The 115,343-nt window shown below is 53.2% G+C and carries 117 protein-coding genes, 1 tRNA gene, 1 pseudogene and 1 riboswitch (1 of these 120 running past the window's edge); of the genes and pseudogenes, 89 read left to right on the top strand and 30 right to left on the bottom strand.

Features of this window, described 5'->3' with window-relative positions:
- The 4 genes in view from M4I36_RS16135 to M4I36_RS16120 are tightly spaced (at most 49 nt apart) and all read left to right on the top strand, a layout consistent with a single transcriptional unit that may run on beyond the window.
- Positions 1 to 48, top strand: the 3' end of a protein-coding gene (locus M4I36_RS16135; RefSeq protein WP_258112784.1) for an acyl-CoA dehydrogenase family protein. The gene continues 1,122 nt to the left of window position 1, outside the view; 48 of the gene's 1,170 nt are visible here — the last part of the coding sequence; the start codon falls outside the window, past its left edge; it ends in the stop codon at positions 46 to 48.
- 49 nt (positions 49 to 97) lie between these two features.
- The gene (locus tag M4I36_RS16130) at positions 98 to 1,303 is read left to right on the top strand and encodes a thiolase family protein (RefSeq protein ID WP_258112783.1); all 1,206 of its coding nucleotides are present in this window, start codon (positions 98 to 100) and stop codon (positions 1,301 to 1,303) included.
- Positions 1,304 to 1,341: 38 nt separating this feature from the next.
- The gene (locus M4I36_RS16125) at positions 1,342 to 2,163 is read left to right on the top strand and encodes an IclR family transcriptional regulator (protein ID WP_258112782.1); all 822 of its coding nucleotides are present in this window, start codon (positions 1,342 to 1,344) and stop codon (positions 2,161 to 2,163) included.
- A gap of 14 nt (positions 2,164 to 2,177) precedes the next feature.
- Positions 2,178 to 2,999 (top strand): alpha/beta hydrolase, encoded by an 822-nt coding sequence (locus M4I36_RS16120; RefSeq protein WP_258112781.1) that lies wholly within the window; start codon positions 2,178 to 2,180, stop codon positions 2,997 to 2,999.
- Positions 3,000 to 3,068: 69 nt separating this feature from the next.
- Here the strand turns inward: M4I36_RS16120 and M4I36_RS16115 are convergent, their stop codons facing one another.
- Genes M4I36_RS16115 through M4I36_RS16105 form a run of 3 tightly spaced genes read right to left on the bottom strand, consistent with a single transcriptional unit; the run spans position 3,069 to position 6,187 of the window.
- Complete coding sequence (locus M4I36_RS16115) at positions 3,069 to 3,440, bottom strand: YunG family protein (protein ID WP_258112780.1); 372 nt, start codon at positions 3,438 to 3,440, stop codon at positions 3,069 to 3,071.
- Between the two features lie 8 nt (positions 3,441 to 3,448).
- Positions 3,449 to 5,020 (bottom strand): M20/M25/M40 family metallo-hydrolase, encoded by a 1,572-nt coding sequence (locus M4I36_RS16110; RefSeq protein WP_258112779.1) that lies wholly within the window; start codon positions 5,018 to 5,020, stop codon positions 3,449 to 3,451.
- Between the two features lie 27 nt (positions 5,021 to 5,047).
- Positions 5,048 to 6,187, bottom strand: a complete 1,140-nt coding sequence (locus tag M4I36_RS16105) for an iron-containing alcohol dehydrogenase (RefSeq protein WP_258112778.1) — start codon at positions 6,185 to 6,187, stop codon at positions 5,048 to 5,050.
- A 192-nt stretch (positions 6,188 to 6,379) separates the two neighbouring features.
- Here M4I36_RS16105 and M4I36_RS16100 point away from each other — a divergent pair, with 192 nt between their 5' ends.
- From M4I36_RS16100 to M4I36_RS16075, 6 genes are read left to right on the top strand one after another with little or no spacing between them, the layout of a single operon-like run.
- Positions 6,380 to 6,916: an RNA polymerase sigma factor gene (locus tag M4I36_RS16100; protein ID WP_258112777.1), complete on the top strand. Its 537-nt coding sequence runs from the start codon at positions 6,380 to 6,382 to the stop codon at positions 6,914 to 6,916.
- Positions 6,903 to 7,373, top strand: coding sequence for a hypothetical protein (locus M4I36_RS16095; RefSeq protein ID WP_258112776.1), 471 nt, complete (start codon positions 6,903 to 6,905; stop codon positions 7,371 to 7,373). The genes M4I36_RS16100 and M4I36_RS16095 overlap by 14 nt, the downstream gene beginning before the upstream one ends.
- The gene (locus M4I36_RS16090; protein WP_258112775.1) at positions 7,370 to 7,921 is read left to right on the top strand and encodes a hypothetical protein; all 552 of its coding nucleotides are present in this window, start codon (positions 7,370 to 7,372) and stop codon (positions 7,919 to 7,921) included. The genes M4I36_RS16095 and M4I36_RS16090 overlap by 4 nt, the downstream gene beginning before the upstream one ends.
- A 21-nt stretch (positions 7,922 to 7,942) precedes the next feature.
- Positions 7,943 to 9,079: a DUF4097 family beta strand repeat-containing protein gene (locus M4I36_RS16085; protein WP_258112774.1), complete on the top strand. Its 1,137-nt coding sequence runs from the start codon at positions 7,943 to 7,945 to the stop codon at positions 9,077 to 9,079.
- Between the two features lie 56 nt (positions 9,080 to 9,135).
- Positions 9,136 to 10,122 carry an aldo/keto reductase gene (locus M4I36_RS16080; protein ID WP_258112773.1) on the top strand — a complete coding sequence of 329 codons (987 nt, stop codon included), beginning with the start codon at positions 9,136 to 9,138 and terminating at the stop codon, positions 10,120 to 10,122.
- Positions 10,119 to 10,673 carry a cupin domain-containing protein gene (locus M4I36_RS16075; RefSeq protein WP_258112772.1) on the top strand — a complete coding sequence of 185 codons (555 nt, stop codon included), beginning with the start codon at positions 10,119 to 10,121 and terminating at the stop codon, positions 10,671 to 10,673. The genes M4I36_RS16080 and M4I36_RS16075 overlap by 4 nt, the downstream gene beginning before the upstream one ends.
- A gap of 19 nt (positions 10,674 to 10,692) precedes the next feature.
- On the opposite strand, the gene M4I36_RS16070 is transcribed toward M4I36_RS16075, so the two are convergent.
- Complete coding sequence (locus M4I36_RS16070) at positions 10,693 to 12,021, bottom strand: methyl-accepting chemotaxis protein (RefSeq protein ID WP_258112771.1); 1,329 nt, start codon at positions 12,019 to 12,021, stop codon at positions 10,693 to 10,695.
- Positions 12,022 to 12,322: 301 nt separating this feature from the next.
- Here M4I36_RS16070 and M4I36_RS16065 point away from each other — a divergent pair, with 301 nt between their 5' ends.
- The gene (locus tag M4I36_RS16065) at positions 12,323 to 12,514 is read left to right on the top strand and encodes a hypothetical protein (protein ID WP_258112770.1); all 192 of its coding nucleotides are present in this window, start codon (positions 12,323 to 12,325) and stop codon (positions 12,512 to 12,514) included.
- A gap of 87 nt (positions 12,515 to 12,601) precedes the next feature.
- Here M4I36_RS16065 and M4I36_RS16060 read toward each other — a convergent pair whose 3' ends face one another.
- The gene (locus M4I36_RS16060) at positions 12,602 to 13,819 is read right to left on the bottom strand and encodes a cytochrome P450 (protein ID WP_258112769.1); all 1,218 of its coding nucleotides are present in this window, start codon (positions 13,817 to 13,819) and stop codon (positions 12,602 to 12,604) included.
- 249 nt (positions 13,820 to 14,068) lie between these two features.
- Between M4I36_RS16060 and M4I36_RS16055 the strand changes: the two genes are divergently transcribed.
- Positions 14,069 to 14,785 (top strand): SDR family oxidoreductase, encoded by a 717-nt coding sequence (locus tag M4I36_RS16055; protein WP_258112768.1) that lies wholly within the window; start codon positions 14,069 to 14,071, stop codon positions 14,783 to 14,785.
- A gap of 178 nt (positions 14,786 to 14,963) precedes the next feature.
- On the opposite strand, the gene M4I36_RS16050 is transcribed toward M4I36_RS16055, so the two are convergent.
- From M4I36_RS16050 to M4I36_RS16040, 3 genes are all read right to left on the bottom strand, one after another.
- Entirely contained in the window at positions 14,964 to 15,857 is an 894-nt protein-coding gene (locus M4I36_RS16050; RefSeq protein ID WP_258112767.1) for an ROK family protein, read from the bottom strand.
- Between the two features lie 211 nt (positions 15,858 to 16,068).
- Complete coding sequence (locus M4I36_RS16045) at positions 16,069 to 17,400, bottom strand: D-arabinono-1,4-lactone oxidase (protein WP_258112766.1); 1,332 nt, start codon at positions 17,398 to 17,400, stop codon at positions 16,069 to 16,071.
- On the bottom strand, positions 17,388 to 18,671 hold the full coding sequence (locus M4I36_RS16040) for an amino acid deaminase/aldolase (RefSeq protein WP_483860620.1): 1,284 nt from the start codon (positions 18,669 to 18,671) through the stop codon (positions 17,388 to 17,390). The genes M4I36_RS16045 and M4I36_RS16040 overlap by 13 nt, the downstream gene beginning before the upstream one ends.
- Positions 18,672 to 18,771: 100 nt before the next feature.
- Here M4I36_RS16040 and M4I36_RS16035 point away from each other — a divergent pair, with 100 nt between their 5' ends.
- Positions 18,772 to 20,319, top strand: a complete 1,548-nt coding sequence (locus M4I36_RS16035; protein ID WP_258112765.1) for an aldehyde dehydrogenase family protein — start codon at positions 18,772 to 18,774, stop codon at positions 20,317 to 20,319.
- A gap of 313 nt (positions 20,320 to 20,632) precedes the next feature.
- Here the strand turns inward: M4I36_RS16035 and M4I36_RS16030 are convergent, their stop codons facing one another.
- A complete protein-coding gene (locus M4I36_RS16030; protein ID WP_258112764.1) occupies positions 20,633 to 21,451 on the bottom strand; it encodes a C40 family peptidase in 819 nt (272 codons plus the stop codon).
- Positions 21,452 to 21,453: 2 nt separating this feature from the next.
- Positions 21,454 to 21,644: riboswitch (cyclic di-AMP (ydaO/yuaA leader) on the bottom strand.
- Between the two features lie 166 nt (positions 21,645 to 21,810).
- Between M4I36_RS16030 and M4I36_RS16025 the strand changes: the two genes are divergently transcribed.
- Positions 21,811 to 23,082, top strand: a complete 1,272-nt coding sequence (locus tag M4I36_RS16025; protein ID WP_258112763.1) for a zinc ribbon domain-containing protein — start codon at positions 21,811 to 21,813, stop codon at positions 23,080 to 23,082.
- Positions 23,083 to 23,239: 157 nt separating this feature from the next.
- On the opposite strand, the gene M4I36_RS16020 is transcribed toward M4I36_RS16025, so the two are convergent.
- Complete coding sequence (locus M4I36_RS16020; protein ID WP_258112762.1) at positions 23,240 to 24,271, bottom strand: class I SAM-dependent methyltransferase; 1,032 nt, start codon at positions 24,269 to 24,271, stop codon at positions 23,240 to 23,242.
- 271 nt (positions 24,272 to 24,542) lie between these two features.
- Between M4I36_RS16020 and M4I36_RS16015 the strand changes: the two genes are divergently transcribed.
- On the top strand, positions 24,543 to 24,878 hold the full coding sequence (locus M4I36_RS16015) for an SCP2 sterol-binding domain-containing protein (protein ID WP_258112761.1): 336 nt from the start codon (positions 24,543 to 24,545) through the stop codon (positions 24,876 to 24,878).
- Positions 24,879 to 25,021: 143 nt separating this feature from the next.
- On the opposite strand, the gene M4I36_RS16010 is transcribed toward M4I36_RS16015, so the two are convergent.
- Complete coding sequence (locus M4I36_RS16010) at positions 25,022 to 26,365, bottom strand: MBL fold metallo-hydrolase (RefSeq protein WP_258112760.1); 1,344 nt, start codon at positions 26,363 to 26,365, stop codon at positions 25,022 to 25,024.
- Positions 26,366 to 26,749: 384 nt separating this feature from the next.
- Between M4I36_RS16010 and M4I36_RS16005 the strand changes: the two genes are divergently transcribed.
- From M4I36_RS16005 to M4I36_RS15995, 3 genes are all read left to right on the top strand, one after another.
- Positions 26,750 to 27,541: an HAD family hydrolase gene (locus tag M4I36_RS16005; RefSeq protein ID WP_258112759.1), complete on the top strand. Its 792-nt coding sequence runs from the start codon at positions 26,750 to 26,752 to the stop codon at positions 27,539 to 27,541.
- Positions 27,542 to 27,754: 213 nt separating this feature from the next.
- Complete coding sequence (locus M4I36_RS16000; RefSeq protein ID WP_258112758.1) at positions 27,755 to 29,038, top strand: glucose-6-phosphate isomerase; 1,284 nt, start codon at positions 27,755 to 27,757, stop codon at positions 29,036 to 29,038.
- Between the two features lie 177 nt (positions 29,039 to 29,215).
- Positions 29,216 to 30,166 carry an ROK family protein gene (locus M4I36_RS15995; protein WP_258112757.1) on the top strand — a complete coding sequence of 317 codons (951 nt, stop codon included), beginning with the start codon at positions 29,216 to 29,218 and terminating at the stop codon, positions 30,164 to 30,166.
- A 143-nt stretch (positions 30,167 to 30,309) separates the two neighbouring features.
- On the opposite strand, the gene M4I36_RS15990 is transcribed toward M4I36_RS15995, so the two are convergent.
- The gene (locus tag M4I36_RS15990; RefSeq protein WP_258112756.1) at positions 30,310 to 30,552 is read right to left on the bottom strand and encodes a YkuS family protein; all 243 of its coding nucleotides are present in this window, start codon (positions 30,550 to 30,552) and stop codon (positions 30,310 to 30,312) included.
- Positions 30,553 to 30,774: 222 nt separating this feature from the next.
- Between M4I36_RS15990 and M4I36_RS15985 the strand changes: the two genes are divergently transcribed.
- Entirely contained in the window at positions 30,775 to 30,954 is a 180-nt protein-coding gene (locus M4I36_RS15985; RefSeq protein WP_258112755.1) for a Com family DNA-binding transcriptional regulator, read from the top strand.
- Positions 30,955 to 31,030: 76 nt separating this feature from the next.
- Here M4I36_RS15985 and M4I36_RS15980 read toward each other — a convergent pair whose 3' ends face one another.
- On the bottom strand, positions 31,031 to 32,287 hold the full coding sequence (locus tag M4I36_RS15980) for a class I SAM-dependent rRNA methyltransferase (RefSeq protein WP_258112754.1): 1,257 nt from the start codon (positions 32,285 to 32,287) through the stop codon (positions 31,031 to 31,033).
- Positions 32,288 to 32,446: 159 nt separating this feature from the next.
- Between M4I36_RS15980 and M4I36_RS15975 the strand changes: the two genes are divergently transcribed.
- The 4 genes from M4I36_RS15975 to M4I36_RS15960 all read left to right on the top strand — a co-directional run bounded on the left by M4I36_RS15975 (position 32,447) and on the right by M4I36_RS15960 (position 34,070).
- Entirely contained in the window at positions 32,447 to 32,782 is a 336-nt protein-coding gene (locus tag M4I36_RS15975) for a hypothetical protein (protein ID WP_258112753.1), read from the top strand.
- Between the two features lie 187 nt (positions 32,783 to 32,969).
- A complete protein-coding gene (locus tag M4I36_RS15970) occupies positions 32,970 to 33,287 on the top strand; it encodes a hypothetical protein (RefSeq protein ID WP_258112752.1) in 318 nt (105 codons plus the stop codon).
- A gap of 63 nt (positions 33,288 to 33,350) precedes the next feature.
- Positions 33,351 to 33,599, top strand: coding sequence for a hypothetical protein (locus tag M4I36_RS15965; protein ID WP_258112751.1), 249 nt, complete (start codon positions 33,351 to 33,353; stop codon positions 33,597 to 33,599).
- 117 nt (positions 33,600 to 33,716) lie between these two features.
- Positions 33,717 to 34,070, top strand: a complete 354-nt coding sequence (locus tag M4I36_RS15960) for an ArsR/SmtB family transcription factor (protein WP_258112750.1) — start codon at positions 33,717 to 33,719, stop codon at positions 34,068 to 34,070.
- Positions 34,071 to 34,395: 325 nt separating this feature from the next.
- Here M4I36_RS15960 and M4I36_RS15955 read toward each other — a convergent pair whose 3' ends face one another.
- From M4I36_RS15955 to M4I36_RS15915, 9 genes are all read right to left on the bottom strand, one after another.
- Entirely contained in the window at positions 34,396 to 34,977 is a 582-nt protein-coding gene (locus M4I36_RS15955) for an HD domain-containing protein (RefSeq protein ID WP_258112749.1), read from the bottom strand.
- A 181-nt stretch (positions 34,978 to 35,158) separates the two neighbouring features.
- Positions 35,159 to 35,701, bottom strand: a complete 543-nt coding sequence (locus tag M4I36_RS15950; protein ID WP_258112748.1) for a cupin domain-containing protein — start codon at positions 35,699 to 35,701, stop codon at positions 35,159 to 35,161.
- A 34-nt stretch (positions 35,702 to 35,735) separates the two neighbouring features.
- Positions 35,736 to 37,553, bottom strand: a complete 1,818-nt coding sequence (gene cydC, locus M4I36_RS15945) for a thiol reductant ABC exporter subunit CydC (protein WP_258112747.1) — start codon at positions 37,551 to 37,553, stop codon at positions 35,736 to 35,738.
- On the bottom strand, positions 37,550 to 39,271 hold the full coding sequence (cydD, locus tag M4I36_RS15940; protein WP_258112746.1) for a thiol reductant ABC exporter subunit CydD: 1,722 nt from the start codon (positions 39,269 to 39,271) through the stop codon (positions 37,550 to 37,552). Before cydD ends, cydC begins: the two co-directional genes overlap by 4 nt.
- Before the next feature lie 8 nt (positions 39,272 to 39,279).
- A complete protein-coding gene (cydB, locus tag M4I36_RS15935; protein WP_258112745.1) occupies positions 39,280 to 40,290 on the bottom strand; it encodes a cytochrome d ubiquinol oxidase subunit II in 1,011 nt (336 codons plus the stop codon).
- A 29-nt stretch (positions 40,291 to 40,319) separates the two neighbouring features.
- Positions 40,320 to 41,696 (bottom strand): cytochrome ubiquinol oxidase subunit I, encoded by a 1,377-nt coding sequence (locus M4I36_RS15930; protein WP_258112744.1) that lies wholly within the window; start codon positions 41,694 to 41,696, stop codon positions 40,320 to 40,322.
- 336 nt (positions 41,697 to 42,032) lie between these two features.
- Entirely contained in the window at positions 42,033 to 43,472 is a 1,440-nt protein-coding gene (locus M4I36_RS15925) for an MBL fold metallo-hydrolase (protein WP_258112743.1), read from the bottom strand.
- Position 43,473: 1 nt separating this feature from the next.
- Positions 43,474 to 43,773 (bottom strand): rhodanese-like domain-containing protein, encoded by a 300-nt coding sequence (locus M4I36_RS15920; RefSeq protein WP_258112742.1) that lies wholly within the window; start codon positions 43,771 to 43,773, stop codon positions 43,474 to 43,476.
- Positions 43,774 to 44,036: 263 nt separating this feature from the next.
- Complete coding sequence (locus tag M4I36_RS15915) at positions 44,037 to 45,737, bottom strand: glycerol-3-phosphate dehydrogenase/oxidase (protein WP_258112793.1); 1,701 nt, start codon at positions 45,735 to 45,737, stop codon at positions 44,037 to 44,039.
- Between the two features lie 328 nt (positions 45,738 to 46,065).
- On the opposite strand from M4I36_RS15915, the gene M4I36_RS15910 reads away from it, so the two are divergent.
- The 5 genes from M4I36_RS15910 (at position 46,066) to mtnB (ending at position 50,928) form a co-directional block, all read left to right on the top strand.
- The gene (locus M4I36_RS15910; protein ID WP_258112741.1) at positions 46,066 to 47,001 is read left to right on the top strand and encodes an alpha/beta hydrolase; all 936 of its coding nucleotides are present in this window, start codon (positions 46,066 to 46,068) and stop codon (positions 46,999 to 47,001) included.
- Between the two features lie 162 nt (positions 47,002 to 47,163).
- Positions 47,164 to 48,264 (top strand): TDT family transporter, encoded by a 1,101-nt coding sequence (locus tag M4I36_RS15905; RefSeq protein ID WP_258112740.1) that lies wholly within the window; start codon positions 47,164 to 47,166, stop codon positions 48,262 to 48,264.
- 177 nt (positions 48,265 to 48,441) lie between these two features.
- Positions 48,442 to 49,653: a 2,3-diketo-5-methylthiopentyl-1-phosphate enolase gene (locus tag M4I36_RS15900; protein WP_258112739.1), complete on the top strand. Its 1,212-nt coding sequence runs from the start codon at positions 48,442 to 48,444 to the stop codon at positions 49,651 to 49,653.
- Positions 49,650 to 50,327 carry an MtnX-like HAD-IB family phosphatase gene (locus tag M4I36_RS15895; protein WP_258112738.1) on the top strand — a complete coding sequence of 226 codons (678 nt, stop codon included), beginning with the start codon at positions 49,650 to 49,652 and terminating at the stop codon, positions 50,325 to 50,327. Before M4I36_RS15900 ends, M4I36_RS15895 begins: the two co-directional genes overlap by 4 nt.
- Entirely contained in the window at positions 50,317 to 50,928 is a 612-nt protein-coding gene (gene mtnB, locus M4I36_RS15890) for a methylthioribulose 1-phosphate dehydratase (protein ID WP_258112737.1), read from the top strand. The genes M4I36_RS15895 and mtnB overlap by 11 nt, the downstream gene beginning before the upstream one ends.
- A 17-nt stretch (positions 50,929 to 50,945) precedes the next feature.
- Here the strand turns inward: mtnB and asnB are convergent, their stop codons facing one another.
- Complete coding sequence (asnB, locus tag M4I36_RS15885) at positions 50,946 to 52,793, bottom strand: asparagine synthase (glutamine-hydrolyzing) (protein WP_258112736.1); 1,848 nt, start codon at positions 52,791 to 52,793, stop codon at positions 50,946 to 50,948.
- Positions 52,794 to 52,909: 116 nt separating this feature from the next.
- Entirely contained in the window at positions 52,910 to 55,051 is a 2,142-nt protein-coding gene (locus tag M4I36_RS15880) for a WD40/YVTN/BNR-like repeat-containing protein (RefSeq protein WP_258112735.1), read from the bottom strand.
- Positions 55,052 to 55,319: 268 nt separating this feature from the next.
- Here M4I36_RS15880 and M4I36_RS15875 point away from each other — a divergent pair, with 268 nt between their 5' ends.
- Positions 55,320 to 55,853, top strand: a complete 534-nt coding sequence (locus M4I36_RS15875) for a PaaI family thioesterase (protein ID WP_258112734.1) — start codon at positions 55,320 to 55,322, stop codon at positions 55,851 to 55,853.
- On the opposite strand, the gene M4I36_RS15870 is transcribed toward M4I36_RS15875, so the two are convergent.
- On the bottom strand, positions 55,799 to 56,659 hold the full coding sequence (locus M4I36_RS15870) for a YheC/YheD family protein (RefSeq protein ID WP_258112733.1): 861 nt from the start codon (positions 56,657 to 56,659) through the stop codon (positions 55,799 to 55,801). The two genes, M4I36_RS15875 and M4I36_RS15870, sit on opposite strands and share 55 nt — an antisense overlap.
- 79 nt (positions 56,660 to 56,738) lie before the next feature.
- Here M4I36_RS15870 and M4I36_RS15865 point away from each other — a divergent pair, with 79 nt between their 5' ends.
- From M4I36_RS15865 to M4I36_RS15825, 9 genes are all read left to right on the top strand, one after another.
- Positions 56,739 to 57,014 (top strand): late competence development ComFB family protein, encoded by a 276-nt coding sequence (locus tag M4I36_RS15865; RefSeq protein ID WP_258112732.1) that lies wholly within the window; start codon positions 56,739 to 56,741, stop codon positions 57,012 to 57,014.
- Positions 57,011 to 57,526 carry a tRNA adenosine(34) deaminase TadA gene (gene tadA, locus M4I36_RS15860; protein WP_258112731.1) on the top strand — a complete coding sequence of 172 codons (516 nt, stop codon included), beginning with the start codon at positions 57,011 to 57,013 and terminating at the stop codon, positions 57,524 to 57,526. Before M4I36_RS15865 ends, tadA begins: the two co-directional genes overlap by 4 nt.
- A tRNA-Ser gene (locus M4I36_RS15855) sits at positions 57,513 to 57,602 on the top strand. Before tadA ends, M4I36_RS15855 begins: the two co-directional genes overlap by 14 nt.
- Before the next feature lie 376 nt (positions 57,603 to 57,978).
- A complete protein-coding gene (locus tag M4I36_RS15850) occupies positions 57,979 to 59,082 on the top strand; it encodes a two-component system sensor histidine kinase NtrB (RefSeq protein WP_258112730.1) in 1,104 nt (367 codons plus the stop codon).
- 54 nt (positions 59,083 to 59,136) lie between these two features.
- A complete protein-coding gene (dnaX, locus tag M4I36_RS15845) occupies positions 59,137 to 60,840 on the top strand; it encodes a DNA polymerase III subunit gamma/tau (RefSeq protein WP_258112729.1) in 1,704 nt (567 codons plus the stop codon).
- A gap of 6 nt (positions 60,841 to 60,846) precedes the next feature.
- Positions 60,847 to 61,158 carry a YbaB/EbfC family nucleoid-associated protein gene (locus tag M4I36_RS15840; RefSeq protein ID WP_258112728.1) on the top strand — a complete coding sequence of 104 codons (312 nt, stop codon included), beginning with the start codon at positions 60,847 to 60,849 and terminating at the stop codon, positions 61,156 to 61,158.
- Between the two features lie 3 nt (positions 61,159 to 61,161).
- A complete protein-coding gene (gene recR, locus M4I36_RS15835; protein WP_258112727.1) occupies positions 61,162 to 61,767 on the top strand; it encodes a recombination mediator RecR in 606 nt (201 codons plus the stop codon).
- A 215-nt stretch (positions 61,768 to 61,982) separates the two neighbouring features.
- Entirely contained in the window at positions 61,983 to 62,288 is a 306-nt protein-coding gene (locus tag M4I36_RS15830) for a DUF2508 family protein (protein ID WP_258112726.1), read from the top strand.
- Between the two features lie 51 nt (positions 62,289 to 62,339).
- Entirely contained in the window at positions 62,340 to 62,612 is a 273-nt protein-coding gene (locus M4I36_RS15825) for a pro-sigmaK processing inhibitor BofA family protein (protein ID WP_258112725.1), read from the top strand.
- 31 nt (positions 62,613 to 62,643) lie between these two features.
- Here the strand turns inward: M4I36_RS15825 and M4I36_RS15820 are convergent, their stop codons facing one another.
- Positions 62,644 to 64,299, bottom strand: a complete 1,656-nt coding sequence (locus tag M4I36_RS15820) for a putative polysaccharide biosynthesis protein (protein ID WP_258112724.1) — start codon at positions 64,297 to 64,299, stop codon at positions 62,644 to 62,646.
- A 265-nt stretch (positions 64,300 to 64,564) separates the two neighbouring features.
- On the opposite strand from M4I36_RS15820, the gene M4I36_RS15815 reads away from it, so the two are divergent.
- The 8 genes and pseudogenes from M4I36_RS15815 to rsmI all read left to right on the top strand — a co-directional run bounded on the left by M4I36_RS15815 (position 64,565) and on the right by rsmI (position 70,320).
- A complete protein-coding gene (locus M4I36_RS15815; protein WP_258112723.1) occupies positions 64,565 to 64,753 on the top strand; it encodes a sigma factor G inhibitor Gin in 189 nt (62 codons plus the stop codon).
- A gap of 70 nt (positions 64,754 to 64,823) precedes the next feature.
- On the top strand, positions 64,824 to 66,254 hold the full coding sequence (locus M4I36_RS15810) for an aminotransferase class I/II-fold pyridoxal phosphate-dependent enzyme (RefSeq protein ID WP_258112722.1): 1,431 nt from the start codon (positions 64,824 to 64,826) through the stop codon (positions 66,252 to 66,254).
- Positions 66,255 to 66,317: 63 nt separating this feature from the next.
- Positions 66,318 to 66,959 (top strand): dTMP kinase, encoded by a 642-nt coding sequence (gene tmk / locus M4I36_RS15805; protein ID WP_258112721.1) that lies wholly within the window; start codon positions 66,318 to 66,320, stop codon positions 66,957 to 66,959.
- On the top strand, positions 66,956 to 67,285 hold the full coding sequence (locus M4I36_RS15800) for a cyclic-di-AMP receptor (RefSeq protein ID WP_258112720.1): 330 nt from the start codon (positions 66,956 to 66,958) through the stop codon (positions 67,283 to 67,285). Before tmk ends, M4I36_RS15800 begins: the two co-directional genes overlap by 4 nt.
- A 53-nt stretch (positions 67,286 to 67,338) precedes the next feature.
- Complete coding sequence (locus M4I36_RS15795) at positions 67,339 to 68,340, top strand: hypothetical protein (RefSeq protein ID WP_258112719.1); 1,002 nt, start codon at positions 67,339 to 67,341, stop codon at positions 68,338 to 68,340.
- Positions 68,333 to 68,971: pseudogene (locus M4I36_RS15790) on the top strand (PSP1 domain-containing protein); the annotation flags it as partial. The gene M4I36_RS15795 and the pseudogene M4I36_RS15790, both read left to right, overlap by 8 nt.
- A 38-nt stretch (positions 68,972 to 69,009) precedes the next feature.
- On the top strand, positions 69,010 to 69,312 hold the full coding sequence (locus M4I36_RS15785) for an initiation-control protein YabA (RefSeq protein WP_258112718.1): 303 nt from the start codon (positions 69,010 to 69,012) through the stop codon (positions 69,310 to 69,312).
- Between the two features lie 48 nt (positions 69,313 to 69,360).
- Complete coding sequence (rsmI, locus tag M4I36_RS15780; RefSeq protein WP_258112717.1) at positions 69,361 to 70,320, top strand: 16S rRNA (cytidine(1402)-2'-O)-methyltransferase; 960 nt, start codon at positions 69,361 to 69,363, stop codon at positions 70,318 to 70,320.
- Positions 70,321 to 70,388: 68 nt separating this feature from the next.
- Here the strand turns inward: rsmI and M4I36_RS15775 are convergent, their stop codons facing one another.
- Both M4I36_RS15775 and M4I36_RS15770 read right to left on the bottom strand, forming a co-directional pair.
- Entirely contained in the window at positions 70,389 to 70,628 is a 240-nt protein-coding gene (locus M4I36_RS15775; protein ID WP_258112716.1) for an AbrB/MazE/SpoVT family DNA-binding domain-containing protein, read from the bottom strand.
- A 685-nt stretch (positions 70,629 to 71,313) separates the two neighbouring features.
- On the bottom strand, positions 71,314 to 71,532 hold the full coding sequence (locus M4I36_RS15770) for a hypothetical protein (protein ID WP_258112715.1): 219 nt from the start codon (positions 71,530 to 71,532) through the stop codon (positions 71,314 to 71,316).
- Positions 71,533 to 72,227: 695 nt separating this feature from the next.
- On the opposite strand from M4I36_RS15770, the gene metG reads away from it, so the two are divergent.
- The 31 genes from metG (at position 72,228) to M4I36_RS15615 (ending at position 100,738) form a co-directional block, all read left to right on the top strand.
- Positions 72,228 to 74,267 carry a methionine--tRNA ligase gene (metG, locus tag M4I36_RS15765; RefSeq protein WP_258112714.1) on the top strand — a complete coding sequence of 680 codons (2,040 nt, stop codon included), beginning with the start codon at positions 72,228 to 72,230 and terminating at the stop codon, positions 74,265 to 74,267.
- Positions 74,264 to 75,052, top strand: coding sequence for a TatD family hydrolase (locus M4I36_RS15760; RefSeq protein WP_258112713.1), 789 nt, complete (start codon positions 74,264 to 74,266; stop codon positions 75,050 to 75,052). Before metG ends, M4I36_RS15760 begins: the two co-directional genes overlap by 4 nt.
- A complete protein-coding gene (locus M4I36_RS15755) occupies positions 75,045 to 75,656 on the top strand; it encodes a ribonuclease M5 (protein WP_258112712.1) in 612 nt (203 codons plus the stop codon). Before M4I36_RS15760 ends, M4I36_RS15755 begins: the two co-directional genes overlap by 8 nt.
- A gap of 1 nt (position 75,657) precedes the next feature.
- A complete protein-coding gene (gene rsmA, locus M4I36_RS15750) occupies positions 75,658 to 76,515 on the top strand; it encodes a 16S rRNA (adenine(1518)-N(6)/adenine(1519)-N(6))-dimethyltransferase RsmA (RefSeq protein ID WP_258112711.1) in 858 nt (285 codons plus the stop codon).
- Between the two features lie 115 nt (positions 76,516 to 76,630).
- Positions 76,631 to 77,113, top strand: coding sequence for a ribonuclease H-like YkuK family protein (locus M4I36_RS15745; protein WP_258112710.1), 483 nt, complete (start codon positions 76,631 to 76,633; stop codon positions 77,111 to 77,113).
- 247 nt (positions 77,114 to 77,360) lie between these two features.
- Entirely contained in the window at positions 77,361 to 77,873 is a 513-nt protein-coding gene (locus tag M4I36_RS15740; protein ID WP_258112709.1) for a hypothetical protein, read from the top strand.
- A gap of 87 nt (positions 77,874 to 77,960) precedes the next feature.
- Positions 77,961 to 78,824: a sporulation peptidase YabG gene (yabG, locus tag M4I36_RS15735; RefSeq protein WP_258112708.1), complete on the top strand. Its 864-nt coding sequence runs from the start codon at positions 77,961 to 77,963 to the stop codon at positions 78,822 to 78,824.
- 124 nt (positions 78,825 to 78,948) lie between these two features.
- Positions 78,949 to 79,212, top strand: coding sequence for a biofilm formation stimulator Veg (gene veg, locus M4I36_RS15730; protein ID WP_258112707.1), 264 nt, complete (start codon positions 78,949 to 78,951; stop codon positions 79,210 to 79,212).
- A gap of 286 nt (positions 79,213 to 79,498) precedes the next feature.
- Complete coding sequence (locus M4I36_RS15725; protein WP_258112706.1) at positions 79,499 to 80,341, top strand: cyanophycinase; 843 nt, start codon at positions 79,499 to 79,501, stop codon at positions 80,339 to 80,341.
- Positions 80,338 to 82,983 carry a cyanophycin synthetase gene (gene cphA, locus M4I36_RS15720; protein WP_258112705.1) on the top strand — a complete coding sequence of 882 codons (2,646 nt, stop codon included), beginning with the start codon at positions 80,338 to 80,340 and terminating at the stop codon, positions 82,981 to 82,983. The genes M4I36_RS15725 and cphA overlap by 4 nt, the downstream gene beginning before the upstream one ends.
- Positions 82,984 to 83,080: 97 nt before the next feature.
- Entirely contained in the window at positions 83,081 to 83,953 is an 873-nt protein-coding gene (gene ispE, locus M4I36_RS15715; protein WP_308661341.1) for a 4-(cytidine 5'-diphospho)-2-C-methyl-D-erythritol kinase, read from the top strand.
- A 14-nt stretch (positions 83,954 to 83,967) separates the two neighbouring features.
- Positions 83,968 to 84,786 carry a pur operon repressor gene (gene purR, locus M4I36_RS15710; RefSeq protein WP_258112704.1) on the top strand — a complete coding sequence of 273 codons (819 nt, stop codon included), beginning with the start codon at positions 83,968 to 83,970 and terminating at the stop codon, positions 84,784 to 84,786.
- A 92-nt stretch (positions 84,787 to 84,878) separates the two neighbouring features.
- A complete protein-coding gene (locus M4I36_RS15705) occupies positions 84,879 to 85,265 on the top strand; it encodes a RidA family protein (protein WP_258112703.1) in 387 nt (128 codons plus the stop codon).
- 182 nt (positions 85,266 to 85,447) lie between these two features.
- Positions 85,448 to 85,726, top strand: a complete 279-nt coding sequence (gene spoVG / locus M4I36_RS15700; protein ID WP_258112702.1) for a septation regulator SpoVG — start codon at positions 85,448 to 85,450, stop codon at positions 85,724 to 85,726.
- A 154-nt stretch (positions 85,727 to 85,880) separates the two neighbouring features.
- Positions 85,881 to 87,293 (top strand): bifunctional UDP-N-acetylglucosamine diphosphorylase/glucosamine-1-phosphate N-acetyltransferase GlmU, encoded by a 1,413-nt coding sequence (gene glmU, locus M4I36_RS15695; protein WP_258112701.1) that lies wholly within the window; start codon positions 85,881 to 85,883, stop codon positions 87,291 to 87,293.
- On the top strand, positions 87,283 to 88,227 hold the full coding sequence (locus M4I36_RS15690; RefSeq protein WP_258112700.1) for a ribose-phosphate diphosphokinase: 945 nt from the start codon (positions 87,283 to 87,285) through the stop codon (positions 88,225 to 88,227). The genes glmU and M4I36_RS15690 overlap by 11 nt, the downstream gene beginning before the upstream one ends.
- Positions 88,228 to 88,237: 10 nt before the next feature.
- Positions 88,238 to 88,804 carry an aminoacyl-tRNA hydrolase gene (pth, locus tag M4I36_RS15685; protein ID WP_258112699.1) on the top strand — a complete coding sequence of 189 codons (567 nt, stop codon included), beginning with the start codon at positions 88,238 to 88,240 and terminating at the stop codon, positions 88,802 to 88,804.
- Between the two features lie 72 nt (positions 88,805 to 88,876).
- Positions 88,877 to 89,131 (top strand): anti-sigma-F factor Fin, encoded by a 255-nt coding sequence (locus tag M4I36_RS15680; protein WP_258112791.1) that lies wholly within the window; start codon positions 88,877 to 88,879, stop codon positions 89,129 to 89,131.
- Positions 89,132 to 89,260: 129 nt separating this feature from the next.
- Positions 89,261 to 92,806 carry a transcription-repair coupling factor gene (mfd, locus tag M4I36_RS15675; protein WP_258112698.1) on the top strand — a complete coding sequence of 1,182 codons (3,546 nt, stop codon included), beginning with the start codon at positions 89,261 to 89,263 and terminating at the stop codon, positions 92,804 to 92,806.
- Entirely contained in the window at positions 92,796 to 93,794 is a 999-nt protein-coding gene (locus tag M4I36_RS15670) for a peptidylprolyl isomerase (RefSeq protein WP_258112697.1), read from the top strand. The genes mfd and M4I36_RS15670 overlap by 11 nt, the downstream gene beginning before the upstream one ends.
- A 153-nt stretch (positions 93,795 to 93,947) precedes the next feature.
- A complete protein-coding gene (gene spoVT, locus M4I36_RS15665; RefSeq protein WP_308661337.1) occupies positions 93,948 to 94,490 on the top strand; it encodes a stage V sporulation protein T in 543 nt (180 codons plus the stop codon).
- 221 nt (positions 94,491 to 94,711) lie between these two features.
- Positions 94,712 to 96,313, top strand: coding sequence for a putative polysaccharide biosynthesis protein (locus M4I36_RS15660; RefSeq protein ID WP_258112696.1), 1,602 nt, complete (start codon positions 94,712 to 94,714; stop codon positions 96,311 to 96,313).
- Between the two features lie 19 nt (positions 96,314 to 96,332).
- Positions 96,333 to 97,784: a bifunctional methyltransferase/pyrophosphohydrolase YabN gene (yabN, locus tag M4I36_RS15655; RefSeq protein ID WP_258112695.1), complete on the top strand. Its 1,452-nt coding sequence runs from the start codon at positions 96,333 to 96,335 to the stop codon at positions 97,782 to 97,784.
- An 81-nt stretch (positions 97,785 to 97,865) separates the two neighbouring features.
- Complete coding sequence (locus M4I36_RS15650) at positions 97,866 to 98,138, top strand: HU family DNA-binding protein (RefSeq protein ID WP_258112694.1); 273 nt, start codon at positions 97,866 to 97,868, stop codon at positions 98,136 to 98,138.
- Complete coding sequence (locus M4I36_RS15645) at positions 98,139 to 98,450, top strand: RNA-binding S4 domain-containing protein (protein WP_258112693.1); 312 nt, start codon at positions 98,139 to 98,141, stop codon at positions 98,448 to 98,450.
- A gap of 8 nt (positions 98,451 to 98,458) precedes the next feature.
- A complete protein-coding gene (locus tag M4I36_RS15640; protein WP_258112692.1) occupies positions 98,459 to 98,617 on the top strand; it encodes a hypothetical protein in 159 nt (52 codons plus the stop codon).
- A gap of 56 nt (positions 98,618 to 98,673) precedes the next feature.
- Complete coding sequence (gene yabP, locus M4I36_RS15635; protein WP_258112691.1) at positions 98,674 to 98,940, top strand: sporulation protein YabP; 267 nt, start codon at positions 98,674 to 98,676, stop codon at positions 98,938 to 98,940.
- A 4-nt stretch (positions 98,941 to 98,944) separates the two neighbouring features.
- Positions 98,945 to 99,532 carry a spore cortex biosynthesis protein YabQ gene (gene yabQ / locus M4I36_RS15630; protein WP_258112690.1) on the top strand — a complete coding sequence of 196 codons (588 nt, stop codon included), beginning with the start codon at positions 98,945 to 98,947 and terminating at the stop codon, positions 99,530 to 99,532.
- Between the two features lie 38 nt (positions 99,533 to 99,570).
- The gene (locus M4I36_RS15625) at positions 99,571 to 99,918 is read left to right on the top strand and encodes an FtsB family cell division protein (protein ID WP_258112689.1); all 348 of its coding nucleotides are present in this window, start codon (positions 99,571 to 99,573) and stop codon (positions 99,916 to 99,918) included.
- Positions 99,919 to 100,026: 108 nt separating this feature from the next.
- The gene (locus M4I36_RS15620; protein ID WP_258112688.1) at positions 100,027 to 100,440 is read left to right on the top strand and encodes a S1 domain-containing RNA-binding protein; all 414 of its coding nucleotides are present in this window, start codon (positions 100,027 to 100,029) and stop codon (positions 100,438 to 100,440) included.
- 94 nt (positions 100,441 to 100,534) lie between these two features.
- The gene (locus M4I36_RS15615; RefSeq protein ID WP_258112687.1) at positions 100,535 to 100,738 is read left to right on the top strand and encodes a hypothetical protein; all 204 of its coding nucleotides are present in this window, start codon (positions 100,535 to 100,537) and stop codon (positions 100,736 to 100,738) included.
- Between the two features lie 92 nt (positions 100,739 to 100,830).
- Here the strand turns inward: M4I36_RS15615 and cmpA are convergent, their stop codons facing one another.
- Together cmpA and M4I36_RS15605 are read right to left on the bottom strand one after the other, a co-directional pair.
- Entirely contained in the window at positions 100,831 to 100,953 is a 123-nt protein-coding gene (cmpA, locus tag M4I36_RS15610; protein ID WP_258112686.1) for a cortex morphogenetic protein CmpA, read from the bottom strand.
- Between the two features lie 99 nt (positions 100,954 to 101,052).
- Entirely contained in the window at positions 101,053 to 101,532 is a 480-nt protein-coding gene (locus M4I36_RS15605) for a deaminase (RefSeq protein ID WP_258112789.1), read from the bottom strand.
- Between the two features lie 266 nt (positions 101,533 to 101,798).
- Here M4I36_RS15605 and spoIIE point away from each other — a divergent pair, with 266 nt between their 5' ends.
- The 12 genes from spoIIE (at position 101,799) to lysS (ending at position 115,181) form a co-directional block, all read left to right on the top strand.
- Entirely contained in the window at positions 101,799 to 104,252 is a 2,454-nt protein-coding gene (gene spoIIE / locus M4I36_RS15600) for a stage II sporulation protein E (protein WP_258112685.1), read from the top strand.
- Positions 104,253 to 104,387: 135 nt separating this feature from the next.
- Positions 104,388 to 105,104 (top strand): vWA domain-containing protein, encoded by a 717-nt coding sequence (locus tag M4I36_RS15595; RefSeq protein ID WP_258112684.1) that lies wholly within the window; start codon positions 104,388 to 104,390, stop codon positions 105,102 to 105,104.
- Between the two features lie 3 nt (positions 105,105 to 105,107).
- A complete protein-coding gene (locus M4I36_RS15590; RefSeq protein ID WP_258112683.1) occupies positions 105,108 to 106,028 on the top strand; it encodes a protein kinase domain-containing protein in 921 nt (306 codons plus the stop codon).
- A 70-nt stretch (positions 106,029 to 106,098) separates the two neighbouring features.
- Entirely contained in the window at positions 106,099 to 107,586 is a 1,488-nt protein-coding gene (tilS, locus tag M4I36_RS15585) for a tRNA lysidine(34) synthetase TilS (RefSeq protein WP_258112682.1), read from the top strand.
- A gap of 56 nt (positions 107,587 to 107,642) precedes the next feature.
- Positions 107,643 to 108,182 carry a hypoxanthine phosphoribosyltransferase gene (gene hpt, locus M4I36_RS15580; protein ID WP_258112681.1) on the top strand — a complete coding sequence of 180 codons (540 nt, stop codon included), beginning with the start codon at positions 107,643 to 107,645 and terminating at the stop codon, positions 108,180 to 108,182.
- Between the two features lie 110 nt (positions 108,183 to 108,292).
- A complete protein-coding gene (gene ftsH / locus M4I36_RS15575; RefSeq protein ID WP_258112680.1) occupies positions 108,293 to 110,392 on the top strand; it encodes an ATP-dependent zinc metalloprotease FtsH in 2,100 nt (699 codons plus the stop codon).
- Positions 110,393 to 110,497: 105 nt separating this feature from the next.
- Complete coding sequence (hslO, locus tag M4I36_RS15570; RefSeq protein ID WP_258112679.1) at positions 110,498 to 111,394, top strand: Hsp33 family molecular chaperone HslO; 897 nt, start codon at positions 110,498 to 110,500, stop codon at positions 111,392 to 111,394.
- Positions 111,395 to 111,440: 46 nt separating this feature from the next.
- Positions 111,441 to 112,235: a dihydropteroate synthase gene (gene folP / locus M4I36_RS15565; protein WP_258112678.1), complete on the top strand. Its 795-nt coding sequence runs from the start codon at positions 111,441 to 111,443 to the stop codon at positions 112,233 to 112,235.
- Positions 112,219 to 112,719 (top strand): 2-amino-4-hydroxy-6-hydroxymethyldihydropteridine diphosphokinase, encoded by a 501-nt coding sequence (gene folK, locus M4I36_RS15560; RefSeq protein ID WP_258112677.1) that lies wholly within the window; start codon positions 112,219 to 112,221, stop codon positions 112,717 to 112,719. Before folP ends, folK begins: the two co-directional genes overlap by 17 nt.
- On the top strand, positions 112,700 to 112,930 hold the full coding sequence (locus M4I36_RS15555; protein WP_258112676.1) for a helix-turn-helix domain-containing protein: 231 nt from the start codon (positions 112,700 to 112,702) through the stop codon (positions 112,928 to 112,930). The genes folK and M4I36_RS15555 overlap by 20 nt, the downstream gene beginning before the upstream one ends.
- 196 nt (positions 112,931 to 113,126) lie before the next feature.
- Positions 113,127 to 113,603 (top strand): transcription elongation factor GreA, encoded by a 477-nt coding sequence (gene greA / locus M4I36_RS15550; protein ID WP_258112675.1) that lies wholly within the window; start codon positions 113,127 to 113,129, stop codon positions 113,601 to 113,603.
- Between the two features lie 93 nt (positions 113,604 to 113,696).
- The gene (gene lysS, locus M4I36_RS15545; RefSeq protein ID WP_258112674.1) at positions 113,697 to 115,181 is read left to right on the top strand and encodes a lysine--tRNA ligase; all 1,485 of its coding nucleotides are present in this window, start codon (positions 113,697 to 113,699) and stop codon (positions 115,179 to 115,181) included.
- The last annotated feature ends 162 nt before the right edge of the window (positions 115,182 to 115,343 follow it).

The following is a 115,343-nucleotide window of genomic DNA, read 5'->3' as shown; positions in this document are numbered from 1 at the left end:
GCGCAACTTCGCAAGGAAGCAGAACGGTGCAATTCTGGCGCTCGGTGACATGGCAGCCCGGCCATCGGTTGGCACGGGTTAGAGGAGAGTGAATGAGATGGAAAAAGTGTGGCTTGTGGAGTATGTACGAACACCGATTGGCCGTCAAGGCGGGGTGCTGAAGCAGGTTCGCCCGGATGATATGGCGGCGCTTGTCATTCGCACCGTCATTGAACGAGCGGGTGTAGCCGCATCGATGGTGGAAGAGGTGTTCTTTGGCTGCGCCAATCAAGCTGGTGAGGACAACCGGAATGTGGCGCGGATGGCTCTGTTGTTGGCGGGGCTTCCGGAGAGCGTGCCAGGAGTCACAGTCAATCGACTCTGCGCGTCCGGTTTGGAGGCCTTCAATCAGGCGGCCCGCGCCATCATGGTCGGCGAAATGGATATGGCCATTGCAGGCGGTGTGGAGAGCATGACGCGTGCTCCGCTCGTGTTGCAAAAGCCTGAGATGGAATATGTGCGTGGCAATCAGACGATGTGGGATACGACGCTGGGGTGGCGGATGGCCAATCCCAATTTCCCTTATCCGACGGAGAGTATGGGTGAGACCGCAGAAAACGTGGCGGAGCAGTTTGGCATTTCTCGGGCTGACCAAGACGCATTTGCTCTCTCGAGCCAGAAAAAGACAGCTGCCGCTACGGCTTCTGGAATTTTTGCGGAAGAAATTGTCCCCGTTCTCGTCCGCCAGAAGAAATCGGAGGTGATGGTGACAGAGGATGAGCATCCCCGCCCAGAAACGACCGTGGATTCACTCTCCAAGCTGCGTCCCGCGTTTCGTGAGGGGGGCAGTGTGACGGCTGGCAATTCCTCTGGCATCAACGATGGGGCGGCTGCACTGTTGCTGGTCTCCGAAAGTGTCGGGCGGCGTCTGGGACTGCGTCCGCTAGCTCGTTACGTGGCTTCTGCGTCGGCTGGCGTCAATCCGCGAACAATGGGGATTGGTCCAGTACCTGCCACAAGAAAAGCATTGGCCAAGGCTAACATGGATGTTTCTGACTTAGATGTGATTGAACTGAATGAGGCGTTTGCGGCTCAGTCTCTGGCGTGCATTCGCGAATTGAGTCTTCCGCCCGAGAAGGTCAACGTCAACGGTGGAGCCATAGCTCTCGGTCATCCGCTCGGCTGTTCCGGGGCGCGCCTAGTTGGCACATTGGCACGGCAATTGGGTCGATCCGGTGGACGTTACGGCCTAGCTACTCTCTGCGTGGGGGTAGGCCAGGGGGTGGCAACCATACTCGAACGCGTAGATCCTCTGACCGACTGAGCGTCTGACGAACGTGACAGAGGGGAGCGTGTGGTGGAATGAGCTACCATGTGCCATCGGTTGCGGCTGCGGCTAAAGTGCTCAAGTTGTTGAGCCGATATCGGCACTCTAACAGTTCTTTGACGGAGATTGCGGAAGCTCTTCAACTTAATAAAACGACTTGTTTGCGTGTGTTGCGCACGCTCGAGCAGGAGGATTTTCTATGCTATGACCCGGACACGCGCAAATACCGTTTAGGCCCATACCTCATTGCGCTCGGCAATCGCGCGGCGGAGATGGGGGACGTGGTGTCCGCGGCGATTGCGGAATTGCCGCGCGTTGCTGAGGATGTTGGACTGACGGTGGTGCTCGTTCAGCGGCTTCAAAATCAGCGTCTCATTTATATTGCTTCAGCGGCGCCAAATAATGAGGAGGTACGGATTGAGGTCTCGGTGGGACAACAGTTTCCGGAGTCTAGGGGCGCTTTCGGGCAATGTTTTGCGGCATTCGAGACCGAACTAGAGTCGGCGCGGCGGACGGAGGAAAGACCGGATCGACCAGACCCACCGCACAGCCAGCGCTCTTCTCGTTCGTCCGAGAGTCACCTGCGGCATATCCGAGAAATTGGCTATGCTGTCTCGCACGGCGAACTAATGCCGGGTTTTTCTTCCATTGCGGTCCCCATTTTTAATCGCCGCCGGCAGGTGGAGTTGGTAGTTGCATGTTTGGCCGTCTCGTCTCAGCTCTCGCCAGAAGTTGTGACTAAGACGGCTAACATCCTATTGGATGCGTCCGGTCGGCTTTCGCGATGGTATGGCTGTGACCGTTCCGACAGAACTGTAGAGGGCCACTCTGCACGAGTCGTCGAAGGTACCTTGTAGAGGGGGGAGTGACGATGTCAAGTAGCGTTTTTCGTGATTGGCTCTGTGAACGCCCGCAGGCTGTGCTCATTCTCATGCATGGCCTCGGCGAATACAGTGAGCGCTATGATTGGGCGGCCGAGGAGTTTCGCCGCTCGGGCTATGCCGTGTTCTCCGGCGATTTGCCGGGACATGGCGAGTCCACAGGGCGGCGTGGGCATATTCAGCGGTTTGATGATTTTCTCGATGTTGTCGACGAACAGTGTCAGCGAGCTGAGCAGAAGTATCCTGGCGTTCCGATTGTTTTGTTTGGTCACAGCATGGGTGGGCTGATAGTCATCCGGTATTTGCAGACGCGCTATCGACCCGGCTCTGTGCCCAAATTACACGCTGTTTTGCTCAGTTCACCGAGTCTTCAGACGACCGTGCAAGTCTCGCCAGCGCTGATGAGGGTCGTGCGTACCATGAGTCGAGTGTCGCCAACGTTGTTGCAATCTACGCGCATTCAACCGGAAGATGTCTGTCGGAGTGCCGAAATTCGCGAAGTTTACGCGCGGGACCAACGGATTTTACACAAGGTCACGGTGCGATTTCTCGATGAATTTTTTCGCGCGATGGATGCAGCCGTCGCGGCACCTGTCAGTGTCGAAGTGCCGGTCTTGTTGTGCCAGGCCGGGTCGGACAGATTGGTTTCCGCCGAGGTTAACAAGCGCTTCATGGAGCGCTTAAATGCTCCGCAGAAGCGCTATAAGGTCTACCCGACATGCTATCACGAACTGTTGAATGAGCCGGAGCGGGAGACCGTCCTCACAGACATGATGGACTGGTTGCGCAAGGTGGATATTCCATCGTTATAGGCTAGAGCTAGAGGTGTGGTGGCAACTCCTTGGGGCCGCTCCAATGCGTGCGTATGGCCCCGCCGCGACTTACGAAGATACACCATTGGAGTTCGTCTCCAACCAACGATGAAAAAACTCGCGGCGCAGGGCCATGGACTCTTCAGGTTTGACCAGCGCCTCTAGTTCGGTTCGCGGGCAACGTTCGTCCGCGTAGACAACGCGCTCCGTATACTGGGTGGCTGTGCAGTCGACCCGGTCTCCATCAATTCGATTGTAATAGTGCCACTCTTGGTCGACTCGGGTACGCAACAATTCGCCGCCGAGCAAGTCTTGAAGAAAGAGAGCGGTGACCGCCCCCTGGCCTCGCGAAGGCAGGTCAGGCGTATAATTAGAACTCGTTTCTTTCGACCAACATGCCTCTAAAACGCGCAAAATGCTTTCCAACTGGTTGTGTAGCACGGGTCACTTCATCCCCTTTCCAAACAGGTCGCAAGCAGACAGAGCAAATGTGGCAGTTTGTTGAAAGTGTACGGCGTATGCACGGACTCATCTGGCTGGTGAGCGCCAATACCGGTGGAACCGACCATCAGAGTAGGCAACGTTCGTTTGGGGCCCGCAGTCGCGAATGCGTCGGTCGGAAAATTGGCCGAGAAGGTAGGGTCGTCCCAGTCCGGAGAAGACGTCAAAAAACTGAGATCCGATATGTACGGGAAATAGCGGCGAACCTCAAATTGCAAGTCGGCTTCCCTGCCAAAGCGCATCAGGCCATGAACGAGGCTGGTTTCTACAAGTTTGCCCGCATCCACTCGAGGAATGAGTCCGTTGGCGAAGTAGACCACGACTACCGGGCCTGTCTCTTGCCGCTGATGTTGAACTTGTTCTACCAAGTATTCTACCAACAGACGGCAGCGCTCCCGCAGATCTACCCCAAATGTGAGCGACGAAGCATAGTGCTGTGCGCCTTGGCGAACCTCCTCGTTTGCCATCTCCCACAGTGTTGCGTAGGTGTAAACGGGCACCTGATGAGTGGTATGGCTCCCACTTCGGCGCGTGGCATGTTTCATGGCCGTCTGAACCGCACTCTCCACCTCACTTCGAAACCGAGCTAATTGTTCCGTCGGGGTACGATGCATATGAAATAGATTGTAATACCCCGTGGCAGAAACCGCAGTTTGCACATCGTAGTATGGTTTGCCGTCTTTTTGACTGAGCGATACAGGCAGTGGCGAGCGTTCATCTCCCTCTGCATCACACAGATCCTCGTTGTAAACAATGCGCGCCGTGACGTGGGCGAGCACAAAATTCGGGTCTAGGCCTGCTTCTGGTTCTGCTGCGTGGCTGGGCACGCCGCGAACGTATACGGCTGGCAACAATTTGCCAATGCTGCCAAGATAGACCGGATGCGGAGCGGAGGATGGTGGGTCTTTGACATAGTCCGTGTTGATGGCGGCAGTCAAGACGATGCCGTGCGTTTCGAGATAGTGGTCTAGCCATGCGGAAAGCGTCTTGACGCCGAGGGAACTGACCTCTTCGTCGGGCGTAGCCGCAAAAAACAAGTGGTCTTCGACATCTGCGTCGAGCAGGTGCTCAAAGGCAGTCAGTGCAGCAGCCACCCCCGATTTCATATCCAGAATTCCTCGACCAAACAGATATTCCCCACTTTTCGCGCGCGCCGCTGCGGCTGCTCCGAAAACTCCATCTTTGACCAACTCTGTGAGTTCCATCGGTCGATACGCCAGCGATTCCAGCGCTCCGTAGTCGGAAGTGCCAACCGTGTCGGTGTGTCCGAACAGCAAAATTCCGCGTTGTGACCGCCCTTTGCGGTGCGCGATGAGGGTTGGACGAAAGAGCGGATCGTCCGTCGAAGGAACCAGAAACAACTGAAAATCGCCGCGTCCGTAGCGCGGATGGCGCGAGAGGCGATGGTGCAAAAACTCGACGATGGTCGATTCCCCGGCACTGCCGTTGACGGACGGTATGGCAACCAGGTCGAGCGTCAAGTTACGGGTGGCCAAGCTGAGAGATGTGGATGATGTCACGCGGCTCTGCTCCTGTTCGTCTGCCTGTCAGTAGGCGTATGTTGCATCAAGAATCTTTCGGTAGTCCTCTTCGCGAATGTCTCGTACGTTGCTCGGCGTGGAGTTGTTCTCCATTGCCAACTTCGCCAGTTGGTCAAAGTCGTCGACTTGGACATAACCTAGGTCGCACAGGCGTGGAATGGCGAGTTCTGCCGTCCACTTTGGAAGTGCTGAAATCATCGCTTCGACGGCTTCTTCGGTCGCAGATGAATCGCTCGCAAAGCCCATCAGTCGGCTCACTTCAGCATGCAACTCGGGTGCTGCTGGGGCGTTAAAAGCCAGCACATGAGGAAGAAAGATGCTGTTTGCCACGCCATGCGGCGTATCGTAGACGCTACCAAGCGCCTCGGCTAGGCAGTGGACTGCGGCAACGTCTGCGGAACCGAAGCAGAGGCCGGCAAGCAGGCTGGCTTCAAGCATGTGTGTGCGAGCTTCCATGTTTTGTGGATCCGCCATGACTCGCGGCAACCAGGGGACAATCAGGCGCATCGCAGCTGCGCCAAACGCCCGGACGATGGGGGACGCTTGTTTACAGGTGTAGCCCTCGATGGCGTGGACCAGGGCGTCTACGCCGGTAGCGGCGGATACGCCAGCGGGGGCGGTCACGGTCAAAAGCGGATCGAGCACAGCCAATACGGGCCGCAACCGGGCGTCTTTCAGCGTGTATTTGCGGTGACTGCGGTCGTCGGTGATGACGGCGGAGCGAGTCACTTCGGAGCCAGTGCCGGCGGTGGTTGGCACACAGACGACGGGTAGCACGTCCTCATAGGGCAGGTGCCCGCCCGCAAATGCCTCGATGGAGCCCGGTGTGCGGCTCAGGAGGGCAATCGCCTTGGCGGTATCCATCGTGCTGCCACCACCGATGGCGACGACGGCTTCCGCGCCAAATTTAGCGCAGGCTTCGGCGCCCAATTGGCAGTCGCTCTCGCGCGGATTTTCGGCGATGGTTGTAAACCGCTCAATTTGATATCCATCGTCCTGTAGGGCTCGCTCAATAGAGTCGACGAGACCGGCGCGGACGACGCCTGGGTCTGCGACCAAAAACAGGCTGGGGCCGAGGCCCTCGGCAGCAAGGTGGGCAGACAGGTCACGCGCTTGACCGACACCAAAGTGAATTTTCGTAGGCATACAGTAGCTGAACAGGAGCCTCTCCCCCAAGGTCGCTCGCGAGCGCAATGATGTTGGCGAATGCCAAACGGTTCTTAGCCTATTTTATCAACTCATGCAAATGGCACAATGAATTTCTGCAGGGATGTCGAAGTTTCCATCGTCAAACAGAGAGAATGCGGCGAGGGGGGAGAGGGTCTGGAGGAACGTGAGTTGATTGAAGGTGCAAAAAGTGGCAATGCAGAGTGCTGGACAGAACTCATTCGCCGCTATGAGCGGTTGGTCCACTCCGTCTGCGCGCGTGCTGCGGGAAGTGGCGACGTAACGGACGACTTGGCGCAGGACACGTTCCTTCGGGCGATTCGAGCGTTGCCGGAATTTCACGGGCAGTCCTCCTTCTCTACGTGGCTCTACCAAATCGCCATGCGCCGCTGTTTGGACCATCGGCGCTGGCTGGCTCGCCACGGCAATACGGTCGACGTAGAGAGTTTGCCTCTGTGCGGAGCGGAGGATAGTCCGCTACAGCCAGGTGTGGAACTGATGGGACGTGAGCAGGACAGTAGCGTGCGGCGCTGGGTAGAGGCCCTGCAGCATCCATACCGTCGGGTCGTTCAGATGTACTATTTCGAACGGTGCACGTATCAGCAGATTGCCGAGCGGACGGGCGTCACGGAAAAGACCGTAGAATCGCAATTGTACCGGGCACGGAAGTTACTGAGGGAGGAGGCGATGCGAGATGAATTGCGCTGAAGTGGAAGAGTGGCTTCTGGAGCATGTGACGGAGGACTGGGAAGAAACGTCTGGTCTCGAAAACCGCAGCGAGTCTTCAACGGCAGACGATTCATCGCTGGCGTATGACAGGTTGGCCGAATCGGTGTGCGAGCATTTAGAGAGTTGTGCGCACTGCCGAGAATGGAAAGAGATTCTCGACGACAGTTGGCAGATGTGGAGTCAGTCCTTGCCGCTTTCTGACCGTGCGGTGCCTGAGCAGCTTACGCCACAACGCCCGCGTCCCTCTCGACGGCGCATTCCGGGAACACTGTATCACTACAGTTTGGCGGCGTCTCTGACGGCAGCATTGTTCTATTTCGGAGTTTTTCAGCACATATTGCCAAATGTTTTGCGCGTTAGTTACACGCTGAGCAATCATGTCGCAGGTGCCGTGGTCATAGCGAGCCACTTCCTGCAGAAGGGGAATCTGAGATGACGCCAAAGAGTAAGTTTGTCACCTTTCTGTTGTCGGTCTTCGTCCCCGGATTGGGCCATCTCTATCTGGGGCTACAGCGTCGCGGACTTTCCTTTATGATTTCTTTCTTCGCATGCATCGCATTTTCGTGGCTGTTGACGTTCATCTTCCCGTTTCTTCTCGCCGTCATCTGGTTCTATGCACTGTTTGATGCGCTTCAGCAGGCGACCATCATTAATCTAAAGTTGGCGGGTCAGATGCCTAGGCCATTTCCTGATGTTCATTCGAACACTTTCGACACTCCGCCGAAATCAGGAATAGAAAAGCCCTCTTTGAACGATCTCGATGCCTTACCTGACCCAATTCAACGTGTGTTGCGAGCGAGACCTTCGTCGTATGTATGGCTTGGTGTGGCACTCGTGGTCATCGGCGTGCTTGCCCTGTTGCGGCTGCTTCTGCCTCAGTTGTGGCAATGGTTTGAAATGGTTCATATGGATGGGGTCGTACTGGCACTGTTGTTAGTTGGCTTTGGCATATGGCTGATTCGGACCAATTGGAAGCGCCGATGATGAACACAGGAGGGAACGGAGATGGCTGTTCGCAAGGTGGGATTGTGGACCGCTTCCATCGAACTGATTGTCGTTGGAGTGGTCGTATTGTTGCAAGTGTTTCACGTGGTCTCTTGGAGCGTATGGGAGTATCTATGGCCAATTTTTATCATTTTCTTCGGCGTAGAACTGCTGTGGACCCACTATCGTTATCGAGATGCGCGCATTCGACTGTCTGGGTGGGGAGTCACCTTCGTCATATTGCTGATTCTTCTCACCGTCTCCATTGAAGGAGCACATCGTGCGGACGCTTTTGTCCGTCGTTATGTTGGAAATCCAGGGGTGTTTGTGCATAGTGGCATGTTCGGCAACGGTGGGAACTCGTCTGGGCCTGCGGTATCTACCAACATTCAGGGTAGTCAATTCGTTTCGAGTGGCATCTCCACTATTGAAGTCAAACTTCCGTATGGACATGTGAATGTCCAAGGATCGGCCACTAGCCAGCTTTCCTATCACGCTCAACTGACAGCTCTTGCATCGGATGTTCCATCGTCAAGTGCACTGCATCGTGAGTGGACAGTCACTCGTGTGGGAAACGTCCTGAAACTGGTTTGGAATGCCCCGTATTCAATGACCATCCCTTATCAAGACGATACTTATATCGACGTGACGGCACCAAAGAGACTCGTCGGGGATGTCAAGGTGCTTGATGGCGGACAGATGGACATCCGTGGTCTGGCGGGGGTGAATCTTCATGTGACGAACGGGACGGTGGCGATTGCGGACATCCGAGGAAATGTCGATGCACAAACGACCAACGGAACCCTCAAAATCTCTCAGGTCAGTGGAAAAGTGAAGGCGAATACCATCAACGGCATCATGTCCTTACGGTCCATCGATGGAAGCATCCACTCATCTTCCGTGAATGGCGTGATTCGCGTGCAGTCCGAAGTGGAAGGAGCTTGGGATATACGCACGGGGAATGGACAAATTGATTTGTCTGTGCCGAGGTCGACCAATGCGACCATCACAGCTACTACAGGGCTCGGCGCCGTGAGCGGAGACATTCCATGGAGTCAAAAAAGCCACAAATATGGGTCGGCCACGCTCGGTAACGGATCGAACCAAATTCAATTGAATGCCACTCTTGGGAGTATTAACGTGTACTACGGTTCGTAGTCACTTCGTGAATTTGGTACACTGAGGTCGAATTTGTGAAGAGGGAGGACGTCTGGATGGAAAAGCGCAAGCTGGGGACCCAGGGGCTCGAGGTATCTGCTTTGGGTCTTGGTTGTATGGGGATGTCTGAATTCTACGCTGGCCGGGATGACGCGGAGTCCATCCATACCCTGGAAATGGCTCTTGACCTCGGCATCACCTTCTGGGATACAGCAGACATGTACGGAGTGGGACGAAACGAGGAATTGGTTGGGAAGGTCCTTCAGAACCATAGGCAGCAAGTCATTCTTGCGACCAAATTTGGAAATGTGCGTTCTGCTGATGGTCAATACCTGGGCATCAATGGACGCAAGGAGTACGTTCGGGAAGCGTGCGATGCCAGTTTGAGACGACTCGGGATAGATCATATTGATTTGTACTATCAGCATCGGGTCGATCCGTCCACACCGATTGAAGAGACGGTTGGAGCCATGGCGGATTTGGTAAGAGAGGGGAAAATTCGCTATCTGGGCCTCTCTGAAGCATCCGCGGAAACGCTCCGGCGAGCGCAGGCCGTCCACCCGATTACGGCGCTCCAGACCGAGTATTCGCTGTGGAGCCGCGATGTGGAGGAGGAGATTCTACCGACCTGCCGTGAACTGGGTATTGGGTTTGTTGCATACAGTCCCCTCGGACGCGGATTTTTAACGGGCCAGTTTCGAACTTTCGAAGATCTTCCTGAAGACGATTATCGTCGACATTCGCCACGGTTTCAGGCTGAAAACTTCGCGAAAAATCTTCAATTGGTAGATAAAATTGAAGAGATTGCAGCCCAAAAAGGTTGCTCTGCAGCGCAGTTGGCGCTCGCGTGGTTACTCGCTCGCGGCGCTGACATCGTGCCAATCCCAGGGACCAAAAAGACTACCTATTTGCGTGAAAATGTGGCTGCCACCGAGATCATGCTTACTTCCGAAGAACTTGCTAGTATCGAGAAAATTGCCCCCAAAGGAGTTGCGGTTGGCGAGCGCTATCCAGCAGCAACGATGGCGAGGTTGACTCAATGAGTTCGAACGGAGTTCATCGACGCCCGCTTTCCGCAGAAGCAGAGCGCTTTGTGTCCGAGCTGTCCATGGAGCCCCATCCCGAAGGCGGATATTACGCGGAGTTTTATCAGTCTCGTGAGTGGGTGACCTCTGTTCAGCGAGAAGATGCACAACAAGTAAGGGACTTAGCAGCCCCGAGACGGCTTGCCACGAGTATCTATTTTCTCCTCACGGCATCGGATGTATCTCGTTTGCACCGTTTGACATCCGATGAACTGTGGTATTTTCATGCGGGGGAGAGTTTGATCGTGGTGATGTTGTCGCCAGACGGCCAGCTTACGGAGGTACCGCTCGGGCTGGCGGTCTCACGCGGACAAAGGCCGCAGATTGTGGTTCCGCGAGGTACTATTTTCGGAGCCTACCTCGAAAAACCGTCTTCTCCGGATGCTTTCAGCCTAGTTGGGTGCATGGTCAATCCAGGGTTCTCCTTCGATGACTTTGAGTTGTTCGACCGAGATACCCTGTTGTCCGCGTATCCACAGCACCGAGATACGATTCTCCGCATGACGTAACGTTCGGTCCAAGGGGGAGCTACATGACCTGGATGGCGGAGGTACGCTCCAGCTCCTCCTCTTGGCTCATACTTGGTTGGTCTTCTTCCGATTCCCATTCCAAGAGTTGGTGCAGATGGTTTGCATGCTCCTTCATGACGAGTGCGGTACCGTGCACGTGACGAGCATGTTCCACCTGTTCTGTGGATGCTTCCAGTAATGCCGTCATATGGCCCGAGGTCCTTTGGAGCTGACTGGACAAGGTGTCCATCCATTCATCCAAATGGGTCGTCGTTGCCGCCGTTTCTCGAAGTGTCGCTTGAATGTTTTGGCGGCTTTGCTCCATCCGGTGGAGTCGCTCGGTGACTTCTGCGGTAGCGCGCACCACTTCCATCATCCAGCGATGACTGTTCTCCACTTGCTCTGCAGTTTGAACGAGCGACTGTGTCACGGCGCTGGTCACTTCGGCCATGACGCTCGTGACGCTTTGTATGTTCCGCGAAGCTTCTGCCGAACTGAGGGCCAATTTGCGAACTTCGCTGGCCACCACGGTGAATCCCCGCCCTGCGTCGCCGGCCCGTGCGGCCTCAATGGACGCGTTAAGCGCAAGCAAATTTGTCTGTGCTGCAAATTGTTGAATTTGTTGAACGGCCTTTTGAATGCGATTCGATGAGGCAGACAACTCACCCATATGGGATGTAGATGACCGCATCCATTCGTTGGTATCTGTGATTTGTTGAGATACATTCTCCAGCAGGTTACTGGATTGAAGCAAACTGGCACACAATTGGTCAAAATCTTGCGACTCTGTGGCCGATGTGCCGAGAACGCCGTCTACCTGTTGTCGCCATCCGCGTACGTTGTCTTGGGCCTTTTCTAGTTGCAGTAGGGTCTCCCGTGTTTCGTGATGAAGAGCGGTCGCATCAGAGGCGGTCTGTCGGGTCGTCGCGGTAAACTCTTCGGCTAGGGTTGTCAGCAACTCATTTTGCTGGTCTAACTGGTGAGAGAGTGTGAACGCTTCCTCTAATAAAGCACGTTGCTTTGACATCAACCGTGTGAGCGACACGCCGATGGAGCGGAGGTGGCCTGTTTGCTCAAGGGACAATTCTGCCTCTAAATTTCCGCTTTCCAACTCGTGGATGTACACAACAATGGAGTGGATTGGTTTGACGAATCGACGATAGTTGAGCCCAGCAATGACTGCCCCGATGACGATACCGCCCCCCATCGCGATGACGAGGTTCCAGACAATTTCTTCGCTTCGTGAGTGATTGACGAGAGAAACGAGAATACCGAGAATGCTCGCGGATGGAGCAGCGGTGAGGATGGTTCGCAGGAGATAAGCTCGAAGAGAAACGGTGGGCGTCATGCTTTAGTCACCTTTCGAGTAGTATAAATTCGGAAGAATCAAGACTTTCTTCGAAAGACGATTTCTCTCGGCGCTTATAAAATCCTGCTTGGCCCGAAAAATGTTTTGTCCCCACTTCTGACAAAAAGTCTACACGTCAAAACACAATTTGTTAGATTATATAACAAATCTTCTTGATTTGAAGGGTTGTCAATCATTATAGTGAGTATACATAACAACGGCGCTTTGGATGCTTTCTACTTTCGTAGCGAAATAGACTGTGGTTTCTGCTGAGTACGATGGTAGAGGAGGGATGGCTGGAATGAACCGAGTCTGGTTTGAAACGTTGACGTTTTCGCGTGCCGATAGTGCCCAAAATCAGATATTGCTGAAAGAACTTCAAGAGCGGGTCGCCCGCTCCGAAATTCGCATCGTGGATGTGCGAAGGCATCAGGATGTTTTGGTTATTACTTTTCGGACCTTGCAAAGAGACGGTCCGCAACCAACCCATTGAGAATTTGGAATCAGCTCGGTCTGGTTGCGGTTCCATACATCCACGGGGGGCAGGCGCGTGTGAATCCACGCAACCACTACATCCTCGTCATGACTCACGCGGGATGAACTGAATGGAGAGTTCACTGACTCCGTACACGAAGGAACTGAGAATGGGTTTGAGTCCGTGCCCCGCTATCATCCGCATTTCCTCAGTAGAACGAAGTAGTGCTGGAAGAGCAATTTCCGCCTCCAGTCGAGCCAAAGGAGCACCTAGACAAAAATGAATTCCGTGACCAAATGCTAAGTGGCGATTGGGTTGTCGGTCTGGAACAAAGTCCTCCGCTTTGTCAAAAACAGAGTCGTCGCGATTGGCAGACCCAATCCAGGCCACAAGTTGTTCGCCGGCCGAGATTTTTTGCTCCCCGAGTAAAACGTCTTCGCGTGCATATCGATTCGTCGCCTGAATCGGAGAGTAATAACGAAGAACCTCCTCTGTACTGCTTTGAATTAAATTGGGATTGTGGCGGAGTTGGTCTTGAAGTCCGTAATCTTCCACATATCGTCGCACGGCGTTGGTCAGTAGGTTGGTGGTGGTCTCGTTGCCAGCAGCCAAGAGCAGGATGCAGAACTCCAATACTTCTTCTTCAGAGAGTCTCTCGCCGTCGACTTCGGCCTGAACCAATCGCGATATAAGGTCGTCCTGCGGACGGTTTTGTCGATCTCGCAATAAAACTCGAAAGTAATCGTCCAGTTCTGTCTTGGCTCGCTCCTTGTCATGAAGCAACATTTCGGCCGCTGCTTGCGTGTTATCGGCTGCACCTTTTGCAATCACGTCCGACCAGCGTTTGAACAGAGCGTGATCTGACGAGGGGACACCAAGCAGCTCCGCGATGACGATGATAGGCAGTGGAACGGCAAAGTCGTGCACGAATTCCATCTGACCCTTGAACAGATTGTGTTTCAAAAGTGAGTCGACGATGGATTCGATGCGGGGGGCCAAGCCTTTAACCATCTTCGGTGTGAACGCACTACTGACAATGGTGCGCAGCTTGGTATGCCGTGGAGGATTGCTGCCGATGATGCTACCGAGCAAGACAGGTCCAGTTTTTGGGCGTTCTGATGAGAATAACTGGTGATGGGTGAGTACGTGATGCACGTCATGGTAAGCAAAAACGTCCCACGTCTTTCGTGTTTCGTCATACCGGACGGGAGTGAGAATGCGCATGCGGGAGTAAAAGGAGAAAGGATTGAGCCGTGCCTCAGGCGAGGCCAATCCATCAACTGGCACCATCACGGCCGGTAAACCGATGCTTTCTGTGGTCATTCCCATCCGTCCTCTCTATGGATGTTACTCTGCGCTACCGCACTGGCAATTGTGCCAAGTGATGATAGTGTGGTGCAAAGCGCGCGATACTATGTCTGTAGAGAGAACAAGATGCACATGCGGCTTCTGCCAGTGGTCGCATCTGGTACAATAATGACAGAAATTTAGAGCGTAGAGGCGGAGCTTCATGTGCCGTTTTGCATCAGGGAAAGGCAGATAAGGCGTTGTGTGAGCGAAGGAGTGGAACGAATGAGCGAGCGTGGGACTAAAGTAGTGGTTGTTGGCGGAACGTCGGGCATTGGTCTTGCCGTAGCAGAGAAGGCGGTCGCAGCAGGGCTACAGGTTGTGGTTGCGAGCCGCACCGAACAGCGCGTAAAGCGTGCTTTAAATACGCTTGGGGCAGGCACCGAAGGATATACGGTCGATGTGATGAAAGAAGAGTCTATTCGCGACTTTTTCGCACAGGTAGGCAAGTTCCATCACTTGGTAGTGACGGCTGGAGAAACGCCGATGGGAGGTTTTGTAACGACGTCGGTGGAGGCAGCGAAAGCAGTCTTTGACAGCAAGTTTTGGGGTCAGTATATGTCCGCCAAAATCGCTGCGCCGTCCATCGCGGAGGGAGGCAGCATCACGTTTTTCTCAGGCTCCTTCTCTCGTCGTCCTGCGTCGGGAGCAGCGGCGTTAGCTGCCACTAATGCGGCGGTGGAGGGTCTGACCAGGGCGTTGGCGGTCGAGTTAAGCCCGCTGCGAGTCAACTGCATCGCTCCGGGGCTTGTGGTCACTCCGATGTATGACGGTATGGACAAAACCAGTCGCGATGAGATGTTTGCTCAAGTGGGGGCAAGTTTGCCAGCGAAGCGCGTTGGGCAGCCGGAAGACATTGCAGAGACAGCGTTGTATCTCATGAAAAGTCGGTTTACGACTGGCACTGTGGTCCAAATTGACGGCGGCGCGCTCCTTGCCTAAGCAGACGAAAATAGGCACTCGGCATGGGCCGAGCGCCTGGTTTTTGGTGCAAGAATGTCAACAAAGTCGACCTGCATTTTCTTCTAAACTGCGGCCTTAAAGGTCATGAATGATTTTATAACCGCGGGTCACACAGAATGACGCACTAGGGCCTTTGTGACCTGGGCGTTGCCTCGCGTTATTGCGAAGCCGGACTATGTGAGCGGGACCCCCGAACGACCAAGGCGAGACAGCCTTTGAGACCAGCCATCTGGCCTAAACCGGGATCGACAATATACTGGTCTATGGTTTGACCGAGCTCCCTTTTCTCGACGTATCCAGCAAGGAATGTCTGTACCTCCCGTCGAATGAGGGGAAGCAACTGTGCCTGCTGCATGACGCCACCACCGAGAATGATTTTTTCTGGAGATACGGTGAGAATTAGATTCGTCAGTGCCTGTCCTAAATAGTAAGCCTCCAACATCCAGACCGCGTCATTGTTGGCGAGAAGAGAGGCTTCCTCACCCCAACGTGCTTGAATCGCCGGACCTGACGCAAGCCCCTCCAAACAGTCTTGATGGTACGGGCAACACCCGGAGAATGTGTCTCCTGCGCGACGGCGGACCAGCATGTGACCGACCTCTGGATGTAGCAATCCATGCACCAAGTTACCCTCCACAAGCAACCCAGCGCCAATCCCGGTACCGACGGTGATGTATATGCAATTTTGATGCCCCGCTGCTGCTCCCCAAGAAGCTTCGCCGAGGGCGGCCGCGTTTACGTCGGTGTCCAGGTATATATCACATGAAAACTCGTCCTTCAGTGCTCCTAGCAGGTTAAAGTGCTGCCAGTGTCGCTTGGGGGTCGTGGTGATGTGACCATAGAGAGGCGATTGTCTATCCAATTCCAGCGGGCCAAATGCACCCACACCCAGTCCGTCGATGTGTTCGCTCTGGAAGAAGGCGTGCACGTGTGACAAAGTTTCTTCGGGCGTGGTGGTCTGGAATGTGATGGATTTTGCTACCTGCCCATGTTCATCGCCAATGCCGCAGACGAATTTTGTACCACCCGCTTCGATGGCGCCGATTTTCACAAAAAATGTCCCCCTTTTGTATGAAACGTGTCGAGGCGGGCATACTACGGTTCGTAAGGGAAGGTGATGTGTGATGAACAAGCTCACCGAAAACGCGAATACTTCGAGTTGAGGGTGTGGTTGCCATGAAAACATTCACTGCAGACCTTACATGGTATTAGCGGAAAGGGAGCGGGAAACCGCTCTCTTTCCGTTTTTAAAGACGACTTGGTCAGGGTGTAGGATGAAACAGGGCATTCAAGTAATCGTTCAGAAACATTCCAGAAGGGTCCACTATAGCACGAATCCGCTGAAAATCGTTCCAGCGTGGATAGAGTCCGGCCAAAGTCTCTGCGCGTTGAGTATGCAATTTTCCCCAATGAGGTCTGCCGTTTTTCGTGCGAAAAATGCGTTCCATCGCGGTAAAGTAGGGTTCATATTCCATACCCTTGTACATATGCACAGCGATGTACGCAGAGTCTCGTTGATAGGCGGGACTCAACCAAATGTCGTCGCCGCGGACAAAACGGCACTCAACGGGGAAGTGCACGGCAAATTTGGCGCGTCTTACTTCCTCCTCCATCTCCAGCACCGTTTCTCGCATGGCCGCACTCGGCAGATTGTACTCCATTTCATTAAACCGAACGAGTCGCTGTGTGGCAAATAAACGATGGCTGTAGTCAACCGTTCTGCTCACCGGAACATTGTTGGCAGAAAGGCGGCTGACCGTTTTGCACAATGTGGGCATGGTTCGGCACAATTCTGACAACGCGCCGTAGACTCGATTTTCCATCACGACGTCTTGAAAATATTTTTTCATCGAGCGCACTTGGACAGCGTCTGCCGTCTCGTCCATCCATTTGACTTGCGCCATGTCCGTGTGTGGAAACCAGTAAAATTCAAAGTGCCGATGATCCGCTTTTAACTCATCCAATTGGTTCAAGCACTCCAAGAGCGGCATGCGACGGCTTTCATAGACCATTCGGAAGGATGGAACTAGGCGTAATTTGACTTTGACGAGCACTCCGAGTGCACCGAGTGAAACGCGCAAGGCGTAGAATAACTCTGGATGACTCGTTTCTGAGCAATCGACGACTTCGCCGGAGGCCAATACCACCGTCAAACCAATGACCTGGGTGGCGATGGTGCCGAAGTTGCCGCCCGTTCCGTGTGTTCCAGTAGAGATGGCGCCAGCAATCGATTGAACGTCTATATCGCCCAGGTTTTCTTGGGCCAATCCGTGATGGTGAAGTAATTCACCGAGTGTTTTGAGTCTTGTGCCCGCCCAGACGGTGGCTGTTCTTTCTTCCACTTGCACGTCGACTAATCCGGAGAGACGGTCTAGTGACATGAGTACGTCATGGGTGGCGGCGAGTGGAGTAAATGAGTGTCCAGCTCCGACTACGCGCAGATTTTGACCGCGAACAGCACAGCTTTGAACCACTGACACGACCTCTTCGACTGTAGAGGGATAGACAATCGTTTGTGGAGATGTAACACAGACGCCGGACCAGTTACTCCAGCGGTATCTCGATTTGTGGACGACATCCTCTACAGAAAGCATTGGCCATCCCCCCGATAGGTTGTTACTTTGTCGACTACTTGTCCTCCTGAGACGAGATATAGGTGCGTAAATCGCTCGCACAACTCACCTGCTTTGCTGTGGCGAAAGAATACAGGATAGCCCAAATTTAATTCGCTGCCCGCATAGCGCAGAGGTGTCTGAACTTCTCCAGCACCTTCTAATGGGAGCAGTTGCAGACCTTCCGGCAAAAAGGGTAAAGGTAATTTTTCCACTCCAACGGCTCCCGAGGCGATATACCCGCCGCCCGCGCAGGTGTACAGATTTGGCCCGGGTCGACGTACGATTTCAACGGCGAATCCAGCAGCTGGCTGAAAGCGAAATTGACGGTAGTGATCAAACAAACCGGGGCTGTAAAATCCAGAACCGACCGTCACCTCAGTGACACATGATTCTGAGCATGTGGAGACCATGCTGCCGGTTCCGCCTCCGTTGACAACGCGCAAGTTTACTCCGAGGGCTTCAATCTCAGCGACGACTTTGGCGCGCCGCTCCGCAATGCGCGGGATAGACTGCCTCTTAAGCGCACGAATAATGGCATTCTTGGGTGCTTGCCCAGGGAAGTTGTCAATGACGCCAGCAATTTGGGCTTCGTAGCCCATGATGGCATCGAGAATTAACCACGGTGAGGCAAGAATTTCTTTAGCAACCGTGAGCGCACTTTCTGGCGCCCGGACAGGCGACCGCCTCACTCCAAAGTGAAATCCCACGTGTTCCGTGGACATGTCGATGTCGATGCAGACCGGAATGCGTACCCCGACCTGTTCTGCGATGTTGGCGATGTGACGAACGTGATCGACCGAGTCTAACATCAGAGTAATTCTCCGACCGTCTCCGATGGCTCTCGCCACGGATTGAATGGCGTCTGGATGCCATATGGGATAGCCGAGGAGAAGTTCGTCAAACCCTTGCTCTGCTAGATACAAGGCTTCCTGAGCAGTGAAACACATCCAACCGGAGAGCGGCAGGGAACTAGCTTTAAGATGTCGAAGCATGGCAACGCTGCGCACCGACTTCGTGGCGACGCGAATTTGCTTGTCAGCAGCACGTGCGGCAACTTCTTCCACGTTCTGTTGAAACAAATCGAGATTGACAAAAGCAAAGGGCATCGGCATTTTACCGAACAGTTCTCGGTACTCTGTGTAGGTTGGCATCATCGGCAGATGCCGAGACGGCAGAAATGCAATTTGGATATCATTGAGAACATTCCTCCCGGTATGCGCGTGACAAGACCACTGTGTCTCGCGATTCATTTCACCAATGGTTAGTATGATTCTGAATAGAACATGTATTGAATATTACCCCAGACATGGTATGTTGAGAAGACCAAACGACTGGTTGGAGGGAAAAATTGTGACCGCTCGCATGTCCGCCACAAATCCGGCTACGCTTGAACGTTTGCAAGAGGTGGAAGAGACCCCTGTTGCGGCAGTGGCCGACCTGTATCGAACCGCCCGAACGGAGTTTGCTCAGTGGTCGAAGACAAGCGTGGAAGAGCGCCTCATCAGGTTCAAGAAGTTGCGCCTTCACCTGGTGCAAAATTTAGACGCAGTATCCCAGCAAATTTCCGATAGCACGGGCAAACCGCAAGTCGAGGCGCTGACGACTGAAGTGTTGCCTGTCTTGGAGGCCATATCTCACGTCGAGAAATCTCTTGCGGATTCTTTGCGGCCACAGAAGGTTCGCACGCCGCTGTTGTTGAAAGGCAAGGCATCTTTCGTGGAATATCATCCGCGCGGCGTAGTGCTCATCATCGCTCCTTGGAACTTTCCGTTCCAACTGACAGTGATTCCAGTTTTGAACGCGTTGGCCGCGGGCAACACGGTCATTCTCAAACCCTCGGAGATAACGCCGCTCATCGGCACAGTCATCGAAAGTGTGTTTGCAGCGGCAGAATTTCCTCAGCACGTTTTGCAAGTGGCTCACGGTGGGCGAGAGTTGGGCTCGAGCTTGGTAGAAGGTCATCCGGATTATATTTTTTTCACGGGGTCTGTCCAAACGGGTCAATCGATTGCGGCTGTTGCGGCGCGCGAACTCATTCCTACCACCCTGGAGCTCGGCGGTAAAGACCCGATGATCGTTTTTGCAGACGCGCCGTTGGAGCGAGCTGTGGAGGCCGCATTGTGGGGAGGATTCATGAATTCTGGTCAGGTCTGTATGTCGGTCGAGCGGATTTATGTAGAGCGTGCCGCATACGAACGGTTCGTAGAAACACTCAGCGCCAGAACGCAGCAATTGGTTCAAGGAAGGGGGCCCGATGCCGACATCGGATCGATGACATCCCGGAGCCAAGTGGAAGTGGTTTCCCGACATGTGCGCGATGCGTTGGAGCACCATGCACAACTTGAGACGGGCCAGAGTCCAGATGCCTGGAACTTAGAGAACGGCTATTTTATACCGCCGATGGTTGTCACTGGCGCACGTGCAGACGGACCACTTTTGCAGGATGAGACGTTCGGTCCAGTCTTGCCAATTCTCCCGTTTGACACGGAAGAGGAAGCCATTTGCCTCGCCAATGACTGTCTTTACGGCTTGAGTGCCAGCGTCTGGAGCAAAAATCTCGGCAAAGCTCGACGCGTCGCATCCCAATTGGTCACAGGCAATGTGTTGATCAATGATGTAGTCATCACCATTGTCAACCAGCATCTCCCGTTTGGGGGAGAAAAGTCGAGTGGACTAGGCCGTTCGCATGGCGCCGATGGAATTCGCATGTTCTGTCGACAAACCGCGGTGATGGTGGACAGGGGTGTGAATTTGCGGGAACCCACTTGGTTCCCGTATCAGGGGAAATACGTACTCTTTCGCCAATTGATTCGGAGTTATTATGGCGAACGGCGCAACTGGTTTGCCTTTCTTCAAGCGTATCGCCAATTGACCAAACGGAGTCGCGATGAGGCTTGAGGCACGGTCGAAGAGTAGATTCGACCATGAGACGAGAGACGAAACTGGTTTTTGTGTACCTTTTCGCACAGTGCCTGAGGTCTTAAAAGCAACTCTCGTAACGCCTTTGAAAAGCATTTTGGGGAGCTTCTATACGCAAGAAGCATAGTAGTATGCAAGTTCAAATGAGCGGTCCATCTGGCCTCGTCTGTGATGTTTACGGACAAACGAGCAGATGGACTCGCTGCAATGTGTCTTAAATGTTCCCTATGGATTCCTTGAACAGCGAAATCGTTTACTAGCCCACATCCGAACCTAAGAGAGGATGCAGTCTTCAGACGATTCGACTGGCACCGACATAGTGATTGGACCAGTACGAGTTGTCGAGGGATGCAATTTGCACGCCACTCTGCGGTGTCTGCGCACTGATGAAACTCCCATTGCCGAGATAGATGCCAACGTGGGAAGCGCCGCCACCGTCCGTATCAAAAAACACTAAGTCCCCCGGTTGTAAATCCGACTCGGCTACGTGCGTACCTTCGTTAAACTGAGTGTAACTCGACTCTCCCAAATTCATGCCAAAATGGAGATAGACAAAGTAGACAAGACCCGAGCAATCAAATCCACTAGGGCTGGTCCCTGCCCACACATACGGATAACCTTCGAATTGTTTGGAGAATTCTGCAATTCGTTCCCCGAGAACGGCATTTGTAAGTTGAGCGCTGGCCGGGCTGTCTCCGCGAGCACTGAGCACCATCGAGCCGCTCGTGCCGTAAAGGCGAAGCTTTTGCCCTGTATGTAGGATACTGTCGTTGTTCAATCCATTCCAGCGCTCTAATTCCGCCATTGTCACTCCATGTGCCTGGCTGATGGACCAAATGCTGTCCCCAGGTTCTACCGTGACCGTGCTTCCTTGTGACGACTGGGTGTTCGTGTCTGCATGTACAACCAACTCTTGACCAACGTCAATTAAGTTGCTGTCGAGGTGGTTCCACGTCTTCAAGTTGACGACGGAGGTGTGATATTCTTCTGCAATCTGATAAAGAGAGTTTCCGGACTCGACACGATAGTGCAGGGTGTCCGCCAACGCTACAGAAGTGTTCAACCCGGCGAACAAAGCGACCGACATGGCGAATGAGACAGACTTCTTCACTGATGAGCTCCTTGTTCGCCTACGAGGTTAGTTGACGGGCTCGGGCAAGCAGCTGGTGAGTTCCCTACTTAATCTTGTGCCGCTCGCGTCTTGCGCGTTTCGCGCAAAACCGCTAAACTGCCAAGAATAGGATTCGCCCCAAAATGAATATCCCCCATCCCCGGACGCCAGCGGGGTTCGGCGTTTTTTGACAGCGTCTGGCGAAAGTATACTGGACTTTGGCGAATGAGGTCAACTATTTTTCTTGAATAGCAAAACTATTTTTGTTTGGATGAGCATTTTCTTTTTGAAATGATGTCAATTAGCATGGCAACTTATGCTAATCTTAGAGGCGAGAAGACGTATGCGAGGAGTTGCCTGTGCCAACCATTATTAAGTCGATGAAGTACGAAATCATTCGCCCCGTCTCCTGTGAATGGCCTATATTTCAGTACATTTTGAAGACCCTTCAACAGGAGTCGTTTCGACTCAAAAATCGAGTCGTTCAATACTGCTACCAGCAGGAGTTCTTGCCTGTGGCACCCACGGATAAGCCGTTTCGCACGTGGCTCTATCAGGTTATCTCCGACGAATTTGGGATTGTCCATGCGAAGAACTTGACATCGACTGTGACTCAGGCTGAGCGTGTCTGGCATCAGTCGCGCCAGGCTGTCTTGGCGGGACGCCAGTCTTTCCCGAGTTTTCGCAACACGAATCCTATTCTGCTGCACAAAGCGAGCATTCGTCACGGTGCTTTTGTCGACCATGGCCGGCATGTGGAGTTGGAGCTAAGTCTTCTCAGCCGAGTCGGTCAGCAGTGGGTGCGCTCTTTGCCACATTGGACCGAGGAGCAGCGCGCTGCGATGGGTACGACCTATACCGTAAGAATTCATGCGGGTCGAAATTTAGCTCGACACATTCTCGAACAGTGGATCAATGGGGAGACACCCATTCGGGAAAGTTCCATCGTTTATCAGGAGACGAAACACAAATGGTTTTTGAACTTGACCTACGCGGTCGAATCGAGCCAGTTGCCTCACGATTCTCGCGTCCTTGGAGTGCGTATGGCGGACCCGAATCGAGCGGTCATGGTGGTCAGTGACCGACCGGACTGGAGTTGTGTCATCGAGGGTTCGGCCGTCAAGCAGCATCACCTGGCTATGGAGTCTAAACGCCGTCGGCTGCAGCGGCAAATTCGCGTTTGTGGGTCCGGACGAACGGGGCATGGGCGCAAAAAGCGTCTTGAGCCATTAACTGAGCTGGAAGACAAAGTGAGCCGCTTTCGAGCCACAGTCAATCACACCTATGCAAGGAGAATTGTCGATACGGCAGTTCGCTTAGGATGCTCCTCAATTCGCATGGATGACTTGTCGTTGCGGTCGAGCGGTTCGGCATTTTTAGGCGCCTGGACCTACTTTGACTTACAGATGCAGGTACTGCGCAAAGCTGCGGATAAAGGGATTGACGTCGTCAAGATGGACCCCCGCATTTTGGAACGACAGTGCTCACAGTGTGGAGCGGGATCGAAATCGTCTGGTCCGAACTACCACTGTGAACACTGCGACTATCAGTCCACCACGGAAGAGAATGCATTGCGAAATCTGATTCGGCTTCCGATGGAACGCCTGCCGAGAGGCGAAGAGACGAGATAGCCAGCGGCTTGTGTCCGCGGGCTCTCGTCAAGGTAGTGCTGCGTTAGCAGCCTGAAACTTCGCGCACAAAGTCCGCGCGAAACCCGTGAAGGTTCGGAGGTATACTGTCGACAGACGAAGAGTGGCGCGGTGGCGACACAGGTGACGGTCGGGTTGCTCAGCGGATGCGGGCGACAATGCCGTTGTGCGCTTTGATGGTGCCGTGACGAAGAATTTCAAATCCACTTTCGTACAGATAGAGGCCCATCTGTTGGACCGTCATCAGTTCGCGATACGTGTAGTTCATCCATTCTGCTAAGACATGATAGAAGAGGCGCGATTTCCACTGCAGCCTGGGTGTGGTCAGAATGGCATAACCATCCGGCTTGAGAAAGCGGCGGTGAAAGTCGATGGCCTCCGCTTTGTGCTCATCCGGAAAGTGCTCAATCAATCCGACACTGACCACGATGTCAAATTCTCGACCAAACGGGAGATTGCGGATGTCGTCGGTGATGAATGAGATGTTCATTTGGTCTTTGTACCAGACTTTATGGGAGCCGGTATTCGGGTCTACTCCCAAGAATGGATATTGCTCCGGGAATTTCCCAAATCGGTCCGTTCTGCAAAAATCATCATAGTCCACCAATACGACTTCGCCGCCGGGATACATCGCGTAAAGCTGCATGGCCTCATAACCGTCTGCTGCGCCAAGAAACAGGACGCGCGGCTTGTCAATATCGAGTCCCTGAAAGAGTGCGCGCTTGCCCCTGGGATCCCAAATTGCATCTTGAATGCGGTGCGCCGTATTCCAGAGAGTCAACTCTTCCAACTCGCCGAGCACCCGCGCCGCCCGCTTCCAATGCAACTGAGAGACATTTTTGAGAAGGGCCGTCATCACCCGTTTGCGCTCGGTTGGAACGTCTTTCATGAATAACGTGTGAAAGGACTGATTGAACAGTTCCCAAGATTTTTGCACTGGCAACGTGTCTCCGTTTTTCTCCTCCCACCGTCGTTTCCCCTCCGCATAATTGACCACTCGGAAAGGCTTTCCAACTTGTTTCCAGGTAAGAGACGACCAGTCCTTTACAATGTTGTCCTGGATAAACGCGTTTAGTTCTGTGGGATGCGGGGAACGTAAATCGGCACGGTATTGCGGAAAGAGCGCGGTCTGACCGATGTCGCTTTCGTCATAAGGCCAATTCCGTTCCACAGTTTCTCCTCTGGTTTCAGTCAAGGGGAGACTCACTCGGGTCACCTCCAGGTGGTCGTTTGTGCCACGATATCTTCGCTGTTCGAGAAAAGGTTGAGCGAAAACGACATCGTGACACTTCGTCTATACCTCATACTATACGCGCAATTCGCGCGATTTGGAGGAAGTCGCGAAAAATTAACGGATGAACGGATGATGCGATGTCATTTTCCTGGTATAGTGAATGGTGGAGTGAGTTTCGTGCACTGAATCTCATCAAGGAGGCGAGGAAATGGCTACTGCTCACGAAATTTATGTTGCGGTTCAGTCTGGACTTGCAAAAAAGGGAGTTCCATCCGGTCAAAAAGACGCCGTTTATCAGTTGAACTTGTCGGGGGATGACGGAGGACATTTCTATATTCGAATTCGCGAGGAAAAAGCAGAGGTCGCGGAAGGAAATGCTGAAGATGCGGACTGCACGCTCAACATCTCTGCCTCGGATTTTTCCAAAATGATGGACGGCTCCCTGAATGGAACCACGGCATTCATGATGGGCAAATTGAAAATCGAGGGTAATTTGGGACTTGCGATGAAATTGGAGAGTTTGTTGAAGTCGCTCCAAGCATAGTGCAGAAGGCAGAGTGGCGAAACGAGCAGGATGGACGGGCTGATAGACCGTGTTTATCCTGCTCGTTATTTTTCTTCGGAGGACCGTTCTCTGCCCTTTAGTTATGTCACACGCGAGTAAGACGGTCCGTTGCTATCGAGGCGTCAGTCTGCATTGGCTGCGTCCAACTCCGCCTGTGTCGGACAACCGGCTGTTTGCAGGTCACTTTGCGTGTACGCCTTTCCTAAAACGGGAAGAATTCTTGCAATGTGGCTCACGCCGATACGCTGTGGCTGGAGTGAGTGAATGGGCATGACCACGCGCGGATCGATCTGTAAAATCAGTTGATGGATGTCGCTGCGCGACCCGTGTCCGGTCGATCCGGTATAGACGAAGTCCACTCCGAAATACTGAAGCCATCGATGTAAATTGTCCCAGGCCAGTTCATGGGGGCCAAGCGGGTTGCCGTTCATGTGAAAAAATTTGGAGCCCTGAGCGGGCTTGATATCAATCAGAGAGCCAAGGAGCGGATAGGGCAATTGTACAAAAAATTCGCGGTCGCGGCCGTGCAATTCCCGGCTGGAAATGGTCTTCCACCCTCGTTCCTTGACACGCTGTGCCAGTGCAGGTGACCAAGTCTGTTCATCGTCAGACAGAAGGAGAAACGTGTCGCTCGCAGTGGGGCCTTCAAATTCGTCAAATAAGTACGCGCTCTCGGCGGTCAATACCAGTGTTCGAGATGTCGCCTTGACTGCGTTCAAGAAGCTGTGAACGCGCTCTGGATGACGTGGATAGAAAGTGAAATAAGCGCCAGTGGCCGTGTGCAGTCCTTCGACCAGAGCAGGCTCTATGTCTCGCTCTTTGAGGATATTGTCATTGTTGACTGCGGGCGATCTCGTTCCTTCAATCCAGAGTACATCTGGTTTGAAGGCAGAGGCCATTGCGGCAAAGTCTTCGGTCCAGTTTGGATGGAGCCCGTGCAGCCGCAGGTCGCCGGAATAGACCATGCGCATGTCGGGGGTCTCAATAAGCATGGCTGATGCGCCTGGCGTATCGTGATCGACCGGGGTCAAGAGAATTCGAAAGGGACCAAACTCCCGCACTTGTCCGAAAGGGATTTCTTCGTAGTTTAATGGTTTCCGAAATCCGTCGGACACTAAGTCTAGTGCGGTCATCATGTGATGGGTGTCTGGTGACACCAAAATGGGTATCTGTGGCTGAACGTACGGTAACAAGCCTGTATGGTCAAGATGATTGTGCGAAAGCGCTAAGAGCGTCTTTCCATCCCACTCTTCGTCGCCTTGAAATACTCCGTGAAGTTGCGGTGCGTTTCCGCTGTGCTGCAAATCGCGGATGCTCCTCGGCAAAAGAACGGCGTCGAATGCAGGGAGTTTGGCATGATGGACTCGGCCCATATCAAAAATCAAGCGATGCCCTTCGCACATCACGGCGATAATCGTACCGCCAATGGTGTCAATCCCACCGTGCAATGTGAATTGTGTGGACAACTAGAGTCACCCTCCTCGAACAGCTGAATGGAAATTTTCCACCCACGCGCGTTGCGCAGAGTCCAGAATAGCACAAGCATTCTGCGGAAATGGTGCATGGCATGTAACGATTTTGTAAAGAGGCTTTACAAAATCTTAACTTGTCCGAGAGAAATGGACTGACCTAGGATGGTAATATGGCGTATGGAGCCGCAGACGATTCATGTCACGTCGCTGGACTGACAGTGCGTGAACACAGTGCGTGAATAAGACAAGCGGATTTTTCTGGAAGCGTCTGAACGAATTTGGTGACTCGGTTCCGTGGTGCGGTCGCAAATGCGTATTTTGGCACAATGTGACGAGATGAAAGTGGTACACAGAGACAACCTTCAGGGGGATGACGTGGTGCAGGAAGCGGTCAGGCAGCGGTTGAGAGATTGTCGATTATATGTATTTGATTTGGACGGCACTGTCTACGAGGAGACAAATCACTTTCACGTCTATGGCGAAGAACTGGCGAATCGACTGCCAGGCGAGCGGCAGCAGCGTTTTCGGGCGACGGCTGGTGCAGCCTTGAGGCAGGAAGGGGAATTGGCGTTTGGGGGTAGCTTTGATGCGGGAAACGGTCGCTACTTTGCACAGGGGATGGACCTTCCGGAAGGCGTGGATGCGGGCAGACTCATTCATGTTGACGACCCATGGGGTGTCTATGCGGCACTCGCACTGTATCACGGGATTACTCCGGAAGGACTAGCAGAAGCATTTCTGACGACACGAGAGCACATGGCCTCGGACCAGTTCTCCATGAAGCCGATGAAGGGGTTGAGAGAAGCCCTCCTTCGAATGAAGTCACTTTCCGTGCATTTGGTATTGGCTACGAATAGTCCCGAGCCGGACAGTCGGGCTCTACTCCGAAAACTTCAATTGGACGACCTCTTTGAAGACCACTCGTTTCTGTCGCAAAAACCTCATCGTATTCGCGAACTTTTTCGCGGTTGGAGTAAATCCTTTGATGTACCTTTGAATTTAATGGCTAGTGTAGGGGACCATTATCGAAATGAAATGTCTCCCGCGACAGAATTGGGCATAGCCACCATTTATATTGATCGATACATCCGGAAACCTCATCCAGAGTTGACGTTACAACTGACGCACCCAGGACAACTAGCGAGCACTCTTTTAGAGGTTTTTGGATAAAGCACTGTGTTTCGAACCGAGCGTTCAGAATGTCACATGTGTCTGCTGCGACTGGCAGACAAGCCTCGGTATGGGTCTCGAACGGTGAGAACGGCGGACCGTGAGAATCGACGAGAGCTCCTCGGACGTGCGCTGAGGAGCTTTATCTCTTTTCTGGATCATTGTCCTGAAGGAGCCGTTACGCTACACTAAAAAATATGTTTGCCAAAGGGGATGTTTATTGTGTTACAGCTTCAATTGGCCCCAGTTGATCATTGGTTCCAAGAGACCCATATGCAAAATATGATCGGACAATTAGAATTGGCGCATCGACTGTTGTGGGACATGAATGTACATAAAGGCAATAAAGGATGGTTGCATTGGCCCGCAGAAGACCACAAGCGCCTTTTGGAACAAGTTTTCACCATTGCGAATCAATTTCGCCAAATGTCAGATGTTACCGTCGTTGTGGGAATTGGCGGGAGTTACTTGGGAGCGAGAGCAGCACTGTCGATGATGGGGTCAAGTTTCCCCTATCCTGAAGACGTGGACCGAATTTTGTTTGCGGGAAATCAGTTGAGTTCGCAGTATATGACAGACTTGTTGCGTTATTTGGATGACCACGAGGTCACGCTGGTCGTAATATCGAAATCGGGCGGAACTTTGGAACCGCAAGTGGCGTTTCACGTTCTGAGAGATTATTTGGAAGAGCGGTATGGCGAGAATTCCAAAGAGAGAATTTGTGCCATTACGGATGAATCCAAGGGAGCCCTGAATGCCTTTGCGCGTCTCAAAGGATATTCTGTGTTACCCATTCCGCGCGACATTGGAGGGCGATACTCGGTTCTCACAGCCGTTGGACTGTTGCCGATGGCCATTGCCGGGTTGGATGTGGATGAAGTGATGGCCAGTGCCGCTGACGCGTATAACGCGATGAGAAGCACGCCGATTATGACTAATCCGGCGTTCATGTATGCGGCGCTTCGCCACTTCTTGTACATGCGGGGTTTTACGACAGAAGTGATGGTGACCTACGAACCTCAAGTTGCACACTTTGCTGCATGGTGGCAACAATTGTTTGGTGAGAGCCAAGGTAAAGATGGCACTGGCCTTTTTCCAACTACGTTACAGTACACGACAGACCTTCATTCCATGGGGCAGTACGTTCAAGATTCCCGCAAATTTCTTATGGAGACGGTGCTGGATGTCCACTTTGCGGACGAAATCAATACGGTTGTACTGCCAGAGGATTTGGATGAACAAAGTCAGTATCTCGCTGGTAAGACGTTCGAAGAACTTCAAGACGTTGCGGTGGAATCTGTGGTAGCCGCTCACGTCAACGCGGGTGTGCCGAATGTCGTCGTTCGGATGTCGGGACCCAAGGAGCAGGTGTTTGGAGAGCTGGTGTACTTTTTTGAATTTGCTTGCGCGATAGGTGGGTATTTGGCGGGAGTCAATCCGTTCGACCAGCCTGGAGTGGAAGCTTATAAACAAGAGATGCAATCGCGTCTTCGCTAGTCTGGCTCGCTCTGGGGACTTGGTCCAGATGCATTTGGCTCCGCCCACGTCCGTATGCTGTCTTTGTGCGCGGTAAAATGTCATTGGACAAAGATGCTGGTCCGGGTTCAAATGAAGAAGGTGCAAAATAGTTATTTGTAATGCATCCACTTTGTATTGAGAAAATGAGGGGAATTCATGAGTCGTGCAATCGTACTTGGAGTGGACGTGGGCGGAACGAACGTAAAGGCGGCTCTTGTTGCAAAAGATGGTCGGGTGGTTGCTTCGGTCTCTTATTCGACCGAGGCGGAGGCGGGACCGGAGGCTTTTGCAAAGACGCTCCACCATCGTTTGGAAAATTTATTAAAAGAAGCTGGGCTTCATAAGGCAGATGTGGCGTCTGTTGGGATTGGACTTCCAGCCTTCTTGGACGTTCCTAAAGGAATCATCGAACAGGCAGTTAATTTACATTGGACGGACGTACCGATTGTCGATCTCGTTACAGCAGAGCTGGACTTACCTGTGATGATCGACAACGATGCAAACTTGGCTGCCCTTGGAGAGGTATGGAAGGGTGCCGGTAAAAATGCAAAAAGTGCGCTCTGTGTCACTCTTGGCACGGGGGTTGGCGGCGGAATTGTCCTAGATGGTCGGGTGTATCGCGGGGTGACCACGATGGCTGGTGAAATTGGCCATATCTCGATTAAACCGGATGGCGAATTGTGTAACTGCGGACACTACGGGTGTTTGGAGACTTTGGCTTCCGCAACAGCACTCGTCCGAGACGGGGTGAGGGCTGGACTCCAGTCTCCGCGGGGCCATGATGAACCCCTCAGCGCAGAAGATGTCTTTCAATTGGCGGAGAGTGGGGACCAAGCGGCACAGACGGTCCTGTCCACCATGATTCACTGGCTTGCCGTAGGCCTCAGCACGGTGGCAAACACACTCAATCCAGACACCATCGTTGTGTCTGGTGGTTTAGTCAATGCTGGTGATGCGTTGCTCGGCCCGCTCCGAGTAGAATTTTCGCGGGCGGCCCTTCATCGTGTGGCCAATGGGTGTAGAATCGTTGCGGCTGAACTCGGGTCGAGCGCTGGAATGCTCGGTGCAGCTCGCCTCGCTTGGCAGTTTGCAGATTCGGAAGCATGAGAAATCGCGTTACCTCATCTTGATGCTGTCAAAGAAAAAGTCCCTCTCCAGAGCAATCTCTGGGAAGGGACTTGTGTCTACAAACGGAATTTCTATTGTCTTTCTGGAAGTCTTTCAAGCATGATGAATATTGCTGCACGAGACTACACGTAGCTTTGGACGCGTTGGTATACTTCTTCGGGAGACAGGCCATCGGCAGAGATGATGGGGATGTTTTGTGTTACGCTTTGCATTCCCATTAAATTTTTGTCTGATCCAGTCACAACCATGACGGATGCCCCTTGTGACAAAGAATTGTCGTTTTGGACATCCACCACCTCGCACCCTTGGGAGCATAGATACTGTTTGACAGGAGACAATCCTTGTTCCACCGCTATGGTTTTCATCTGCACCCTCCTCCAATCCGCATCCAAATTGCCGCATGATGAATTTGTGTAATCCGGCATGGATAGTGTGTGTCATTTGGACGATGTTATGCGTCCGGCAGTTCTCATCCGAGTTTGGACAGCATATCCACAATACAAAGGAAATGGAGGTCCTCATTTCCTCTCGTTTATTGGTTGGATTTGTTGTAGAATGGGTAAGGGAAATGAATGGGGGGAACGCCGATGACTCTTCACCAACATTGGGAATTTGACTCGGAATGTCCGCGTTGCGGGAAATTGAATCACGTGAAGGCGCCGGTAGGCGAACAGGTGGTTCGTGTTCACTGTGAACATTGTACCCACGGGTATGAATATACGCACATTGTGCAAGAGCACAAATTAGTCGAAGACCGACAGGCGTAAAAGTTTATAGGGCTTTACGGTTTTGCAAGGCCCTCGCGGGCCGCGGACTGATGGGGATGGATGACGGCTTATGCCGTCACCGTCCCCGTCCCTTTTTAGGACCTCGTGACCGGACTTCATACACTGCAAATTTGAGGTAATTATTCTCCGGAGCAGCGGCCAACTCTGGATGGTCCGGACCAGCCCCGCGAAATTCTATAAGGCGCACCAATCGATGCGCATCGACAGCTGCGTCCAGCACTGTGTCTTGAAACATCTCTGCCGTCACATGTGATGAACAACTCGCCGTGATGAGAAAACCTCCTTCATGAAGTAACCTCAGCGCTCTTAAGTTGATGTCCTTGTATCCACGTAAAGCACCCTCAACTGCGTTTTTTGACTTTGCGAAAGCAGGTGGGTCAAGCAGAATGACATCATATCTCTCTCCATCAGATTCTAACTCTCGTAAATAGTCAAACGCATTGGCACAGATAAACGTGGCCCGGTCCTCGAGGCCATTCAACTCGAGATTACGGTGTGCCGCGTCTAACGCCGTCTGTGAAATGTCGACCGCAGTCACATGGTTTGCTCCATAAGCAAGCGCATGAGCGGTGAAAGCTCCAGTATGGCAAAAACATTCCAACATTTTAGCTCCGCGTCCGCTGTGCGTAGGTGCGACGAAAGGACGAATGAGTCGGCGATTGTCGCGTTGGTCAAAGAAATGACCGGTTTTTTGCCCGCTGTATACGTCAATGTCAAACTTTAGTCCGTTTTCAACGATGAGTATTGGCTTGGGCACCGTTCCATACGCGACCTCTGTATAGAGCGAAAGTCCTTCCAATTTTCGAACCGAGACATCATTTCGCCAATAAACCCCGGTTGGCCGACACTCTTCAACGAGTGCTTCGAGAATCCACTCTTTGAATCGTTCCATGCCTGCAGTCAAAATCTGTGCCACTAGAATATCTTTGTATCGGTCAACAACCAATCCCGGCAAAAAATCTGCTTCACCGTAGATAAGGCGGTAGCCTTCTGCCGACCCCAGCAATCGCTCGCGTAGAGCTTTCGCCTGCCGTACGCGCGTTTTGAAAAATTCCAGGTCTATGTCATCGAACTCGTTGTAGCTGAGGATTCGGCAGACAATTTGCGAAGATGGATTGGCATAAGCAGTAGCCATGTAGAGGTTTTGATGATTGAGGATGTGGACTAACTGTCCTGATTCGAAGGGTCCCTGGATTTCATCAATTTCGGACGAAAATATCCAAGGATGTCCAGCCTCCAATCGTCGCTTTCGATTGCGCTTCAGCACCACCGAAGTCCACTGGGTGGTCGGAGCTGTTGAGTGTGGTGTCATTATCTATCCCCCATCTTTTCACTTGCGAGTTCCATGCTCTCATGTTTTGGTCAAGATTTCAATGTCGAATCGCCGCTCAACGGGGACGATTTCTGCATGATGTTCCTACGGACGGATCATACTGCCCCTAGATAGGAACTTAGAACTGGAGATGATGAGTTGAGTACAGAAGAACATCATACGACACTGTCTGAATTGGGTTTTCACTTCCGAGACGAGGATTTGCCGATTATCAACGCATATGTGGGAGAATGGAGTGTCACCAATCCAGAGCATCCTGCGAATAATTACTGGGTGGTGGACACGGATGGCAAGGGACATCCCGTGTCCGGGCACGGTAGTCCAGCACAAGTTTTGGATGAAGGCCAAAGGCGAGGCTGGCAAGTTGCTTATGTGGCTCCCTACGGACATTATGTCGAGGGGAAAGAAGACGCGGTTCCCTTGCATCAGTGGATTTTAGAAGGGCGGCGAAAGAACAAGAAAGGCATGCACTAGAAATTCCGGAATATGCGAAGAAACCTCGTGATGGCCAGGGCTTCATGACAAATTCCACATTCAAGAATTGTACACATCATTCACTAGCACTCCTCGGGCGCATTCCATTGTACAATGAAATGTAGAGCCTGCGACGAGTGGGGGAGACGGATGTCTTTCCCACTTCGTTGCAAGAGGGAGTTCAACCATGATTCAAACGATTCACCTGCAATTGACAGACCCGGGCAATGCGTGGACAGACCGGGAACGCCATTTGTTGCAAATGTTAGTTTTGCATATCTGTGCCCATACCAACTATCGTATTTTGGGAAAGCCGATGCGTGTGCGGCCAATGGTCGTTAGTTCCATCCATCTCTTATTGAATCATCAGTTGCAGTTTGAGGATCCGGTTTCTGAGGCGGAGGTAAAGCCTTTCCTCGAAAGCCTTCAAGTGGAGTTGGAACGTACCTTGTCTCTGTGCCATTTACAGAAGGCTGACATTTTATTGCTCACTGAATCTGATTAGAATCTTGCCGCAAGCGCACTGGAGGGGTACCATCATATTAAGATTAAAGGAGGCCAAGACGCTTTGAAGCTACACATTTCGATTTTTCAAATGCCCGATGGAATGCATGTTGCCACTTGTGCGGAAATTCCCATGTGCCAAGTGTTGCGCCATAACAAAGGCCACGCCATGACAGACTGTAAGCGGATGGCCGCGCGGTTCCTGGCAGAACGCGAACGAGAAGGTAGGCCCTTTGTGCCACAAATTGCCGAGGTAGACATCACCGCAGAGATGGCGAACGAGGACGTTGGACCCCACCAGGGACCTGCGTAATAGACAATGGATTAAAAGCATGATTTCGGCCTAAACAAAACGGCCGATGGTGTGTGCGACTATCGACGACTTTCGAAATCTGTACTCGATTCGCCGTGTTGGGAAGGAGGGGGAAGGATGTCGAAGAGCACATTAGTGACGCCAAAAGACGAAGCAACCAATCAGATTGAAATATACTCCAAGTTTTTTCACGGATTGTCGAATCCTACGCGCCTGCGTATCGTCGAGTTGCTTTTGGATGGAGAGAAGAGTGTCACACAATTAGTGGAGTTGCTCGGAGCCACTCAGAGTCAGGTCTCGAATCAACTCGCTTGTTTGAAGTGGTGTGGCTACGTGAACTCGCGTCAAGACGGAAAATATGTGTTGTATCGAATTTCAGACGTTCGCGTGCGGCAGATTGTGCAGCTCGCGAAAGAAATTGTCGCGGATAACGCAGAGCATATCCGCTCGTGTACGCGTATGGACGGATGAGAGGAAACAGGACAGTTGGGCTGAAGACGAGCCGCTTTTTTGGATGGGCTTATCTCTCCGGGCATTCGCCCCATCCCTTGGGGAACAATTCGGCATACATTACATCATCCCACGAAAAAGGAGATGTTGTTCCATGTATGGCGTATTTGGCGGGTATACCCGGTGGGCAGTTGTGTTCCTAATTATCTTTGTGTTGTTCTTCCTGTTTGTTCCTGCCGCTGCGAACGGCGCTGCTTATTAATCCATGAACCGCAACAGAGGCCAGCATTCTTCCAAAATGCTGGCCTCTGTTGCAGTTGTAGCGTCAGTATGATATTTGGCTCAACTATTCCGCTGCGCTCCCATCAAGTCCCAGTTCCTTGGCAATTGGGCGAAGCGCTTCAATGACAAAATCGATGTGTTGTTCAAGGGGGATGTTCAATTCCGCGGCGCCTTGATACACATCTTCGCGATGAACTCCGCGTGCAAATGCCTTGTCCTTAAGTTTCTTCAGAACGCTTTTCGTTTCGAGTTCCGCGAGGTTTCTCGTTGGTCGAACCATGGTGACAGCCATCACAAATCCAGACACTTCATCGGCAGCAAAGAGAACTTTGGCGAGCAGTGTGTTGCGTTCCAAGTGATTATAGTCTGCGTGCGCGCGAATCGCATAAATGACTTCCGGTGGGTATCCATGTTCCTCCAAAATGCGGGCGCCGACGACCGTATGCTCCTCTGGCGTTGGATATCGTTCATAGTCGAAGTCGTGCAGCAGTCCGGCCAGCCCGTACCACTCTTCGGACTCCCCAAACTGTCTTGCATAGGCGCGACAAACTGCCTCAACGGCATACGCATGCCGGAGCAGTGATTCGGACTGTGTGTATTCATGCAGCAACGACAATGCTTCTTGGCGCGTTTTTTGCTCGGTCATGCGACGAGTTACTCCCTTCCTCGTTCAGAGCGGCAGAACGAATGACGCGCACCAAGGGAAGAAGTCTGCGTCCCTATGGACAAGGACTATGAGGTCTTCCGTTGGTGGCGCATCGGGTTCAAGTCCGGAGGGTTCCAAGTTTTCTCAGTCTGTCCGTATCGACAACAGGTTCATGTGGGCGTCAACTACCCGGGGAAAAAGTGCTCTCTTCGTAAGGGGTCGATACCCAGCCGGATGGTTCAATGAAGAGACGCACAGCGACAACTTGCCTCTCTTCAGTCAAGGTGAAGTAATGAGGATTGCCTTCCGGCACCGAGATAACATCTCCTGGAGACAGACGCACATCGAAATATGCACCGTCCCGCCCCTTGATGATAAACGTGCCGCTGCCTGATACAATCGCCCGCACTTCATCCTCCGCATGAGTATGCACTTGCTCAAACTTGGCTAGTAAGGCGGGCAGGTCTGGGGTGGCTTCGGACAGCGCAATGACGTCCCACCACTTGTAACCGCGCTCTTGTGCCAGCGCCTGAATGTCCTCCTCGAACGAGGACAGTACCTTCTGTTTGTCTTCGTCGGTCAGTTGAAATTGTCCGCAAAGGTCATCAGGCAACTTGGTCACATTCCAATGGTGGTAGTAAACTCCATTACTTTCCAGAAACGAGAGAACGTCTGCCTCTTCTTGAAGGTTAAGTCCAGTCTTCTGCACGCGGATCGTCGCCAACGTCCACACCTCCTTCTCTTTGCATTACGTGAGTTTATGATAAGCGCCGCATCGGCGATTGTCCATAAAGCCTCGCGAAGTAACCGTTCGACTTGGTCAGTTCTGTGTACGTTCCGCGCTCTACGATGGAACCATTGTCCATCACGAGGATTTCGTCCATATCTCTCAGTCCCTGTTCTCGATGGGTCACGAGGAGTATCGACCGGCCCGCACTAGCCACCTTCAGCGTGGCATAGAATGCTCGTTCAGTTTGGTCGTCCAGATGTGCAGTCGGCTCATCGAAAATCAAAATGGGTGCTTTCGTCAGAAGGGCGCGAGCGAGCGCCATTCGTTGCCGCTCCCCGCCCGAAAAATCCAGTCCACCTTCGGTCAACACCGTGTCGTATCCGTCCGGCAGGCTCTCAATGGCGTCGTCAATGTGGGCCATTCGGGCCGCATTGCGAACTTCTTGCAAACTTGCGTCAGGCCGTCCGAGTCTAATGTTGTCGGCAATGGACAGGCGAAACAGTCGATCCGCTTCCGTTACCACACCAAACGTCTCTCGCAACGTCTCAGTTGGGACCTCCTCTAACAGGTGTCCATTTCTGGTAACCTGTCCAGATGTGGCAGGCCAAAGTCCGAGAATGACTTTCAGTAAAGTCGATTTTCCACAGCCGCTCGCGCCGACAATCGCCACCTTTTTACCAGCAGGGATATGGAGGTCAATGTGCTGTAATTGATTTACGCGCGATTTTGGGTAGCGAAAACAAACGTCGGTCAGGGAGAGGTCCACGGGGTGTGGCTTCTTGTCTTCGGTTGGTTGAGCGAGATCGGACACAGTTCCTGCTTTGAACGAAGCATCTGTCGCGGGGTTCGGTACCGTCGTCCGAGCCGGGATGTCGCCGAGTTGATGCACCCGATGTAATGCTGCGAGGGTCTGGCCGGCTTGTTCAAAAGCGCTGAAGAGAGGGCTGACTGATTCGAAAGCAGCCATCGTGAACAGGACGACCATTGCCAAATCGACCGCAGGATAGTGTTGGTCGAGGACGGCTCGCACACCCATGATGCCAACGGTAAAAACGGTCACTCCTTGACCCGCCGAAAATGCAGCGCGGGCTATTGCCTCTATGGTACCGAGGCGCATGTCGCAGACTGCAATGTCCTCACTGAGTGCCTGCAAGCGGGACTGGAACCATTCTTCGCGGCCAAAATTCTGGATGTCGCGGAGTCCGTGTGCCGCGTCCGTCAAAAGTGCGGACAATTGCGCGCGCTTCTGGCGGGATGTTCGTCCAAGGCGCCGACGATAGATAAATAACATGAGGGGTAGACCAAAGCCAGCTATGGAGAGGCCTGCGGCAACGGTCCAACCAGCGCCAGGAAGGAGAAATCCGAGGGTCAGGCTGGCGAGGACGATGCCCGCCAAGGCTGCCATACCTGGGGCCACAGTGCGGATGTAGAAAAATTGCAACGTGTCGATGTCATCGACAGCAGCGGCCAATACATCGCCGCCTTGATGGGTTTGATGGAGCAGCGGCACGCGGACCGAGAGGGTGCGGTAGAGCCAGTCGCGAATGTCTACGAGTACGCGAAAGGCGAAGTCGTGCTCCACGTAGCGTTCGGCGTAACGAAATGCCGCCCGAGCCAAGCCAAAGAAGCGGACGGCCACCAGTGGGACAAAGAGTAGCAGAATGTTGGCCGGGTGGAGCGCCGCTTTACTGATGAGGAGTCCGCTGACTCCGAGCAGTCCAAAATTCGAAGCAAACGTCAACAAGGCCAAAAAGGCTGCGAAGATGGCGCGCCATGTGTACGGACGAAGCCATTTCCAAAGCAGAAGGGTGGCTGGTCTCTGGGATGCAACGCTCGGGGAGCTCACGACAACAGTCTCCTCTCCGTGGTACCACCAATGTCTTGGCTGAGTTGCCCATTCTCTAGGGTATAAACGGCATCAAGTGTCATGGTTTCCTCTTGGTTATGGGTCACCCACACGACCGTCCGCCGATGGAAAGTGTTCAAAAGCAACTGTCGAATCTGCTGTGCTGTAATCGGATCCAAATGTGCCGTCGGTTCGTCCAGTAGCCAGATGGGGGTGTTGCAAAGCAATGCTCTGGCGATGGCGATGCGCTGCGCCTCCCCCGCGCTCGTTGGCCACCCACCATCGCCAATCGGCGTTTGCAAGCCGTCTGGAAGGCGCTTCAACCAATCGGTCAGACCGACAGCCTGGCATGCGCGTTCAAGGTCTGCGTCGCTTGCCTCCATCGCGGCGATGCGTAGATTGTTCGCGATGGTATCGGCAAAGAGATACGGGTGTTGGTGCAGCAAGGTCACTTGGCTTCGCCACTCTGCACGAGTCAGCGAGTCTACCACCTCTCGACCAACCTGGATATCTCCGGAGACTGGCTGAAGTTCACCAGCCAGGACTGAGAGGAGGGTGGATTTGCCACTGCCACTAGGGCCGACAATGGCCGTTTTCGAACCGGCTGGGAGCGAGATGGAAACGCCGTCGAGAATGTCTCGGGACTTCTCCACCAAGTCGCTGTTCGCGGGTCTGCGCAGTGGATAGCGAAAATGAACGTCGTGCAACTCGACATCGGTCGTGGCGTCCAATCGACCTTTTACGGGAGCGCTGGCCTGCGCGGGGGAGCTTTCGTCCAATGTGGCAAACAGTTGCTCTGCCGCCGACAGACCGTCAAGTGCTGCGTGAAACTCGCTACCGAGTGCACGGATTGGTGTAAAAAATTCTGGAGTTAGCAACAAGACTGCAAATGCCGTCGGGAAAATCATGGCCCCCGATGTCAAGCGAAGCCCTAAGGCGAGTGCCACTCCTGCTGTTCCTAGAGTTGCGAACAACTCCAAAACAAACGACGAGAGAAAGGCAATGCGCAGCGTTTGCATGGTTGCGCGCCGGTGCTGTTCGCCTAAGCGACGCAACCCGTGCGCCGCGTCCGCTTCACGATGAAACAAAACCAAAATTTGCAGGCCCTCAATTCTCTCTAAGAGGCGAGCCGACAACTGTCCAAGAATCGACCATTGCTTCTCTGCAGCCGCGTTGGCACCCTTCCCGACGAGAATCAGGAAAAAGACGAGCAGTGGTGCTGCAATGGCGAGCAACAGCGCGGAAATCCAGTCCAAGCGAACGATGAATAACCAGAGAACAGCCGGAATGACAGCAGCCGACGCCGCTTGAGGCAAGTATCTGGAGAGGTAGGTCTCCAGTCGGTCTACGCCGATGACGGCTGCAGTCACCATGTCGCCTGTTGCATCGTCGCTCGTCCGAGCTTTGCGACGATAGAGCGTTTGTCGCATCCATGCCGAGCGCAGTGCGGCTTTTGCCTTGGCAGCTTGTCGACTGGCGAATATGCCGGACAGTGCAATCAACGCGGAGCGCACGCCGAGTGCGACGAGAAATGACTCCGCGTGATGCCACTCCTCTGGAAGAGAAGAGTGGCCGAGAAATACTCCAGCAATCAACTGAGTCAGTGCTTCCGCTTGCCAGATGAGCGTAAGGCCGCTGCAGAGGCCCAACACCGTGGCCACGACCGTAATGGATTTCGCAGCAGGAACTTCGCGCATTAAACGGGATTGGATGCTCATGGCACACCTCAGTAGTCGAGTTCGTCATGGATAGACAGGCGCTTGCGGAAAATCCAAAAAGTCCATGCTTGATATGCGAGCACGAAGGGCAACAGCGTCAGAGCACAAATGGTCATGACTTTGAGTGAGTACGAATTGGCCGCCGCATTGTAGATGGTTAGACTCCAAGCCGGATTGAGCGAGGAGACCATGACGCGCGGAAACAAGTCGAGAAACACCGTCGCGCTGGATAAAATGACCGTGAACGTGCTCATTAGAAAGGCCCAACCATCCTTCTCGTAGCGAATCAAAAAGGGTAGGGACACAAGAGTAAAGCCTGCCAGCACCGGGGTCGGTCCTGGGACAATGCCCTCCTTAGTGAACATGTTGGTGTAGAAGTAACTCAGGATGATGAACACAAACATCATGATGGTCGTCCAAACTCCTACTTTTCGAGCGATGCTTCGGGCTCGCACGCGGATGTCATCGTGCGTGCGGAGGGTTAGGAAGATGGCACCGTGTAACATGAAGAGAAGCGTCATCGCCAATCCGCCGGCAATGCTGTACGGGCTGAGCAGTTGCCAAAAAGTGCCCACGTCTTGCATTTGTGCGTTGATGGGAATACCTTTCATCATGTTTGCGAGCGCCACACCCCAGAGCATGGGAGGGAAGACACTTCCAGAGAAAATAGCCCAATCCCAGAAAGTCCGCCATTTGGCGTGCGCTACTTTGCTGCGAAATTCAAATCCTACTCCGCGTAAGATAAGGGCTAACACGAGTAGGAAGAGTGCGATGTAAAAACCGCTAAAGAGCGTGGCGTACCAATTTGGAAATGCCGCGAACATCGCGCCACCGGCCGCCACAAACCAGACCTCGTTGCCGTCCCAAAACGGGCCGATGGTGTTGATGAGCAGTCTTCGCTCGGTATCGGTTTTACCAAGGAACGGTGCGAGAATGCCAACACCAAAATCAAATCCTTCCAGTACGAAGAAACCTGTGAATAAAACTGCAATCATCACAAACCAGACCGTGTTTAGCATGCGTCTATCGCCTCCTGGAGATATGGCATTTACAATCCGAGAGATATGTCACTCGTCATCGATACTTCTTCGTGAGGTTCTACGCCTTGACGAATGGTGCGCAGGGCCAAGAAGATGGCCACTACCGCCATGGCCACGTAAACGATGGCGAAACCAATCAGCGTAAAGAGAATCATCCCGCTGCTGACGTTCGGAGAGTTCGCCACATCGGTCTTTAATAACCCATACACGACCCACGGCTGCCGACCCACTTCGGTCATAATCCAGCCAAAGGTATTGCCCAGGTAAGGAAGAATCATCGCGAAGGGAAGAATGCGCAAAAACCAGCGGCGCTCCACTTCCCGATTGCGGAGAATGAACCACATGCCAAGCAATGATAGAAAAATCATCAACATGCCTGCGCCGACCATAATGCGGAAACTCCAAAAGGTCAGATCGACCGGGGGAATGTAGTTTCCCGGACCGTATTTCTGAACAAATTGATGCTGCAATTCATCCATTCCCGTCACTCTACCACTCAGGCGGTTGTACGAAAGAATGCTCAGCAGATACGGTATTTTGATGGCAAAGGTGTTAGAGTGTGTGGCTCTGTCAATGCCCGCAACCAGCTTCCACGGCGCATGCAAGGGACTGGTGTGCCAGAGAGCTTCGGCAGCGGCCATTTTCATGGGCTGCGCTTTGACTAAGTGCTTCGCCATCTTGTCGCCTACGAATGCGACCAAGGTACTGGAGACTAGGCCAAATGTCATTCCCAGTCGCAACGTCAGTTGAAACAGTTCTGTGTGGTAACGCCGATAGACGTACCACGCGCTGATGCCAGCCATGAAAAACGACCCGGTAGCGATGGCAGCAAGCCACGTGTGTGGGAATTCATCCCATAACTGAGGGTTTGTCAAGAGTGCCCCGAACGAACTCATTTCCGCATGACCGTTGCGAATGGTGTACCCGACCGGTTCCTGCATAAAAGCATTGGCGGACAAAATCCAAAATGCAGACAGTGTGGTGCCGAGTGCGACCATCCAGATGGAAATCGCGTGCAGTCCACGTGGAATGCGCTCCCAGCCAAACAGCCAAATCCCAAGAAAAGTTGATTCAAGGAAAAATGCCGCAAGTGCTTCAATAGCAAGTGGTGCACCGAAGACGTCTCCAACAAAACGAGAGTAAGAGGACCAATTCATCCCAAATTGAAACTCCTGGAAAATCCCTGTAACCACGCCGACGGAAAAGTTAATGAGTAACAATTTTGCCCAAAATTTAGCCAACTGTTTGTAACGGTCATCTTTTTGAAAATAGTACATTGTCTCTAAGATTGCGATGAGGAATACCAAACCGATGGTCAGTGGGACGAACAAAAAGTGATAAATGGTTGTCACAGCGAATTGCCAGCGCGCTAGTAGCACCGTCACGGTGCACCGCCTCCTTCAGAGTTCAGCATAGAATCAAAGAACTTTTTGTGAATCGATTCACAAAGTGCTGTGTATAATTTGTGAACAAATTCACAAGGCTCCCAACGACAAGCATTTGGTTCTGCTCCAACGGTGGATGTACGTTGTGCACCGGTAGTTCCGGATGAGATAACAGTAGCACCATTAGCAGTTCTGTAACAGGTACAAAAAGCGACACTTTATGTCAGAATGACGAACATGGGGACGGGCACCAGGTAGTGGAGATGGAGAAGAGCGCCAGCGCCGACGAATGGCTTGCTGGCGCTCTTTGCGCAAAGTGTCATGGACAGACTGTGATTATGAAACGGAGGAGGCCATAGCGGCTTTTTGCTCCGACATGCGCCAAGCTTCATAGCCACCTGCCAAGTTCTCCACGTCAGAAAAACCGTGGGCGGTCAGTAGACTCGACGCGATGGCGGATCGACCGCCAGTTTGGCACTGCAGTAAAATGGGCTTGTTGCGCGGCAGTTCTCCCACATGTGCGAGTAGTTCGCCGAGCATATGATGATGTGCCGTGGCTACATGACCTGCCTGCCATTCCGACAAATTGCGCACGTCCACAAGGTGTACCGCACCAGACGCAATGCGGTCCCGGGCTTCCTCCACAGACACGTTCTGATAACTGCTGATGTTGTCCGAATCGGGGGGCGCAGCATCAACAACAGAACTGTCCATAATTCCGGCCACATTGTCCAGCCCGATAGAGGACAGGTCGTGGAGGATGGCTTCTACCGTCGATTCCTCTGCGAGCAAGTAAATGGGTTGGTCGTACGGCAACAACCATCCGGCCCAGGTGACGAATGACTTGTTGGCCGGAATGTTGATGCTGCCTCGTATATGCGCCGAGGCAAAGTCGACTGCTTTGCGAACATCAAGCAGGGTCCCTTCGGATGCCCAATGTACGGCCGTCTTCCAGTCTACTGAAGAGCGGTCCGGTACGCCGACGGAAGACAACAGAGTTGGCCCCATCCGGTTAATTTCCTTCATCTTGGCAAAATACCGCGGTGGCTCGGGTTGACCAGCCAGAAGGTTGGTCACGAAGGTCGCTTCGTCCTCTGTCTGCAGTGCCCAATTCGTCATCTTCTCGTAGCCGACGGTGCTCGACGGAATGGCGCCGAGTGCTTTTCCGCAGGCGCTGCCTGCGCCGTGACCAGGCCACAGTTGTAGGAAGTCAGGTAGCATTTTGAACCGCTGAAGCGATTCAAACATCTTTTTTGCCAGCATGTTGGTCGATCCGCTGACACCCGCAGCCTTCTCCAGCAAGTCCGGGCGCCCGACGTCGCCGACAAAGACGAAGTCCCCAGAAAAGATGCCGAGCGGCTGTTGCGATGTTTGTGCGTTTCCACCATCGGTCACCACAAACGAAATGTGTTCTGGCGTGTGACCTGGAGTGTGGAGAACTTCAAATCTAATGTTGCCAATTGTAAAGACGCTGCCGTCCTTGAGGGGCACATGGTGGTACTGTGTAGCGTATTCATAGTGCCAACCTTCTCCACCTTCGTCGGACAAATAGAGCGTTGCTCCCTGCTCTGCTAACTCGCGCGCACCCGAGACGAAATCGGCATGGATGTGCGTCTCCGCTGCTCCGACAATGCGCAGACCTTCCGCCTTGGCAGTGGCGAGGTAAGGGGTGATGTCGCGAGCGGGATCGACCACGATAGCCTCACCGGTTTTTTGACAACCGACCAAATAGGAAGCCTGCGCCAGTTTTGTATCGTAGAAATACTTTAGCAGCATATCATTCGACGCTCCCGTCCCATCTAGACATCCCACCCAGTAAATTGTAAATCTTGTGGTACTTTTTTGATTCCAGCCATTCACAAGCGCGACTACTTCTACCACCACTCAGGCACACCATCACGGCTGGCTTGTCTGGATTGATTTCACGGTGCCGCTCCTGCAGTTGCCCGAGCGGAATGTTCTTGGCACCAGGAATATGTCCACTGGCAAATTCTCCAGGCTCGCGCACATCGATAATTTGGAGCGACTTGTCCTTAGCCATGTGTTCTTTCAAATCAACGGGCATCCATTGCAACATCAGAAAATCCATCCTTTCCACACGGGAATATATTTTGCGCATCCTTTGCGTGAGGATAACGTCGTCAGCGATGCGACTAACGCCATTATATACCCATAGGGGTATATGTCAAGAAGGAGAGATTGCAAGAGTTATCCACAGTTATCGGTGAATAACTCCTGTTCACATGTGGATAACTCTGTTGGCAAGTGCCAGTTTTCTTCGGATTGTAAGGATGGTCCGGCTGTGGATGCTGTGGATAGTATGTGCTAAATCGATTGGCATTACCCGAGGGGAACGGGTTCCTTTGCTTCGTTCCGTGTTGATGGAGCGTGCTCTGCAGAGACGGGAACGGTCGCCTCCTCAAGATGTACTTGTAAGTCTTTCTCCATGCAATCCCGCTCCGCGTCAGTCCATCCCAGTCGCTGTGCCATATACGCCGCGACCGGTGTCATCCACTCGCGTACAAAGGCAATATTAAAATAAAGGCTGGCTGTCCGCCGAACGAAGTAGTCGGAAGGCGTGCAAACCATCTCGTGGTCCATCCCGTATTGGAGCGTTGCATAGACCTCTTGAGATAAGTCCCGAGCTACTTCAGGTCGGTCGTGTTCAAGGTAAGAGAACACATCCGTTATGTTCGATCCGTAACGGCGTACTAACTTTTCTGCAGTTTCGGCGGACAAGCCCAAAGCTACACCTCTTTCGGTTTGTTCGCGGATGAACGATGCAAACAGCGCAGAAGATGAAAAGTGACCTCCCGACAGTCGCAGATGCTCTGTCTGACAAGGGGGATATGACTTTTGGTGGACGGCGCTCAGTCGCTTTGTGACTAAGTCCACCACTTTTTCTGCCATCTTGCGATACCCGGTGAGCTTGCCACCCGCTATGGTAATAAGGCCGCTTTGAGACTCGAAGACTTCATCTTTGCGCGAGATTTCTGATGGATTTTTACCCGCTTCATGAATCAATGGGCGCACTCCCGCCCAACTAGACTCAACGTCATTTTGACTTAAAACAACGCTGGGAAACATAAACTGTACAGCGTCGAGTAAATAATCTCTGTCCGTGACAGTCATTCGTGGATGCAATAGGTCTGCATGAAAGTCTGTGTCCGTCGTGCCAATATAAGTTTTGCCGTCCCGGGGGATGGCAAAGATCATGCGCCCATCGGGCACGTCAAAATAGACAGGATGGGATAGCGGGAACTTGGAAGCATCCACCACGAGATGCACGCCCTTTGTCCAATGGAGCGTCTTTCCTTGTTTCGAACCGTCCATTTCACGCAACACGTCTACCCATGGTCCGGTCGCGTTAATGATTCGAGTCGCCAGAAGAGTGGTCATCGTCTCCCTGTGTAAGGTGCTTTGCGCCTCAACTCCAATCACGCGCCCGTCCTCTTTCTGTAAACGCGTCGCTTTGGTGTAGTTGAGTGCAGTGCCGCCACGGGCGACCGCCTCTTTGATGATTTCCAAGGTTAATCGAGCATCATCCGTGCGGTATTCCACATAGGTTCCGGCCCCTTTGAGACCTTCTGTGCGAAGTAGCGGCTCGCGATGCAGGGTCTGTTCTCGGCTTAACATTTGGCGTCGCTCACTTCGCTTTACGCCTGCCAAGTAATCATACAGGCGGATGCCAAAAGAGGCGGCTAGGACTCCGTACGAACCGCCTTCAAGCAAAGGTAACAGCATCCACTCTGGCGTGGTGACATGAGGCGCATTCTCATAGACAATCCTTCGTTCTTTCCCCACCTCTGCTACCAAACCTATCTCGAACTGCTTCAGGTAGCGCAGACCGCCGTGCACTAGTTTGGTGGAGCGGCTGGACGTACCTTCAGCAAAGTCCTGCATTTCAATCAGGATGGCCTTCAGTCCGCGCTGCACTGCGTCGAGTAAGATGCCTGCGCCCGTGATGCCTCCGCCGATAATCAGGACATCCCATGGGTTTTTAGACGCAGCATCGTCTAGGGTCGATCCGGTTCTATGCAACGAGTCTTGTTCACTCACAGTGTTGCAACCTCCTCGAAAAATCTTTTCAAAAAAACGCCACAAACTCTATGCCAAAGCATAAAGAATGTGGCGTATCTCCTGGACTCCATCCACGCTATTAACTTGTCTTTGTCACGCGCGTCTATTCCTTATGAAAAACGTTTTCCATCCATCTTTTCACGTAAATTATACGGTCTTTCGGCTGAGAAGTCACGTCATTACGTGACCCCATGAATCGCTAAGATGTCTGTAGAAACTTGATTTTGATCACTTTTTGGAGAAAAATGGTCATTGGAAACAAAATAGCGTATCGAAAGGGTGGAGAACAGTGCCGCTACATCCAGAGGTAGAAGCCATGTTGCGACAAATTCAACAGCAACATTTGCCGCCGATGTCTTCCCTGACACCAGAGCAGGTCCGGCAAGGTCAAGCAGCCGCCTACGAGATGATGCGTGTACCCGGGCTCCCGGTGGCACGTGTAGAAGACCAAGTATGGTCGGTCTATGCTAAGCGACAAACGCCAATACGCATCTATTATCCAAAGGGGGAAGGCCCATTCCCCTGCCTCATATTCTTCCACGGCGGGGGATGGGTATTCGGAGATCTCGAGCAATATGACAACTTATGCCGTGGTTTTACTCACCATGCAGGGTGCGTGACCATCTCTGTCGACTATGGATTGGCACCCGAGTATCCTTTTCCTGACCCGGTTGAGGAAAGCTATGCCGTAACACAATGGGTCATGGAGCACGCGAATCGTCTTGATGTGGACGCCTCGCGGGCGGCGGTTGGCGGAGACAGTGCAGGTGGCAATCTGTCTGCGGTTGTCTGCCAACTGTCGAGGGACAGAGGTGGTCATCTTCCAGTGTTTCAACTTCTTCTATACCCGTCGGTCGATTTAGTTGGGCAGTCTGCTTCTAAACGAGAGAACGCGAATGGGTATTTTCTCGACGCCGATACAATGATATGGTTTCGAAATCACTACTTGCCAAACCTTGAAGACGCAAAAAATTCGATGGCATCGCCCTTGTTGGCGAAAGACTTCTCGCATTTGCCGCCCGCCTACGTTGTGACGGCAGAGTACGACCCGCTTCGGGATGAGGGAGAGGCATATGCTGAGAAGTTGCAGAGCGCAGGCGTCGTCGCAGAAGTTCGGAGATTTCCGGGGATGATCCATGGATTTCTCTCCATGGACTCTGTTTTATCGCCTGCAAAGGAGGCACTGGTCGAGATTGCCCACGTACTAAAACGACATCTCGGTTAAGATGCAGAGGATGATTTGAACAGAGAGGGAGAAACATTCTCCCTCTGCGGCTCAATCATAATTATTTATTATACAACTTATCAATAATCAATATTTTACTTATCTAAGACCGCGGCGCATGATAGAGGCAGTTCAGGACCAACTCTTCGCGAGGTGATATCGTTGAAAATTGCCCGTCAATTTGGAGTCAACTGGTTTACTACGGTCATGGGTGTGGGCATCGTTTCTGCATTGACGTATGCATCGCCAGTGCACTTTCCTTTCCAGCACGGCTTGGGGGAAATTCTCTTTGTTCTCGTCAATCTCATCTTTGTGGTCGCACTGTCTTTGTGGGCTGCCCGTTGGATCCTGCATACGGACGAAGCTCTCGCTGACTTCTCACATCCGACGAGAGCGCTCTTTTACGGAGCTCTAGCGATGGGTATCAATGTGGTCGGAAACGCCTATTTTATTATCGGATCCCGCTTTCTTCCGTCGTCTCTCGCTTTCGACATCAGCAAAGGCTTGTGGGTAGCAGGTGTGACTGTCTCCATTTTTACTGTGATTGTCGTTCCTTACCTGCTGTTTACCAAACATGAAGTGTCTCCTCAGGATGCGCTTGCAAGTTGGCTGATTCCAGTAGTACCGCCGATCGTCGCAGCAGCGACCGGAACCAATCTCATTCCGCTGTGGGGTGGTCCGTCTCTGCAGGCGGCTGTGTTGTTCGTCATCATTGCGATGTTCGGCATGACCTTCTTCCTTTTCTTGATGGTCAGTGCATTGGTCTATTCTCGACTCGTATTTCATCGCCGTTTGAGCGGAGATGTCGTTCCGAGTCTGTGGGTGGAAATTGGGCCCATTGGGATGTCTATGGCTATCTTTAGCACGCTACCCTTTAAAATGCCTGCTCTTCTTGCGCCCTATGCAGCGGGGTTGCATATTGTGGGCCTGCTCTTTGCCATCAGCATGTGGGGAGTGGGAGTATGGTGGATTGTCATATCGTCCATGCACACTCTGATGCATTTGGGCAAACATGGTGAAGGAATTCCGTTCAATCTCGGCTGGTGGAGCTATGTGTTCCCCATTGGTAGCTTCACCACTGGCACGTATGCCATTGCCCACCTCACGCATGCGGTGTTCTTTCAGGTGGCTGGCGTTTTGCAACTTGGAATTCTGTGGTTCTGCTTTGCCATTGTGTTCTATCGGACATTGCGCGGGGTGATAGACGGGTCTTTAATTACTTGGCGCAAGCCTAGATTGTCTGCGCATCGGCGCGTGGCGTAAATAGAGTCAACCTCGATTCGTTTCGGGAGCGGATGGATAAGTCGCTATGGCGACCTATCCATCCGCTTTGTACTTTCTTCGCCCAGATTGTGAAAATTGGCAGAAATTTAGAGGGAACTCCGTTATAATGCGAAGGAGGGGTCTATGCGCGTACAGGGCAACGGGAGGTATACAAAGTTGGAGTACGTTGTTGCGGTTTATAGGGTTGAGGCTCAGGAGGCCAAGCTCACTTCTTTGGCGGAAGGTATCGCTGTTGGGCTCACGGTAGGCAGTTGGACAGACCTTCCCGAACTGCGTCGGACACAAGTGATGGAACATGCAGGACGAGTGGAACACATCTCCGTCTTGCGTCGATTGGGAGACGGACTGGCTATCGCCGAAATCTCCATTGGGTATCCTGTTGTCAACTTTACCCCTGTTGTAGCATCCATCCTCACTACAGTTTTTGGGAAACTCTCGATGGATGGTCGCATTCGCCTCGTTGAGTTAAGCATTCCTGAGCAGTTGCAGCGTCAGTTCCGAGGCCCGTCCTTTGGGTCTCTCGGCCTTCGAGAACAGGTGGGTATTACCTCTCGACCTTTGGTGATGAGTATTTTTAAATCGTGCATCGGTCAATCTCTTGCGGATTTGACGGAGAACTTTAGAGCACAAGCGCTTGGTAAAGTAGATTTTGTAAAGGACGACGAGATTTTTTTTGATGAATCTAATGCGACTCCAGAGCAGCGGGTACAAGCATTCCGGCGCGCGGCCATGGAAGTCTTTGAAGATACGGGTGTTCGCACGCACTACGCAGTCCATCTCTCGGGCCCTGTCTCGGGTTTGCTCGCTCGTGCCAGACGGCTCGTCAATTTGGGAGCGGACGCCCTCTTGTTTAATGGATTTGCTTACGGGTTAGACGTGCTTCGGGAAATTGCTGAAGACCGTTATGTATGCGTCCCTATTTTTGCACATCCTGCGGTTTCGGGCGCCATGTATGCTTCCGTTGATACAGGCATTTCTGCTCATATCCTGCTCGGTTCCCTGCTGCGAATGGCGGGTGCCGACGTTGTGTTATATCCGTCGAGCTACGGTAGCGTGACGCTCGCCGAAGACGAATGTGCGAGGATTGTTGAGGCTCTTCGGCGTCCGGCGGTGCATCGTGCGGTGATGCCAGCGCCGTCTGCAGGATTGCACCCAGGGATGTTGCCGAACCTTTATCGTGATTTGGGAAGCGATTTTTTGTTGGCAGCAGGCGGGGGGATTCATGGACATCCCGACGGAATAACTGCGGGAGGATTGGCATTTCGAGCGGCCATAGACGCGCTCGAAAACGGTCAATCGCTATCCGACGCGGCTCTGCAGTCCGAGCCCCTGCACAGGGCCATTGCGAAATGGGGTATGGTAGGATGAACGCGCCTGTATCCATCTTGTGTGATTTTGACGGCACCATATCGATTCGCGATATGGTGGCAGCTGTATCCTTGGAGTTTGCTCCACAAGGAAGTCGTGCTTTGATTGAGTCCATCCAACGCCAAGACATGACGGTGCGGGACGGAGTGACGCAGATGTTTCGCCTGATACCTGCCGACAAATACCCGGATATGGTGCGCTATGCGCGCGAGAGAACGGTTTTGAGGCCGGGTGTTTTTGCTCTTATTGACTACGCTATGAAAAATTCGTGGAAATTTTCTGTAGTTAGTGGCGGATTTGACTTTTTTGTTCGTCCGGCCCTCATGCCAGTAGCTTCTTTTATCGACATATACTGCAATCGCGTGCGTGCCCGCGACGGATTTTTGGATGTGGTTTGGCCCTATGGGTGCGATGACGAATGTAACGGCGGGTGTGGCCTTTGTAAGCCCGCGATTCTTCGCAAGAACCGAGCTGCCGGATATAAGGTGGTGGTCATCGGCGATGGTATTACCGACCTCAAGTCTGCTCGATTGGCTGATTACGTCTTTGCTCGGGGGATTTTAGCGGATCGACTCAAGGACGAAGGCATTTCGCACACCACCTTTGAAACGTTCCACGACATCATTCGCGAATGGAGTTCTTCGGAAGCGGAGGTTCATCAATATGTCGGATAGGGTGCGCGCGAAACAGCAAGTTTTGGAATTGGCCGAATTCTGCTCGAGAAAGGGCTGGCTACCAGCCACCAGCGGCAACTTGTCCGTACGCCTCACCAACCGTCCTTCGCTCTTCTTCGCGGTGACACGAAGCGGCGTGGATAAGACGGCTTTGAAGGAAGCCGATGTGATTGTGGTGGACGAGCACATGAGCGTTGAGTCCCCCGATGAAGGAGTACCATCTGCAGAGACGGAGGTTCACTTGAAGCTCTATGAAAGGTTGGACTGCGGGTCTGTGATTCACGTGCATACCCTGTTCAACAATCTGATGTCGAATTTGTGCGAGTCCGAAGGATATGTGGAGTTTCGACAGCACGAGCTGTTGAAAGCGCTCGGCCACTGGCAGGAAGACGCAGTGCTTCGCGTCCCAATTGTGCCGAATCACGCAGACTTGCATCAACTGGCACAAGCGGTCCATGCGGCTGCATCTGCAGATTGCCCGGGGGTATTGGTGGTGCGCCACGGTATTTACGCGTTCGGAGAGACGCCGGGCGCAGCGCGGCGTCATCTCGAAGCGATGGAGTTTCTATTCGAATATTTGTGGCGCTCTCGTTACCGATAGAGCGGTGCTAAGTGTGGTCAAACGAGTTCCACGCGATACGTGCGAAGCCAGTCATCCACTTCCATAAGATAGTGAAACATCTGTGGAATGGCCATAATTTGACCAAACCATGGTCGATGCTCTGACTTTTGATAGCTTGCTTGCACCCAGTCGGAGATGGCTTCCATATTCAAGAGCGGGCGCAACGGCGAGTCAGGCTGCGACATGCGGTCTTGAAATGAGGTCCTCACTAAGTCCACGTAGTCGGGATGTGGAGTCGAAGGGTACGGGCTCTTTTTGCGCTCCAGTGCGTCGTCCGGCAGATAACCTTTCATAGCTTTGCGAAGAATGCCTTTCACTTGATTCCCTGCCGTCTTTTGATGCCAAGGTATGTTGAACACGTATTCGACCAAACGGTGGTCGCAAAATGGTACGCGCACCTCCAACCCTGTGCCCATACTCATCCGGTCTTTTCGGTCCAACAGAGTAGGTAAAAAGCGGGTGATGGAGAGATAGGAGATTTCTCGAATGCGCGCTTCTTCGGCAGATTCTCCCGGCAATCGGGGCACTTCGGCGAGCGCATCGGCATATCGGCTCTGTACGTATTCGTAAGGTCGGGTTTTGGCGATTGTGTCTGGATGAAGAATGCTCATTCTATCTGCCGTCCGAAGCGCCCAGGGGAAAGTTTTGGCCTGTAGTGACTCCGGGCGATGAAACCATGGATACCCTCCGAATACTTCATCTGCAGATTCACCAGACAGGGCGACCGTAAACTTTTGTTTGATCCGCTCGCAGAACAAAAAGAGCGAAGTGTCGATGTCTGCCATACCAGGCAAGTCGCGTGCGGGCAACGTGAGAAGAAGGTACTTAGCAAGGTCTGGCGTATCGAAGATCTCGGAGTGATGCACCGTGGACAGAAAATCTGCTACCTTGCGGGCCCAGGGGCCGTCCAAACTTTTCTGGAATTCATTGGCCTGAAAAAACTGGTCCATATTTGCGAATTCAATCGAAAAGGTGTGCAGAGGCGACTTTCCTTCCCGCTGAAAATACCGAGCGGCAATGGCAGAGACCACTGATGAGTCAAGACCGCCAGAAAGAAAAGTGGCCACTGGTACGTCGGAGACGAGTTGCCGCTCGACCGTGTCGACCATTAGGTCGTGAACCGTGCGTGCGGTCGTCTCTTCGTCCTCCGTGTGCTCGTAACTTGTGAGCTTCCAGTAGGGATGGAGGGCACAACCTGACTTCGAAATCCTCGCCGTGTGACCTGCCCGAAGCTCATGAATGTGGCGAAAAATGCCGTGTCCGGGTGTCCGCGCCGGACCCACGGCGAGGATTTCGGCGAGGCCTTCCGCATCGACTTGGTGGGAGGCTTGCGGATGGGCCAAAATGGCTTTTATTTCGGAACCAAACAACCAGCCGCCATCGACAGGACTGTAGAAGAGCGGCTTCACGCCAAGCCGGTCCCGGGCCAGAAAGAGTGTTTGCTCCTGCTGGTCCCAGATGGCGAAAGCGAAAATGCCGTTGAAACGTTCTACGGCGGCTGGTCCGTAAGCCGCGTAGGCGACGAGGACCACCTCCGTGTCGGAGTAAGAATGAAACGCGTATCCACGCTCTATCAAATCACGCCGCAGACTGTCTGTATTGTAGAGTTCCCCGTTGTAGACGAGGCAGAAGGTGCGGTCGCCGAAGCGGCGAGTCATAGGTTGTGCGCCACCGACCGGATCGACCACGATGAGTCGACGATGTGCAAACGCACAGTGCTCACTGAGCCAGACGCCTGCGGCATCGGGGCCGCGCGCGGCGAGCGATTCTCCCATCGGGCGCACGGTAGTTTCCTCGTGCGATAAGTCGCGCGACCAGTTCACCCAACCTGCAATTCCACACACGTGTGAATTCCCCCCATCGTTCTGAGACGCCGAACGGACTGGCTGTGCATTGGCCCATGGGCCCTTCGACACACTATGCAGTTGGACAGAAGGGCGTGCGCGGAGGGTCCTTAACCTTATGCACCGCCTAGAAAAGTCCAATGAATACCGCCATCTGTCGTTCGCCAAATACCGTCGCTGGTTAAAATCCAGCCGTCCATTTGATTGATAAACTGGAGCTCCGGATGATTTCGATTTGCAATGGGAGGGAATGTCACAGTCGGCGGGAACGTTTCCACTGACCACGTGCGCCCGCCGTCTGTCGTGCGTTCCAAGAGAAAGAGCGGGTGCTCGGAGAAGGGGTGTTTGGCGAGCAAAGCATATCCGATTTGTGGCTGAGGGAAAGACAGTCCTTCTCCAGCAACATCGTTTTTCCAACGATATAGCCGAGTAGCAGTCATTTTGGGCCGAATTTGATACAGCTGAGCCCGCGGCAGGTTGTCCCGGTTGGTCGTAGTGAGCAGGTAGCCGTTTTCTGGCTGCGGAAACGAGACACTCGCCCAACTGGCTGGAGCTTTGCGGCCAGTGAAGAAGGCATGTGTCGTTTTCCCGCCGTTGTCGCTGAAGCGAAATTCATACGTCGGAAATCCGCCAATCTGAAGGAGTAGCCGATTTTTAGAGAAAACTTCGAGTGCATTGTGAAGAAATAACAGGTTACCCGATTGCGCTTCTTGTTGCATGGCATGAGGGAGTATTTGCATCGATATGGGCTGCCACGACACGCCTCCGGTGTGTGTCATCCAGAGGGAGACGCTGGGCGTTCTGTTGGACTCTGTCCATGTGTCTACTTCCATCCAACCGATTTGGCGGGATAGGAAGCGGACGGTGTCGATCTTATGAAACGGTTGACGAGCATATGGACCGCTTGAAGTGGTCACGACGGACCACGTCTGACCACCGTTGGCGGTCGACAAAAGTGCATTCGGGTCCATGGCGTTACCGAGCCCAAAACCCACATTTGCGGAGATAAAGTCGATTTGTCGAGTTGGAGTCATGGCCGGGGAAAGCTGTTGCCAAGGGCCAGTGGCATGGGTCGCGTGAAGGATGAGAGACTCACCTAGCAAGGTGTTTCCGGTAGCCATCCAGTCGTGCACTCCAACCCTGTCAATATCCGTCATCTCCCAGCCGGAACGCCATCCGTCGGAAGACAGCACTTGCTTTCCGCCTTGGCTGAGGACGGCAATTCCTCCAGCCGACTGTGCCGACGCAGTCGTGATATAGAGACGTCCATGGGCTCCTGCTACGGCCGACGTGACGTCCACGGTCGAGGGTATGACATGGTGAATAGCACCGACGGATGGTGCTTTTTGTAGAGAAAAATCGATGCCTCCGTCGGATGAGTGCGCTATCCATAGAGACATCGAGTAGAGACTTTGGAAGAGTACCCAAACTTGACCGTTGGGGGTGCCGCAAAGAAAGACGTTGTCCAGCGTGTGTGCTGAGCGTCCAAACGCGCGCATGTATGTCCAGTCATGTCCACCATCGGTTGTTCGATAGAGGCTGACTTTCCTGAGAGGCTGGTTCTTTTGCAGTCGCGGGGTGGCGAGAATGACGCCTTGACGGTCATTGAAAAAATAAGATGACAAAACGGCCCAATGGTGTGGAATGGCAATGGAGTGCCAGTGACTCTTGACGGGATGGCCCGTCAAGAGTTCGCCGGCGAAAGTTGCAAAACCACGGTCAGACGAAACGATTTGAAGGGTAGGTTGAACTTGAAAAGCGGTGGGACTGGCCTTTTCCTTGACGCTGGCGAGCGTCGTCCAATGGACGCCGCTATCCTCGCTGTATAAGAGCTTTTGTGCGACGGAGGGGCTGCTTTGTTCGTCTGCAGTGGATGCCACGGCAAAGAGTGTTTTGGAGCCGACTGCCGACAGAGATTGCAATGGCAGACCGGGCATCTTGTTTTGCAAGCGAAAGTGCCGCCCGCCGTCCACAGATTCCTCTAATCCCCCTCTGTCGTTGATGGCAAAGCCGACGGCGCGAGTGACAAAGTCCAACTGAGTTACGGCGGGAGATGGATGCATCGGTAAACCTTCGATGGTTGCTGTCTTATGCAGAGGCTGCAGTAATGATGAATGGAAGTGCAACGGCTGATTCTGGACAGGCGATGCATTTTCTAAGGTATTGACGTGTTCTGAGTATTGTGGGGCAGTGGCACAAGCGCTGACGAGGAGGCTCATCGCCATAATTGGACATGCCCAACGGAGAAATCGTTTCATGTGCCCGCTCCCTCCTCTTTTCTCAGCCAAATGAAGTCTCGTGTAAAATCAGACGGAGTGAGCGGTTGGAATGTGACAAACTGTTCGCTTTGCCATAGCGGTTCGATGTGAGAATGTGCTCTGACGAACCCTAAAGACATTGCGGTAGAATGGGGGAGTAGAGTGCGGCAGTCTGCTGATTTCTCATGTCCGAAATGACGGCAAAGAAGAAGTGTGTCGCACGGATAGACGAGTGGCTGGCCTGCGCCGATGCGAGAGGAGAACGCTTGTGAATTCGAACATCATGTCCCAACTGTTGTCGGAACTAGAACATCTGCCCGAAGACGAGCTTCATCATGTGCTTGGTCTGGTGCGAGCAAAAAAAGCAACCTATCATAAACCGCTGGCATTTATTCAGGCCATTATGAAATTCCGTTCTCTTGGTAAGTTGGAAGATGGACAATATGAATTTGAGATGACCGTCGCGGATGAGCTGCTCAATCGCTATGGCATTTTACACGGGGGACTGATGACCGCTTTTTTGGACACGGCGATGGCGGAGACGGCATTCCTGATTGACACGACAGTCGAACGTGCGTTCACGCTTAATATTCACGTCGATTTCATCAAACCTGGACTGCCTGGACAAATCCGAGCGGCCGTAGAAGTCGTACAAAACAGTAAGACGATCATCGTCTTCCATACGACTGCCTACAACGAGGATGGCGAGGTGGTGGCGATGGCGATGGCTCACTTTTATAAACAGCGTCACAAGTCACCCAAAGAAGACGCATCGGAAGTGTTGTCCGCTTCGGCCGAATGAAACAGGTCTTTCCACAGTTCTCGAGCGACATTCATTTGTCGACTCCGCCAGCGTGCTTCGATTTCGTCATAGAGGCGCCTGTCCTGCAACTGTGCGAACAGTTCGTGACTTGGTCCACCGAGCGCATCGTTGGTATTGACCTCAAAGAGCCAGAGGTCGCCGTGCCTGCCGACGCCATAGTCGATACCGACTTCCTCAAAAAAGTGGATTTCGTCCAATTTGGAGCAGAGAGCATATGAGATAGTTTGAATTTTTTCGACGACTTGCGGATAGAGAGCGCGACTTTTAAGAATGTGTGGTAATATTTGATTGGGCGGTTGAACATTCCCAAAACTTACTTGAACGTTCGAGACAACACTGTTTTCACCGCCGATTCGTACCAACATACCACTCCAAATCCATCGGTCGGACTCGTCTCGCTGGAGCAGTGCGCGGATGTCGAGCGGTCGACCCATCCAGGAAGCGACCGGTGCACACTGCTGTATAATGGTCTTGGTTTGATAGCGTGGATTCAACACATTCCAAATTTCTTCAACTGAAGACAAGAGGATGGGTTCATCAGAGGGCGATTTTACAATCCAATGCCCTTGCACCTGTTGGATGCGCGCGATGGCCTGGCCGCCCCACGTGTCTGTCGGCTTAATGTATAGACAACGATAGTGTTCACAGAAGGAGTGCAATGCCTCTTTGCTCCAAAGTGCAGTGTATGGCAGGTGAAGGTCGGGTACTGTGTGCCGAGAAAGTAGAATATGCATCTGCCATTTGTCTATAAATTTTCGCTGTTCGTCAAGATGACCGTTTTCCATCGGTACTCCTCCTTCAACAAGACTCTTCGCATCTTATGCATGGGACGACGGATATTGGCGCGGCTGGGGGGGCTTGGTTATGTTGGTTAATGTGACAGAATTGTTGGTTCGTCATACGCTGGAGGAACATGAGTGGGAGTCGAGAATGCCGTGCGCGTGTGAGCAGTGTCGCGATGACATTATGGCCATCGCACTCAATCAGCTGCCTTCTCGGTACGTTTCGACCGACCGAGGACAAGCTTATGTCAAAGCACAGTACATGAATTCCCAATTGCAAATGGACATTGTCCGAGAGCTCGCGGTGGCCCTGACCAAAGTTCAGCAGAATCCACGCCATCAGGGTACATCGAAGTGACCGTATGGACTGACTTGGAATCCGACCGAGAGGCCGAGTGGTCTCCCGAATTTGGGATGCGCCTTGCGCTTGAGGAGGCCATGCGCGGCGCCAGACTCGGCGAGGTGCCCATTGGAGCAGTGGTCATGCAGGGCGATGAAGTGCTCAGTCGTGCACATAACTTTCGAGAGACGTGGCGAGACCCCACTGCGCACGCAGAACTCATTGCATTGCGGCAGGCGGCTCTGCGAAGAGGTGGGTGGCGCCTGTTTGATTGTCAGATGTACGTCACGCTCGAGCCTTGCGCAATGTGCGCTGGGGCGATTTTGCAGGCGCGGATTGACCATTTGTACTATGGTGCGGTCGATACCAAGGGTGGTGCCATCGTCTCACAAGTTCAGCTCTATCAATCGCCCGGGTGGAACCATCATCCAGCTGTCACTGGTGGCATTTTGGCGGAGGAGTGTGGTATAGTACTGAAGAACTTCTTTCAGGAAGTTCGTCAAACGATGCGACCGCGGAGAGATGTCTGAGTGGTCGAAAGAGCTCGCCTCGAAAGCGAGTAGGCCTGTAAGGGTCTCGTGGGTTCGAATCCCACTCTCTCCGCCATCACGGACGGGCGAAGTTTGCCCGTCTTGTCCCTGCTTCTTTTTTACGAAAAGCATGAGTGTCTAAGCCGCATTTTTTCACCAAAGGCTGAGCCGGGTCCTACGCGACGGAAACTCACGAACCGTGTCAGATCCTGACGGAAGCAGCACTAAGGGAGACCTTCTGGGTGATGTAGGGGTACCTGGTTCGGCTTTTGGTGAAAGCATGTGGCTCTTTTTTTGCGCAGACATTCGTCGCTTATGAACGAGTCCGATGTGCGAACAGGTGTCACACAGTGTCGAAATCCTTGTCTTTTTGTCTGGTGGAAGGAATGTCTCATGGTCGTGGTTAATAGTCCATTCAGAGAAGGACTTTCACTTTGGATGGAGGCTATTTCATGACCTATTTGGCCGCCTCAAAACAACCGTTTTCAGATGTTCCTCCGCCTTCCTTACATCTTCTCAACGCGGCGGTCCTGTTCATCTCGCTGCGCGAAGAGTTGGTTTTCTATAACGTTGCGGCATGTCGTTTGTTCGACCATGCAGAGATACTCGCTCCGCCCGTTGCACTTAGCCGCTGTCTGCACTCGGACTCGGAAGAATACCACCTACTCGCGGAAATGATTCGTGAGCGCCGTGCCTATCGGGATGTCATTGTTACCTGGGAGCAGCATGGGGAGCTTTTGCACTTGTTGGTGGACTCGTTTCCGGAACACGATGCATCCGGCAAGTTCCTCGGCATTTACGTCACAATGAAAGACTTGGGGAACTTTGGGGTTCTCGACCAGAAGATGCAGAGAGATGAAAAGCTTGCGGTCATTGGGAAGGTTGCGGCGGGCATTGCACATGAAGTGCGCAACCCACTTACTACCATTAAAGGTTTTTTGCAAGTGATGGAGCGGAGGTCGGCTCGTGCTGGAGATACTGATGACAAGAGCGTCGCTCGGATGATGCTGATGGAAGTCGAGAGAGTGGACGAGTTGGTGGAAGAACTGCTCCTTCTCGCGCGTCCGCGCAAAGTCGTCGCAGAGACGTGCACTGCTCTTGATTTGATTCAAGCGTTGCAGTCCGCGATTGAACTGGAGGCGGAAATTCGCGGAATTGACTGTCGTTGGAATGTCGATTACCATGCGCGGTTGTTTGTGGATGTGCGAATGATTCGTCGTGTCATCCAACATCTGGCCGAAAATGCGATGGAAGCGATGGACGCTGGAGGCCAGTTGACCATCTCTTTGCGCCGTACAGACTCTTACTGCGAGATTTTGGTGGCCGATACGGGTCCGGGCATTCCGTATTATCAAATGGATAAGATTTTTGATGCGTTTTATACCACCAAAGAGAAGGGTACTGGGCTGGGGCTGCCTATCTGCCAGAGAATTGTGGCGGACCATGGCGGAGACATCCGCGTATCATCGAAAGGCTTTGGCTGTACCTTCTCTGTTCGCCTGCCCGTCTCCGATGGTGTGCCTCGAATCCCGCAACGACCGTCTGGACTTTGCTGATTGTCCTTGACTCTTCCCTGTGATACCTTAGTCACGAGGAGGGGGCAGTTAGGCATGGGCTATCAGGCGCTCTATCGGACAAGAAGGCCGCAACGCTTCGAGGATATCGTCGGACAGGCGCATGTTCGCACCACACTTCAGAATGCGCTGCAATCGGGTCACGTTGCCCATGCGTACCTGTTCACGGGACCGCGCGGAACAGGCAAGACTAGTGCAGCGAAAGTATTGTCTAAGGCCGTCAACTGCCTCTCGCCAGACGGTGTGGAGCCGTGCAATCAGTGCCAAGCGTGTCGGACGATTATGGACGGATCGAACGTAGATGTCGAAGAAATTGACGCAGCGTCTAATCGCGGCGTGGATGAAATTCGGACATTGCGGGAAAAAGTGAACTACGCCCCCACAAGTCTACAACGGAAAGTTTACATTATTGATGAAGTTCACATGTTGACCTCAGAGGCTTTCAATGCGCTTCTCAAGACGTTGGAAGAGCCCCCACAGCATGCCTTGTTTGTGTTGGCAACCACCGAACCGCACAAAATACCTGGAACCATTGCGTCACGTTGCCAACGATTTGACTTTCGTCGCATCGAACCGAGTGCAATGGTCGAGCGCATGCACTCAATTGCTTCTGAGGAAGGCTGGGAAGTCTCAGAAGAGGCTTTGTGGCAGTTGGCAGATATTGCTGACGGAGGTCTTCGGGATGCGCTGTCACTTTTGGAACAGTGCGTTGCGTACGGGCAAGCTCATGTGGATGCGAATGTTGTGGCCATGGTCGTGGGAGGCATACAGCCTGCCAAAAAAATGTCGTTGCTAAAGTGTCTGCACGAAGGACAACTTTTGGAAGTCATGGACACGCTCGGAGAATTTTATGAAGCGGGGAAAGATGCAGCGCGTATCGTTGCAGACATTCTCAAAGCGCTTCGCGATGTCCTCATCGCCAAATTGACCGTGGAGCAGGGACAGCAATTACCGCCAACATTTCTGCCGTATGAACCGTTGGCGGCCGCCGTTCGCACGGAGTGGGTGCTGAACGCTCTGTCCAAGCTCAACGATGCATATACGGGACTGCGTTTCGCAGAACAGCCTCGCTTGTTGTTGGAAACGGCTTTTTTGGATATTGCCCGGGAGCAACTCATGCCTAAAGTTTCAGTGGCGCCGGTCAAGACGATGGATGCTGTCAAGAAGACGAATGAAGCGGCCATCCAAGCGCGCGCGAGTTCGGTTGGAGCTGCGGGAGCGGGATCGGCCGAACGGAAGGTCTCGACATCCGCTCCATCAGACGTGCCTGCGCACCGCTCCGCGCGCGCTCCAATGGGAACGAAGAATCGAAAGCAGGAAGTTCTCGACCAATTGCACCAGGCCGCAGATCTTGGTACCTTGCAGCGGATTCAGGCACAGTGGGAAAGTCTCTTGACAGAAGTGCGGCAGCGGCGCATCCAGACGCATGCATGGCTGATGTATGGACAGCCTGTTCTGGCGACCACTACGCAGGTGGTATTCGTGTTTGCCAGTAAGATTCACCGAGATGCAGTCATGAAACCAGACGAGCGAAGTACGATTGAGGCGGCGCTGGAAGAAGTTTTGGGGCAGCCCATGAGCATTTTGGCGCTGTTGCAAGTAGACTGGGATGACTGGTCGACATCCTCCGCTTCGGCCACCTCGACGAGCTTGGAGGATCGGCATGGGGGAGAAGAGTGGATTCATGCGGTTGAGACGCTGTTTGGAAAAGACTTGGTGGAGTATTCGTCAGAGGAGTGACGTGAGTTGAAGAACATGAACCAGTTGATGAAGCAAGCGAAGAAAATGCAGGAAGACTTACTTAAAGCACAGGAAGCCCTAGGCGCCCGCACGGTGACGGGGACATCCGGTGGCGGGGCTGTGACAGTGGTTATGAATGGGCACAAGAAGGTAGAGTCTGTTACCATATTGCCGGACGTTGTCAATCCTGAAGAGATTGAAATGCTCCAAGATTTGGTCATGGTGGCGATTCAAGATGCATTTCAAAAAGCAGAAGAAATGTCGGAAGCAGAGATGGGAAAATACACGCGCGGCATGAACATGCCAGGATTATTTTAAAGCATGTGGGGATATCCAGAGCCAATCAACCGATTGATGGAAGAATTCATGAAACTGCCCGGAATTGGACCGAAAACGGCGGCCCGTTTGGCGTTTCACTGCATGACTATGTCGAGCGAGAGCGTCCAATCGTTTGCTACAGCGTTGAATGATGTCAAGACCAAACTGACAGAATGCACAACGTGCTGCAACATCACTGAGAGGTCGCCTTGCTCCATCTGCTCGGATGCTCGGCGTGATGCACGTTTACTGTGCGTGGTCCAAGATGCGAAAGACGTCATGGCCATGGAGCGCACTCACGAATACCATGGCCACTATCACGTCTTGCACGGGGCGATTTCCCCGATGGAGGGAATTGGCCCGAATGATTTGAGAATTCGCCCGTTGCTCGAGCGAATTGCGGAAAATGACTGTGCCGTTGAGGAAATTATTCTCGCTACCAATCCGACCGTCGAAGGTGAAGCAACGGCGATGTACTTGTCGAAATTGCTCAAGCCATTTGAAGTGCGCGTGACGCGCATTGCGCGCGGTCTGCCAGTAGGTGGAGATTTGGAATATGCGGACGAAGTGACCTTGGCCAAATCTCTCGAGGGACGGCGAATGCTTTGAGTCTCGGGAACACGTCACCTTTTTGATCTGGGCCACTTTTGCATGGTTTCATAGCACTTAAAAATCTTTCAAGCCACACATCACCTCGACCTGGCCGTTTTGCTGGGATTGAGGTTTTTTATTCTTTTATGAGCTTCTTGAGTCAGAAATCCCTGGTCTATTCCAAGCCGCCCTTGTCTATACTCTAGTATTCGAGACAAGGGAGGTCGTTGTTGTTGAGAACTCCTCGTTTGCGCCAGTCTTCCAAGCCTAGCAAAAGTCAGACAGCCGCAGCCCAAGTTGACGAACCGACGGTTCGCACTTTGGACGGCGAGCGCCTGTTTCGCGAGATTGTCGACTCTCACCGCGACTTGGTCAACGCCGAACGTCAATTTAACGAAGTGAGCGACCCCCGTTTGGTTGACCACATGGTGTTCCGTCTCGATGCGGCAGAACAACACTTCCGCTATTTGCTTCAACAGGCGCGAGTGTATGGGGTGTCTGTGTCTGGTGTTCGCTTTGAATGGGCTGAGGAAGATTAGTGCAGTGCGGACGGTATTCTGTCGCTGGCAAGCGAACAGGGGGTGTAAGGGATGAGATTGGAATCCATCTTGTTGTGGGTTGGTGGCGGCGTTCTCGCTTTGCTTATTGTGGCACAATTTTTTCGTAGCCCGCTGCGCGGTATGTGGATGTTGGTAAAGACCGTCGTCTTTGGATGTGTGTCAATTTTTGTAATCAACTGGGCTGGAAGTTACGTTCATTTTCACCTTCCGTTTAATCCGGCCACGGCCCTCACCGCGGGTTTTCTCGGTATACCTGGACTAGCCGCCTTGATAGCCCTCAAATTGTGGGTCTTTCCCGTTTGAACGCACCGAAGGACGGCCAGTTGTCGCGGATCTATTTTGCAGAGACTTCTGGAAAGAATCGCCGCGAAATGCTGGCCAGGCGGCGACCAATGCCCGGCAGGGATTCCAGTTCTTTTTCCCGTACAATGCCTAACTTGAGAATGAAATAAACGTAAGACCAGGCACCTACCAGCACAGATATGATAAGAACCGTAACATTCTCAAACCGCACCGAATGTACGAGCAACTCGCTCAAGAACCAGCGAACTCCAGTCTTCGACAGCCAGAGAACGGCCAAGAGACCGACGGTCGGAGTGGCAAAACGGAGAGCGTAACGACCAAGAGACATTTTTACATTTCCATATTTCTTCACAGCCAGCACATTGAGTGCCGATGAACAGATGTATCCGATGGTCGTGGCAATGGCAGCCCCCATGACACTGTGCAAGCTGAGGATGAGAACCACGTTTAACACGACCTTCACGCCCACCCCGAGAAACATATTGCGCACAGGGCGATAAAATTTCCCCAGACCTTGCAGGATGTAAGTCGATATCAGCTCCAGGCTAGAAAAAATAGCCATAAATGACACTGCGGAAATAATCGGAGCTCCATCGTAATTACCGTATAGACTCGAGGAAATTGGACGAGCCAAGATGAGGAGTACGGCTGCTGCTGGAAAGCTAATTAAGAACATGCCGCGCACGGTCGATCGAACGGTGCGCTGAAGTGTCTTGTGGTCACCTTTGGCTGTCGCTGCTGAGATTGCGGGCAGCACCGAAATGCCAATCGCGTAGGCGAAAGACAGCGGCAATTGAATCAGATAAAGCGCTTGTCGCGTTAAAATTCCATATCCGGCGGTGGCTTCTTTGTAAGTTTGACCGGCAGCCATCAACAAGTTTTGGACGGTAAAGCTGTCAGCTAAATTGGAAATCGGCACCACTAGACCACCGAGCGAGATGGGCAGAGCTACTTGATAGAGAACCCGCAAAGCTTGTCTATAACGGAGCGGTGAGTCGTGGACGGACACGCGGTATTCTCGCCTTAAGGGAATAATGGCGAAAGCTAGGAGGAGGGCGCCAGCGGCGGCTCCAACCGCCGCGCCGAGCGTTGCTGCCGCACTGCCTGCAGCAACGGAACGATGTTCCACGCGGATGACGAAATACGCCCCAACAACCATCGCGACTACGCGAAAAATCTGCTCAATGGCCTGCGAGTAAGCGGGTGCCTCCAATTGTTGAAATCCTTGCATATAGCCGCGAAAACCACTGATAAATGGGATGAACAAGAGTGCCAGCGCCAGAGTGTGAAACGACGGCACTAGGAGTCGGGCGGCTTCTGTCGGGTCGCCCACGGCTGTCAAATAGCTGTATAACGGTGCACCAAACCACATGAGTAGGAACGCCAAGAGACCCAAAGGCACGATGGTCCGCATCGCGACTTGGTATATTTGTTCAGCTTCTGCAAATCGTTCGTGGGCAATCCTCTCGGAGATGAGCTTGCTCATGGCCAACGGGAATCCGGATAAAGCAAGTTGTTGAAAGATGGTAAACACTGCGTATGCATTGGAATACAGTCCGAGGCCTTCCTGTCCAATCAAGGCGGTGACTGGAACAACCCAAATGATTCCAAGAAATTTCGCCAAAGCGACGCAGAGTACCATGATGGATGCGCCACGGGCAACATTGGGTGCTTTCGTCAGGTCCACCTCCAAATCCGTCACTGCATTATAGCAAATCGATTTCCGACTGTTGAACCAATCTTGCCTGAGGGTCATAGCGTGTAGAACTGGGAGCAGGAGATGAAGATACTGTCTCGAACCGATGCTTGTGTAAAACGTCTCGTCTCCATGGTCAAACTAGTGGAAGAGGACGTATGGAAGACTGCGAAACTAGACAGACTGATAGAAAGGAGATGGCACGCCGGATTCTTTGTGTCCATTGACTTGAACAGCGAAAGGGTGGTGCGGTCTGGTGCAGCAATGGACGGATACGACGGAATGCATTGTCTGCCACTCCATCAAGCCGGAGGGTATTCGAATTTGTGGGGAGTTTATCTGCATCGATTGCGAGCAAGCCATTGTTCACACCTCGGTGGACGATCCGGAGTATCCGCTTTATGTAGAGTGCATGAAGAAAATTTGGATTTCGGCGCTATCTTAGACTTTGCGATTCTTGCCGTGCAGGTTATGATGACCGTGAATGTACAATTTGTCTTTCTAAGGGAGTATCCATGGGGATTTTATCACTGGAGGAAACTCCAATTTTACAGGCCCTCATCCGGCTTAGTCAGAAAAATCGCCAGCCTCTGCACGTTCCCGGACATCACCTCGGGCGCGATTTGCCGCCTTTGTTTGCCGATTGGCTAGGTCCGGCAGCCCGTCTTGATATGACGGAGCTGCCCGGACTCGACAACTTGCACCATGCGACCGAGTGCATTGCCGAATCGGAACAACTGGCAGCCACACACTATGGGTCCGGACGGTGTTTCTTTTCGGTCAACGGATCGAGCGCGTGTATCATGGCTAGTATCTATGCAGTCGTTCGTCCGGGCAGACAGAAAGTGGTCCTTGTTGGTCCATTTCATTGGAGTGTATGGCGCGGAGTGGAAATGGCGGGAGCCACGCCGCTGGTGTTCCCTTCACGGTTTGACCGCGAAAGCTTGCTTGCGCTGCATCCCCCGGTCGATTCTGTGCGCGTTGCGCTTGCGGGGTATACCGATATTGCGGCAGTGGTCATCACGTCGCCAGTCTATGCAGGCATTGTGGCGCCTGTCGCAGACTGGGTCCAACTAGCTCACGAGTTCGACTGTCCGTTGATTGTCGACGAGGCTCATGGCCCGCATTTTGGCCTCTGTTCGTCGTTGCCGCCGCACAGTGTCTCTCACGGTGCAGATTTGGTTGTGCAGAGCGTTCATAAAACTTTGCCTGCATTGGGTCAAACTGCATGGCTCCACGTCAGTGGTCGGCGCGTGGAGGAAGAGGCGGTTGAAGACGCATTGCTGCGCTTCACCACCACGAGTCCGTCTTATCTGCTTTTAGCTTCGCTCGACGTCGCACAGGCTTGGTTGCGCACCGAGGGAGCGGTCATCGCATCGCGAGCCGTTGCCACCCTCGGGTTGTTTGACGAGATGCATGGCTTGTCTCGTGATGCGGAGCGCATGGACGGACTCAGGCGCTGGTGGCCCATAGGAAACGCCGCTGCAGCCTTACATCTGGAGAGGTTGTTGGAGGCCGAGGGAATTTTTGTAGAGTATGTCGATCCGTCCGGGGCGCTGTTTCTCTTTCCCTACAGCGTTCGTGTGAGGGAGTTGGAGCGTCTTGGCGCGGTTCTGGATGTCTGGCGCCCAGCCAACGACCAGCGAGATGCGAAGTTGCTGGATGCGCTTCGATTTGTGTCCGAAAGGCATGTGAATTTGGTCGTCGGCAAGCCGGCCGCGCTCACTCATACGAAGCGTCGCTGGTGCAGGGCCCGCCAAGCGATGGGTCAGTTGGCGGCGCGCGTGGTCGTGCCCTACCCGCCGGGTGTCCCCATTCTTTTGCCAGGTGAGCGCATTGAACCGGGACACGTGGAGGCGCTCATCTGTCTTGCAGAACTGGACAGAATTCCGGTTGGTAGCAGAGTCGGGCAGGCCGGACTGGAATTGAGTATCTTGGCTGACTGACATGGATGGACAAAATGAGTAGGCGAGGCGCGAGGCGGGGGCCAAGCCAAGGAGGTTGCCGTGATGTTCATCACGTTTGAGGGGCTCGACGGTGCGGGCAAAAGTACGCAGATATCGAGGTTGGTCAGCCGCATGGAGAAGGCCGGGGGGGCAGTCGTTGTCACTCGGGAACCAGGCGGAACCGATGGCGGCAATCTCATTCGAGAGTGGTTGCTGCGCGAAGACGCAGATTGGACGTCCATTGCTGAGGCGTATCTTTATGCAGCTTCGCGGGCACAACTGGTCGAAACTGTAATTCTCAAAGCGCTTGCCGAGGGACGGCATGTGGTCTGCGATCGTTACGTGGATGCATCGGTTGCTTATCAAGGGGCGGGTCTAGGGATTGGCGAGGAGCGAGTTCGCGAGATGAACGAACTTGCGATTCAAGGAGTGCTGCCAGACTTGACATTTTTGTTCGATCTCCCTGTGGAAACGTCGAAATTGCGCACGGCGGCGGGGCGCGGAAGAGCGCCGGCGGATCGGATTGAACAGCGAAGCGTTGCTTTTTTCGAGCGCGTGCGTGCTGCGTTTCTGCGCTTGGCGAAAGACAATCCTGAGCGTGTGGTCGTACTCGATGCCACGCGTTCGGCAGATGAGTTGGAGCAGGACATTTGGGAGACGGTCGCGAATTCTATACATTTAGGGAAGGGGGCGCGATTTTCATGAAGATGATTGTTGCAGTGGTGCAGGACAAAGACAGTCCGAGACTGGCCCACAATTTGATTCAAGCGGGTATCCGCGCGACGAAGTTGGCTTCCACCGGTGGCTTTTTGCATGCGGGTAACACCACGTTTATCATTGGTACGAGTGACGATAAAGTAGACGAAATTCAGGAAATTATTCGGTCGAGTTGTCGGGCACGCGAGCAGGTCGTTACGCCGATGTCGCCTATGGGGAGTCAATTGGAGTCTTACATTCCATATCCAGTGTCTGTCCAAGTGGGCGGCGCGACGCTCTTTGTGTTGGATGTAGAGCAGTTTCTTCAGTTTTGACGGCGAACGGCGAAAGAGATATGCGCATATTTCCTGAGGATGGGTTGAAATCTGTGGATGAACAGGGAAGTGAACTGCGTCTGCAGGCCTTCTTGACCGAGTGGGCTCACACGTACCCTGCTTTGGAAGGTTTGGCTCGGGCGCTCCAAGAGAATACCCTACCGCACGCGATACTTCTGACAGGACCCACAGATTTAACGTCTCAATTTGCAGGCCTCTTTGCCGAAGGCCTGCTCTGCACTGGAGCTGTGCCACCCTGCGGGGAATGTGAGTCGTGTCGGCAGTATCGGGCAGGAGTACATCCCGATTTTCATCGGGTCGGGGAACAGCAGACCGGGCCAGTGAAGACAGCGGATATTGAGGTTTTGCAGACGTGGTTGAGCCGAAAATCACATTATGGCGGAAATAGAGTGTATATCTTACAGCATCTTGACGAAATAACGCCAGTGGCGGGCAATCGATTGCTGAAGGGCTTGGAAGAACCGCTCTCCAATGTGCTGGCGCTTATGACTGCGAGGTCCTCGAGTGCTGTGATGGGTACGCTCTTGTCGCGCTGTTTTGTCTATCCCATGCAACATCGAGAGTCCTTGGCATTTGAAGATGCTGCAGTGGCGAGGTCTCTGACCGCGTTGTCTGCGGAGGTTCCGTCCACGACGGGGGAGACATCTGGAACAGATGCCACGGATTTAATTATCGCTTATTTTGACCGAGTGCTACAATGGGTTCAGGCGTGGGTGCGACAGCCGACGCGCGTTTTGAATTTGGCAGATGACTTTCTCCGAATATTTTCTGCGGCTCATGTCGCGGATGGACTACATGTTCTTCTCGCGGTGTTGCGGGACATGATTCATGTGACCGTGGGTGACAACCGTCGGTTGCGCAGTCCCTCGTTGCTGATGCAGTTTCAAGCGACAGACAAGCTTCCTCTCAGTGTCTGGTTGCGTGCGGCGGACATCGTGCAAGAGACACTCACGCGGCACCGGGCACACGTGGTGCCCCAACTAAATCTTGAGCGGATGTGCATCCGTCTCTGCGAGGTGAGAGAAAGTGTATAGCATTGTCGGCGTGCGGTTCAAGCCAGCGGGCAAAATATATTATTTTGAGCCAGGAAATTTCGAACTCCATAAAGGGTCGCACGTCATCGTCGAAACAGCTCGCGGTCTCGAGTACGGGCAAGTGGTGGTGGAGCGGCGGGAAGTCAGTGAGGCGGAAGTCGTCTTGCCGCTGAAGCCGGTATTGCGCCAGGCCCGAGAAATGGATGCTGAGACGGTTGCCAACAATGAGTTGAAAGCGCGGGAAGCGATGGCCATTTTTCGCGAAAAAGTTTTGCAGCATGAGCTCGACATGAAGTTGGTGGATGCGGAATTCACCTTTGACCGCAATAAACTCATTTTCTATTTTACGGCCGAAGGTCGCGTGGATTTTCGTCAGTTAGTGAAAGATTTGGCAAGCGTCTTTCGCGTCCGGATTGAATTGCGTCAAATTGGGGTGCGTGATGAAGCCAAAATTCTTGGCGGAATTGGACCGTGCGGACGGTTGTTGTGCTGCAGTACGTGGATGGGTGAGTTCGATCCGGTTTCAATCCGTATGGCAAAAGACCAGAGCCTGTCCCTCAATCCTTCGAAAATATCCGGTCTCTGTGGTCGCCTGATGTGCTGTCTGAAGTTCGAAAATGATTCTTATCAGGACCAGGGCATCACGGTCTAGGTTGCGGGAGCGTAACGATGGATAAAGCATCGCTGTTTGTTCAGGTGGCCAACATGGAAGAACGGATAGGGGAACTCTATGTGGAACTTGGGTCGCTCAAGCAACAAATTCTCGTTTTAATAGAGGAAAATCAGCGCTTGCAGCGGGAGCAGGAGCGGTTGTTGCAAAGCGACCCATCGGTGAGTGGGGACTCCTCGGAAACTCATCGGAATTTGAAGCGAATTTACGAAGATGGCTTTCACATTTGCCACGTGCATTATGGCAGTTTGCGAACCGATGGAGAGTGCCTCTTCTGTATGTCGTTTTTGGGATTGACTTGACGAAGAGGGTTGTCCGAGACACGGTTTTCGAAAGGACGCGTCACTTTCGTGAGATTGCAAAGTTTTTCTAAGGAAGGCGCCAAACTCTATATTTGTAGTACCCCGATTGGCAATTTGGAGGACGTGACGCACCGCCTGCTCAGGACGTTGGCAGAGGCGGATGTGGTAGCCGCAGAGGATACCAGGCAAACGAGAAAGTTGCTGACCCGTTACGAGATTCGCGCCAAATCACTGATTTCCTTTCATGAACACAACGCCACTCGTCAAGTTCCCGTTTTGCAGGAGACGTGGATGCGGGGTGGAGTGGTCGCACTGGTCACGGACGCAGGCACCCCCTGCGTCTCAGACCCTGGGGATGTGGCGATTGCCGCAGCTCACGCATCCAACGTTCCGGTTGTTCCCATTCCCGGAGCAAGTGCTGTGTTGGCCGCTCTCATCATCAGTGGCCTGCCTATGAAGCGCTTTGCATTCCATGGCTTTTTGTCCAAATCAACGGCTACCGCGATGGACGAATTGCGAAGCTATGAAATGTATGACGGGACTGTGGTGTTTTATGAAGCACCTCACCGACTCCTGGCAACGCTCCGAGCTATCGCGCAGGTATTTCCGGGACGGTCCATGTCGATTTGCAAGGAATTGACGAAACGGCACGAGACCGTTTGGCGTGGGAGTTCAGAAGAGTTGTTAAAAGAGTTTGAATCTGAGGACATCCGCGGCGAATACGCGATTGTGTTGAACACTGCGGACGTTGCGCCGTTCGTCGACGAGGAGAGTCGGACACAGGTAGAACAGGAAGGGCAGGCGCGGGCTGATTTCGCGTTGCAGGAAGTGTTGCGCATGCTAGCAGGTGGACTCTCCATGCGCGATGCCACTGCGCTAGCAGCGAAGCAGTATGCGATGAGTCGAAAAGTACTGTATAGAGCAGCACTTGACGCAACGCACACGCAAACTATGCAGGATTTCATGTCACCAGCCCAAGATGGCGATGAGAAGTCGCAACCTGAGTGACGGGGCAACCAAGAAACGGATATGAAAAATGGGCCAGACGTCGGTCTGGCCCAATCTACTGTGCGTTCTTACGCTTGCATTTCTGCAATGCAAGAAGGGCAGATGTTTTTGCCTTTGAAGTGAATAATCTCGTCAGCCTGTCCGCAGAAAATGCAAGCAGGTTCGTATTTTTTCAAAATAATGCGGTCTCCGTCGACGTAAATCTCGAGGGCGTCCTTTTCTCCAATACCCAGTGTTCGGCGCAACTCAATTGGAATGACGACTCGACCTAACTCATCCACCTTGCGAACAATGCCTGTTGATTTCATGCGTATCATCCCCTGTGTGTAATTTTTTTCTTCTCCTGTAACCCATGATGTCTTTTGCTTTACTTCAAATCACACGCGATTCCCAGCTAGGGATGTCTTTCTACTCCGCGCAATAACTTGAATTGACTTTACTATACCTTATCTCAGGTTTTTTGCAAGACCTTACAGTTGTTGTGCTGAGAAAAAAGAGAAAGCATCTAAAATTGTTCACAATCACCAATAAAAACGTGACTTAGATCACGATGCGCATTTAATGGTTATGTAAGGGTTTTTTGAAAGACCATATATTTCTATATATGGATCATGATATTGGACGATTGATTCCGTGTGCAACTCTATCTGGAAACCGTGTGTTTTCGTTTTAGTGTCCTCTGCTCGGTACCTTCGCCTTGTATGGCTACGTAGGTCCGTGCACTGCACGGGGATTACTTCGGTATCAAAGTGTGCTGAGTGCAATGGCAATGATTCGTAGTGAGGCATTCGTCCACAAATCACCCACCGTTCTTCTGGTTCTGAGGGAAGAGTCGGTGGGTCATTGTGACACGTGCAAAACAAGTTTTGTCGTCAGTTGGGATTCGGATGTGAGTGTCCATTGCTGTGGTTGTCCAAAGAGGCACAAGAGGTCATCGATGGGCGAATTTCGCGTGTTGCTGGCGAAGGCGCTGGTCAAAATGCGTCACCGAGTCTAGTCATCAAAATCATCTTCTAAATTTTCCAGGGCACCACGACTCTCCAGTTCACTCTCTAAAAAAGGGAACATGGCAATCGCCTGTGGCCGAGGAAAACGAGCCATGGGCTCTTCTTTAATAGACCTCAGCAGGCTTCGTCTTAATTCGAGAAGGTACTCACTGGACAGTGTGCGAACGATTGCCTGTATCGTCTCCGGACTAGGCATTCTGCTCATCGTCTTGAACCCAACCTCACGATATAGAGGCCCCTTTCTGCAGAAGAAGAATATACTAGATTATAACGAATTTTGAAGGGGAAAATATATGCGTTGGAACTCTGAGGTACGTATTTCGTGCAATATTTTTCGACACCGGTGGCAAGGCGTGTACTTTGTCTCAATGATTTCGGATGGAGCAGAACGATAGGCGTACTCGACGACCCGGACGGAGAGTGCAACTGCTGAGCGATTGGCACTGTCGCGGCGCGTTGACTCCATCGAGAGAATTCGGTACACTCGGGCTGTCGAGCGAAATGGGTCGTGACAAAGTGTTCAGTGTGTCTTTGAAAACTTCAGACTGCCCGTGAAGAAATGGTACCCAAGGCGCGGATCTACAGCGAGTCGGGATGGTGGAAGCCGATGTTCAAGCGATTGGGGAGTATGGTTTCGGAGGCTGCGGGTCGAGTGTAGGGCGATGTATCCGGTCGCAGTGCACGAGGCTCGTGCGGGTCTTCCCGTTATCGAAGAGAGCGTCGAACGACGCTCGCCGAAGGCATGGTCTGGTGCTGTAACAGGTGCTTGACAATGCGAATTTGGGTGGTACCGCGACAGAGCTCGCCCCAACACTTGGAGGGGTGAGTTTTTTGTTTCTCGCATTTTGAACGCTCATTTTGACATCTATTTTGCGCATTCACGGAGAGAGGGATAGGGCGATGACGTCGAAACAAACTTTCTATGTGACTACACCGATTTATTACCCGAGCAACAAGCTTCACATTGGCCATGCATATACAACCGTGGCTGCGGATGCACTGGCCCGTTACAAGCGTCTCAGTGGATTCGACGTGATGTTTCTTACCGGGACAGACGAACATGGGCAAAAGATTCAAGCGAGCGCCGAGCAAGCGGGTCAGGAACCGTTGGAGTTTCTCCAAGGAATTATCGATTGGATTATGCAGTTGTGGGAACGTCTCGACATTTCCTATGACCGCTTTATTCGCACGACGGAAATACGGCATACGGTGGTCGTTCAAGCGTTGTTTGAGCGCCTCATTCGTCAAGGAGACATCTATCTATCCGACTACGAAGGATGGTATTGCACTCCGTGCGAATCGTTTTGGTTAGAGCGCGAGTTGGTGGATGGAAAATGCCCGGACTGCCACCGCGAAGTAGAATTCACCAAAGAAGAGAGTTACTTTTTTCGGATGAGCAAATACGTAGACCAGTTACTGGAGTTTTACGAGCAACATCCCGACTTCATTCAACCCGAGTCGCGAAAGCAGGAGATGATTAACAATTTCATCAAGCCCGGCTTGCAAGATTTGTGCGTTTCTCGGACCTCCTTTCATTGGGGAATCCACGTCAAGAGCAATCCAAAACATGTGGTCTACGTCTGGCTTGATGCATTGACCAACTACATTACTGCGATTGGATACGGCAGCGATAAACCGGAAGAGCAGGCGACATTTGAGCAGTTTTGGCCGGCAAACGTTCACCTAGTCGGCAAAGAAATTGTCCGTTTTCACACCATTTATTGGCCCATTTTCTTGATGGCGCTCGGTCTTCCGCTGCCGCACAAAGTATACGCGCATGGATGGTTGCTCATGAAAGATGGGAAAATGAGCAAGTCGAAAGGCAATGTCATTGACCCGAATGTGTTGATTGAGCGCTATGGACGAGATGCCATTCGCTACTTTCTGCTGCGCGATGTTCCCTTTGGTCAGGATGGCGTTTTTACGCCGGAAGCATTGATAGAGCGACTGAATTTCGATCTCGCGAATGACCTTGGCAACTTGGTTCACCGCACAGTGGCCATGCTCCACAAGTTTTCGGGTGGAGTTGTGCCGAATCCATCGGAGGAGGCTCCTTCGCCGCTGGACGAAGACTTGTCCAACCTCGCTCGCAGCACTATCCATGCGGTCGAAGAGCATCTCGAGAAATTAGAGTTCTCGATGGCTCTCAGTGCCATTTGGACGCTCGTCAGACGGGCTAACAAGTATATCGACGAAGCGGCCCCATGGGCGTTGCACCGTACGGGAGACGAAGTGCGACTGCACATCGTCTTGCATCAAATGGTTGAAGCCATTCGGGTCATCACCATCCTCTTACAACCCTTTATGACGGATTTCCCGCGGGCGGTGCGAGCGCAATTTGGCTGGTCAGACGAAGCCTTTGCATGGGCCGCCGCGCATGACTTTGCCCTCCATTCCAGGGGCAATACTGTCGTGGAAGCGGGTCCTATTTTTCCTCGCCTTGACATCAAGGAAGAGGTGGAGGCGTTGACTGCTCTAACGGGCGGTCCGTTGAAGGAAGCACCTTCGGATGGCGAACCGAAGCCAACTGCCAACAGAACGGCCAGCACGGAAGTTGTCAAGGAAACGAGCGGATCGGCCAACAACGCAGCCGTGTCGTCGGACATACCGGGCATTGCGACGATTGGAATGGATACATTCGCGGCGGTAGAACTCCGGGTTGGCGAAATTGTCAGTGCGGCAAAGGTAGAAAAGGCAGACAAACTGTTGCAACTGCAAGTCCATCTAGGCAGTGAAATTCGACAAGTTGTCTCCGGAATTGCGAAGCATTTCACGCCTGAAGCTCTCATTGGCAGAAAAGTGATTGTGGTCGTCAATCTTAAACCCGTCAAACTGCGGGGCGTAGAGTCGAATGGAATGATTTTGGCCGCATCCGAGGGGGAGCGATTAGAACTCGTGACGGTCCCGAGTGACATGCCGAATGGGAGTGTCGTGCGATGAAGCTGTTCGACACACATTGCCACTTAGTGGACGAGGCATTTCAGAGCGACCTCGAAGAAGTCTTGGCAAGGGCCATGGCTGCGGGCGTGCAGTCCATGGTCATCCCCGGAGTGGATGCGGCGAGTTCCGAGTTGGCAGTGCGATTGGCGGAGCGACATCCTTCGCTCTTCGCAGCCGTCGGTATTCACCCCGAATCGGCACTCTCTGCAGGCGAACAGGAATTTGCGACGGTCGCCCGACTCTCTCTGCATCCGAAGGTGGTGGCGATTGGTGAGATTGGACTGGACTATCACTGGGATACGGCGCCGCGGCCAGTTCAACACGACGTGTTTGCGCGCCAAATCCAACTCGCCACAGAGATGCATTTGCCCGTCATCGTCCACAATCGCGAGTCGACTGCGGATGTTCTGAACATCTTGAGAAGGGAGAATGTGGGTCGCGTGGGTGGCGTCATGCACTGTTTCACGGGTAGCCTGGAAACCGCAGAAGAGTGTATTCAAATGGGACTGTTTCTTTCCTTTGGCGGGCCAGTGACCTTCAAAAATGCCCGCAACGTGCATGCGGTAGCGGCACACGTCCCAAGTGAATGGTTACTCGTGGAGACAGACTCTCCGTACCTGACTCCGCATCCCCATCGCGGCACCCGGAATGAACCCGCGATGGTTCGGCTTGTTGCAGAACAGTTGGCACAGCTGCGCGGTGTTGAAGTGGAAGCACTGGCAGAACAGACGTATGCGAACGCACTGCGACTTTTCCAGAAAGCAGAGGAGAGTTCGCGTGGTTGATTCAGCAGGCAGCGCAAGGTTGGTTTTGCGCCCACTCGTGGTGGTCGAAGGATTGCACGACTTGCAGAAAGTGAAAGCCGCTGTCGATGCGGATGTATGGGTCCTTGGTGGCGACCGAATTAGCCACCGCACAGTGGCGGAACTGCGGCGAGCTGAAGCGACTCGAGGCGTGATTGTGTTGACCGATCCCGATGGGCCAGGCGAACACATTCGCCGCCGTTTGGATGCCTTGGTACCCGGCTGCATGCACGCCTATGTGACGAAGGCGGAGGCGCTCTCTGGCGGTCACGTTGGTGTGGAGCATGCGTCCGTGGCGGCGGTGCAGAGAGCTCTGTCGGAAGTGCGGACGCACGGCTTTGCCGTGGCTCCTGAGGGGCGCAACGAGCCAGAATATACGTTGGCGGATCTCGTTGCGGTCGGACTCACTGCGCACGGCGAAGCGGCAAAGCGGCGCCGGCAAGTCGGGGAACTGCTTGGCTTGGGCTATGGGAACGCGAAGGCATTCGTTCACAAGTTGAACGCGTTGCATGTGCCACGTGCAGAGTGGGAACGAGCTTGCCGGATTGCTTTGGGGAAAGGGGAGGAACGTCTCGGAAAACCTTGAGATGGTCAAGCCGACGGTGCTGCGGGCCCTGTTGATGAAGCACGGGGTAACCCTGAAAAAGGGCTACGGGCAGAATTTTTTGGTCGATGGTCACGCGCTGCAAGAGATTGTCCAGGCGGTCACGTTGGACCGACAAACGGGAGTTCTGGAAATCGGGCCGGGCGCGGGGGTGCTGACTGCAGAGTTGGCGAAACGAGCAGGTCGCGTTGTCGCGGTGGAGAAAGATGTGTCCTTGCGTCCTCTGCTGGAAGAGTCGCTCGCTCCTTGGGACAACATTCGCTTGCGCTTCGCCGACATCTTGGACGAACCGATGGAGGCGCTCATCCATGACGAACTAGGTGGCTTTCAGCGGATTGTTCTTCTCGCCAATCTCCCTTATTACGTCACTACCCCGATTCTGTTTCACGTTCTTGAGGCGAAGACGCCTATCTCTGATATTGTGGTTTTGGTTCAGAAAGAAGTCGCCACTCGCATGGTCGCTCGTCCCGGCGGCAAGGACTACGGAGTACTGTCAGTTACCGTTCAATACCATGCGGATGTGCGGCTGGTCGCGGACATTGCGCCCCATTGTTTTATGCCACCTCCCTCTGTTCATTCCACTGTGGTACACTTGAACTGTCAGAAAATGACCCCCGTCCGCGCAGACAGCGAGCTTTCTTTCGTCAAAGTCGTTCGCTCCGCGTTTGGCACACGCCGGAAGACTCTAGAAAATGCGTTGGCGGCCGGTCTTGGTTGGAGTAAGGAGCACGTTCGGGAAATGCTCGAACAAGCGCACATTTCCCCACAACGGCGTGGAGAAACACTCTCGCTCGAAGAGTTTGTACAACTAGCCAATATCTTTGCAACGTGGAAGTCGTAAAACATCGTACATCGTCTGTCCTTTGGTCGGCGCAAGTTCTGAGACTGCTCCTTTTCACCAGGCAATGGTTCAGCACACGCTAGAATGCGTTTCAGCTGTGGGAGAGTGATACAGAATGTGGATGTTTCAGAGCCCTTCACAGGGAATGATGACTTTATCTGAGTTGTCCGAAGATATGAAGAGAACCGTTCGGCAATATCCTGAAGATGATTTTCGGTTGATTATCGGATCGGATTCGCAACCTAAGCCCCAGCTGAAGACGGTCACCTTTGTCACGGCGGTCATTCTTCATCATGTGGGAAAAGGGGCGCGATACTACATTCATCGAGAACAAGTGCCTCATATGTACTCGCTTCGCCAAAGAATGTTCACTGAGGCATCGTATTCCCTTCAAGTGGGTGGAATGTTGTCAGAAGAGTTTCCCACGGCCGACGACCGATTGCATGTTGAAGTGCATTTGGACATCGGCGAGCGCGGTGCGACGCACCAATTGATTCGCGAAATTGTCGCCTGGATTACGTCGAGCGGCTATGAAGCTCACATCAAACCGGACGCCTATGGTGCTTCTAAGGTGGCGGATCGATATACGAAATCCTGACGTCCCACGGTCGAGGCATTGCCCATCGACCTTTCTCCTCCCAGACCCCGCTGTGTAGTCTTTTCCAGCAGAGACGGGCTTCAGCCGCCAAGTGAGTCTCTCGACTCTTATGCTCAATGTACGATCCGCTCGGATGGCCCAACCACAGAAGTGACTTAGTCGGGTAAAGTTCCAGTCGCAAGGACGTTCTCAATAGCGTTTGCGCCAACCACTCGCCGGGACTTTGTACCCAGAGTGGGTGGACTGCGTGGACCGATCGTTTCGATATCCAAAGCGGTACGCGTGCGAACGCCGCGAATTGCCAGAAGCGTTTGGCGTGTGGCGAGAGGGTGGTCAATCCGGGCTCGGAGATGGGGAGGAACCTGTTTGGGGCGTGACTTTCTTGTTGACACCAACAGACGTCGGTCGATTGCGCGTAGCGCAGAAACTCTTCCAGGTGCGGACCGAAACTGCCGCGCAAGTCTCCGTCGATGAACACGGCGCCATCCGCATCCGGATGCCAGCGCAGCCCTGCCATCAAACCAACTGCGCGCGGGATGTCCAAGCCGAGCGCTTGGCACTCTACGATGCAGAGCGCGTCTGCCGTGCACGCGACAGTCTGGCGCGCCACTTGAGCGGTATGGTCCGAGCATCCGTTGGCTATCAGCACGTGCTGGCGGATGCCGGCGCGGTGCAGTTGGCGGAGAACGTTGGCGATACTTTGCGCTTCGTTTTGAGCAGGGATGATGCTGAAGGCCACGGCCGTTCACTCCTCCGGTAGAAATGGCCCCACTGGCCTCTGGATGGCGGCACAAGTTGTGCGTGTGTGCATAGGCTAGAGTACGAAAATGGGCGGGGAGGAGTGCTTATGTGGAAGGCTGGCGATATGGTCGTGCGACAGTCTTACGGAAAGGACGTCTGCTTTCAGGTGGTGGAAGTCGATGAAGAGACGGAGACAGCCATTCTCAAAGGTCTGGATGTGCGCTTGATGGCCGATGCGCCGTTCGCTGATTTGGAGGAAATGTCGGAAGAAGAGAAACGCGAATTCGAGGTTCAGCGAAGTCAATCCGAGGGAGAGAGTTTGCGACTCATTCGTTCGCGGCGGGCGGTGGAACATGAAAAGAGATCGCTGAGGCGTGAAGTGCGCTATCAGTCCAATCCGGATTTTTTTGAGCGGCCCGGACGAGTTCTGCACCTGGATGGCGATGGGACATATCTTCAAAAATGTCTCAATATGTACAAAGAACTTGGGGTCCGGGCGGTCGGGGAACACATTGCAGAGGCAAAGATGCCCGAGGCGGTCGCAACGCTGTTGGACAAATACAGTCCAGATATCCTCATCGTCACAGGGCATGATGGCGTCATTCGCAAAGGAAAAGATTTGGCAGATGTACAGAACTACCGCAATTCCCAAAACTTTATCCGAACGGTAGCCAATGCACGAAAGAAAATTCGAAACTTAGATGACTTAGTCATTATTGCCGGAGCGTGTCAAAGTCACTTTGAAGGTATTATCGAAGCGGGGGCCAACTTTGCTAGTTCTCCGCAGCGCATCATGATTCATGCTCTCGATCCGGTCTTTATCGCGGAGAAAATTGCGTTTACGCCGATTCATGAAACGGTCAACCTGTACGACGTGGTGAAAGCGACTTACACGGGTACGGACGGTGTTGGCGGGCTGGAATCGCGAGGAAAGTATCGTCTCGGCCTGCCGAAATCGTTTTACGGATGAACATTTGAGGAAATCGTGTTAATATATCCATTGACAACGAATTTGATGCGTTGCTATAATAATCGGCTACATTGACAGGCCTCTTTCCGCGTGATATACTAAAGCAGGAAAGAGGTGGTGTGTGTTGGCGAAAAATGCGCTCCACGATATTAAGAGAAATTTGGAAGGTCTCATTGGTGAGCGTGTTCTCTTGCGAGCCAATGGAGGGCGCAGAAAGACGGTAGAGCGTTTTGGCGTTCTGGAAGAGACGTATCCTTCAGTTTTTGTAGTCAAGCTTGACCCCCCGGATGGTTCGTTTAAGCGAGTGTCATACAGCTATGCGGACGTGCTGACGGAGACAGTGGAACTCGTATGGTGCAAAGACGATGAAAACACGCATGTCATGTAGCGTATGCAGTCGTTGGAGTGAAAGGTACGAGGTCATGAAGAAGTAAAGATAAATTCAAGTCGGAATGCGTATATAGATGATTAATAGCAATTTGAGTGGAGAAGACCTCACCCTAGTGTGGGGCTTTTTGTTGTCTGCGTATATCTATTCGGCTCGTCGTAAAGCCTAGGGCTGTTATCTAGTTCTGAAGTTTCCTGCTTTGGAGTTGGATAGCGCTAAAAGACGATCTGGCCGCGTTACGGCAATCGCGTGTGGCGTATTTGTCGGCGCGGGAGGAGGGAAGTCGGTGACAGGGCAGGCGGGTCCCCTTGTGATCGTGGGTGGCGCGGAAGATAAACGTGGAGACTGCAAAATTCTGCGGCATTTTCTCGAACTTGGTGGAGACAAGCACGCAAAAGTTCTGGTGATGACCGTTGCCACGGAACTGCCCATTGAAGTGGGAGCGGAATACATGGAGGTGTTTCAGCGTCTCGGTGCAGCGGATGTACGAACGTTTGACGTCTCTTGCCGCGAGGACGCTAATCGCGACAGCGCAGTCGATCTTGTGCGTTCTGCGACATGCATTTTTTTCACAGGCGGAGACCAGTTACGAATTACGAAGCTACTTGGAGGAACGCGAGTGGACTCTCTGTTGCACACTGTCCATGCGGCAGGTATACCGCTTGCTGGCACCAGCGCGGGGGCCTCGATGATGTCGAGTACCATGATTGTTGACGGGGAGGCAGAGACCAGTCCACGCATCTCTATTGTGGATATGGCTCCGGGCATGGAATTTTTAGATGGTGTAGTGGTGGACCAGCACTTTGCAGAGCGTGGTCGCTTAGGCCGACTGTTATCAGCAGTTGCTCAATATCCGCATCATCTGGGGCTAGGCATTGACGAGGACACGGCCATCTCCGTCCATCATGGCGTTCTGCGCGTGCTCGGACGCGGAGCAGTGTCCATTGTGGACGCCGGGGCACTGTCGCACAGTAATTTGGAGACGGCACATCGGGATGAGTCACTTGCCTTGTGTGGCGTCCGTTTGCACATTCTACCGGAGGGGTATGGATTTCACATGAGAACGCGATCCGCCATTACCGACTGGTCAGAGTGGGAGAAGAGTGTCGACAAGGAGCTGTCGAAATGAGAATAGTCTCGGTGCGCCATATAGATGGCCCGAATGTATTTTTGTACAAGCCGATTTTGATGGCGAAAATTCATTTGGAAGAATATACGGGGCGAGAGAGTTCGGACTATGAAGGATTTTCGAGTCGATTGTTGCAGGTGCTGCCGGGTCTGTCAGACCATCATTGTGCAAAGGGCAGACCGGGTGGATTTGTCGAACGTCTGCACGGTGGCACGTATTTCGGACACATTGTGGAACATGTGGCCATAGAACTGTGCACCTATCTCGACTTGGATGTGCACTATGGAAAGACCATGCTGGCGGAAGATGTGGGTATTTACGACATCGTTATGGAGTGCAAAGCCTACGAAACGCAGCGTTACCTGCTCTCTGCCGCGGTAGATGTCGTGAAGACTTTGGTTGACAACGGATCGGTCGAGATTGACCCTATTCTCGCCGAGGCTCGCGACATCTTTCGCGAGACGGAGTTGGGGCCGAGCACGAAGGCCATCGTCGAGGCTTGTAAAGAGCGTGACATTCCGGTACGCAGGCTGGGGACTGGCAGCGTACTGGAGTTGGGATACGGCCGCCATCGTAAGCGCTTGGAAGCTACCTTGACGGACGCCAGTTCAGCTGTCGCTCTGGACCTGGCGTGCGACAAAGAGCAGACGAAACTGGTGTTGGCGGAAGCGGCCATCCCCGTTCCGCGAGGTGGAGTTGCCTATACGGAAGAGGAGGCACTGCGGGAGTTTCGAGGTATCGGGGCACCGGTGGTTGCCAAGCCGCGGTTTGGCAATCAGGGCCGCGGCGTGTCGCTCTGTCTTGCGACCGAGTTGGAAGTGGTAGAGGCGTTTCGAATTGCCTGCCGATACGGAACAGGCGTAGTCATCGAGGAATACAAACGGGGCCAAAATATTCGTGCGCTCTGCGTTGGCGGAAACCTAGTCGCGGCGGCGCTGCGCATGCCCGCCACGGTGGTCGGCGACGGAGAGAAGACCATCCGACAATTGGTGGATGCCACCAACGCCAGCCCACTTCGCGGCGTGGACCACGAATGTCCACTCACGAAAATTCACATCGATGAAATTGTCCTCGCAACGTTGGACAAGCACGGTTTGACTTTAGACAGCGTCCCTGCTCCTCTCGAAGCGGTGGTGTTGCGAGACAGTGCCAACCTGTCCACGGGTGGCGAGGCCGAAGATGTGACCGACAAGTTGCACCCAGTGTATGCGCAATTGGCCGAGCGAGCGGCTAGGGCCATTGGTCTCGATGTCTGTGGTATCGATCTCGTCATCGAGCACCCGTTCAGCGCCCAAGTTGTGGGGGGTGCAGTGGTCATTGAGGTCAATGCAGCACCGGGCATCCGCATGCACGAGCACCCGTCGTTCGGCCATCGTCGACGCGTGGCCAAGGCTATCGTGGACGCTCTATATCCGAATGACGCAACGGGGAGAATTCCGATTGTGTCCATCACGGGGACGAACGGTAAGACCACAACCACCCGGTTAATAGCGCACGGTTTGCGAGAGCAGGGACACACGGTCGGGATGACGACCACAGAAGGCGTCTATGTGGGCGACTCGTTGATATTGTCCGGAGACACAACGGGTCCGCAAAGTGCGCGTGTGGTATTGTCCGATCCGACCGTCGACGTGGCCGTCCTGGAAACGGCCCGAGGTGGTATTTGCCGCGGGGGATTAGCCTATGATTATGCGGATGTCGCGGTGCTGACGAATATCAGCGGGGATCATCTCGGACAAGACGGGGTGGATACGATTGCGGATTTGGTCCGTGTCAAGTCACTCGTCGCAGAGTGCGTCAAACCAACGGGCTATGTGGTGCTTAACGCGGATTGTAAAGAACTTCTGGAACTTCAGCAGCGGCTCAATAGTCGCATCATCCTCTTCTCAGCCAGTGACGCCAATCGCGATATCATGCGGCATGCTGCGCTCGGCGGCTGGTCGTATTACGTGGACCGAGGATTTGTAGTCGAAGCTATGGGGAGTTTTGAGCGAGCGTTTCTGCCGATTGCCGATGTTCCCATCACACTGGGAGGGAAGGCTCTGTTCCAGGTGGAGAACGTATTGGCGGCCGTGGCGGCGTTGCGAGCGCTCGGCTTGTCTCGAGAACGCGTTGCAACTGCGCTTTGCGCTTTCGAACCGCGTCACAATGCGGGTCGAGTCATGCTCTATCGACTTCAAAACGGTGGACACGTGCTGTTGGACTACGGGCATAACCCAGCCGGATTTGCGTCGATTGGCGACTGGCTCAAGACGCTCCCGGTCCGACGGCTCATCGGCGTGGTCGGTGTGCCGGGAGACCGTGCCAATGAAGTGGTGATGGCTTCCGCCGATGCTTTGTCGAACATCTTCCACCGTATCATTGTCAAAGAAGATGAGGACAAACGCGGTAGAGCCGATGGTGAAATCGCGCGCCTTTTGGCCCATCGCATTCAAGAGCGTCGCCCAGACCGGTCGTGTCAAGTGGTGCTCGATGAACTGAGCGCATTTCGAAGTGCTGTCTCGGAGTGTACGGCTCAGGATATGGTGGTTGTTTTCTACGAGCATCGTGAACCACTTGTGGAGCACTTGCTTGCAGTGGGTGCAGTTCCAGTAGAGACGGTCGAAATGCCTCTCTCACAACCACAGTACGTGGTACTATAACACGAACGAACCGTAGGCAAGGTGTGCGGGGTTCCCTGCACGCTTGACTTGCACCCCATCACGTCGCATTCTATAGGGCGACGAGGTGGGGCTGTTGGTGTTGGAACAAGCCTATGCGAAGATTAACTTAACATTGGATGTACTAGGTCGGCGCTCCGACGGCTACCACGAAGTGGACATGGTGCTCCAATCGGTCGATTTGTCCGACCAGATTTGGCTGGAGAGACTCGATGGAGAGGACCAGCGCATTGTCATGGAATCGGCTGCAACGAACATCCCGCTTGATGGCAGAAATCTTGCGGTTGCGGCGGCGCAAGTGTTTTTCCGGAAGACAGACATTCACCTGGGCGGAGTGCACATTCACCTAGACAAGCATATTCCTGTAGCTGCGGGTCTGGCTGGTGGGTCGTCTGATGCAGCAGCCGTTCTGCGCGGATTAAATCGGCTCTATCAGGTCGGCTTGTCCATGGAGGACCTCGCCACGCTTGGCGCTGAAGTGGGTTCAGACGTGCCGTTTTGTGTCTACGGCGGTTGTGCCGTAGCGCGTGGGCGTGGAGAGCAATTGACACGTGTGACTCATGGACTTCGGGGCTGGGTAGTGCTGCTCAAGCCGCCGCTGTTTGTGTCGACGGCAGATGTCTATCAGGCGTTGACCCCTGCCCGCTACAGCTCTGTGCCTACCAGTGATGCGATGGTCGAAGCGCTACAGTTAGGCGACATCTCCTTGGTTGAGCGGCGATTCTTCAATGGGCTCCAGCCAGTTACTTTAGAGATGTACCCGGAAGTTGCTGTCCTCAAGCAACGCATGGAGCAGGTCTGTGGGAGCCGAGTCTTTATGTCCGGAAGCGGGCCAACGCTCTTCGTGCTCGCACCCACACAGGCGTCAGGTCAGCGGATTTACAATGCCTTTCGCGGCTTTGCAAAGGATGTTCATCTGGTGCGCCTCTTGCAGGCAGAAGAGTTTCATTGAGGGGAGGCGTAGCCATGCAGCGCACGGAACGTGTTCTGGCGATTGCGAAGCGACTTCTGGACAAACCTCAACACGTTGTCTCTTTGACGGAATTGGCTGAGGGTTTGGGTGCGGCCAAGTCGTCTTTGAGTGAAGATGTCGCCATCGTCCGGCATTTTCTCGAAACGACGGGCGCGGGAACGATTGAAAGTCTTGCGGGTGCAGGTGGGGGAATTCGCTATTGTGTTGGCGTTCCTCCCCATGAGAGGCAGGCTTTTTTAGAGCGCGTGGCGAATACGCTATCGAATGCATCGCGCCTCCTGCCAGGCGGCTATGTGTATATGTCCGATGTGCTAGGGCAACCCGACGTGCTCGATAGTATTGGCAGAATCATCGCTTCCGGCTATGCGCGCACCGCCCCCAATGTCGTTGTGACAGTTGAGACGAAGGGAATCCCGATTGCAGTGGCGACCGCCCGCTACCTGGATGTGCCTGTGGTCATCGTACGCCGTGAGCACAAAGTCACGGAAGGCCCGGCGCTCTCGATGCACTATGTGTCTGGCTCGCTGCGCCGTATTGAAACTATGTATGTCTCCAAGCGCGCTTTGCCAGACCAGGCCAAAGCACTGATTGTGGACGACTTTATGCAGGCTGGAGCCACCGTGCAGGGAGTCTCTGCTCTGCTCGCCGAGTTCAACGTGGCGGTGGTTGGGTCCGCTGTCTTTGTGGCCACAGAGGAGCCACAGGTCAAACTGGTGTCAGATTACACGGCACTTCTTCTTCTGCAACATCATCCAGAGCGCGGCGAGATAACCTTGAGACCCTCTCTGCCGGGAGAGACCACAGCGCGTTAGACAAGTTTTAACGTTCAGTGAGCAAAGTTGCTTTAAAATCTACTTATTGTAAATGCATGGGTCTTACATTTATTCATCGGGAGGAATTGACTATGAAACAAATTTCGACGACGTCTGCGCCCGCAGCCATTGGTCCGTATGCACAAGCTGTAGCGGTAGGGCCGTTTCTCTACACTTCCGGACAAATTCCACTCAGTCCGGATGGGACGTTTATGCAGGGGGATATCGCTACGGAGACGAAGCAAGTATTGGAGAATCTGGATGCCATCTTAAAGGAAGCCGGATATGGCCGGAACGAGGTGGTGAAGACGACTATTTTTATGACCAACTTGGCACATTTCGCGGAAGTCAATGAGTTCTATGCGGAGTTCTTCGGCGACCACCGTCCAGCTCGCTCGACCGTCCAGGTGGCGGCGCTGCCACGCGGAGCGCAGATTGAAATCGAGGTCATGGCTTATCACGCAGTGAATGAAAACTAGCTCATGAATTCGCCGTCTTGGGCCGGAAATCACCAGGAATTGCCGAAAGTCAGTGGTTCCGATAGTCGTGATGAGCAATTATGAAAAAATTTTGACGGGAAAGCAGGAAACCACCAATACCTTGTAGAATTGCAAGCTTGCATGGGGATGCGTTTCTTTCGGTAAAAGGGTGGTGAATCTCGATGCAAATCACAGATGTCCGTCTGCGCAAGGTGGACAGCGAGGGTCGCATGAAGGCCATCGCGTCCATTACCTTTGACAACGAATTTGTGGTTCATGATATTCGAGTCATCGATGGCAATCATGGGATGTTCGTAGCAATGCCAAGCAAAAAGACGCCCGATGGAGAGTTTCGAGACATTGCACACCCCATTTCTTCAGGCACTAGAGAAAAAATACAGCAAGCTGTGCTTGAAGAATACTACCGGACAGGCGTGACGGTGGAAGAGCCGAGTGCGTGACACAGAAGACATAGAAGCCCTGACTTTGAACGCTGGTCAGGGCTGTGTTTTGTGTTTTGGAAATGTGGCATTTTTGCAACGGTGCCGATAAAAATTGAAATTAGTTTACCCCTTCCTGTACACTTGAGGGCATGCACATGAAGGAGGCTGGGGCGTGGGCCGCACTGCTATCATATTAGCTGGCGGACTCGGGACGCGGATGAAGTCTTCGCTGCACAAAGTCCTTCATCCAATTCTCGGGAAACCGATGATTTTACACATTTTACATCAGTTGATGAAAGTAGACATTCAGCAGATTATCGTGGTGGTCGGGCAACATCGAGAGCAAGTGATGGAAGTCGTGGGGACATCTGTCGAATATGCTATTCAGGAGGAGCAGTTAGGCACCGGACATGCAGTCTTGGCGGCACTTCCACTTGTGAAAGCGGATTCAAAGTCGACCGTCGTCCTTTATGGAGATGCCCCGCTCATTCAAGCTACGACCATCCAGGCGCTATTAGACGTACAGTCGGAGACGGCAGCGGCAGGGGTGGTGTTGACTGCGCGCGTAGAGAATCCAACGGGTCTAGGGCGTGTATTTGTCGATGCAGGGGGCTCTGTGGAGAAAATTGTCGAGGAAAGAGATGCCTCGCCAGAAGAACGCGAAAATCATTGCATCAATACCGGAATTTATGCATTTGATACACGGTCGCTCGGTCAAGCCTGTAAAAAGTTGACGCCGAGTAATGCGCAAAAAGAATACTATCTGACGGATGTACTACCACTTCTGAAGCAACAAGGGCTACGTGTGGTGGCCTCAGAGATTGCAAATTCAGACGAGATTGCAAGTGTCAACGACCGAGTTCAGCTGGCGCAGGTCGAAAAATTAGCCCAAGCTGCTCGAAATCGAGAACTTATGCAGAGTGGGGTGACCATGCTGCATCCTGAATCGACCTACGTTGGCGCGGATGTGACGATTGGTCGCGATACGGTTCTCTACCCGGCCACCCATCTCGAGGGCAAGACCAGCATCGGTGAACAGTGCATCGTTGGTCCAAACAGCCGACTCCTGGATGCCACAGTGCATGACAACGCTACGATTCAATACAGCGTCGTGTTGCAAAGTGTGGTTGGAGAGCATGCATCCGTAGGACCATTTGCCTATATCCGGCCGGGATCGACCATTGGAGAACATGCAAAAGTAGGCGATTTCGTCGAGATTAAGAATACACACTTGGGAAAAGACTCAAAGGTCAGTCACCTGGCTTATCTAGGCGATGCGTATGTAGGCGAACGAGTGAATATTGGCTGTGGAGTTATCACGGTCAACTACGATGGAGAAAAGAAATATCGCACGGAAGTAGGAGATGACAGCTTTATCGGGTCGAATTCGAACCTCATCGCACCAGTCCGGGTGGGGCGTGGAGCCTATGTTTGCGCTGGGTCGACGATTACAAACGAAGTACCAGACGATGCCTTTGCGATTGGCAGAGCACATCAGGTCACAAAGGAGCAATATGTTAAAAGATGGAAATTGAAGAGGCAGAGTGCGGGCTCCGCAGGGAGGGAATCTCAAGATGAGTTTTGACGGCGATCTCAAAATCGTGACGGGAAACGCCAATCTCCGTTTGGCGCAGGAAATTTCCGAATATGTCGGAGTACCGTTGGCGGCTTGCGAGGTCGGGCGCTTCAAAGACGGCGAAATTCAAATCAAACTTGCGGAGAGCGTGCGTGGAAGTAATGTGTTCATCATCCAGCCTACTTCCGCCCCGGTCAATGAGAACCTGATGGAACTTCTTGTGTTGGTGGACGCTGTGAAACGTGCGTCCGCTCGGACCGTCAACGTTGTCATCCCGTACTATGGATATGCGCGACAAGAACGCAAGTCGCGTGCTCGAGACCCGATTACAGCCAAGCTGGTGGCCAATCTCTTGGAGACAGCAGGAGCCAATCGCGTCATTTGCATGGACTTGCACGCCGCGCAAATTCAGGGTTTCTTTGATATTCCGTTGGATCATTTGGTGGGTATGCCGATTTTGTCTAAGTATTTTGTGGACAAGGACCTGCCCGATCCGGTGGTGGTTTCCCCAGATATGGGAGGTGTTACGAGAGCGCGAGCTTTTGCCGAGCGACTCGGTGCCCCGATTGCCATTATTGACAAGCGCCGTCCTGAAGCCAATGTGGCTGAAGTCATGAATATTATTGGAGAAATCAAGGGACGAACTGCGATTTTGATTGACGACATGATTGACACAGCAGGAACGATTACCTTGGGCGCGAAGGCATTGATGGAGCGTGGTGCGAAAGCGGTCTATGCGTCTTGCATCCATCCGGTGCTGTCCGCCGACGGTGTTGAACGCCTGGAAAACTCAGTGATTGAAGAAGTGGTGGTCACGAATACCATTGAGTTGCCGAAACATAAACAAATCGCGAAAATTACGGTTCTTTCTGTCGCGGAATTGATTGCGGAAGCCATTATCCGCGTTCACACGCAGCGCTCCATCTCGCAGCTGTTTGACTAGGGGAATGCCGATGAAACTGATTGTTGGGCTTGGAAATCCGGGGAAGCAGTACGAGCGTACCCGGCACAATATTGGATTTGCGGTGGTTGATGAGGTAGCCAAAATCCTCTCTGCCCCCGGGTATCGCTCAAAATTCAAGGGTCTGCTTGCAGAAACGGTGGTCCATCACGAAAAAGTGTTTTTGCTCAAGCCACAGACCTTTATGAACTTGAGTGGTGAATCGGTTCGTGAAGCGGTCTCATTTTTTTCGGAGTTGAAGGTCGATGCTGACGTTTGGGTGGCTTACGATGACATGGACTTTCCGGTAGGTACCGTGAAGTTGCGGGGCTTTGGCAGCGCTGGTGGACATAACGGAATGAAGTCCATCATTCACTGTTTACAGACGGATGCGTTTCCGCGCATTCGAGTAGGCGTTGGCCGCCCCCAACCGGGGATCGACGTCATCTCTCACGTTCTCGGACACTTTTCGAAGGCGGATGCCTCTAGTGCCAAGGAGGCTGTCCAACGCGCCGCTGAGAGTATCGTTTTTGCACTTGAGAACAATTTTGATGCCGCGATGAATCAGTTCAATCGCTGAGAGGCTCTGTCTATTCGCGTATTTCTGCAGGCGGAACCCACCATACTAAGAGGAGAACAAAAATCCTTGAAGGTGGTGTGTCCACTGCACATAGAATATATATGTCGGCACTGTCGTCAGAAGATCGGAGAAGTGCGTCGGCCGGACTGGTCCTTGGCAGACGCCGAGGCTCGTCTGGGAGTGTCCGAATGGACAGAGGCAGAGCGGCTGGACTCCATTCGCATGAACCCATCGGGCACGATGCAAGTGTATACCGTCTGTGATTATTGTCATCACGCTGCAAAAGAAAACCCGGAGCTATTGGTGGAAGGAAAACTTTTGCAATGACCATGGCAGGTGAAGGTTGCGATGACCGGTCGCAATGACCCGCGTACAAGAGCGAACGGCCTCGGCTTGATGCTGAGGCTGCTTTGGGCGTTCAGAAAGTACAGAAAGTAGTTTTTGAGGAGGAGTCACATGTTAGAGTTGGCGCGCATGCTCGCCGAAGACGAGGCGTTTGCCAAGTTTGTGCAATCGATGGGGCCGGGGAAATACGATGGCCTGTTGACCGGTCTTGGTGGTAGTGCTCGCCATTTGGCCTATGCGGCTGCCATCGAAGCCAAGCGAAAAATTCAGAAAGATGCCTCGTTGCTTGTGGTGACGCACAGCGCCAGCCAGGCGGACATAGTAGCCGATGACTTGCGGTCGTTTCTTCCTGAGGAGACGATTCTCGTCTATCCAGAAAGAGAATTTGTGATTGCCGACATTTTGGCCGCAAGCGTCGACGTGACGGCACTCCGGCTACAGGCACTCTGCGCTCTGATGGGCGAACAGCGATGTGTCGTCGTGACCACGATTGCGGCAGTAGCGGAGTGGATAGGTGACCCGCGGTATTTTCGTTCTCAGATGAAATCCTATCGTGTAGGCGATACGCTTCAACTGTCCGACGAGGTAGAGCGGCTCGTGAGAATTGGCTATGAACGGGTCGATCTCGTTGAACGCGCTGGGCACTTCTCACTCCGTGGCGGCATTCTCGACATTTATCCGCTTACTGAAGCACATCCAGTCCGGATTGAACTGTTTGACACAGACATTGACTCCATCCGAACGTTCGATATCGTGACTCAACGCTCCTTGGAAAAGCAAAGCGAGATTGAGTTGATGCCAGCGATTGACATACTTTTTCCGCAAGCAGAATTGCGCAAGGCGGCGGAAGCTGTAGAAGGCCAGCTGCGCCTGCGGATGCGAACCGTCACCGACCTCGAAGTGAGAGACCGCTTGCAAGAAATCGTTCAGCGAGACGTGGACCGCTTGCTCCAGGCAGAGCCTTTCTTCGGTCAGACGCGCTATATGATGTATCTCAAAAGTCACACGTCGACACTGTTAGATTATCTCCCTAAGAACACGCTTATCTGCATGGAAGAGCCGACTCGTCTTCAAGAGCGAGAGCGTTCGTTGCAGCGGGAATTCAATGAGTGGTTGTCCGCCGGACTTCTCAAAGGAGAGCTTTTGTCTGGTTCGGTTTTGCCGCCAGAGTTTCATCGTGTCTACGAGGATGCACGATTTGCTCGCATCCAGTGGAGCAAATTTCAGCGCGGAGCCGCACGCTATAGTGCGCACCTGGCCTTGACGGCGAAAGATGCGCAAAATTTTCACGGCCAAATGAACGTGTTAAGGACAGAGTGTGCTCATTGGCGAAAGTCCGGATATCAATTGGTTTTTGTGGCACCGACCGATGAACGCGCTGAGCGCATGGAGCGAGTCTTGGAGGACTATCGAATTCCAACCGTGCGGCAATCGCACTTTCAGATCGGCGACATGCCACAGATACTCATCGGAGACATCTCGGCTGGATTTGAGCTACCCTCGTTTCACCTCGTAGTGGTGACCGACCAAGAAGTCTTTGGGAATCAGCGCCCGAAAGCGCGTCGGGCGCGTTTGGAAATGACAGACGCCGAGCGGATTAAGAGTTATCAGGATTTGAAACCTGGAGATTACGTGGTGCACGTCCATCACGGTATTGGCAAGTATGTCGGAATTCGAACTTTAGAAATTGATGGTCACCACAAGGATTACCTTCACCTCATCTATGCGGGAAACGACAGCTTGTACGTTCCCGTAGAGCAAATCGATCAGGTGCAGAGATATATCGGATCGGAAGACAAAGAACCGAAGGTGTACCACCTCGGTGGCGGCGATTGGACGCGCGTCAAAAATAAAGTGTCGAAGACGGTGCGTGACATTGCGGCAGATCTCGTCAAGTTGTACGCCGCAAGAGAGGCGACACCGGGGCACGCGTTTGCCAAGGACACGGCATGGCAGGCGGACTTCGAAGGGGCATTTCCGTATGAAGAGACGCCAGACCAACTTCGAGCGATTGAAGATATCAAGCGAGACATGGAGCGGGGGCGTCCTATGGACCGCTTGCTCTGCGGGGATGTCGGATATGGGAAGACCGAGGTCGCCATTCGCGCTGCTTTCAAAGCCGTGATGGATGGCAAGCAGGTTGCGGTCTTGGTACCGACGACCGTTTTGGCCCAACAGCACTATGAAACGTTCAAAGAGAGGTTTAGCGGCTTTCCGGTCACTGTCGAGGTACTGAGTCGCTTCCGCTCGCGTACAGAGGCACAGGCGTGCATTAAAGGGTTAAAGGACGGTAGTGTGGACATTGTCATTGGCACGCATCGGCTCTTGCAGAAGTCGATTGCTTTTAAAGATTTGGGACTGCTCATTGTCGACGAAGAGCAGCGGTTCGGCGTGACACACAAGGAGCGTCTCAAGCAGCTGCGGGCGAATGTGGACTGTCTGACGTTGACCGCTACCCCCATTCCGAGAACGCTGCACATGTCGATGATGGGGGTTCGCGATTTGTCGGTCATCGAGACACCCCCAGAGAATAGATTTCCGGTTCAGACGTACGTCATGGAGTACAACGACGGTCTAGTTCGAGAGGCTTTGGAGAGAGAGCTCGGTCGCGGCGGTCAGGTGTATTTTCTGTATAACCAAGTGCAGAGCATCTCCAGTCAAGCAGAGAGGCTGCAAAAATTAGTGCCTGGCGCACGCATTGGTGTGGCGCACGGGCAACTCGCGGAAGATGAACTGGAGCGGGTCATGCTGGAGTTTTTGGACGGCGAGATTGACATTTTAGTGACGACGACCATCATTGAAACAGGTTTAGACATTCCCAACGTCAATACGCTCGTCGTGCATGATGCCGACCGTCTGGGACTGTCTCAACTGTATCAACTGCGCGGTCGTGTCGGGCGGTCTAATCGAATTGCTTACGCCTATTTTATGTATCAGAAGGACAAAGTACTGACCGAAGTCGCAGAAAAGCGCCTGCAAGCCATCAAGGAGTTCACGGAGCTCGGCAGTGGATTCAAAATCGCCATGCGTGACTTGGCCATTCGCGGGGCCGGAAACTTACTCGGGGCAGAGCAGCATGGTTTCATTAATTCAGTGGGCTTTGATATGTACAGCGAGATGCTGGCTGCGGCAGTCAAAGAATTGCGCGGAGAAGCGGTTGAAGAACAGCGCGAAGTCGCGGTCGAACTGAGCGTGGATGCGTATCTACCGGATGAATTCATTCCGGATGCAGCGCAGAAAATCAGTATGTACAAGAAGTTCAAATTTGTTCACACACCCGAGCAAGCGAACGACTTGGAAGAAGAATTAGAGGATCGCTATGGAGATCTTCCCAGTCCTGTACGGAACTTGTTGGACATCACGCGGATTAAAGGCTATGCTGGCAAGTGCGGGGTTGACCAGATTTCCCAACAGGGCTCAGAAACGGCACTCAGATTTTTACAGGATGAACAGCATCCCATTGACTACACCAAGTTGCAGGGCACTGCGCTCAAGCATGCGGCGGTGGTCACACGCCGTCCGAATGGGACCACGTTTCTTTTGCTGCGGACGCGGGGGTTGTCTGACAGCGAACTGTTGAAGCGGTTGGTAGAGGTGCTTCGGGACTACACAGAAGTATTGAATGCGAAGCGGGAGGTAGAACGGATTGCCAAGTAAAGGAAAACTGATTACAGCTGCGTCCATCTTGGCGGCTGTAATGATGGTTGCCGGATGTGGGACAGGGCAGGGAACGACACACACGGCCAAAAACAAGGCCGCTGCGACGTTGAACTTGCCGGTGAGTCAACATTATTCGGGGCCAGTCGTCGCTACTTACAATGGCGGCAAATTGACGAAAGAAGAGTTTACTCAGCAGTACAACTTGCAGGTGGTTTTGCCGAAAATGACGGCACAGGAGTCAAAGACACAATTTCTGCAAAGTTACGTGCTGTTTTACAAGTACATGTACGGGAAGGCAGTTGCTTCAGACAAGACGCCCGTCAACGTGGCCCAGGCGAAACAATTGACGGATCAATACCTTAAACAGTTGGTCGGACAACAGTACAAGACCCAAGCAGATTTGGATAAAGAAATGAAGACGCTCGGAGTCACGAAAGCGGATTACATTACGCTGGCAGAAAAAGGACAAGTTCTCCAGGACTACTTGCAGCAGTTGCTGAAGAATGTCAAAGTCTCGGATGCCGATGCAAAGTCGTACTACAACGCTCATAAGTTGGACTACTTGCAAGTGACGGTCTCAGAAATACTGCTCAAAACTAAGGCGCAAGCCAACACCATCATTGCCGAGTTGAAAAAAGACGATGGTAAGAACTTCGCAGCGCTGGCCAACAAGTATTCGCAAGACCCGGGTGTGAAGACCAATCACGGAACCTATGCAAATTCGATGGCGGGGCAATTCGTACCGCACTTTGCCGAAGCGTGTGCCACTTTGCCGATTGGAAAAATCGGAGGACCCGTGAAGACACGGTATGGCTACTTTGCCATGCGCGTAGACGCTCGGAAGCAGCTACCGTTTAGCCAGGTGGAAAGTAGCATCAAGCAGCAATTGCTGCAACCTGCACAAAACGCCAAAGAGCAAAGTATCATCGCTGCTGCCAAAAAAGCTTTAGACATGAAGATGACGGTCAAAGCTGCGGATCTATAATCCAACAGTTCTTTGCGCACATTTCCGAGACTGCCCAAGTTTATCCAATGACCGCTCCGTGCCTGAATTGGTGTATAGAGGAATCCCCGCCTTCACATACTACCTTCACGCCAGACACCGCAGACTTCTTTTGATGAGGGTGGGGATCTTCGTTTGAAGGCTACAGGCATCGTACGTAGGATTGATGATCTCGGTCGTGTCGTGATCCCGAAGGAAATTCGACGGACGCTGCGAATTCGTGAAGGCGATCCCTTGGAGATTTTCGTCGACCGGGACGGCGAAGTCATTCTCAAAAAGTATTCGCCTATCGGTGAATTGGGCGACTTTGCGAAAGAGTATGCCGATTCATTGGCAGAATCCACTGGGCACATTGCCCTGATTGCCGACCGCGATGTCATTATTGCAGCAGCTGGGGCATCGAAAAAGGACTTTTTAGAGCGGCCAGTATCGCCGGATGTAGAGCAGGCGATGGAAGACAGGAAAACTGTGATGGATTTGACGGCTGGCGAATATGCGGTGGTTCGCGACATGCCGGAGCATTTGAGTGCGCGCGTCATTGCGCCCATCATTGCGGCGGGCGACCCAATTGGTGCTGTGATGCTGTTGTCCCGAGATGAAGGGACGAAGATGGGCGAAATGGAGCGTAAGCTGGTGGAGACAGCAGCGGGTTTTCTGGCAAAGCAGATGGAGCAATAACCGTCCCTCCCTGGGACCGTGAAACGCGCCATCCAATGGTTCCGCAAATAGCCTGTCTGTGCGGCGATGGCCGTCAGGCAGGCTATTTGTCTCTGCATAGCGCCGAGTCGTTGCTTCAGACTGTCGGCACTTCCCTATGGCCAGTCCACAAAGTGGGACTAACCGAGGCGCTTGGCCCATATCTTTGAAGGGAGATTGAGTACTTCAAAGGAGGCGTCTCGGTGCGGCGACAGCAGAGTTTTGTGCAGGGAGCCATGCTTCTCGCAGGTGCGGCGATGCTCTCCAAGCTCCTTGGGTCGGTGTACACGATTGTACTTCAAAACATCATTGGCGACCATGGTATGGGTCTATTTCAGATGGCCTACCCCATCTATGCCACGTTACTTGCTATTGCAACAGCGGGTTTTCCGGTCGCCGTGTCTAAACTTGTTGCGGAAGAACTGGCGCGCGGTCACACACTCGGTGCACGGCGCGCGTTTCAGCTGTCTGCGTTGTTTCTCTCCAGCGCTGGCGTCGTGACGTTCTTCATACTCTATCTATGGGCACCGGAATGGGCACAGCTTGCGGGCGATCCCGCTGCCACGCTAGCCATCAGGGCTATCTCTCCAGCACTTCTCTTCGTGCCTATCCTCAGTGCCGTTCGTGGCTATTTGCAGGGCTTTGAGTGGATGGCCCCGACGGCTGTCTCGCAAGTTGTCGAACAATTTGTTCGCGTGGCGACCATCATTGGCCTAGCCATTTATTTGATTCAATCGGGTTACGGTACTAGGGCTGCAGCGGCAGGAGCGGCATTTGGAGCGGTGACGGGGGCTGGTGCCGGTCTGTTGGTACTGCTCTATTTCTGGCGTCAAAAGGCGAGTTTGGAGCCCACGGAGCGGGTGGGCAGTTTGTCTACACCTCGGTTGCTCGGGCGACTGCTCTACTATGCTTTCCCCATTTCTTTGGGGGCGTTGGTCGTACCCCTGATGAATAATGTGGACGTTCTCACGGTAGTTCATTTGCTCAAACAAAGTGGAGTCTCCCAGCGTGCCGCTACTACAGCATTTGGGCTTTTGGCGGGTCGGGCTTCGAAACTGACTATGTTGCCAATCACCCTCGCTGCTGGCATTGGTATTGCCGTCATCCCAGCGGTCTCGGCTGCAGCAGCGCGTGGCGACCATGACCGAGTCCGCAGCCAAGTCGCGTCCGCGGTCCGTTTGACGACCATGATTGCCCTGCCAGCAGCCATCGGCATGACGCTTCTAGCGCGTCCGATTGATGTGGTATTGTTCGAAAATGTGGATGGATGGACAATCATCGCCGTGTTGTCGGCATCCGTGTTGTTTGCCAGTTTGCAAACGACCACTTCCGCCGTGTTGCAGGGGGCTGGTATGGTATACTTGCCAGTGGTTTACATGGTCTTGGCGGCACTCTTGAAAGTTGTTCTCAACCTGTTTTGGGTTCCTCGCTTTGGTCTCGTCGGTGCTGCGTTGGCGACGGACGTGGCATACGCATTGGCCGCCTATTTAAACATTCGCGCGGTCATTCAGCGCATCCCTGGAGTTTCCTTTCGGAGCCTAGCCTTGCCTCAAGTGACGATGGCGAGTGTCGTTATGGGCGGCGGTGTATTCGCATTGGTTCGTGGCTGGGGGCTGCTTCGGGACAGTGTCGCTGGCCGCCTTGCAATCGGTGGCGGAACGGTCATTGCCCTCGCTGTCGGCATTCTCTTGTACGGTCTCGCCGTGACCGCGAGTGGGGCTCTGACCAGCGAAGAAATTGAGCGTATCCCGCGCGTTGGACCTACGTGTGTCCGTTGGCTTCAACGTCTGGGATTGACGCAATGACAAAGGACGGAAAGAAAACATGCGCATTGATGTCGTAGGATTGGGACCGGGATCCGCAGAAGGAATACCAAGAGGTGCGTGGACATTGCTCGCTTCGGGGAAGCGCGTGGTCCTGCGCACGCAAGTGCACCCGTGCGTGTTGGACTTAGAAAAACATGGAATACCATTCACATCTTTTGACACGTTGTACGAACAAATTGACCAATTTGAGGAACTGTACAATGCCATGGCGGAGAAATTGCTAGCGATGGCCGAGATGGAAGACGTCGTCTATGCGGTACCTGGGCATCCGCTTGTAGCGGAGCAATCGGTCCAGACGTTAGTCGCTCGCGCGGCGGGGACTTCCGTGGAAGTTCATGTCGGACCAGGACACTCGTTCTTGGATGAACTCTGGACGGAACTTCATGTGGATCCCATCGAAGGTTTTCTTCTCTTGGATGCGACGGCGTTGGTAGACGGGTGTTTGCAGCCGCGACTTCATACGGTGGTGGCACAAGTATTTTCAAAAGAGGTCGCCTCGGATGTCAAGTTGACCCTCATGGCGGTATATCCAGACGATTATCCGGTGACGGTCGTCACGGCGGCCGGAGTGCCTGACTTGACCGAGAAGGTCGTTGTACCGCTTTACGAGCTAGACGTGGAAGCAAGCTTCGACCACTTGACCACGGTTTATCTACCACCGACCGCTCGCACTGATGTTTTGTTGCGGGACCCTGCGTATGCTGTGGAATTGATGGCTCGCCTGCGGGCTCCGGATGGTTGTCCGTGGGACAGAGCACAGACGCATGAATCTCTCTTGCCATATGCTTTGGAAGAGGCGTATGAAGTGATGGATGCGGTTCTCCGCGATGATATGGCGAATTTGGAGTCTGAGCTCGGAGACCTGCTGATGCAGGTTCTGTTGCACGCTCAAATTGCCGCAGAAGCTGGAGACTTCGACTTTCGCGACGTTGCGGCCACACTGTCGCAAAAGTTGATTCGCCGCCATCCGCATGTGTTTGGTGAGGTACCTGCTGGGAATGCAGAAGAGGCTCTAAGTCGCTGGAATGAGGTGAAACGCACCGAGGGAGACACAGCCGAGGACGAGTCGCTCCTTGCTAACTTGAAGGTCGGGAGACCGGCCTATGAAGTTGCGGAAGAAATTCAGACACGAGCCGCTTCCGTCGGATTTGATTGGCAAAGAGCAGAGGATGTTTTAGAAAAAGTAAAAGAGGAAATAAATGAATTTGCACAAGAGTGTCAGTCGGGTAGTTCCGACTCGCGCATGGACGAGTTTGGTGACATCCTGTTCTCCTTGGTCAACGTGGCTCGCTGGTATCATATTTCGTTTCATCAAGCTTTACATAGGGCGAATGTAAAGTTTGAAACTAGATTCCTGAAAATGGAACAAGAGATGCGAGAGGTAGGCAAAACATGGGGTGATTATTCCCCGGAAAGCTTGAATGAGCTGTGGAAATCGGCGAAATTATAGCGAAGTGGATTTTTTGGCAGGAATCTGGCGGATAAGCACGAATACTTTTTCCGATATTCCCATGAAGGGGGCACTTACGGAGTGAATAAGGCAGATTTGGTTAATAAAGTCGCAGAGAAGTCTGGTTTGAAGAAGAAAGAAGCAGAGATGGCCGTGAATAGCGTGTTTGAATGCATTGAAGACGCGTTACGTGAAGGAGATAAGGTTCAGGTCATTGGGTTTGGAACCTTTGAGACCCGCTCTCGGTCGGCCCGTTCTGGGCGTAATCCACAAACTGGAGAGACGATTGAAATTCCGGCAGCAACCATTCCCGCATTTAAGCCTGGAAACAAATTGAAGGAGCTTACAAAGTAATTGCGCCTTGATAAATTTTTGAAAGTGTCGCGACTGGTGAAGCGGCGCACGCTCGCAAAAGAATTGTGTGATGCTGGCCGGGTTACCATTGGGACTCGAGTAGCGAAGAGCAGTTCTGTCGTTCAAGTGGGAGATGAATTGTCGATTCGCTATGGACACAAGCGTGTGCGCGTAGCCATCGTCGCTCTGATGGAGAACCCGCGCAAAGAACAGGCAGCATCCATGTATGAGTTGTTGTCTGAAGAAAAACTAGAGCATACGGACCACGCGTTCCTTGATGACGCAGAGGAAGACCCTAACGGATTGAAGTAGGTTGTTCTTTGCCGCAACTCATCGACCATGCACGGCGCGGGAATCAGGTTGTCGAGGGAATCTTCACAGGAGAAGCCGCAGAGTCAATGCGGCTTCTCTTTTTGGTGCGCCGGGAATGGTCGCTTTCTTTGACCAACACCATTCTCTGCAGACATCAAAAGGTCTAACTCGGAGCGGAAAGCATAAATTTAGAGGGGACGAACAGGTCAGGAGGTGTGCGCCGATGTCCGATGCGTCTGTACATCACGTGCAATTGGAAAACAGGCAACGTGCCGAGATTACGGGCGTAACCAGCGTGGAGAGTTTTGATATCACTGAGTTCACACTGACGACGAGTGCTGGTGTGTTGCAGGTGCACGGGACGGACCTGCACATGAAGCATCTCGATTTGGAATCGGGGCACGTCATCATCGAGGGCTTGGTTACGGGGATGCAATACCTTCCTGAATCGAAAAAGAAGAGGGGTTTGACAACCCGTCTGAAGTGGTGATGAGATGAATTCAACGGTGCTCTACATGCTCGGAATGACGGCCATCGGATTTGGCATGGGGACTGTGTTTGACTTTTACAATACGGTTCTCGGGAGTAGCAGATGGCTACGCCGAATTCGCCCAAGTCTGGATATTTTCTTCTGGGTGGTGGCCGCCGCAGTGGTTTTTCGCTGTTCGCTGGCGACTGACAGCGGAAGATTTCGCATGTATACGTTTGGCATCCTGCTGGTCGGCTATCTGCTCTATCGAATCTCTATTCGCCGTGTCGTGATTGGCAGTGCGGATGCGCTCGTACGGTTCGTTGCGTACCTGTTGCGAATCGTTTGGAGAACATTTCGATGGCTTGTCTGGAATCCATTTTGGTATATCCTGAAAATAGGGTTTGAGGGGGCACGGGCGGGTTATCGAATCGGCGTCAAACTGGAAGACGTCTTAGTGTGGACGCTGAAGCTCGTTCTTCGGGTTTTGTTTTTTCCACTCTCCAGCAATTACCGAGCAACCAAAAACTTTTGGAATCAAGTCGGTCTTCGGTGGGAAGGATTCTGGAATCGCCTGTCGAACCTATTGAAGCAGCGATCCCGCGAAACTTAGGCCTTGACGAGCTGGTTGGCCCCAAGGAGAGATTGGTATTGCCGAGCTCTAATCCGCGTGTGTCCCCTAGAATGGGCAGTGTCAACGCTGTCTCCAGCAAGGCATCATTGAAGCGCCGTTTGTTTAAACTTAGGTATGTGGCGGTTGCGGTTGTCTGTGGGTGGGCAGCATTCCACTATGTCACCTTTCAACGCCCCATGTTGCAGAATTTGGAGATGCAGCATGCGGAGTTGGCCAGTAAGTTGACGCAATTGAAAGTAGTGCATCAAGATTTGCAAAAGCAAGTCGTGGAGTTGCATTCGAAGCAATTTATAGAAAACTACGCAGCTTCGCATATGAATTTGGTAATGCCTGGTCAAGTACCGTTTACGATTGGCGGACGTTAGACAGACGCCCAAATCTGCTTTCTTCCTCCCTTGCTTGACACGTTTTTTTCTCGTTCTCTATACTGTATATTGGTAGCGTTTAAAATTCTAAGGAGGAAGCTTGTCTGTATGTCCATTGAGGTCGGCAGCAAATTGTCTGGAAAGATTACGGGTATCACGAATTTTGGCGCATTTGTCCTTTTGCCGGGAGGCGAAACAGGTCTCGTACACATCTCTGAGGTGTCAAACAGCTACGTGAAGGAAATTCGCGAGCACTTGCAGTTGAATCAAGAAGTCACTGTGAAGGTAATCAATGTGGACCCGAGCGGCAAGATTGGATTGTCCATCCGTCAAGCGGATGACAGTGCGCCTGCTGTACGACCGACGCGAGATTCTGGGCATCGCGGACGAAGTGGACATATTCCTCACCGGATGACATTTGAAGACAAAATGTCTCGGTTCATGAAAGACAGCGAGGAACGGTTGCAAGCTCTCCGTCGCAGCGAGTCCAAACGTGGAGGCCGCGGTGGACGTCGTGGTTAACAGAATAAGAACAGAGTGATTGGAGAGAAAAACAGGGCGCAACGAGGCGCCCTGTTTTTCTCTGACACGGATTAAGACAAGGAGGAATATCCTCGTGGAGGATTTTTATTATTTGGAGTATTCGTTGGCGAATGAGGAACGTGTCTTGTTGAGGTTCTCCGATATCAACCAGAGAGATGGCTGCTACATTTCGTTGGACATGTACAAAGCGCAGTTGGGTCCGGTTACGCTAGATGTCTTGAACAACATCTGCAAAAAATTTTCGGGCGAGCGGATGGATGGGCGACTGGAGTTGTAGATACGCCCAGTGCTACGTCCGACATACGCCCGCTTTTGGTCGCTATTGTCTGTGTCAAAAATGCAACTCGGCTGATACAGAGGATGATTCCATTATTGAGCGTTTTCCGTTGACTTGCTGCGATAGCGGAAAAATGCTGCGTTCAACATCTGTATGGATTTTGCATCGCGATTGAGAAACGCTCGTTTCAGTTGACTGCGCAACCACTCTGGCATGCTTTACCCACCTCGTTGACTCGTGATGTGTAAACGGTCGATGGCAGCAGAGTTAGACTCCGTTTGCTCACAGTGTACGCAAGTCGAGCTTGTCACGCGTCACTCCTCATTCATTTCTTCAGTTGTGGGATTCGGAGTTTGAGTCGTCACCAGGAGGTCTAGCCGGCTCTGGACTCGATGCACAGAGACTCCGGCGAACTTCAGCAACTCCTTCGCGTATGCATCCTCGCGGTAGGGGGTTTCGTAAAAAATCTCTGCGATACCGGCTTGAATCAGGCTCTTTGTACACTGAAGACAAGGCTGGTGAGTTACATACAGATGCGCTCCCTCCGTGGCAATACCGAAGCGAGCGCATTGCAGTAAGGCGTTCTGCTCGGCGTGAATGGTGCGCACGCAGTGACCGTCCACAATCTTGCAACCCACATCGATACAGTGTACATCCCCTTTCAGAGACCCATTGTATCCGCTTGCGATGATGCGTCGGTCGCGAATGAGTAGGCAGCCTACTGCTAAACGTGTGCAGGTTGACCGGATCGACATCAACCGACTCAGAGACGCAAAAAACTCATCCCAACTCATTCTTGTCGGTTTCTGCGGATTGAAAACATCCACGATAAAATCTCCTTTCCCATCCTATCGGATGCGTCGACATACTCCCATTATAGCGAGCGTTCGACGGCCGGGGATTTGAACCGCTCCTAGCCACTTCGCAAAATGTGGCGAATTGTCTTGGCAAACAGGGGAATCTGTCGCAAGATTTTTCTCTCGAGCCTACGGAGTCTGACAAAATCAGCGGCATGTGCCACCTATACTGGCCATACATAGGACAGGAAGGGGACCATACGATGTCGCACTTATCGCTCGTGGGCAATGCTCATCGTTCCAGCGAATCGCCAAGGACCACCCGCCTTCAACTGCGCTCTTGGCGCCGCTTCATTCTACTTGCTCTGATTGCCTTCGTGCTGGGACGTGCCTCGATTCTTCACGTCATCTCTCCCTTTGGATTTGCATTCTTTGTCATTCTCAATGAGCGGGGCGGCCGTGCAACGCGAACGGCCGGGTATGCAGCCGCTCTTGGTGCTTGGATGGTTGGGGGTCTGCCCACGGCGCTCTTGATGCTCCTGCAATTCGTCTTGTACCGGCTCGCGCGCCGCTACGTTCTTAAGCAAAAAACGGTCAATTATCGGTTTATCCCGCTTTTGGCCGGAAGTGTAGCACTTCTCTCTAACCTACTGGTCATCGGCACAGTCTGGACCAAAATGGACTTGATGCTGGCTCTTGCCGACGCCGCTCTGGTGACGCTTCTTGGGCTGATTTTCATTCAGTGCATCGGACTCTTTCTCGCTCCCGAGTCGTCGAAAGAACTGCGCAGTGAACAGGTCGTCTCGCTCGTTATTCTCGCGGGGTCGTTCGTTATGGGCTTGTCGCAATGGACGGTTCACGGCGTGTCGGTCGCGACGGTCGCCGTCGACTGGATGGTACTGATGTTAGCCTGCGGAGGCATGGGGATTGCTGTCGCAGCTGCCATTTTGCTCAGCCTACTTTCAATGTTGAGTCACAATGGCACCTTGGCGGACGCCGCGGTCTGCGGTTTCGGGGGCTTTCTCGCGGGGCTTATGAAAGAGACGAATCGGTTTTGGATGGGCGTGTCGTTCTTTCTCTCCGTGGTCGTTTTGTCGATGGCTACTTCTCCTGATTGGCACGGCCTTTTCGCGACTGCTGGTGCAGCCTTGGCGGCGTTCACGCTGTACTTACTAACGCCAGGCAGTCTCCGTGAAGAATTCGCGTCGTTCATCCCGGGGACGGCGGAGAACCGTCAGTCGGAGCGAGATAGAGTCCGTCGCATGAATCAACTGATGACCGAAAAAATCGAGCAGTTCGGCCAAGTTTTCGAAGAATTGGCCGTGACGTTTGCGGATACTGGAGAAAATGCGTTTGCTTCGGCTCAACAACTGGTTACGCACATGGTCAGTACGAGCGCCAATCAAGTCTGCAGAGGATGCGCGCGCCGAGCGGTATGCTGGGATAAGCAAGGCATGCAGACCTACCAGGCGATGGCAAACACCATCAGCCAGATGGAAGTCAGTCCGAGGGGGAAGGCACTCCCCACTGCCGACTTAAAAGAGCGTTGCTGTCGTCTGGATTCGATGATGGGCGTCCTTCGATACAATCTCGACCTAACCTACCGTGATGAGAAGTGGATGAAAAAACTGTACGAGCAACGGACGTTGGTCGCCTCGCAGTTGGGTGGAGTTGCAGCGGTAGTTCGCGCCATTTCGGCGCAAATTCAGACTTCAGACCGGATTGCGTTGTCGGAGGAAGAGCAAATTCTCGCGGGTTTTGAGGAACTCGGCCTGTATGTTGACCGCATTCATATTGTCTCCCTTGAGTCAGGCAAAATTGAGATTGAAATCTCATTGCCAGCGGCAGGCGGGGAGGAGACTGCCACGCGGATGGTGGCTCCGCTCTTGTCGGGCATTCTAAACGAGACGGTGTCTCTCGCGCGCATGGATGCCAAGGACCATGACCTCGTGCGCTGCACGTTTGCGTCCGCGCGCCGATACACGGTCCAAACGGCAGTCGCCGGTGCAGCGCGAGGTGGGCGGTTGGTCTCCGGGGACACGCACACCACGGTGGACTTGGGAAATGGGCGTTATGCCCTCGCCGTCTCTGACGGCATGGGTAATGGAGAGCGCGCCCGCAGGGAGTCTAAAGCTGCCATTGAATTGGCGAAGAAGCTGCTGCGAGCAGGTTTTGATGAACACTTGACGATTCAGACCATCAATTCAGCACTGCTCTTGCGCAATCAAGACGAGATGTTCACGACGCTCGATCTCGCTCTCATTGACCTCTTCAGCGCACGGGCGGACTTTCTCAAAGTGGGGTGTGCCCCTTCGTTTATCCTTCGCGGGCAGGAAGTTCTGTCGATTACCGGGGACGGGGTTCCGATTGGTATTCTTCAAAACATCGAGGTTCAAACCGTCACGGAGCAGTTACAGGCAGGTGACATCCTGGTGTTGCTCTCCGATGGAGTTTACGACGCGCCGCGTGCTCACTACGACCGCACGGATTGGTTGCAGCGGCAATTGGAGCAACTGGACACCCGAGACTTGCAATCAATTGCGGACACTTTGGTAGAAGCGGCGGTGCGCGTTAACCTCGGCGAAATTTCCGACGACATGACCGTCGTGGTGGCCAAAGTGCAGCCGTATGAGCCGGAATGGGCCAGCATCAAGTTGCCGCGCGTGGAAGGGTTGCGGCGCAAAAAAATCGTCGGTCGGAGTACGGCGGGAGCGTAGGTCGAGCCCCTTGTCCGTCACGCCCGGAGAAGACTCGAAAGACCCCAGAAAATCTGTCGGATGGAGAATGTTCCCCTCCTCGTTCGCCCATACTGCTAGGGATACCAGAATTGGGAGAACGGCGGAGGTGTTTTGATGTTGCGTAGCGAGGCCAGGTTGCGACAAATTCTACTGATTACGGACGGGTGCTCAAACATTGGAGAAAATCCGGTGGATGTAGCGGTGGAAGCTTTCCGCAAAGGCATTTCGGTGAATGTGATTGGCGTGGTCGACGGGGGCGATATGGGCAGAGCCGGACGCCAAGAGGCGCTGTCCATTGCGGACGCGGGTGGTGGCATGTGCCGAATTGTCGAACCGCACAACGTTGCCGCGACCGCTCAGATGATGACGCATCAGACCATGCAACTGACTCTGCAGCAAGCTGTGAGTCAGGAACTGCAGTCGGTGCTCGGCAAAACGACAGAAGAGTTGCCGCCCGAAGAGCGAGCCCGAGTCTCACAAGTTGTGGACAAATTGCAAGAAGAACTGACACTTGAATTGGTCGTATTGGTCGATACGAGTGCGAGCATGAAACACAAAATGGCGATGGTGCGAGAAGCGATACAAGACCTTTCGCTGTCGCTTAGTGCACGTCTTGGAGACTCCCAAGTGGCGGTCGTCTGCTTTCCGTCTCGCCATGACGGCATGGCAGAGACCATCCAGCCGTTCACTTCGAAGGTAGATGAGTCCGCCTTGAAGCGCTGCTACGTAGCGAGCGGCGGTACCCCAACCGGACCGGCTTTGCGTACGGCTTTGACGCTGCTGCAGCAGCGTCCGAATGAGGACGACGGCGCACGTCTGGCGTCTCTGTGACCGATGTTGAAGCCGGGGACGGTTTTGCGAGGAAAGTGGAGTCAACAGGAGTTTGTCGTTCAACAGCGTCTTGGGTCGGGCGCCAATGGTGAAGTTTATCAAGCGACTCAGACTGGCAAAGGCAACGCGTTGGTGGCTTTGAAGGTGAGTGCAGTCAGTGCAGACATTGCGTCTGAGTGGCGTTTATTGTCCGATTTGGCGTCTGCCAGCCCGGCTTTTGTGCAGCCGGTCTTGATGGACGACGATGCACTCGGCAAGCCATTTTTTTACGTGATGGAATTAATTTCTGGAGATACACTTCCAGTGGCGGCAAAGTCGCTCGGCGATCCGGATTTGGACCGCCTCTTTGGTGACTATTTGTCGGCACTTTCCTCGCTCCATGAAAAAGGTTACGCGTTTTGCGATGTGAAACCAGAAAATCTGCTGGTCGAGCGCAAGAGCGAACGGCGCGCACGCCTAGTGGACATTGGAGGTGTTACGTCGTTCGGCAGGTCTGTGCGGCAATACACCCCGACCTATGATCGCGGATTTTGGGGGCTTGGCTCGCGGACTGCAGATGCTGCGTACGATCTCGTTGGCTTGGCACTCGTGTTTTTGTTTTTACGTCAGCCCCCACCGGCCGATTTAATGCAGTCTCCGCTCGAGTCGAGACGAAAGTGGCTGTACAGCATACTTTCTCAATTGACTCCGGCACCGCGGCGCAACTCCGTGTTAGTTGGCATTCTAGAAAGTCGCATACGAAGTGCAGAGACCGCCGTTCAGATGCTCCAGGCCTCTCCTGCAGTGTCCACCAGTGGAGCCGCACGTGTCTCTGTGAGCCAGGCAGAGCGCATGGACTGGACGGAGCGATTCATGTGGTTTTCTGTCTCGTCGGCGACGGCTGCGACGCTCGCCGCCTGGGTGGTGCTGTTGAAATCGTCCTGAGTTCGGAACTCTTTCGCGGACTCTGGTATCATGGGAGCGTACATCTTGTGGTGCAGAGGATGAGAATATCGTGTCAGCCGTCGACCAAGGTCTCGACCGAGAAGCATGGTTGCAACATTTGCAGGCAATTTTGCCAAGTTTGCGCCCCAGACGGATGCTCGTAGCGTGCTCGGGGGGATTGGATTCCACGGTTTTGTTGCGCATGCTGCACTCGGTCGCCGCCCGCGCAGACTTGCAGATTCATGTCGGCCACGTCCACCATGGACTTCGCTCGGAGGCAAACGACGATTCAGACTTTGTCGTCACACTGGCGCACGAGTTGGGATTGCCTGTGAGTGTAGAATATGTACAATTGGGGACCATTTCAAATCCGGATCGCAAGGGATTGGAAGCAGACGCACGGCGGTTACGCCACGAAGCGTTGCGGCGTCTGTGCGAAGAGACGGGGTCGACCATCTTGGCACTGGGCCATCATGCGGACGATGTCGTCGAGACGTTTCTTTGGAGGTTTCTGCGAGGGGCTCACTTGGCGGGGCTGGCTGGGATGCGAGATGTGTCGCGAATAGAGTCGACTCCTCTTCTGATGGTGCGGCCATTTTTGAAATTTACGAAACAGCAACTGGCGGCGGTCGCGGCCCACGAAGGATGGAAGCACCGCGAAGATGCCTCCAACCATGACGACGCTATGGTTCGGAATCGAATTCGGAGGCAAGTCGTACCTCTGTTGCTGGAGATGCAGCCCGAACTTCACGCCGTCGCACGCCGGCAGAGCCAGCTGTTGCGGGAAGAAGACGATTGGCTCCAGGAATGGGTTGCCGGGAAGTTGATGCCGCTGGTTTCTGTGTTGGCACAGGGTCAGGCTTACCGAGTATCGGTAAAAGCCCTGCTCGAGTGGCCGCTTCCTTTACAACGCCGCGCAATTCGCCTACTATTGATGTATTTCCCTCAAGTGGATTGGTCTTCGGTGCACATTGAGGCAGTGATGAACTTGGTTCATTCGAAGAACGTGTCCGCTTGCATCCATCTCCCTGCTGGTGTGAAAGCTTGGCGCCTGTACGACGAAGTCGTCCTTGGGTATCCTGCCGTCGGTAGTTGGATAGAACAAAGCGGACGTGCGGTGGAGTGTTCGCAGCGATGGTCGATGTGTACCTCGGAAGAAATCACGACAGCTGACGGTTGGAAGTGGACTTGCCGACCTTGGATGTTGCACAATGAAGGTATACATACGCCGTCCGCATGGCAAGTCAGATTTCCCGCAGCGCTGAGGGAAGTCGACATTCGGACCAGTCATGTTGGCGAGCGGGTATGGCCGCTTGGCATGACCGGATCGAAAAAAATTTCCGATGTATTTGGCGAACGCAAACTGCCCAAAGGTCTACGGAGTGCATGGCCAGTGGTAGCAGAAGGGGACCATGTTCTGTGGATTCCGGGGATGGTACGATCTCGTTTGAAAACGGTGGATACTGAGGACTCTGGCTGGACAGTGACCGCAGTGCCGCCGCGGGTGGTGGTTGAGTTGTTGCCACCCGCACTGGCCCGCACAGTACCTAGCTCGTGAAGCGTCGAGGGCGGCGGACTCAGGGTTTTGAAAGCGTGGAGGAGTGGAGGGAAGTCATGCACCAGGACATTGAGCGCATACTCTTCGATGAAGAGCAAATCCAACAGCGCGTGGCCGAACTAGGGGACATCTTGAGCCGAGAGTGTGCCAACTGTCATCCCTTGTTCGTCTGTGTTCTCAAGGGTGCGGTCATTTTTATGGCTGATTTGGTCAAACATGTGACGGTGCCGTTGGAGATGGATTTTATGGCTACGTCGAGTTACGGGGCCTCGTCCAAGTCCTCTGGAGTGGTGCGTATTTTGAAAGACTTGGAGGCATCGGTCGAGGGGCGCCACTTGATTTTGGTGGAGGACATTGTCGACAGCGGATTGACGCTTCGCTATCTGCGGGACAATTTGCTTCATCGAGGAGCCGCATCGGTCCGCATCGTGTCTTTGTTTGACAAACCGGAGGGGCGTTCGGTCGATATTCGTCCCGACCATTATGGTTTTCGAGTACCGAATGAATTTATTGTCGGATACGGCCTGGACTATGCTGAAAGGTATCGGAATTTGCCATATGTAGGTGTCCTCAGAGCGGAAGTCTATCAGACATGACGAGTGTCCTCACAACTGTCACAAACGGTTCAAGGCATCGGCTTGCATGGCTGTCGCCGTCTCTGTACGTATGGTACAATATTCCCGCCGTGACCGAGAGGAGGTAAGGCATGAACAGGTTTTACCGCAGCATTGTCTTCTATGTCTTGATTTTGCTGGCGATTGTGGGTGTGGTGGACTTCATGACCGGCTCGCGCCCACCTCAGTCGACGATTGCTTACAGTACCTTTATTAATGATGTCAAGACGAACAACATTTCCGGACCGGTCTACGTGACGCCCGATGGCCTCACGGTCACGATTGACGGGACACTCAGTGACGGCAAGAAGTTCTCGACCAGAGGATTGTACGATGACAATATTTATCCATTGTTGGTCAACAATAAAGTCAAGTGGTACACCAACCCGGAACCGAAGGAGTCTGTTTGGATTCAGTTCTTAACGTCCATCATTCCTTTCGTGTTCATCTTTGTCATCATGTTCTTCCTCTTCAATCAGGCGCAGGGCGGCGGCAACCGCGTGATGAATTTTGGTAAAAGCCGCGCGCGGCTGTACACGGAAGAGAAGCGCAGAGTGACGTTTCGCGATGTCGCTGGAGCGGATGAAGAGAAAGCGGAATTGGAAGAGATTGTCGAGTTTTTGAAAGATCCGAAACGGTTTGCGCTGCTGGGTGCGCGCATCCCGAAAGGCGTGTTGCTCGTCGGGCCGCCGGGAACAGGTAAGACACTGCTGGCCCGTGCGGTTGCAGGAGAAGCGGGCGTGCCGTTCTTCTCTATCAGCGGATCGGACTTCGTGGAAATGTTTGTTGGTGTCGGTGCATCTCGTGTTCGTGACTTGTTTGAAACGGCGAAAAAGAACGCACCTTGCATCATCTTCATTGATGAAATTGATGCTGTGGGCCGTCACCGCGGAGCTGGGCTCGGCGGAGGACACGATGAGCGAGAACAAACATTGAACCAGCTGCTTGTTGAGATGGATGGATTTGGTGGAAACGATGGTATCATCATTATTGCGGCGACGAACCGACCGGATATTCTCGACCCAGCGTTGTTGCGCCCTGGCCGATTTGACCGCCAGATTGTCGTCAATCGACCCGATGTTCGTGGTCGCGAAGAGATTTTGCGCGTGCATTCGCGCAACAAGCCTTTTGCGACAGACATTCGCATGGACGTTATCGCCAAGCGCACGCCTGGCTTTACGGGTGCCGATTTAGAAAACGTATTGAACGAAGCTGCGCTACTCGCCGCTCGCAAGCGGGAGAGTAAAATCACGACCGTCGATGTCGATGAGGCGATTGACCGCGTGATGGCAGGCCCAGAGAAGCGGTCGCGCGTCATCAGTGAGCACGAACGAAAGTTGGTCGCTTTCCACGAAGCCGGACATGCGGTAGTGGGGTATTATCTGCAGGCGGCAGATACTGTGCACAAAGTCACCATTATCCCGCGAGGCATGGCGGGTGGCTACACAGTGACTTTGCCGAAAGAAGACCGTTACTTTATGACACGACAAGAGATGTTCGACCGCATCTGCGGACTCCTCGGCGGGCGGGTCGCGGAGGAAATTGTTCTTGGCGAAGTCAGCACAGGAGCGTCCAATGACTTGGAGCGCGTCACGGGCATTGCTCGGCAAATGGTCACTGAGTATGGCATGAGTGAGAAACTGGGCCCCATGCAGTATGGTAGTCGTCAAGGTCAGGTCTTTCTCGGCAAAGACCTGTCGAGCGAAGCGAACTACAGTGACCAAGTGGCGTTTGAAATTGACGTGGAGATGAAGCAGATTGTCGAAGTGTGTCACGAACGCACGCGTCGTCTGTTGACGGAGCGCCGGGACAAACTGGATGCACTGGCCAATTTGTTGCTCGAAAAAGAAACCATCGATGAGTACGAGATTCGCGCCATCATGGAAGGGCGAGACCCGGAGGATTTGAGGACGGATGACTTGGCACAGCGCTTGGCCATGGATGGCGTGCCAGTCCATCTTAAGCCGGATGTTCAGCCTCCGGCTGAACCAGACAGAAGTCAGCCGCCCGTGGAGAACTCATCGGCTCCGCAAAACCCGTCACCCGCGCAGGGGCCTTTGCCGGGTACGGTTCCAACAGAAACTCTCTCGTCCTCGAACCAAGAGCCTGGAGGACATGAGGCGTCCGCGGAGGACAGTGGGGATAACGCCACGCCCGATGGCGACAATTCAAGTGCACCGAAAACAGAGTGAGTTTGCATGATTTCCGGAAAGTAATCGCAGACAAACAACCCTCGACTTGTTCGGGGGTTGTTCCTTGTAGTCAAAGGCTTTTACTGCCAAGAGGAGAGTGTCCAAATGAAAGTGGTCAATGAAGTGGTGCGCGCCTCCATGCTTTCTGGAAGAGGACTGGCGTTTGCCTGTGTCAGCACAGATGTTGTTCAGACGATGCAAACCCGGCACCATACGTGGCCAGTGGCTACGGCGGCACTGGGGAGAACTGCGACGATTGGTTTGATGATGGGGCGACTCTTAAAGAATGAAGAACGACTCACTCTGCGTGTGGAAGGCGATGGCCCACTTGGTCGCATTCTCGTCGATGCCGATGCCAACGGCCACGTCCGGGGATTCGTGGACAATCCATTTGTGCACTTGCCAGCCAACGCGCTCGGGAAGTTGGATGTGGGAGGTGCTGTTGGGAGAGGGACACTGTATGTGACAAGGGACAGCGGATTGAAAGATTTCTATACCGGATCGTCCGAATTGCAGTCGGGAGAGATTGCGGACGATTTCACATATTATTTTGCTACGTCGGAACAAGTTCCGTCAGCAGTGGGAGCAGGGGTCTTGGTGGGGACGGAGAACCAAGTACTGGCGGCGGGAGGTTTTCTGCTGCAACTACTGCCTGACGCTCGCCCCGAAGATATTGACTTGTTGGAAGCACGTCTGCGGGCCGTGCCGAGTGTGACGGATGTTCTTCAGCACGGGGCGAGTGCTGTAGATTTGTTGCTCTTAGTCGCTCCTGATGCGGTGCAGACGGAGTCTGTTCCGGTGGAATTTCGCTGCACATGTTCGCGAATCCGTCTAGAAAACGTGTTAAAGTCTCTTGGTAGAGGAGAACTCGTGTCGATGCTCGAAGAAGATGGGCAGGCGGAAGTTGTATGTCATTTTTGTAATGAGCATTACTTGTTTGACGCTGATGACCTGCGCCGTTCGCTGGCAGAGTTGGACGAGTCTCGAGTGGAATTTGAGTGAATTCTGGGCGACAGCCAGCTGTCGTCAAGAGAGGAGGCGCGGTTTCATGCGCCAGCCCATTCTCATTATGGGGATTGTCAACATAACTCCCGATTCGTTTTCGGACGGCGGGCAATTTTTTGCAGTTGATGAAGCGGTCGGTCGCGCTTTGCAATTGCAGGAAGAAGGGGCAGACATCATTGACTTGGGGGCGGAGAGCACGCGCCCGGGGCATACGCCTGTGTCCATGGATGAGGAGTGGCAGCGGCTTGAACCCGTGCTTCGAGCGGTGTGTGGGCGCTTGCGAGTCCGCATCTCCGTTGATACATATAAGCCCGAGATTGCGAGGCGGGCCCTGGCGATGGGGGTGGACATGGTTAATGACGTGTCTGGTGCGCAGTGTTCAGAGTCCATGTTGGAACTTGTGGCCAAGGCGCATTGTGACTATGTGTGGATGCACAATCGCCCGGTCGAACCGACTGGGGATGGACTCTCCGAGTTGTTCGCAGAGACCCGGATGGGCGTGGAGCGATGTCTTCGCGCAGGCATCGCGCAGAATCGACTCTGGATTGACCCGGGCATCGGATTTGCTAAGACCCACGACCAAAACCTTCAGGCGCTGCGGGCGCTGCCTGAGTTTGCGAAACTGGGGCCACAAGTGTTACTCGGCATAAGCCGCAAGAGGGTCGTGGGAGGCGTGCTTGGACTTCCTGTGGACAGTCGGCTCGAAGGAAGTTTGGCTGGTGTGGCCTATGCCGTAGCCGCTGGGGTAAGAGCAGTGCGCGTGCATGATGTCCAGGCGAGTGTCCGCGTTGCTCGCATGATGGAGGCGATGGTCGCTGAAGATGCAGTCGTCTCGTGATGTCGAAGTGTTTGTTGCGCTCGGGTCAAACCAAGGTGGTCGAATTCACTACCTGAATCAGGCGGTCGAAAGCTTGGGAAAGTTGGCGGTAGGTCCGGTGGAGACTTCCGCTGTGTATGAGACGGATCCGGTTGGATACCGGGATCAACCTCAGTTTTTGAACATGGTCACCCGTTTCTTTACTCAACTGTCTCCTTTGGAATTACTTGCAGAATGCCTGCGTGTGGAAGCACAAGCGGGTCGGCGCCGCGAGTTTCCGAATGGGCCGCGCACGCTCGATGTAGATTTACTCCTGTACGGGAACGGCGCAATCTGTTATAAAGTGCTACAAGTACCTCATCCGCGCATGTGGCAACGGGCCTTTGTCATGATACCGTTGGCGGAACTGTGTCCGGGCCGGCGCGGACTGGGCGGTCAGACCTTTCAACAAATAGCCGATAGATTGTCGAAGGATGGGGTGAGGTATGTCGGACGTTTTTGGTAGGAAGTTGCGTGCCTACCGGAAGTTGAAACACTGGACCCAGGAAGAGTTGGCCATCCGGATAGGAGTTTCTCTGGCGATTATCGGCTCTCTAGAACGGGGAACGCGAACGCCTACGCCCGAATTGTTGAAGCGGCTTGAGCGTGAATTGACAGTTTCGGCTGCAGAATTGTTTGGAGAAGCAGAGAGTGCGGCGGCGCAGGAGGACTCGTAAACCCACGAGTGCGGCGTTGGTATCCGTTGACAACCCCACGGGGCGTCTCTATAATTGCCGATAGACGTCAGTTCGGTGCATGGCTGAGAGCACTGTCGGGATTTCCTGACGGTGCTCTGTCCCATCTTGGGAGCATACATCCACCTGTGGTTGGCATAAGTAAGTAGCTGTACTGCTTTGAAAAGGGGCGATTGGCATGGCAGAAAAAGAGGTGCTCTTGACTCCCGAGGGTTTGCGTAAGCTCGAGGAGGAACTAGAGCAATTGAAAAGCGTCAAGCGGCGGGAAGTCGCGGAGCGTATTAAGCTCGCCATCTCCTATGGCGATATCAGCGAAAACTCGGAGTACGAAGACGCCAAGAATGAACAGGCATTCATTGAAGGGCGCATCATGACACTGGAGAAAATGCTCCGCAACGCGCGAATTATCCACGAATCCGAAGTTGACACAGGAATGGTCTCCATCGGGTCGACCGTCGTTTTGAAGGACATAGAATTTGACGAGCAAGTGGAATATACCATTGTTGGCTCGGCTGAAGCGGACCCTGGTAGCAATAAAATTTCGAACGAATCCCCAGTAGGGCGCGCGCTGCTCGGTAAGTCGATTGGGTCGACCGTTGATGTCGCCGTGCCTGCAGGAACTATCCAGTTTAAGATTCTCGAAATTCATCGATAGGACACAAGGAGTTCTGTCTGAAATTTGTGTATGTTTTCATGAGGACGAGGCTGGGCGTTGGCCCCCTCGTCTATTTTGGGAGGAGCGTTGAGTTTGGAAGAGCACGAATTAATCGCAGTTCGCCGAGAGAAAATGAATGCCTTGAGGGAGCGTGGTGTCGATCCGTTTGGTCACCGCTACCCTCAGACGCATCACGCACAGGATGTTCTCGCCTTCAGCGAGGGCAAGAGCAAAGAAGATTTAGAGAGTGCACACTACGTGGTTCGCATCGCTGGTCGCTTGACGATTCGCCGTGGTCACGGTAAGGCGTCTTTTGCGGTGTTGCAAGACCGCACGGGGCCAATTCAAATTTACGCGAAAGTGGATGTGCTGGGAGAAGAAGCATACGAGCTCTTTCAGTTGCTCGACCTCGGAGACTTCCTTGGCGTGGAAGGGCCAGTGTTTCGGACCAACCGGGGGGAAGTCACTGTTCTGTGTCAACGGATCGACATCTTGTCTAAGGCGCTTCGGCCTCTTCCGGAGAAATGGCACGGCTTAAAAGATGTCGAGACGCGCTATCGTCAGCGATATTTGGACCTGATTGCCAATCCAGAGATACGAGCGACCTTTGTGGCGCGCTCCGGAATTATTCGAGCGATTCGAACCTATCTCGATGGGCTTGGCTTTCTGGAGGTGGAAACGCCCACGCTCCACTCCGTGGCGAGTGGTGCACATGCTCGACCGTTTCAAACGCACCACAATGCACTGGACATGCCTCTCGTCCTGCGCATTGCCTTGGAGTTGCACTTGAAACGCCTGATTGTAGGTGGATTGGAGCGCGTCTATGAGATTGGCCGAACGTATCGCAACGAAGGAATATCGACTCGGCATAATCCAGAGTTCACCATGTTGGAACTCTATCAAGCATACGCGGACTTCGAAGACGTCATGGATTTGACAGAGAATCTCATTCGCGCAGCTGCCGCCGCCGTCCATGATCAGACGCTCATTCCATACGGGGAACACCAAATTGAGCTCGCTGGTCCCTGGCGGCGCGTGCACATGGTAGACGCTGTACGCGAGGTGACAGGGGTCAATTTCTGGCCCGTGAGGTCTGCACAGGACGCTGCCGCGCTGGCGAAAGAAGTTGGCGTTCACTGTCCTCCGGGAAGTTCCTATGGGCATGTGGTCAACGAAGTTTTTGAACAAAAAGTGGAACAAACCCTGATTCAGCCCACGTTTGTTTTCGGGCATCCAGTGGAAATTTCGCCGCTCGCGAAAAAGAATACCGAAGATGAGCGGTTTACGGACCGTTTTGAGCTGTTTATCGTGGGGCGCGAACACGGAAATGCCTTTTCTGAGTTGAACGATCCGCTCGATCAACGGGAGCGCTTTCTTCAACAGATGGCGGAGCGTGCCGCAGGCAACGAGGAGGCTCAAGAGCTGGACGAGGATTTCCTGCTGGCTTTGGAGCATGGTATGCCACCCACGGGAGGTCTCGGGATTGGGATTGATCGATTGGTGATGTTGTTGACGAATCAACCATCCATTCGAGATGTGCTGTTGTTTCCATTGCTACGGGACAGAATTGAGGAGTAAATCATCACGCGGGTGAACCTGTGTCCAGAGGGGCCGTCAGGTGCCCGCCTTTTTTATTTTGAAAAAAGCGAAGAAAAGTCGGGAGAAAGACTTGCAAAAGGAGCGAGGGCGAGGTAAGATAGTCGCTGTCGCTTCACCACGGAGCGGGGCGAAAGAGCCCTG

Source organism: Alicyclobacillus sp. SP_1 (genome assembly GCF_024706985.1).
In the GTDB taxonomy this organism is placed as follows: Bacteria; Bacillota; Bacilli; order Alicyclobacillales; family Alicyclobacillaceae; genus Alicyclobacillus_I.
Note: the sequence above shows the minus strand (reverse complement) of the source record. Positions and strands in the feature narration are given on the sequence as shown.

Excerpts from the sequence above, each read along its gene's own strand:
- M4I36_RS15595 (WP_258112684.1), top strand. The coding sequence starts at position 104,388 with ATGTTGCGTAGCGAGGCCAGGTTGCGACAAATTCTACTGATTACGGAC.
- hslO (WP_258112679.1), top strand. The coding sequence starts at position 110,498 with ATGAAAGTGGTCAATGAAGTGGTGCGCGCCTCCATGCTTTCTGGAAGA.
- M4I36_RS16040 (WP_483860620.1), bottom strand. The coding sequence starts at position 18,671 with ATGAATCGCGAGACACAGTGGTCTTGTCACGCGCATACCGGGAGGAAT.
- M4I36_RS16045 (WP_258112766.1), bottom strand. The coding sequence starts at position 17,400 with ATGCTTTCTGTAGAGGATGTCGTCCACAAATCGAGATACCGCTGGAGT.
- M4I36_RS16055 (WP_258112768.1), top strand. The coding sequence starts at position 14,069 with ATGAGCGAGCGTGGGACTAAAGTAGTGGTTGTTGGCGGAACGTCGGGC.
- greA (WP_258112675.1), top strand. The coding sequence starts at position 113,127 with ATGGCAGAAAAAGAGGTGCTCTTGACTCCCGAGGGTTTGCGTAAGCTC.
- hpt (WP_258112681.1), top strand. The coding sequence starts at position 107,643 with ATGCACCAGGACATTGAGCGCATACTCTTCGATGAAGAGCAAATCCAA.
- cydB (WP_258112745.1), bottom strand. The coding sequence starts at position 40,290 with ATGCTAAACACGGTCTGGTTTGTGATGATTGCAGTTTTATTCACAGGT.
- M4I36_RS15880 (WP_258112735.1), bottom strand. The coding sequence starts at position 55,051 with ATGAAACGATTTCTCCGTTGGGCATGTCCAATTATGGCGATGAGCCTC.
- tmk (WP_258112721.1), top strand. The coding sequence starts at position 66,318 with ATGTTCATCACGTTTGAGGGGCTCGACGGTGCGGGCAAAAGTACGCAG.
- dnaX (WP_258112729.1), top strand. The coding sequence starts at position 59,137 with ATGGGCTATCAGGCGCTCTATCGGACAAGAAGGCCGCAACGCTTCGAG.
- M4I36_RS16080 (WP_258112773.1), top strand. The coding sequence starts at position 9,136 with ATGGAAAAGCGCAAGCTGGGGACCCAGGGGCTCGAGGTATCTGCTTTG.
- M4I36_RS15995 (WP_258112757.1), top strand. The coding sequence starts at position 29,216 with ATGAGTCGTGCAATCGTACTTGGAGTGGACGTGGGCGGAACGAACGTA.
- recR (WP_258112727.1), top strand. The coding sequence starts at position 61,162 with ATGTGGGGATATCCAGAGCCAATCAACCGATTGATGGAAGAATTCATG.
- yabQ (WP_258112690.1), top strand. The coding sequence starts at position 98,945 with ATGAATTCAACGGTGCTCTACATGCTCGGAATGACGGCCATCGGATTT.
- M4I36_RS16120 (WP_258112781.1), top strand. The coding sequence starts at position 2,178 with ATGTCAAGTAGCGTTTTTCGTGATTGGCTCTGTGAACGCCCGCAGGCT.
- M4I36_RS16075 (WP_258112772.1), top strand. The coding sequence starts at position 10,119 with ATGAGTTCGAACGGAGTTCATCGACGCCCGCTTTCCGCAGAAGCAGAG.
- ftsH (WP_258112680.1), top strand. The coding sequence starts at position 108,293 with ATGAACAGGTTTTACCGCAGCATTGTCTTCTATGTCTTGATTTTGCTG.
- M4I36_RS16130 (WP_258112783.1), top strand. The coding sequence starts at position 98 with ATGGAAAAAGTGTGGCTTGTGGAGTATGTACGAACACCGATTGGCCGT.
- purR (WP_258112704.1), top strand. The coding sequence starts at position 83,968 with ATGCAGCGCACGGAACGTGTTCTGGCGATTGCGAAGCGACTTCTGGAC.
- M4I36_RS15955 (WP_258112749.1), bottom strand. The coding sequence starts at position 34,977 with ATGACCGAGCAAAAAACGCGCCAAGAAGCATTGTCGTTGCTGCATGAA.
- M4I36_RS15800 (WP_258112720.1), top strand. The coding sequence starts at position 66,956 with ATGAAGATGATTGTTGCAGTGGTGCAGGACAAAGACAGTCCGAGACTG.
- M4I36_RS16095 (WP_258112776.1), top strand. The coding sequence starts at position 6,903 with ATGAATTGCGCTGAAGTGGAAGAGTGGCTTCTGGAGCATGTGACGGAG.
- M4I36_RS15865 (WP_258112732.1), top strand. The coding sequence starts at position 56,739 with ATGTTGGTTAATGTGACAGAATTGTTGGTTCGTCATACGCTGGAGGAA.
- M4I36_RS16125 (WP_258112782.1), top strand. The coding sequence starts at position 1,342 with ATGAGCTACCATGTGCCATCGGTTGCGGCTGCGGCTAAAGTGCTCAAG.
- spoIIE (WP_258112685.1), top strand. The coding sequence starts at position 101,799 with ATGTCGCACTTATCGCTCGTGGGCAATGCTCATCGTTCCAGCGAATCG.
- M4I36_RS16015 (WP_258112761.1), top strand. The coding sequence starts at position 24,543 with ATGGCTACTGCTCACGAAATTTATGTTGCGGTTCAGTCTGGACTTGCA.
- M4I36_RS15825 (WP_258112725.1), top strand. The coding sequence starts at position 62,340 with ATGAGATTGGAATCCATCTTGTTGTGGGTTGGTGGCGGCGTTCTCGCT.
- folK (WP_258112677.1), top strand. The coding sequence starts at position 112,219 with ATGCAGTCGTCTCGTGATGTCGAAGTGTTTGTTGCGCTCGGGTCAAAC.
- M4I36_RS16065 (WP_258112770.1), top strand. The coding sequence starts at position 12,323 with ATGAACCGAGTCTGGTTTGAAACGTTGACGTTTTCGCGTGCCGATAGT.
- cydD (WP_258112746.1), bottom strand. The coding sequence starts at position 39,271 with ATGAGCATCCAATCCCGTTTAATGCGCGAAGTTCCTGCTGCGAAATCC.
- M4I36_RS15605 (WP_258112789.1), bottom strand. The coding sequence starts at position 101,532 with ATGAGTTGGGATGAGTTTTTTGCGTCTCTGAGTCGGTTGATGTCGATC.
- M4I36_RS15925 (WP_258112743.1), bottom strand. The coding sequence starts at position 43,472 with ATGCTGCTAAAGTATTTCTACGATACAAAACTGGCGCAGGCTTCCTAT.
- M4I36_RS15760 (WP_258112713.1), top strand. The coding sequence starts at position 74,264 with ATGAAGCTGTTCGACACACATTGCCACTTAGTGGACGAGGCATTTCAG.
- folP (WP_258112678.1), top strand. The coding sequence starts at position 111,441 with ATGCGCCAGCCCATTCTCATTATGGGGATTGTCAACATAACTCCCGAT.
- M4I36_RS15770 (WP_258112715.1), bottom strand. The coding sequence starts at position 71,532 with ATGAGCAGAATGCCTAGTCCGGAGACGATACAGGCAATCGTTCGCACA.
- M4I36_RS15980 (WP_258112754.1), bottom strand. The coding sequence starts at position 32,287 with ATGACACCACACTCAACAGCTCCGACCACCCAGTGGACTTCGGTGGTG.
- M4I36_RS15690 (WP_258112700.1), top strand. The coding sequence starts at position 87,283 with ATGAGTTTTGACGGCGATCTCAAAATCGTGACGGGAAACGCCAATCTC.
- M4I36_RS15705 (WP_258112703.1), top strand. The coding sequence starts at position 84,879 with ATGAAACAAATTTCGACGACGTCTGCGCCCGCAGCCATTGGTCCGTAT.
- M4I36_RS15620 (WP_258112688.1), top strand. The coding sequence starts at position 100,027 with ATGTCCATTGAGGTCGGCAGCAAATTGTCTGGAAAGATTACGGGTATC.
- mtnB (WP_258112737.1), top strand. The coding sequence starts at position 50,317 with ATGTCGGATAGGGTGCGCGCGAAACAGCAAGTTTTGGAATTGGCCGAA.
- M4I36_RS15555 (WP_258112676.1), top strand. The coding sequence starts at position 112,700 with ATGTCGGACGTTTTTGGTAGGAAGTTGCGTGCCTACCGGAAGTTGAAA.
- M4I36_RS15960 (WP_258112750.1), top strand. The coding sequence starts at position 33,717 with ATGTCGAAGAGCACATTAGTGACGCCAAAAGACGAAGCAACCAATCAG.
- M4I36_RS15985 (WP_258112755.1), top strand. The coding sequence starts at position 30,775 with ATGACTCTTCACCAACATTGGGAATTTGACTCGGAATGTCCGCGTTGC.
- pth (WP_258112699.1), top strand. The coding sequence starts at position 88,238 with ATGAAACTGATTGTTGGGCTTGGAAATCCGGGGAAGCAGTACGAGCGT.
- cmpA (WP_258112686.1), bottom strand. The coding sequence starts at position 100,953 with ATGCCAGAGTGGTTGCGCAGTCAACTGAAACGAGCGTTTCTCAATCGC.
- M4I36_RS15920 (WP_258112742.1), bottom strand. The coding sequence starts at position 43,773 with ATGTTGCAATGGATGCCCGTTGATTTGAAAGAACACATGGCTAAGGAC.
- yabG (WP_258112708.1), top strand. The coding sequence starts at position 77,961 with ATGTGGAAGGCTGGCGATATGGTCGTGCGACAGTCTTACGGAAAGGAC.
- M4I36_RS16105 (WP_258112778.1), bottom strand. The coding sequence starts at position 6,187 with ATGCCTACGAAAATTCACTTTGGTGTCGGTCAAGCGCGTGACCTGTCT.
- yabP (WP_258112691.1), top strand. The coding sequence starts at position 98,674 with ATGTCCGATGCGTCTGTACATCACGTGCAATTGGAAAACAGGCAACGT.
- cphA (WP_258112705.1), top strand. The coding sequence starts at position 80,338 with ATGAGAATAGTCTCGGTGCGCCATATAGATGGCCCGAATGTATTTTTG.
- M4I36_RS16000 (WP_258112758.1), top strand. The coding sequence starts at position 27,755 with ATGTTTATTGTGTTACAGCTTCAATTGGCCCCAGTTGATCATTGGTTC.
- M4I36_RS15745 (WP_258112710.1), top strand. The coding sequence starts at position 76,631 with ATGTGGATGTTTCAGAGCCCTTCACAGGGAATGATGACTTTATCTGAG.
- M4I36_RS15850 (WP_258112730.1), top strand. The coding sequence starts at position 57,979 with ATGACCTATTTGGCCGCCTCAAAACAACCGTTTTCAGATGTTCCTCCG.
- M4I36_RS15895 (WP_258112738.1), top strand. The coding sequence starts at position 49,650 with ATGAACGCGCCTGTATCCATCTTGTGTGATTTTGACGGCACCATATCG.
- M4I36_RS15810 (WP_258112722.1), top strand. The coding sequence starts at position 64,824 with ATGGGGATTTTATCACTGGAGGAAACTCCAATTTTACAGGCCCTCATC.
- M4I36_RS16090 (WP_258112775.1), top strand. The coding sequence starts at position 7,370 with ATGACGCCAAAGAGTAAGTTTGTCACCTTTCTGTTGTCGGTCTTCGTC.
- mfd (WP_258112698.1), top strand. The coding sequence starts at position 89,261 with ATGTTAGAGTTGGCGCGCATGCTCGCCGAAGACGAGGCGTTTGCCAAG.
- M4I36_RS15970 (WP_258112752.1), top strand. The coding sequence starts at position 32,970 with ATGATTCAAACGATTCACCTGCAATTGACAGACCCGGGCAATGCGTGG.
- rsmA (WP_258112711.1), top strand. The coding sequence starts at position 75,658 with ATGGTCAAGCCGACGGTGCTGCGGGCCCTGTTGATGAAGCACGGGGTA.
- M4I36_RS15870 (WP_258112733.1), bottom strand. The coding sequence starts at position 56,659 with ATGGAAAACGGTCATCTTGACGAACAGCGAAAATTTATAGACAAATGG.
- spoVG (WP_258112702.1), top strand. The coding sequence starts at position 85,448 with ATGCAAATCACAGATGTCCGTCTGCGCAAGGTGGACAGCGAGGGTCGC.
- M4I36_RS15775 (WP_258112716.1), bottom strand. The coding sequence starts at position 70,628 with ATGAAATCAACAGGCATTGTTCGCAAGGTGGATGAGTTAGGTCGAGTC.
- M4I36_RS15990 (WP_258112756.1), bottom strand. The coding sequence starts at position 30,552 with ATGAAAACCATAGCGGTGGAACAAGGATTGTCTCCTGTCAAACAGTAT.
- M4I36_RS15785 (WP_258112718.1), top strand. The coding sequence starts at position 69,010 with ATGGATAAAGCATCGCTGTTTGTTCAGGTGGCCAACATGGAAGAACGG.
- yabN (WP_258112695.1), top strand. The coding sequence starts at position 96,333 with ATGCGCATTGATGTCGTAGGATTGGGACCGGGATCCGCAGAAGGAATA.
- metG (WP_258112714.1), top strand. The coding sequence starts at position 72,228 with ATGACGTCGAAACAAACTTTCTATGTGACTACACCGATTTATTACCCG.
- M4I36_RS16085 (WP_258112774.1), top strand. The coding sequence starts at position 7,943 with ATGGCTGTTCGCAAGGTGGGATTGTGGACCGCTTCCATCGAACTGATT.
- M4I36_RS16070 (WP_258112771.1), bottom strand. The coding sequence starts at position 12,021 with ATGACGCCCACCGTTTCTCTTCGAGCTTATCTCCTGCGAACCATCCTC.
- M4I36_RS16060 (WP_258112769.1), bottom strand. The coding sequence starts at position 13,819 with ATGACCACAGAAAGCATCGGTTTACCGGCCGTGATGGTGCCAGTTGAT.
- M4I36_RS15590 (WP_258112683.1), top strand. The coding sequence starts at position 105,108 with ATGTTGAAGCCGGGGACGGTTTTGCGAGGAAAGTGGAGTCAACAGGAG.